We start from the raw sequence: 112912 nt of genomic DNA, 5'->3' as shown, positions 1-112912 counted from the left end.
CTCACGGCGGCCCTTGCCGGAGCACAGCGCCCGCACCCGCTCGACTGACGGTTCTCAGACGTTTCACAGGAACGATCCAGGGCCGCCACAGGTGGCAGGTCGAAGGTCGGACCATGACGATCACGACCAGCCGCCGCCCGGACGTCCTGACGCGTCCCGACGGAACCCCCGTCCGCGCGCTCGTCGTCGACGACGAGCCCACCCTTGCCGAGCTGCTCTCCACCGCCCTGCGCTACGAGGGCTGGCAGGTGGACCACGCCCTGACCGGCCACGCGGCCGTGAAGACCGCCAAGGCGCTCGACCCCGACGTCATCGTCCTCGACGTCATGCTCCCCGACCTGTCCGGCATCGACGTGCTGCGCCGCGTCCGCGCCACCCACCCGAATGTGCCCGTGCTGTTCCTGACCGCGAAGGACGCCGTCGAGGACCGGATCGCCGGCCTGACCGCCGGTGGCGACGACTACGTGACCAAGCCGTTCAGCCTCGAGGAGGTCGTCGCGCGGCTGCGCGCCCTGCTGCGCCGGACCGGGTCGGTGTCCTCACGCGAGGAGGCCGTGCTCGTCGTCGGCGACCTCACGATGGACGAGGACAGCCACGAGGTGACCCGCGACGGCGAGGACATCCGCCTGACCGCGACCGAGTTCGAGCTGCTGCGGTACTTCATGCGCAACCCCAAGCGGGTCTTGTCCAAGGCCCAGATCCTCGACCGCGTCTGGCAGTACGACTTCGGCGGCCAGGCCAACATCGTCGAGCTCTACGTGTCCTACCTGCGTCGCAAGATCGACAAGGGACGCACCCCGATGCTGCACACGCTGCGTGGCGTCGGATACGTGCTGAAGCCGTCCGTCTGATGGCTCTGGCGGTCTCTCGTCCTCGGTGGACGTTGCGTCGGCGACTGGTCGTCATGGTCGTCACGCTCGTCGCCGTCGTCGCGGCCGCCATGGGCACGGTGACGACGCTGGCGCTGCGCAGCTCGCTGGTGGCGCAGGTCGACGACAAGCTGCAGATGGCGCACAACCGCGCCACGGACGTGCGAGCCGACTTCTCCGGGGACGGCGCGGGGACACAGCTGCGCACCCAGCCGCAGATCGCTCCCCCGGCGGTCACGGCCGGATCTGTGCCGCCGTTCCAGGACACCGGGACCGTCAACGTTCTCGTCCCGTCCGGCACGGATCCCACCACGCTGACGGCGAGCGAGGCCGGCTACCGCGACGACGACGGCAACCTGACGCGCCTGACCGACGAGCAGATCCAGCAGATGCTCGCCGTGCCGGCCGACGGCCACATCTCGACCATCACCCTGACCGGTCTCGGTCAGTACCGGGCGATGTCCACCCTGACCTCCGAAGGCACGTTCACGTCGACCGCATGGCCTCTCGCGTCCGTGACCAGCACCGTCACCACGTACATCGTGATCGAGGCCGTCGTCGCAGCGTTCGCACTCGTGGTCGCCGCGGCCATCGGGCTCATCCTCGTGCGCCGCGAGCTGCGACCGCTCGACCGGGTGGTCAGCACCGCCAACCGCGTCGCCCGCCTGCCCCTGGACCGCGGCGAGGTGGTCCTCGCGGACCGCGTACCGGCCGCGGACACGGACACCACGACCGAGGTCGGGCAGGTCGGCACCGCCCTGAACCAGCTGCTCGGGCACGTCGAGAAGGCGCTCGCCGCACGGCACGAGTCCGAGTCGCAGGTGCGCCAGTTCGTCGCCGACGCCTCGCACGAGCTCCGTACGCCGCTGGCCTCGATCCGCGGGTACGCCGAGCTCGTCCGGCGCTCCCCCGAGGAGCTGCCGGCGGGTGCGCTGCAGGCCATGGCGCGGGTCGAGTCCGAGTCCCTGCGGATGACCGGGCTGCTCGAGGACATGCTGCTGCTGGCCCGCCTCGACGCCGGTCGGCCCCTCGAGACCGAACCCGTCGACCTCGCGCTGCTGTCCATCGACGCCGTCACCGACGCGCACGCCGCGGGCCCGGACCACACCTGGGAGCTCGACCTCGCCGAGGACACCTCCCCCGACGACGTCCTCGTGGTCGGCGACGACCACCGCCTGCGCCAGGTGCTGGCGAACCTGCTGTCCAACGCCCGCCTCCACACGCCCGCGGGGACGGCCGTGACCGTCCGGCTCCGGCGCGACGGCTCGTCGGTGGTGCTCCAGGTGACCGACGACGGGCCGGGTATCCCGCCCGCGCTGCGCGAGAGCCTGTTCCAGCGGTTCACGCGCGGCGACGCGTCCCGCAACCGCACGACCGGGTCGACCGGCCTGGGGCTCGCGATCGCCCATGCCGTGGTCACCGCCCACGGCGGCACGATCACGGTCGGCCCAGGCACGGGTCGAGCGCGCCGCGACACTCCCGGGACGACGTTCACCGTCACCCTGCCCGCCGCCCCGCCGCAGCCCGCGCCGCGCACCGAGCGCCCGGAGCGGAGCCGGATCCCCGCGCGCGCCTGACCTCTGCGGTGGCTCCTGTCGGTGCGTCGCGGGAGGCTGGTGGTCTCGACGACGACGGAGGTGGTCCCGTGGCGGATCTCAGCAATGCGTTCAGCGGCTTCTCGACCGACGACATCCCTGCGGCGCTGGCGTTCTACGGCGACACGCTCGGGCTCGACGCGTCGGAGGAGAACGGGATGGCCGTTCTGCACCTCGCGGGCGGCAAGGACGTCCTGATCTACCCGAAGGGGCCGGCCCACACGCCCGCGACCTACACCGTGCTGAACTTCCCGGTCGAGGACGTGCCCGGAACGGTCGCCGAGCTGCGGGCCAAGGGCGTCGAGTTCGAGAAGTACGCGGGCACGCCCGTGGAGACAGACGACGACTACGTGTTCCGCGGGGGCGGGCCGCTGATCGCCTGGTTCACCGACCCGGCGGGCAACGTCCTGTCGATCATCGCCCGCGACTGAACCCGTCCAGGACGACGACCTACAGCGGGTAGGCCGAGTAGAAGTCGACGATGTCGGCCAGCGGTGCGGTGACCTGGAAGACCGAGGTGCCATTCGTCCAGACGGCGACCCCGTTGCCGTCGCCCACGTCGGCGATCGTGTAGGTGCCGACGGCCTCACCGCCCGCGGTCACCTCTCCGGTCTGCGGGAACGTCTGGGCGCCGGGCTCGGCGCTCGCGCTCGGTTCCGGGGCCGGGGCGGCCGGGAGTGCGGCGACGAGGCTCTCCGCGAACGCGGTGGCCTCGGGCGCCGTCTCCCACTGGCCGGCGTTCACGGTCGCGGTGCCGGCGGCGCCGTCCGTGTACGTCTCGGTGTACGCCTCGAGCGCGCCGGCGGCGATCCACTCGGGGTCGTCCGCGGACGTCGCCAGCGCGTACTGCAGCACCGAGGCCGGCAGAGCCGTGGCGAAGGCCGTGGTGGCCGTGCGCGCGACGGGTTCGACCGTCGGCGTCGGCGACTCGGCCACGACCGTCGACGCGACGGGCGGTGGCGCCTCGTCGGACCCGTTGGAGTTCACGATCGCGAGGATTAAGGCCACGACAACGAGGATGACCACGCCGATGATCGCGGGCAGCAGCCACGCCGGGCGCTTCTTGGCCTCGTCGGCGGGCGGCTCGTCGCTCGTGCTCGGCGGGACCACCGGGGGTGTCGAAGCCTGAGGCGTCGGCGAGGTCGGTGGGACGGGCGGGATCTGCGAGGTCGGTGCGGACTGCCAGCTGGTCACCGGCGGCGGCGTGGTGCGCGGCGCGCCGGGGGGCGTCGCGCCCGTCGCGCTCCACGAGGGACGACCTCCAGGCTCGGTCGGATCGGCGCCGGGCCTGCCGGTGTCGCTCATCGCGTGTCCCCCCTGGTTCGCGGTGCCCGAACCCTCGCCGGACGTCCGCAGCCTACCGAGGCAACCTCGCCGGGCCGCGTTACCGACGCCGGAGCGCCGCGACTCAGCCGACCACGTCGCGACGTCGGAACGCCGCCAGCCCACCCCCGACGAGAGCGACCGCGACGACCGTCAGGGCGAGGACGGGCGGCCAGTCCATCGCCTTCGCGGGCAGCTGCGGGGTGTAGGTGAACGGCGAGAGCGCATCGGAGCCTTCGGGCAGGATCCCGCCGAACATCCCGACGACGAACACGTAGGCGACGTACGCCCAGACGAGCCCGAAGGCGCGCGGAAGCAGTCCGACGAGCAGGACGGCGACGCCGAGCATGCAGCCGATCGCGGGCAGCGTCACGGCGGCGGCACCGACCAGCGTCCAGACGTCGGAGCCCTCCGCGAGCGAGCTCGCGGCCGTCAGCCCGACGACCAGGCCCGTCACCAGCATGATCACGACAGAGGCGACAGCCGCGACCCCGACCTGCGACCCGAGCCACCGCCACCGCGACACGGGCAGGGCGAGCACGGTCGCGCCGCGGGTCGCGTTCTCCTCCGCGCGGGCGGCGCCGAGCGCGGTCGCCGCGTAGGTGCCCGTCGTGATGGCCAAGAAGAGCATGTAGAGCGCGAGCGCACCGGCCACAGCCCCGCCCGGACCGGACGGGAGCAGCTCCTGGAAGCTCGGGTCGGAGCCGAGGAAGTCGACGAGCTCGTTGGCGAGCAGCCCGACGACCGCTCCCATCGCGACCACCGCGAACCCCCACGAGGCGATCGCGCCGAGCTGGCGGCGCGTCGTGAGCGCGACCATCCCGGTCAGGCGCGCGGACGCCCCGCGAGGACCCATCCGCTCGGCCACGAGGCCCGTGCCGACGTCGCGACGACCGACGAGCCAGAACGCGACGAGGACGAGGGCGAAGGCGACGACCACCCCGATCGCGAGCGGCCAGAACCTCGTCGACACGTACGCCGCGGTCGCCTGCGCCCATCCGAACGGGGACAGCCAGGTCAGCACCGACGTGCTCTCGGGTCCGTTCACGTCCCCGATCGCGCGCAGCAGGAACGCGACGCCCAGCACGGCCATGCCGAGCGAGCTGGCCGTGCGGCCGTGGGCCGTGAGCTGCGACGCGACGGCGGACACCCCCGCGAACACGAGCCCGACCATGACGACCCCGCCCGCGAGCGCGAGCGAACCCTCGGTCTCGAGCCCGCCGGCCACGAGGCCGAGGAACGTGGCCACCCCGACAGCCAGCGTCGCGACGACTGCCGCGATGATCCCCGCGACCACCTGCGCGTCCCGGCCGACCGGCGCCGACCGCACCAGCTCGAGCCGTCCGTCCTCCTCGGCCGCGCGCAGGTGCCGGGTGACGGTCAGCAGCGCCATGATCGCGACCGGCACCATGACCCACAGGCCGATCTCGTTGGCCGTCATCGCGCCGATCGTGTAGTCGTCGAGCCCGTACCCGGGACCCGCGAGCGCGGTCGCGGCGGGCGACGAGATCAGCGTCGCGCGCGCCTGCCGGGACTCGGGCGTCGCGTAGGCGGTGTTCAGCGCGTCGATCGAGACCCACACGATCAGCCCGATAGAGACGGCCCAGAGGATCGTCCTGAACCGGTCGAGCCGCAGCGCCACACGGACGAGCCCGCGCGTGCCGGACAGCGGACCCGAGCGTGCAGCCGGGGCGTGGACATGGTGTGCCGCGACCGCCGTCATCGCGACCCCTCCACCACGCCGAGGGTCGCCAGCTCGTCGCTGTACTCGCGCAGGAACAGGTCCTCGAGCGTCGGCGGGTGCGCGGTCAGCGAGTCGACACCGAACGTGGTCAGGCGCGCGAGCACGTCACCGAGCGCGGGCGTGTCGATGTCGAGCGTCAGGTGCCCGTCGTGCCGCTGGAGGTTGTGCACGCCGTCCGACGCGGGCAGGGCCGCGACCGCACCGTCCAGGTCGCGCAGCGCCGCCGTCACCGTGGTCCGACGCAGGCTGCGCAGCTCCTCGAGCGACCCGCTCTGCACCGCCTTGCCGCTCCGGATGATCGTGACGCGACGGCACAGCACCTCCACCTGGGCCAGGATGTGGCTGCTCAGCAGGACGGTGCGTCCTTCGGCGGCCACCTCCCGCACGACCTGCTGGAACACCGCCTCCATCAGCGGGTCGAGACCGCTGGTCGGCTCGTCCATGAGGAACAGCTCGGTGTCGGCCGCGAGCGCCGCGACGAGCGCGACCTTCTGCCGGTTGCCCTTGGAGTACGCGCGACCCTTGATGCGCGGGTCGAGCTCGAACCGCTCGATCAGCTCGTCCCGCCGCACCGGGTCGAGCCCGCCGCGCAGCCGTCCGAGCACGTCTATCGCCTCACCCCCCGAGAGGTTGGGCCACAGGTTCACGTCGCCCGGCACGTACGCGAGCCGCCGGTGCAGCGCGACCGCGTCCCGCCAGGGGTTGCCGCCGAGCAGGGACACCTCCCCTTCGTCGGCCCTCAGGAGGCCCAGGAGCACGCGGATGGTGGTCGACTTGCCTGCACCGTTCGGGCCGAGGAAGCCGTGCACCTCGCCCGTCCCGACCGTCAGGTCGAACCCGTCGAGCGCCCGCTTGGCACCGAACGACTTGACCAGCCCGCGGATGTGGATGGCGTCGGTCATGACTGCTCCTTGTACTTCTCGTAGGCGTCCAGATAGCCGCTGTCCGTGAACAGACCGTGCGTGTAGAGCTCGAGCCCGGCCAGCAGCGAGCGCTCGTACAGCTCGGTCATGGCCTTCGCCGGGTCGTCGGTGGGTGCGGTGCCGCGGCCGGCCGCCGCGTCGAGCTGGGCCATCACGATCAGGCCCACCTGGGTCGCGACGAGGGTCCGGGACCTGCCGGAGGGGTCGCGCGAGGCTCGCACCGTTCCCGCCAGCTCGCCCGCCTCGAGGTAGGTGTCGGCGTCGGCGACCAGGCCGTCGACGAACTTCGCCGCGAGCGCGCCGCCCTCCAGGAGGCTGCGCACGATGTAGGCGAACAGCGGCGCGTACTCCTCGATCTTGGCGAGCCGGCCGATGACCTCGCCAGGGCTCGGGTCCGCCATCGCGTCGGACTTCTCGCGCTTGACGACGTCGAGCACGTACGTGTCGCACTCGGCACGCAGCGCGTCCTTGGAACCGAAGTGGTGCATGACCAGCGCCGCGCTCACCCCGGCGTCGGACGCGATGGCGCGCACGCCCACGCCGAAGCCGTCGCGGCCGAACCGGGCGACGGCCGCGTCACGGATCCGTGCTCGCGCGGTGAGGTCCTCTGAACGCACGTTCACCAGACTAAACCGGTGTTCAGTCGCGTGGCAACGGCACCGTGTCGGACCCTGCATCTAGCGTGCGGCAGGTGACGACGACGAGCGTGAAGCGGCCCAGCGGTTCTGCGCGGCCGGCGCGTCCTGCCTTTCGGTGCTCGGAGTGCGGCTGGTCCGTGTCCAAGTGGGTCGGCCGCTGCGGCGAGTGCCAGACCTGGGGCTCGGTCCTCGAGGACACCGGACCGGGTGGTGGTGCCCCGAAGACCGTCGCCACGGCACCCACCAGGTCCACGGCGCTGCCCATCGACCAGATCGACGTCGAGACCGCCCGGGCGCAGTCCACGGGCGTCGACGAGCTGGACCGCGTGCTGGGCGGGGGCCTGGTCCCCGGCGCCGTGGTGCTGCTGGCCGGCGAGCCCGGCGTGGGCAAGTCGACCCTGCTGCTCGACGTGGCGGCACGCGCCGCTCGCACCGGACGCAAGGTGCTCTACGTGACCGGCGAGGAGTCCGCCGCACAGGTGCGGCTGCGCGCGGGCCGGATCCACGCCCTGGCGCCCACGCTGCTGCTCGTGGCGGAGACCGACCTGGCCACGGTGCTCGGCCACATCGAGCAGCAGGACCCGGACCTGCTGGTGGTCGACTCCGTGCAGACCATCGCCTCCGCGCAGGTGGACGGCACCGCGGGCGGCGTGTCCCAGGTGCGCGAGGTCAGCGCCGCGGTGATCCAGGCCGCCAAGGTGCGGGACATGCCCGTCGTGCTGATCGGCCACGTCACCAAGGACGGCGCGGTCGCCGGGCCCCGCACGCTGGAGCACCTCGTGGACGTCGTCTGCCAGTTCGAGGGCGACCGGCACTCCCGGCTGCGCATGCTGCGCGCCACCAAGAACCGCTACGGGCCGACCGACGAGGTCGGCTGCTTCGACCTGTCCGAGGCAGGCATCGTCGGGCTCACCGACCCGTCCGGACTGTTCGTCTCGCAGGCCCTGCATCCCGTCCCCGGCACGTGCCTGACCGTGACGCTCGAAGGGCGCCGCCCGCTCGTCGCCGAGGTGCAGTCGCTCGTCGCGCTGAGCTCGGTCCCCAACCCGCGCCGGACCACGAGCGGTGTCGACGGGAGTCGCCTCGCCATGGTGCTCGCGGTGCTGCAGCGCAGGCTGGGTGTGCGCCTCGCGGACCAGGACGTGTACGTGTCGACCATCGGCGGCGCGCGCGTCATCGAGCCCGCCGCCGACCTCGCCCTGGCGCTGGCCGCGGTCAGCTCGAGGGAGAACGTGCCCCTGCCGCGCGGCCTGGTCGCGATCGGCGAGGTCGGGCTGGCCGGGGAGATCCGGACCGTGTCGGGCGTCGGCCGCCGTCTGGCCGAGGCCGCCCGGCTCGGCTTCACGCGGGCGATCGTCCCGGCCGGTGCGCTGGACGGTGCGGCGCCGCCGGCCGGGCTGACGGTGACCACCGCGAGCGACCTCGGGGAGGCGGTACTCAACGCAGGGCTGGCAGGCGACGAGCCCCGGAGCTAGCGGCCGTCCGGACCGGACCTCGGCCCGTCCCCCGCGGGTTCCGGGTACTGGAACACGTCGTCCAGCGGCACGCCGAAGACGCGAGCGATCTGGAACGCCATCTCGAGGGACGGCGAGTAGCGGCCCTGCTCGATCGCGATGACGGTCTGGCGGGTGACGCCGATGCGGCCTGCGAGCTCGGCCTGGGTCATCTCGTCATGGGCGAAGCGCAGGGCTCGGATCGTGTTGGTGACCCGGGTGGGCTTCACCACGAAGGCAGTCCGCGGCGATAGAGCCCGATCTTGGTGATCGAACCGAGCATGGCGGACAGGATGAACCCGAGGTAGAGCGTGTTGGCGATCCAGAACCAGTCGGCCTCGACCATGGCGAGGACCAGGCCGGCGAGGCCCCCGATCACGAGGAACGACTGGCCGGTGTACTCCCCGATCCGGTCGATCTCCTTGTCCCGCTGGTCCTTGCGGTGGTTGTCCTGACGCCAGACGACCGAGACGAAGATCGTGCCCAGGATCGACGCCACGATGGCGAGGCCGATGGACCAGAGCATGGGCGCAACGTAGTCCACGTCCTCGATCGGCTGGTCGCGTGCACGAGCGAGGATCACCGCGGCATAGGCGAGGAACGATGCGAGCGAGACGATCGCGAAGACCCACACGTTGCGCTCGGTGAACGTCATGCCGTCGTCCTTCTCGTCCAGGGCGCGGCTCACGGGAGCACCACGACCTTGCCGCGCGCGTGGTCCACCCCAAGGTGTCGCACGGCGTCGCGCCCGGCGCTCAGCGGGTAGGTGCACTCGATGGCGGGCGTCATCGATCCTTCGTCGACGAGCCGCGCCAGGACGTCGAGATCCGACGAGCTGTACGTCGCGACGAGCGGGCGGAGCCGCTGCCGTGTGGCCAGCGACAGGACGCCGGCCCGCGCGATCCGGCCCAGTGGCCCCGTCACCCGGTTGCCCTGCCCGGCCGAGAGGACGACCGTCCCGCGCTCGGCGAGCACGCCGCGCAGGGTCGACAGGGTTCGGTCGCCGACCAGGTCGAAGATCACGTCGTACCGGCCGGACAGCTCCTCACGGGTGTAGTCGATGACGCGGTCGGCGCCGAGCGAGCGCACCAGCTCGACGTTCCGGGTGCTGCAGACCCCGGTCACCGAAGCACCGAACGCCTTGCCGAGCTGGACCGCGAACGTGCCGACACCGCCGGACGCGCCGATCACGAGCAGAGACTGACCAGCAGCGAGGCGAGCCACGTCGCGCAGCCCCTGCAGGGCCGTGGTGCCGGCGAGCGGCACGGCGGCGGCCTGCTCGAAGGTCAGACCCGCCGGCTTGTGGGCGACACGCTTGGCCGGGATGCTCGCGAGCTCGGCGAACGCGCCGCCGTTGGGCTCGGCCCACACCTCGTCGCCCTCCGCGAACCCGACGACGGACCCTCCGACGGCCTCGACGACACCCGCGAGCGCCTTGCCGGCGACCGGGACGCGCGGGGTGCGCAGCCCGGAGATCGCGCGGATGAGGTACGGCTTGCCGAGCACGGTGTACCAGTCGGCGGCGTTGACGGAGGCGGCTCGCACGCGGACCAGGACGTCGCGCTCGCCCACCGTCGGGTCGTCGACGTCCTCGAACGAGAGCACGGCGTCCGAACCGTAGCCGCGCTGAACGATGGCCTTCATGGCTGCGCCTCCGAGCTTGATGTCAAGAATTCCTGACATCTCGAACGTAGGGTAGCCCCCGTCGTCATGTCAAGAGTTCTTTACATGACGAGCGCCGCGAGGCCGCCCACGGATGCCCGCGCGCGCTCGAGCTCCGGGCCGCCCGCACCGTGCGCCTCGAGCACCAGGAACGCCGCGCCGAGCACGGGCCGGTCCGTCACGAACGTCAGGTGCGCCCGCGGTGCACCGGCCGCGATCCGCGCACGGATCCCCTCGGTCAGGTCCGGGTCCCGCGCCGCGAGCACTCCCCCGCCGAGCACGACGGGCACGGCGGCGTCGGCCAGCTCCAGCCGACGCAGCGCGGCCAGGGCTAGCGCTGCGACCTCCTCGGCCTGCCGCTCGACGACCGCGCAGGACACGGCGTCGCCACGCGCGGCCGCGGCCAGGAGCACCGGTGAGAGGCCGACGACGTCGTCGTGGCCGAGGACCTCGAAGTGCAGGTCCTCGATCACGTCGGCCATCGAGGAGCGTCCCAGGGCGGCGGGCACCAGAAGCCCCAACGACGTCGCCGGTCCACGCCCGTCGAGCGCACGGGCCGCGTGCCAGATGGCCTGCTCCCCCAGCTCGTACCCACCGCCCCAGTCACCGGAGATCCGGCCCAGCGCAGGGAACCGGGCGGTCGCGCCGTCGGCCCGGCGTCCGACGCAGTTGATGCCCGTCCCGCACACCACGACGACGGCCTCGTGCGAGTCGGTGCCCGCGCGCAGGAGCGCGAACGTGTCGTTGTCGACGACGGACGCGTCCGGCGTGAACCACGGGAGGGTCCGCAGCGCCGCGGTGAAGGTCTCGATCTCGACCGGCAGGTCCAGCCCGGACAGGTAGACCCCGACGCGGACGACGTCGGTCCGGCCTCCCAACGCCTCGCGCACCAGCAGGTCGATCACGTCGAGCGCGGGCTGCACCCCGATCACCTGCGGGCACGAACCCGGTCCACGGCTGTGCGCGAGCACGGTCCCGTCGGGGTCCAACACGAGCACGTCGGTCTTGCTGCCGCCGCCGTCGACGGCGACCAGCACGCTCATCGAGCCCAGGCCAGGTGGGCGCGGTTCTCGTCGAGCAGCAGGTCGGTCAGGCGGGACGCCCGGTCGTACTGACCGACGAGCGGGTGGGCGAGCAGGGCGCGCTCGACACGCGCCCGACCGCCGTGGACCGCGGCCTCCAGCGCGAGGCGCTCGTAGCCGGCGACGTGCGAGACGAGCCCCGCGATGTCGGTCGGCAGCGGGGCCGCCGACAGTGGCGTGATGCCGGACGCTCCGATCGTCGCCGGCACCTCGATCACGTGGTCGTCGGGGAGGAAGGGCAGCGTGCCGCCGTTGCGCACGTTGACCACCTGCACGTCGCCTCGGTCGGCCGTGAGGGACGCGAGCAGGTCGACGGCCGCCTCGGAGTAGAAGGCACCGCCACGGCGTTCGAGGGCCGCCGGCTTGGTGTCCACCGACGGGTCGGCGTACAGCGCGAGCAGCTCGTCCTCGACCGCGGTGACCGCCTGCGCCCGGGTCGGGGCGCCCCGCTGCTCGGCGAGCACCTCGTCGTGCGCGTAGTAGTAGCGCAGGTAGTACGACGGCACGACGCCGAGCAGCTCGACGAGCGACGCAGGCAGCTCGATCTCGTCGGCGATCTCGGCCAGGCGTTCGGAGAGCAGGCCCGGCAACCGGTCGACGCCGTCGACGGTCGCCCCGCGCACCCAGGTCAGGTGGTTCAGGCCGACGTGGTCGAGCTGGACCGCGGACGGCTCCACGGAGAGCATCGACGCGAACCGGCGCTGGAACCCGATGGCCACGTTGCACAGACCGACGGCCCGGTGACCCTCCTCGAGCAACGCCCGCGTCACGATCCCGACCGGGTTGGTGAAGTCGACGATCCACGCGTCGGGCCGGGCGTGCCGACGGACCAGGTCCGCGAGCGACAGGACGACCGGGACCGTGCGCAGCGCCTTGGCCAGCCCACCCGGGCCGGTGGTCTCCTGACCGATGCACCCGCACGCGTGCGGGAACGTCTCGTCGGTGTGCCGGGCGGCCTGTCCGCCGACCCGCAGCTGGAACAGGACGGCCGACGCGTCGGACACCCCCGCGACGACGTCGGACGTCGCGGTGACCGTGACGTCGTACCCGAACCGCGCGAACATCCGCCGCGAGACGCCGGCCACCAGCGAGAGCCGGTGCGCGTCAGGATCGACGAGGCACAGCTCGGTCAGCGGCAGCATCGACCGCAGCCGGGCGAACCCGTCGACGAGCTCGGGTGTGTAGGTGGACCCGCCACCGATGACGGTGAGCTTCATCCCTTGACTCCGGTCAGTGTGACGCCCTGGACGAAGATCCGTTGGGCGAGGAAGAAGATGAGCACGACCGGGATCATCGCGATGATCGTCGCGGCCATCGTGAGGTTCCAGTCGACCGACCGCGCCCCGCGGAACTGCGCGAGCGCGTAGGAGACCGGCCAGGCGGACTCGTTCTCCGAGGTGTAGAGAAGCGGGCCGTAGTAGTCGTTCCACGAAGCGAAGAACATGAAGATCGCGGTCGCCGCGATGCCCGGCTTCGCCATCGGGACGATGACGCGGAGCATCGTGCGGAGCTCGCCGCACCCGTCGAGCCGGGCCGCCTCCGTGTACTCCTTGGGGATGGTCAGGAAGAACTGGCGCAGCAGGAAGATCGAGAACGCGTCGCCCAGCAGGTTGGGCAGGATCAGCGGCCACAGGCTCCCGGTCAGGCCGAGGTGCGACCACATGACGTACAGCGGCACGCTCGTGACCTGCGGCGGGAGCAGCATCATCCCGATCACCGCGATGAGCAGGAGTCCGGACCCGCGGAACTGGATGCGGGCCAGGGCGTAGGCCGCGGGGACCGACGAGATGAGCATGAAGGCGGTCGCCAGGCCCGCGTAGAGGAACGAGTTGCCGGTGTACTTGAGCATCGGCAGCTTGTCGAACACCTCGGCGTAGTTGTCCCAGTGCCACGACGTCGGCCAGCCGAACGACGTACCCGCCTGCTCGGGCGACATCACCGACGTCAGCAGGATGAACACGAACGGCGCGAGGAACATGATCGCGAGCGCGAGGAACGCGGCGTGGTCCGCAACCCAGATGAGCGGCGAGCGGCTCCGGCGGTTCAACTGGCCACGTCCGGGGTGAACGACTTGAACCGGCGGAGCAGGACGGCCATCACGATCGCCGCCACGACGAACAGCACGACGGCCATGGCCGAGGCGTAGCCGAGCAGGTTGGCGCCGAACGCCTTGGAGTACAGCAGCTGCCCGTAGGTGAGCGTCGACTGGTCCGGCCAGCCCATCGCTCCGGCCGCACCCTGCCCGACGTTCGACTTGCCCATCGCGGTCGACGACGCGACCGCCGGCTCGGTGAAGTACTGCAGCGCCCCGATGATCCCGGTGATGAGCGCGAACAGCAGGACGGGGGTCAGGTTGGGCACGGTGACGAACCAGAACTGCTGACGCGTGCTCGCGCCGTCGAGCTCGGCGGCCTCGTACTGCTCGGTGGGCACGTCCAGCAGGCTGGCCAGGAAGATCACCATGATGTCGCCGAGCACCCACAGCCCGAGCAGGACGAGCGACGGCTTCGCCCAGGCCGGGTCGGTGAACCAGCCCGGCCCGTCGATGCCGAACGCGCCGAGGATCTCGTTCACGGGTCCGGTGGCGGGGTTGAACACGAAGACGAACGCGATCGTCGCCGCCACCGGAGGGATGAGCGCCGGCAGGTAGTAGACCGTGCGCAGGACGCCCGACGAACGCCGGGCACGCGTGAGCACCCAGCCGACGAACAGGGCCCCGACGATCCGTGCCGGCACCAGGATCGCGACGAACCACAGCGTGTTGAGCGTCGCCGTGCCGATCAGCGGGTCACCGCTGACCAGGTACTTCCAGTTGGCGAAGTTGTTCCACCGCGGCGGGTTCGACAGGTCGAACGCCGTGAACGAGTAGACGACCGTCATCACCAGCGGGAAGACGAAGAACACGATCATGCCGAGCAGTGCCGGCGTCAGCAGGGCCAGTGCGGCCCTGTTCCGTCGACGTTGGATCGTCGAGGCCATGTGCGTCAGCCCGCCTGGAGCTGGACGGCGGCGTCGATCTCGTCGTCGACCGTGGCGAGCATGCCGGGCAGGTCCGTGACGTCACCCTGCTGCCACTTGGCCGTGTGGGTGCCGAAGATCGTCTGGTACTCCGCACCGATCGCGGACGGGGGCGTCGTGGACGACTTCGGGTTCTCGAAGATGTCGAGGAACGTCTGGAACTGCTCGGAGACCTCGAGGTCCGGCGAGGTGATCGCGTCGTGCATGGTCGGCGCGTTCTTCAGGCCGTTCGAGAGCTTGACCTGCGCGTCGGTGTTCGTCGTCAGGTATTTGATGAGCGCCCAGGCCGCCTCGGGGTTCTTCGCTCCCTTGCCGATGCCGACGATGTTGCCCGTGATGTAGCCCGCGCCGTAGCTGTCCTCGTAGCCCTCCGCCGACGGCATCGGTGCAGTGCCGTAGCTGAGGTCGGGCGCCTGGTCGGCGATGAACGCGGTGCGGTACTCGCCGTCGACGTTCATGGCGACCTTGCCGGTCTGGAAGTCGTTCTCGGCCGAGAACTCCTGCCCGAGCGCGGCCTGGAAGTCGGCCAGCTTCTGGTAGCCGCCCAGGCGGTCGATCAGGTCCTTCTGCCACTCGAGGATCGCGTTCCAGCCGGGCGACGAACCGATGGCGGAGGTGCCGTCGTCGTTGAGCCACTGCGCGTCAGCGGCCGGTGCCCAGTGGGACTCGGCGTTCTCGTAGTAGCCGAGCAGGGGCATGAAGCCGAGGGTCTTGATCGAGCCGTCGTCGTTGAACGTCGTCAGCTTGACGGCCATGTCGCTGAGCTCCGCCAGCGTCTTGGGAGGCTCGGTGTAGCCGCCCGCCGCGAGCAGGTCCTTGTTGTAGTAGAGGCCGTAGACGTCCGCCAGCGCGGGCATGCTGCAGCGCACGCCGTCGAACTCGGTGTAGCCCAGCACGGTCTCGGGGATCTGCGTCAGGTCGACGTCGTCGCGCTCGATGAAGCTCGACAGGTCGGCGAAGTCGCCCGACGAGCACAGCGGGCCGACCTGGTCGGTCGAGTACGACAGCCCGACGTCGATGGCCTGACCTGCGGAGATGGCCTGTCGCATCTTCTGGTCGTCCTGCCCGGACTTCACGTTCACCGTGACACCGGGGTTGGCCGTCTCGAAGTCGTCGACCACCGACTGGATGACGTCGGCCTCACGGTCGGTGAAGAAGTGCCAGAACTCGACGGTGCCGCTGACGTCCGTCGGGGCCGACGCTGCGGCCGTCGGGGAGTCCGACGAACCGCCGCTGCAGGCGCTGAGACCGAGGACGGCAACGGCCGCCAGGGCGGGGACGACGAGCCGTGCTCGCCGGGAGGTGCGTGTACTCACCAGAGGCTCCGATCGCGGGTTCGAGCGCACGACGGACCGCCCCCCGGACCAGGTGCGTCCGAGCAGGTCGTCGTGCGGGGTGTGGGTTAAGGGACGAGGTCCAGGAGTCGAGAGCGCAGGTCGGCGCCAACGACGGATCGGGCACCGCGCAGAACCGGGTGATCAGCCACGGTGCTCACGGAGATGTGCGGGGACCACCGGGTGGTCCTGCGGATGTGCCCTCGCACCAGGTCGGCGAGGGTCTGACCACCGGCGACGCCGGTCGGTCCACCGAGCACGACCTGGGGAGGGTCGAGCACGGCGAGCGCGGGGATGACGCCGACGGCCACACGCACCGCGAGCTCGGCCAGGATGGCCGGGCGTTCGGGGTGGGCGGCCAGCTCGGCCATGACGGCGTCGAGGGTCCGACCGCGGACGCCGTGCGCCCGGGCGAGACGGCCCATCGCGATACCGCCGATGAGGTCCTGCAGGTCTTTCGCCGCGGGCACGAGCCCAGCGGCGTCCTGCGGCACAGGCAGGTAGCCGATCTCGCCGGCACCTCCCGCGGCGCCGCGGTGCAACGTGCCCGCGAGGTCCAGGGCCAGGCCGAGCCCGTCCCCCATCCAGAGCAGGACGAAGCCGTCGGCGTCGTGCCCAGCCCCCTCGACCCGTTCCGCCACCGCGGCCAGGTTCACGTCGTTGTCGATGCGGACGGACAGGCCGAGTCCGTCCTCCAGCTGTGCGCGGACGGCCTTGCGCGGCCAACCGGGCATCAGGCCGACGAAGGCGAGGTCGTCGGTGCGCGGGTCGACGGCACCCTGCACGCCGACGGCGACGCTGACGACCGTGTCGGGCAAGGTCCCGGCGGCCTGGCACGCGGCCTCGATGGCGGCGCGGATGTCGCCGACCGCGGACCGCTCGGACGCGGTGCGCGACAGCTGCACCTCAGCGACCGGGTGCTCACCGCCGGTCGCGTCGACGAGCGTCGAGACGACGAGGTGCGGCCGGACGTCGACTGCGACCGCGTGGGCCCGGTGGGTGCGCACGCCGTACGTGACGGCGCTGGGTCCGCGGACCGCGGCGAGCGAGCCGACGACGTCGATCAGGTCCAGTTGCTCGAGCCGCGCGACCACCTGCGACGCGGTGGGCTTGGAGAGCCCGGTGAGCTCCCCGATCTGCGCCCGCGTGAGCGGTCCGTGCTCGAGCAGGAGGGCGAGCGCGGCCCGGTCGTTCATGGCGCGCAGCAGCCCGGGTGTTCCCGGCTGGCTGGGCGTGCCGCTCATCTGGTGCGCTCCGATCGTCGTTGACCGCTCCCGGTCGGCGGGCCCTCGTGGCTCACTTTTCCAGGTGCGTCAAAACTAACAGGTAGGTTTCCTAATAGACAACAGCCTGGACGCGTCGGACACGTCTCGGTCCGGTAACGGCGTTGTTACTTCTGCCGGGCGGGTGAACGACGACGACCACCTGCGGGTCGGAGGGGGTCCGCGTGACCGGGCGTCGTTACGATGCACCCTGTGCCGCCCCACTCGCACGCCACAGACGACCTGCTGAGGTCCACGCTCGCCGCGGTCGCCCCCGGCGGGGAGCTTCGCGACGGTCTGGAGCGGATCCTGCGCGGTCGCACGGGCGCGCTGATCGTCCTCGGGTTCGACAGCACGGTCGAGAGCATCTGCTCGGGCGGCTTCGTGCTGGACGTCGAGTTCTCGGCCACCCGCCTGCGCGAGCTCGCCAAGATGGACGGCGCCGTCGTGGTCGACGCGAGCATCTCCCGCATCGTGCGCGCGGCCGTCCAGCTGCTCCCCGACGTGACGATCGAGACCTCCGAGTCCGGCACGCGGCACCGTACGGCGGAGCGTGTCGCCAAGCAGACCGGCCTGCCCGTCGTGTCGGTCTCGGCATCGATGCGGATCATCGCGCTCTACGTCGGCGGCAACCGCCACGTCATCGAGGACTCGACCACCATCCTGTCCCGCGCCAACCAGGCGCTCGCGACGCTCGAGCGGTACAAGTCGCGTCTCGACGAGGTCAGCGGCACCCTGTCCGCACTCGAGATCGAGGACCTGGTGACGGTCCGCGACGTGTCCGCCGTCGTCCAGCGCCTCGAGATGGTGCGGCGCATCTCCGAGGAGATCGAGGGGTACGTCGTCGAGCTGGGCACCGACGGACGCCTGCTCACGCTGCAGCTCGACGAGCTCGTCGGTGGCATCAGCTCCGATCGCGAGCTGGTCATCCGCGACTACGTGGACACCGTGCGGCGCGACGTCGACTCGGTCCTCGACGAGCTGTCCTACCTCGACTCGACCGAGCTCGTCGACATCGGCCGCATCGCCACCGTGCTCGGCTTCCCTGGTGGCGGCGACGCACTGGACGCCGCGACCGGCCCCCGCGGCTACCGGCTCCTGTCGAAGGTCCCCCGCCTGCCGGGCGCGATCGTCGACCGCCTGGTGTCGCATTTCGGCGGGCTGCAGAAGCTCCTGGCCGCCGGCATCGACGACCTCATGGCCGTCGAGGGTGTCGGCGAGCAGCGCGCCCGGGCCGTTCGCGAAGGCCTGTCGCGCCTCGCGGAGTCGAGCATCCTCGAGCGGTACGTCTGACCGGCTGTCGTTCTCGGGTCCGCCCTGCGACGCCGCCGAGCGCGGGTCAGCTCAGCCCGAACACCGCGGGTGCCGCCGCCGCGCCGGCCAGCGTGAGCTGGGCCGAGTAGGTCCCCGAGCCGGGTGCGGGCAGACCCGCCGGGCAGGTCGGCTCCGACCGCACGCGGTTCCACGCGAGCTGCGAGGTGTCGTTCCCTCCTGCGGGCAGCAGCAGCTCGCGGCTCTCCGTCCCGGCGACGATGCAGTCGCGGTTCGACCAGACCCGGTCGTCGCCCGACGTGATGACGATCTCCCGGCTGGCCTCGCCGGCGTCGACCAGGCACGACTCCGACCCGTTGTTCGTGATCGAGACGCTGAACGACGGGCTCTGACCGGGTCCGAACGACTCGGCCGTCGCCGTCATGGCGACCGCGAGGGTCGTCGCGTCGCAGTCGGAGACACCGCCAGGCTCTTCGGATGGCGTGGTGGACGGTGTCGGTTCGACCGGGGCGACCGCTGATGTAGAGGTCACGGCCGCTGGAGTCGCACCCGCGTCATCGCCGCGGCCGGTCAGCCACACGACGAGCAGAACGACGACCAGCAGCGGGATCCCGAGGACGACCAGGCGGCGCACCCAGTAGACGCGGGCGGGGACCCGAGGCTGTTGCTGAGCGCTCATCGGTACACCGGCCCCTCACGTCTCGTCGCCACCCCGTCCTCCGTGGCGCGACAACGGTAAATGCCCGCACGGCCGACGCCGAGCCGACGCACCGAGGACGCCGGATCAGAGTGCGAGCCGGACCACCGCGCGCCCGGGGCGCGTCCGAGCGACCACCTCGAAGCCCGCCGCCTCGAACGTCGACAGCCGCCCGCGGTACGTCCCCGACCCCGCGTTCGGGCGTTCGGCGGCGTCGACCGGGTAGCCCTCGACCGTGTGCGCCCCTCCGTCGCGGGCGTGACGGACAGCCGCGTCGAGCAGGACCGCGGACACGCCACGGCGTCGGAACCGCGTCCGCACGACGAAGCACGTGACCGCCCAGATGCCGTCGTCGTCCAGGTCAGCGCGCGTCTGCGCGGTCGACATGGACGGGCTCGTCGCGATGCGCGGGAACGTCGAGCGGGGTGCCACGGACACCCACCCGACAGGCTCGTCGCCGGTCCGGGCGACGACGCCGGGGCTCGCACCGTCGGCATCCACCTGCGCGACGAGGTGGGCGCGCTTCTCCCCGACCGGCATCGACCGGTAGACGGACGGTGCCCACCGGTCGAACTGGCACCAGCAGTGCCGCTGGTCGCCGGGGGTGCCCAGCACGGCCTCGGCGTCCGCGACGCTCCCGCACGGTCCGGCGACCAGGTCCATCCGGTCACGCTAGGCCCACCGCGACCCGGCCGCGCGTGCGGAAGGATGCTGCCGTGCCACGGTGCTGCTGACGGCGGCGGGCCTCTCCGTGGGGCACGATGCGGCGGTGCCACGGTGCTGCTGACGGCGGCGGGCCTCCCGGTGGGGCACGATGCTGCCGTGCCACGGTGCTGCTGACGGCGGCGGGCCCCTCCGTGGGGCACGATGCTGCCGTGCCACGGTGCTGCTGACGGCGGCGGGCCTCCCGGTGGGGCACGATGCTGCCGTGCCGCCGCTGACCCCGTCCGCCCTGCGCGAGCCGGTGCTCGCCTGGTTCGACGTGCACGCCCGTGACCTGCCGTGGCGGGCGCCGGACCGGACCCCGTGGGGCGTCCTGGTGAGCGAGGTGATGCTCCAGCAGACACCCGTCGTCCGCGTCGAGCCGGCCTGGCGTGCGTGGATGGCGCGCTGGCCGGAGCCGGTCGACCTCGCCGACGCGTCGACGGGCGACGTCCTGCGGGCGTGGGACCGCCTGGGCTATCCGCGTCGGGCGCTGCGCCTGCAGGAGTGCGCGCGAGCGGTCGTCGAACGGCACGGCGGTGAGGTCCCCTCGTCGGAGCCCGAGCTGCTCGCCCTTCCTGGCGTCGGGTCGTACACCGCCGCCGCGGTGCTGGCGTTCGCGTTCGGACGTCGCTCCGTGGTCCTCGACACCAACGTGCGCCGGGTGCTCGCGCGCACGGTGCGGGGCGAGGCGCTCCCACCGCCGACGCAGACCGCCGCCGAGGTCCGCGCCGCGAGCGAGCTCGTGCCCGCCGACGACGCGACCGCCGCCCGGTGGGCCGCGGCGTCGATGGAGCTCGGCGCGCTCGTCTGCACCGCGCGCTCTCCCCGGTGCGACGGCTGCCCGGTCGTCGACCGCTGCGCGTGGTTCGCCGCCGGTCGCCCGGCCGACGTGCACGCCGCCCGCCGCAGGACCCAGGGGTTCGTCGGCACCGACCGCCAGGTCCGCGGACGGGTCATGGCCCTGCTGCGCGACGCGATCGGCTCCGTGCCCGCCGCCGCCGTCGACGCGGTGTGGCCGGACACCCGCCAGCTCGAGCGTTGCCTCGACGCGCTCGTGGCCGACTCACTGGTCGTGCGCGACCGCTCCGGAGGAGACGACGAGCCCCCGGGCTACCGACTCCCCCACTGAGCCGCCGTCAGTCGAGCTCGATCAGCATCCGGGTGTTGCCCAGCGTGTTCGGCTTCACGCGCGCCAGGTCGAGGAACTCGGCGACGCCGTCGTCGTGCGAGCGCAGCAGCTCGAGGTAGACGTCGGGCGTGACAGGCGTCCCCTCGATCACGTGGAACCCGTGCGCCTCGAAGAACTCGACCTCGAACGTCAGGCAGAACACCCGGCGCAGCCCGAGGTCCCGCGCGCGCTCCAGGAGGGCGTCGAGCAGGGCGTGCCCCACACCGGCGCCCCGCCAGGCCACGGAAGCCGCGAGCGTGCGGACCTCGGCGAGGTCCTGCCACATCACGTGCAGCGCGCCGCACCCGATGACGTCGCCGGGCTCGTCGTCGACCGACGGTGCCTGGGCGACGAGGAACTCCTGCACGGACTCGTAGTAGCCGACCCACTCCTTGGCAAGGAGGATCCGCTGCTGCGCGTAGGGCTCGACGAGCCCGCGGATGGCTCGGACGTCCGCGGGCATGGCTGGCCGCACGGCGAAAGAGTGCGCGCTCATGCGGTCTCGGCGACCGGGTGCGGCGGGTCGGCCCGTGGGTCCGAGTGTGCCGCCGCGAACCGGCTCTCGAGAGCCTCGAGCTCCCGGGTGCCCAGGAGGAATCGTCGCAGCGCGCCGGCCATCGCGGTGCTCTGCTGTGCGTCGAGCCGTTGCTTGGTCATCGTGTCCATGGTGCCCTCCACCTCGCGCAGCCGTGGCACCAGCTGCTCGGCGTGGACGGTCAGGGTCAGGAGCACCGCACGCCGGTCGCGCGGGTCCGACTGCCGCTCGACGAGGTCCCGCTGCACCAGCGCGTCGACGACGCGGCTCGGGCTGCCGGCCTCGCACACGATCATCCTGCCGAGATCGCGCAGGCTCAGTGGCCCGTACTCGTGGAGGACGAGCAGGATCTCGGCCTGCGAGGGGGTCAGGCCCGTGTCCGTCAGCAGCCGGGCGTAGACGCGGTTCGCCTCGCGTTGCGCCGCAAGGACGAGGTATCGCAGCTCGCCGGGCGCTGGTCCGACGGCGACACCGGGGGGACGGTCCTCGGTCACGGGTGCTCAGTTCTGGTCGGGGTCGCTCTGCCCGCGGGACCCGGCTGACAATTCGCTCACTGTCTCACGTCCCCGGCCTCCCCGAGCGGGGCGCGTCGGTCGACGACGAGAGTCCTGGCCTAACCCCGGGTCCGGGTGCCCGCCCGACGGTGGTGCGGGGGCTCGGCGGCCTCCAGGAGGCCGGTCGCGGTGATCTCGTCGACGACGAGGTCGGTGACCACACCGGCTCGCAGTCCAGCGAGCAGCGGTGCGACCTTGTTGTCCCCGGCGACCACGCACACGCGCCGCGGGATGCGCTGCAGCTCGACGGGCGTCGGACCCGTGGCCCGCTCGTTGAGGTGCACGTCCTGCCACGAGCCGTCGGCGCGCAGGAACACCGTGCACACGTCTCCGACGACGCCCTCGTCGTGCAGGTTCCGCACGTCGGAGTCGTCGAGGTACCCGGCCGAGTACACGTGGCTGGGCACGGCCCCGGCGACGGCGCCGACCGAGAACACCGCGATGTCGGCGCGACGCTGCATGTCGAGCACCCGACGGACCGAGCGCTCGCGCCACATGGCGGCCTTGGTGTCGGGGTAGTCGAAGAAGGCGGGCACCGAGAAGTGGTGCACCGCGGCCGAGAACGCGGACCCGAACGTCGAGATCAGGTCGGTCGCGTACTCGATCCCGCTGGTGCGCATGTTTGCCGCGCCGTTGAGCTGGACCACCGCCGAGCCCCGCGTCGGCTTCGGTGCGAGGTACCGCGACACGGACGCCAGCGTGGTCCCCCAGGCGACCCCGAGGACCATGTCGGAGTCGAACCAGGACGACAGCAGGCGTGCCGCCGTGATCGAGACCTGGTCGAGCCGCTCGATGTGGCTGGCGGAGTCCGGGACGGGCACGACGTAGGTCTCGATGCCGAATGTGGCCGCGATGGTGCGCCCGAGTCCCGGTGCACGCGTGCTCGCCGGACGCAACGTGATCTCGACGAGTCCGGACTCCCGCGCGCGCTTGATCAGCCTCGAGACCGTGGACCGCGACGTGCCCAGGTGCCGCGCGATGACCTCCATCTTGATGTCCTGGAGGTAGTACATGGACGCGGCGCGCAGCACGTCCTGCTCGCGTTCGACGTACATCGCACCCTACTTTCGTCCGGACGCGATCGTTGCACATATGTGCAGCCCGGTTGCGCGTTCGTTCGCCTCATGACGACGATAGCCAAGGAGCCCGTACCGGGCGAACGGTACGAAACCGATTCACCGCACAACTCAAGGGGCAATCAGATGCGAACGGCGCCGTTGACGGCCCAGTCTCGACAGGACGCGCTCGACGCGCTTCGCGCGAGTGCCGAGCGGGGGAACGAGCTCGACGTCCTCGTCATCGGAGGAGGCGTCACCGGCGCAGGGATCGCTCTGGACGCGGTGAGCCGCGGTCTGTCGACGGCGATCGTGGAGGCCCAGGACTGGGCCAGCGGCACGTCGAGCAGGTCCAGCAAGCTCGTGCACGGCGGGCTGCGCTACCTGCAGATGCTGGACTTCCACCTGGTCCGCGAGGCGCTCACCGAGCGGGACCTGCTGATCAACCGCCTGGCGCCGCACCTCGTCAAGCCCGTCAGCTTCCTGTACCCGCTGGAGAACCGCGTCTGGGAGCGGGCCTACGTGGGCGCGGGCGTCGCGCTCTACGACACGCTGGCCTCGGTGAACGGCGCCAAGCGCGCTCTGCCCATCCACCGCCACCTGAGCCGCAAGGGTATGGAGCGGCTCTTCCCGGACCTGCGGCACGACGCCGCGATCGGGGCGGTCCGCTACTGGGATGCCGCGGTCGACGACGCACGGCTCGTCTCGACCCTCGTGCGCACCGCCGTCTCGTACGGCGCTCGGGCCGCGAGCCGCACACAGGTGCAGGGCCTGCAGACGACCACCGGCGGCGCCGTGACGGGCGCCGAGGTCGTTGACCTGGAGACGGGCGACCGCATCGACGTCCGCGCCCGGCACGTCATCAACGCGACGGGCGTCTGGACCGAGCAGACCGAGGCGCTCGCCGGCAACGAGGGCGGCCTGCGGGTGCTGGCCAGCAAGGGCGTGCACATCGTCGTGCCGCGCAGCCGGATCGCCGGCGAGGTCGGCCTGATCCTCCAGACCGAGAAGTCCGTCCTGTTCATCATCCCCTGGTCGCGCTACTGGGTCATCGGGACGACGGACACCCCGTGGGAGCAGGAGCTCACGCACCCCGTGGCGACGAGCGCCGACATCGACTACGTCATCGAGCACGCCAACACGGTGCTGAGCCGCCCGATCACGCGCGAGGACATCATCGGCACGTGGGCCGGCCTGCGTCCGCTGCTGCAGCCGCAGCTCAAGGCGGGCACCAGCTCCGCGAAGGTCTCTCGCGAGCACACGGTCGCCTCACCCGCCCCCGGCTTCACGGTGATCGCGGGCGGCAAGCTCACGACGTACCGCGTGATGGCCAAGGACGCGGTCGACTTCGCGATCGGCTCGCGTGCGACGTCGCTGCCGTCGATCACCGACGACCTGCCGCTCGTCGGCGCCGAGGGCCTGCAGGTGTTCCAGCGCCAGGCACGCGCGATCGGTCAGAAGTACGGGTGGAGCCGTCCGCGGATGGACCACCTGCTGCACCGGTACGGGTCGCTCCTGGGCGAGCTCATCGACCTGGTCGACGCGGACCCGTCGCTCGCCGAGCCACTGACGAACGCGGACGCGTACATCGGCGCCGAGATCGTCTACGCGGTGAGCCACGAGGGGGCGCTGCACCTCGACGACGTCCTCATGCACCGGACCCGGCTCAACTACGAGCAGGCCGACAAGGGGGTCGGTGCGCTCGAGCAGATCGCCGACCTCGTCGCGCCCGTCCTGGGCTGGGACGACGCCACCCGCAGCCGTGAGATCGCCGCGTACACGGCTCGAGCCGAAGCCGAGGACGCAGCAGCGCAGGAGACCGACGACGCCTCCGCCGAGAAGGTCCGGCTGCGTGCAGCCGACCTGGCACCGATGCGGGCGGTCGATGACTCCAAGGAAGCGGTGGGAGCCGGCATCAAGCCGGGATCACCGGCCGGCAAGGGCTCGTCCGGGCCCGTCGGCACCTAAGACCCCTCGCGGTCTACCGCGAGGTCAACGTGACAACGATGTCCGTCAGAAAGGGTCGACTGTGGACTACACAATGACAGATGCCTTCTGGTCCGAGGTAATGGGTACAGGGCTCCTCGTACTGCTCGGTACCGGTGTCGTCGCGAACGTCATCCTCCCGAAGAACAAAGGCTTCGACGGTGGTTGGCTCCTCATCAACATCGGGTGGGGCTTTGCGGTCATGGCGGGCGTGCTTGCGTCCTTCAAGTCGGGCGCCTACCTCAACCCCGCGGTGGTGATCGGCAAGTGGGCGAGCGGTGCCGACGAGTTCGTCGCCGGCATCCCTATCACAGCGGCCAACGGCTTCTACTACGTCACCGCAGAGATGCTCGGCGCAGCGCTAGGTGCGCTGGTCTGTTTCATCGCCTACAAGAAGCACTTCGACGAGGAAGCACCCGGAGCCACCAAGCTCGCCGTCTTCTCGACGGGGCCGGCGATCCGCACCTACCTGTGGAACTTCCTCACTGAGGTCATCGGCACCTTCGTCCTGGTGTTCGTCGTCCTCTGCTTCGCCAAGAACCCGGCGGACTTCGGCGCGCTGTACGTCTCGTTCCTCGTTGTCGGCATCGGTGCCAGCCTCGGTGGCCCGACGGGCTACGCGATCAACCCGGCACGTGACCTCGGTCCCCGCATCGCCCACGCCCTGCTGCCCATCAAGGGCAAGGGTTCGAGCGACTGGGCCTACTCCTGGGTGCCGATCTTCGGACCGCTCGTCGGCGGTGCCATCGGCGGCCTCGTCGCTGGCGCTTACGTCGTCTGACCTGGCACCCACTCCACCGTCCGGACGGCGTCACTGGCCCCCTGGTAGGCGCCGTCCGGGCCCTCTTTTCACGACGCATCTCTCGGAGGAAATCGCACCATGCCCGACACCAAGTACATCCTTGCCATCGACCAGGGCACCACGAGCTCCCGCGCGATCGTGTTCGACCACTCCGGGCACATCGTCGAGTCCGGCCAGCTCGAGCACGAGCAGATCTTCCCGCGCGCCGGGTGGGTCGAGCACGACGCCGAGGAGATCTGGAAGAACACCCGCGAGGTCGTGGGCCTCGCCCTGACCCGCGCCAACCTCACGTACAAGGACATCGCCGCGGTCGGCATCACCAACCAGCGTGAGACGACCGTGGTGTGGGACCGCACGACCGGCAAGCCGGTCTACAACGCCATCGTCTGGCAGGACACGCGCACGCAGAAGATCGCCGAGGAGCTGGGGGCGCTCGGCGGGGGCGCCGAGCGCTACAAGGACAAGGTCGGCCTCCCGCTGGCCACGTACTTCTCCGGCCCGAAGGTCAAGTGGATCCTTGACAACGTCGACGGCGCCCGCGCCAAGGCGGAGGCCGGCGACCTGGCGTTCGGCAACACCGACTCCTGGGTGCTGTGGAACATGACCGGCGGCGTCGACGGCGGCGTGCACGTCACGGACCCGACCAACGCGTCACGCACCATGCTGATGGACCTCGCGACTCTGTCGTGGGATGCGGACATCGCCGCAGACATGGGCATCCCGATGTCGATGCTGCCGGAGATCCGTTCCTCGTCCGAGGTGTACGGCACGGGTCGCGAGGGCGGCATGGTTCCCGGTGTGCCGATCGCGGGCATCCTGGGCGACCAGCAGGCCGCGACGTTCGGGCAGGCGTGCTTCGAGGTCGGCATGGCCAAGAACACGTACGGCACCGGCAACTTCATGCTCATCAACACGGGCACGTCGCCGGTCCCGTCGAAGAACGGCCTGCTGACCACGGTCTGCTACAAGATCGGCGACCAGCCGACCGTGTACGCGCTCGAAGGGTCGATCGCGGTCAGCGGCTCGCTGATCCAGTGGCTGCGCGACAACCTCGGGATCATCTCGACGGCGCCGGAGATCGAGGAGCTGGCGAAGACTGTCGACGACAACGGTGGCGCCTACTTCGTGCCGGCGTTCTCGGGGCTCTTCGCTCCGTACTGGCGTTCCGACGCCCGCGGTGCCCTGGTCGGCCTGACCCGCTACGTCAACAAGGGCCACATCGCCCGCGCCGCACTGGAGGCCACCGCCTTCCAGACGCGCGAGGTGCTGGACGCCATGAACGCGGACTCGGGCGTCAACCTGACCGAGCTCAAGGTCGACGGCGGCATGGTCCAGGACGAGCTGCTCATGCAGTTCCAGGCGGACATCCTCGGTGTCCCCGTGGTGCGTCCGCAGGTCGCCGAGACGACCGCTCTGGGTGCGGCCTACGCGGCGGGCATCGCGGTCGGCTACTGGAACGGCGAGCAGGACGTCATCGACAACTGGGCCGAGGACAAGCGCTGGGAGCCGAGCATGGCCGACGACGAGCGCGACCGGCAGTACCGGCTCTGGAAGAAGGCCGTCACGAAGACGTTCGACTGGGTGGACGACGACGTGAAGTGAGCTGAGGCCGTGCGCGGGAGCACGGCCGCAGCATGGTGACGGCGCGGGCGATCACAGCCCGCCCGTCGACGACGAGACCCGGGTGCCGGAGGGGGCGCCCGGGTCTCGTCGCGCCCGGATGTCCGTGGGTCAGCAACCCCCGACAGGCAGTCGCCAGAGGGCGCTGGGCGGCCCGCAGCGGGTGATTCTGCACATCTTCTCGATTCGGCTCTCTCGACCCAAGCCGACAGACGTCGCGTAGCTACAGTGAAATCATGACGGGCGACGACGACCGTGCACGGGTGGATCCGCGAGTGCTGCGGACGCGCGGGCTGCTCCAGGAGGCACTGCTCGTGCTCGCCCAGGAGAAGCCGTTCACCGAGATCACCGTCGCCGACGTGGCGGACCGCGCCACCGTCAACCGCAGCACGTTCTACCAGCACTACCCCGACACGGACACGCTGCTGGCCGATGCGCTCGACGCGCAGGCCGCGCAGTTCGGCCTGGACGCCGGGACGATCAACCCCGAGTCGCCGCCGGACCAGCCCCCGCCGACGTTGGTGCTGTACGCGGCCCTGATCGCTCAGCACCTGGACCTCTACCGCACGGCGCTCGGGCCGCACGGGTCCCTCGTCGCGGTGGACCGGCTGCACGAGCGGGTCCGGAGGCTGGTCGTCGACTCGATGCGGCTGAACGGCACCGTGCCCGTGCAGCGCGACATCCCGGAGGGCGTCTTCGCCGCCGGTGTCGCGGGGACCGTGATCGCCGTGTTCACCGCGTGGGTGCAGCTGGACCCGCTCCCGCCGCCCGAGGACGTCGCGCGCTGGGCCTGGTCGCTCGTCGTGGGTCGGACCGAGGCCGCGGTGACGGACCGCTCGCGCTAGGAGAACCAGGCGCCGCCGTTGCCGTCGAGCACGGCGCCCGTGACGAACGACGCCCGACGCAGCGTGGCTCGTCGTGTCCGTCCCGCCGGGTAGCGTCCTGCCTCATGCGTCTGGCCACCTGGAACATCAACTCGATCCGCGCGCGCACCGATCGCGCCCTCGCCTTCCTGGAGCGCACAGGGGTCGAGGTGCTGGCCCTGCAGGAGACCAAGTGCAAGGACGACCAGTTCCCGCGCGAGGCGTTCGAGGCGCTCGGCTACGAGGTCGCGACGAGCGGCTTCAGCCAGTGGAACGGCGTCGCGATCCTGTCCAAGGTGGGCATCGAGGACGTCGAGGTCGGCTTCCCCGGCATGCCGACGTGGGGCGAGCCTGCGGCGGCGGAGGCTCGTGCGATCGGCGCGACCTGCGGCGGCGTCCGGCTCTGGAGCCTCTACGTGCCGAACGGCCGCGAGGTGGACGACCCGCACTACGTCTACAAGCTCGACTGGCTGGCGCGGCTGCGCGATGCGGCCCAGGGCTGGCTCGACGCCGACCCGCAGACGCAGGTCGCGCTCGTCGGAGACTGGAACATCGCACCGCTCGACACCGACGTGTGGGACCCGGCCTGGTTCGCGGGCCGCACCCACGTGACCCCGGCGGAGCGCGACGCGTTCGCCGCCATCGCCAAGGCCGGGTACACCGAGGTCTCCCGAGTCCACCAGCCGGCCGAGCACACCTACACGTACTGGGACTACCAGCAGCTGCGGTTCCCCCGGAACGAGGGCATGCGGATCGACCTGACGTACGCGACGCCGGCGCTCGCCGCACGGGTGGCCGGTGTGAGCATCGAACGCAACGAGCGCAAGGGCAAGGCGCCGTCCGACCACGTACCGGTGGTGCTCGAGATCGCCGAGTGATCGGTCGCGTGCGGGGCGAAGTGCACAAGCCGACGTGGCGCAAGGGTGATCGGGCGCCTGCTCCGATGACTGACGATGCGTCGTGGACTAGGTTGCGCGCATGAGCTACGAGCCTGGGGGGCCGGCTCCGCTGCCCGATCCCTACACCGTGCCCGGGGGACAAGCACCCGCAGGTGGGCCCGTGCCGCCGCTTCCGAGCGGCTACGAGGCCGTGCTGCCCACGGTGACGAGCCCGTCGGTGCCCACGGCGCCCTACTCGGCACCCGCTGCGCCCTATGTCGCCTCGAGCGCGTCGTCGGGAAGTGCGGCGCCGTACGACGGCGCTCCCGCCCCGACCGTCAACCCGTTCACACCGCCCCAGGGCCCTGTCGGCCCGTTCGCCGGACTCCCTCAGCAGGAGACGCAGACGCCGGTCTACGGTGCGCAGCCCGGGTACGGCTCGCCCTACGGTCCGGCCCCCACGGGCGCGGCCTACGGCACGGCTCCTGGTGGATCGCCCTACGGGGCACCTCCCACCGCGGGTCACCCTGCCTTCGCCTCCCCCGGTTACGGCCAGCCTCCGGGGTACGGCGGCAGTCCGTACAACGGGGCGCCGCCCTACGGGACGCCCTACGGCGTGGGCCCGTACGGCTCCTACGGAACGCCACCGTCGTCGCAGACGGAGCCCCTCGCTGTCGCCTCGATCGCGACGAGTCTCGGAGGGCTGATTCTCCTCGGAGGACTGCCTGGGGTGGTCGGACTCGTTCTCGGGATAGTCGCGCTGCGCCGGATCCGCGTGAACGGGAAGCAGGGTCGCGGGTTGGCGATCACGGGGATCGTCGCCGGTTCGCTGGGCATCGCGTACCTGCTCATCATCGGGCTCTTCATCGTCGGCCTCGTCGCCGAAGGTGGCCCGACCTCGTACGGCAGCGAGGACTACGGCAGCTCGACCGGCGACGGCTCGAGCGACGACGAGGTCGACGACACCCTCCCGCCCTACTCCCTGCGGACCGACCTGCAGGTCGGGAACTGCCTCGACGTGTACTCCTACGAGTGGGACATGAGCGACACGAACGTGATCTCGTGCACGCTGCCCCACGAGGGCGAGGTGCTCTCCCTGGTCACGATGACCGGGCCGTCCAGCGAGTCGCTCACCGCGGCCGACCCGGTCTGGGAGGCGGCGATGGACGAGTGCTCGGCCACGGCAGACGCCCTGCTGCGGGAGCGCGTCGACGAGCTCGAGGTCGTGCTGTTCGCCCCGCACCCTGACCAGTTCGCCGGCGGCGCGACCACGGCGTACTGCACGTACTTCACCTACGAGGGCCAGATCAGCGGCTCGGCGGTCGAGCAGACCCTGACGCCTGCGCCCGGGAGCACGACCTGAGCGCGCCGGACCCGTACGCCTACCCGGCCCCGCACTACGCACCGGGCTGGCAGGAGCCCCGCGCGCCGATCGAGCCGCTCGCGGTCTGGTCGCTCGTGACGGGCATCCTGCTGGTCGGCCCGGTCGCGCTCGTGCTCGCCGTGCTGGCGCTGCGTCGGATCGCCCGCCGGGGCACGCGCGGCAAGGGCATGGCGATCGCCGGCGCGGTGCTGGGTGCGGTCACGACGCTCGCCCTCGCGTCGACCGTCGTCCTCGTGGTCCTCACGGGCCTGGCGACACGGCCGCTGCCCGCGGACGTCGACTCGGCGCGCGACGCGCACGCCCAGCAGCTGGTGACCGGCAACTGCCTCGACCCGCTGCCGGCGGACGGGCAGGTCGACACCGTCCGTGTCGTCCCGTGCACCGATCCGCACGCAGCCCAGGTGGTCACCACCTACGAGTTCGCCGACGACTCCCTGTGGCCGGGCCAGCAGGTTGCCGACTCGCGCGTGGCGCGCTCGTGCGTGCTGGACCAGGCGGAGGTCGACGCGGGCGTCACCGCGGTGACCTGGGCGCCGACGCAGCAGTCGTGGGCGCGCGGCGACCGGGCGGGTCTGTGCCTCGCAGTCGTCGAGGGCGGCGGTGTGACCGGCTCGTTCCTCGACGACACGGCCACGATCTCCTGACTTCCTGCCAAAGACTTACCAGGCGGTAAGGAATCGGTTAGGGTCGGTCCGTACTTCTTTACCGATACATCTTCCGAGGAGATGCCGCGATGGCGCCGGTCTTCGATGTCGAGCACGCCCTGGTTCAGCTGTCGCTCGAGGAGAAGGCGTCGCTGACGTCCGGCTCCGACTTCTGGCACACGAAGGCCGTCGAGCGTGCGGGCGTCCCGTCGATCATGGTCAGCGACGGACCGCACGGTCTGCGCAAGCAGGCCGAGACCTCCGACAACCTGGGCATCGGCGGCTCGGTACCGGCCACCTGCTTCCCGCCCGCGGCCGGGCTCGGCTCGTCGTGGGACACCGACCTGCTGCGTCGCGTGGGCGAGGCCCTCGGCCGCGAGACCCGGGCCAACGACGTCGCGGTGCTGCTGGGTCCGGGCGTCAACATCAAGCGCACGCCGCTGTGCGGCCGGAACTTCGAGTACGTGTCCGAGGACCCGGTGGTCGCGGGCGTCCTCGGGGCCGCGCTGGTCCAGGGCATCCAGAGCCAGGGCGTCGGCACGTCGCTCAAGCACTTCGCCGCGAACAACCAGGAGTCCGACCGCATGCGCGTCTCGGCGGACGTCGACGAACGCACGCTGCGCGAGATCTACCTGCCGGCGTTCGAGCGCGTCGTGACCACCGCCCAGCCGTGGACCGTGATGTGCGCCTACAACAAGGTCAACGGCACGTACGCCTCCGAGCACCACTGGCTCCTGACCGAGGTGCTGCGCGACGAGTGGGCGTTCGAGGGGCTCGTCGTGTCCGACTGGGGTGCCGTGCACGACCGCGTCCCGGCTCTCGCGGCGGGGCTGGACCTGCAGATGCCCGCGTCCACCGGGGGTTCCGACGAGGCCGTCGTGGCCGCCGTCCGGGACGGCTCCCTCGACGAGGCTGTGCTCGACGTGGCCGTCCGCAGGGTGCTGCGCCTGGTCGAGCGCGCACTGGCGGGCGCGTCCGAGGAGGTCACCTTCGACGTCGACGAGCACCACACGCTCGCCCGCGAGGCCGCCGCCGACGGCTCGGTCCTGCTCAAGAACGACCCGGTCGACGGCGCTCCCCTGCTGCCGTTGACCGGGTCCTTCGCGGTGGTCGGCGAGTTCGCCCGCACCCCGCGCTACCAGGGTGCCGGTTCGTCGCAGGTCAACCCGACCCGGCTGGACGACGCACTCACCGCGCTCTCGGTGCTCCGCCCGGACGCGCCGTTCGCCGCCGGGTTCACCGTCGCGGGCGGCCCCGCGGGCGACGACACCGAGCTGCTCGCCGAGGCGGTCGAGACGGCCCGGTCCGCCCGGACGGTCGTGGTGTTCCTCGGCCTCCCCGGGCCCGACGAGTCCGAGGGGTACGACCGACCCCGGCTCGGTCTGCCCGACAACCAGGTGGACGCGCTGCGCGCGATCGCCGCGGCCAACCCCCGCGTCGTCGTCGTGCTGGCCAACGGCTCGGCCGTCGCGGTCAGCGAGTGGCACGACCTGGCTCCGGCGATCCTCGAGACCTGGCTGGGCGGTCAGGCAGGCGGCTCGGCCGTCGCTGACCTGCTGCTCGGTGCGCGGAACCCCTCCGGAAAGCTCACCGAGACGATCCCGCACCGCCTCGAGGACACCCCCGCGTTCGGCAACTTCCCGGGCGAGCTCGGGCACGTGCGCTACGGCGAGGGCGTTCTCGTCGGCTACCGCTGGTACGACACCCGCGCCATGGACGTCGCCTACCCGTTCGGTCACGGCCTGTCGTACACGACGTTCGAGTACACCGGCTTCTCGGCGACCGAGACGTCCGCGCAGGTGACCGTGACCAACACGGGGTCCGTGGCGGGTGCCGAGGTGGTCCAGGTCTACGTCCGCGACCCTCAGGCCTCCGTGCTGCGTCCGACGCGCGAGCTCAAGGCCTTCGGCAAGGTGTCGCTGGCGCCCGGCGCGTCCCGCACGCTGAGCTTCGAGCTCACTCGTCGCGACCTCTCCTACTGGCACACCGGGCTCCGGCGCTGGGTGGTCGAGGGCGGCGAGTTCGTCATCGAGGTCGGGGCGTCGTCGCGGGACATCCGCGACGCGGTGTCGATCGAGGTGGAGGGTGACCCGCTCTGGGGCGACCTGACGGCGATGTCGACGATCGAGGAGTGGTTCGCGCACCCGGTCGGCGGGCCGCTCATGCAGAGCGCCCTGACCATGCCGGCCGACATGCCGCCCATGGACGAGGCGACGCAGGCGATGCTGGCCCAGATGCCCGCGAAGGTCCTGGTGACCTTCGGGATGACGGACTTCACGCTGGCGGACCTGGACACCCTCGTCGCCAAGGTCGCCGCCGGCTGACCGGCCCGGGCTGGAAGACTCGGCGCATGGGCCTGGTGACCGAGACGCTGCTCGACGACCTGTTCGACGCGGGCGTCGTCCTCGAGGACGGGCTCAGCGACGACGAGCTCACCGAGGTCGAGGAGCGGTTCGGGATCACCTTCTGCCCGGACCACCGCGACCTGCTGCGCCGCGTGCTGCCGGTCGGCCGGGGCTGGCCGGACTGGCTCGCCGACGACGCCGCAGACGTGCGCGAACGGCTCGCGTGGCCCGTCGAAGGCCTCCTGCTCGACGTCCGCGACAACGGCTTCTGGCCGGCGTCGTGGGGGCCGGGCGGCCCGGACGAGGTCGTGGCGCGCGAACACCTGGCCGGCGTCCCCGCACTGGTCCCGGTGTTCGCGCACCGCTACCTGCCGAGCGGGCCGGCGCCGACCGGCACCCCGGTGCTGTCGGTGTACCAGACGGACGTCATCTACTACGGCACCGACCTCGCCGACTACCTCGGCCGGGAGTTCCTCGGCCGCGCCGCCCCGATGGGAGTGGTTCCCGACGAGCTGCGGATCCCGTTCTGGTCCGACCTGGCCGACGGCACCGTCTGACGGCGAGCCTCAGGGAGCGACCAACGCGTCGATCTGGGCGCGCAGGGCCGCGTGCATGTCGACCCGGGTGTCCGGGGTGTCGTGCTCCATCAGGAACTGGACCTGGAGCCCGTCCATGACCGCGACCACCAGGCGCGCGGCGACGAGCGGCTCGACGCCCGCGCGGAGCCGGCCGGCCGTCTGCCACTCGGCGAAGGCCGTCGTCGCGTGCTGGACGGTCGTGCGGTAGCGCTCCTGGAAGTAGTCGTGGGCAGGATGCTCCGGGGACGTGGCCTCGGCGGAGAGCGTCGCGAAGAGCTCGACGATGCCTGGGCGCTCCGCGTTGCGCTCGACCACGCGCACCATGGCGTCGAAGAAGTCCATCCCCGCGGCGACGTCGGCGTCGAACGCGGCCTGGTCGACCTCGTCGCGACGGACCAGCACGGCCTCGAGCAGCGCCGCCTTGCTGGCGAAGTGGTGCAGCAGGCCCGGGTGCGAGATCCCGACGCGAGCAGCCACCTCGCGCAGCGACGCCGTGCGGTAGCCGACCTCGCCGAACAGCTGCATCGCGGAGTCGAGGATCTCCTCGCGCGTCGCCCGACCCTTGGCGTAGCCGCCTGCCCGGGTCGGGTGGGCCGTGGTCGACATGCCTCCAGGATAGGAGGCCCCCCGACCACCCCGAGAAGGGCACCGCGCCCGACCCCGCAGGGGGCCGGACGCCGTCGCAGGCTGTCTGTCAGCCGTGTGCGCTGACCACGAGGCCCGTGTCCCCGCGCTCGACCACCACGGTGTCGCCGTCGGCGATCTCGCCCGCGAGCAGCCGCTTGGCCAGCCGGTCGCCGATCTCGCGCTGCACGAGCCGCCGCAGCGGTCGCGCCCCGTACGCGGGGTCGTAGCCCTCGAGCGCCAGCCACTCGGCCGCGGCCGCCGACACCTCGAGAGTGAGCCGGCGGTCCGCCAGCCGCTTGCCCAGGGACTCGACCTGCAGGCCCACGATGTAGCCGATCTCCTCGAGCGAGAGCGGGTCGAACAGGACCACGTCGTCGAGCCGGTTGAGCAGCTCGGGCTTGAACGTGGTGCGCACCGCACCCATGACGGCGTCGCGCTTGTCGCGGTCACTGAGCAGCGGGTCCACGAGGAACTGCGAGCCGAGGTTCGACGTCATCACGAGGATCACGTTGCGGAAGTCGACCGTGCGGCCCTGCCCGTCGGTGAGCCGGCCGTCGTCGAGCACCTGGAGCAGCAGGTCGAACACCTCGGGGTGCGCCTTCTCGACCTCGTCGAGGAGCACGACGGAGTAGGGCCGGCGGCGGACGGCCTCGGTGAGCTGGCCGCCCTCCTCGTAGCCGACGTAGCCGGGAGGCGCGCCGACGAGCCGCGCCACGGAGTGCTTCTCCGAGTACTCGGACATGTCGATGCGGACCATGGCGCGCTCGTCGTCGAACAGGAAGTCCGCGAGCGCCTTGGCGAGCTCGGTCTTGCCGACGCCGGTCGGGCCGAGGAACAGGAACGAACCCGTGGGACGGTCCGGGTCGGAGATGCCTGCCCGGGCACGACGGACCGCGTCGGACACCGCGGCGACGGCCTTCTTCTGGCCGATAAGCCGCTCGCCGAGCACCTCCTCCATGCGCAGGAGCTTCGCGGTCTCCGCCTCGAGCAGCCGACCGGCGGGGATGCCGGTCCACTGCGCGACCACGTCAGCGACCTCGTCGGGCCCCACCTTGTCCGCGATCATCGGCGGACCCTCCTCGACGAGCTCCTCGGCCTCCTCGGACGCCTCCGCGGACGAGATCTCCTGCTGGAGGGCCGGGATCTCGCCGTACTGGATGCGCGCGGCACCCGAGAGGTCGCCCTCGCGCAGGAGCCGCTCGGCATCCGAGCGCAGCGAGTCCAGACGCGCCTTCAGGTCACCGACGAGGTTGTGGCCGGCCTTCTCCTTCTCCCACCGGGCCGTCAACGACGCAAGGTCCTCGCGACGGTCGGCCAGGTCCTTGCGCAGCCTCTCCAGACGCGCGGCCGAGGCCGGGTCGTCGGACTCGCTGAGCACGACCTCCTCCATCTCGAGGCGCGTGACGGCGCGCTGCAGCTCGTCGATCTCGATCGGCGACGAGTCGAGCTCCATCCGCAGCCGCGACGCGGCCTCGTCGACGAGGTCGATCGCCTTGTCGGGCAGCTGACGCCCGGTGATGTAGCGGTCGGACAGCGTCGCCGCGGCGACCAGGGCGGAGTCGGCGATGGTGACCTTGTGGTGCGCCTCGTAGCGTTCCTTGAGCCCGCGCAGGATCGCGATGGTGTCCTCCACGGACGGCTCGCCGACGAACACCTGCTGGAAGCGCCGCTCCAGCGCGGGGTCCTTCTCGATGCGCTCGCGGTACTCGTCCAGCGTCGTCGCGCCGACCAGCCGCAGCTCGCCACGCGCGAGCATGGGCTTGAGCATGTTGCCCGCGTCCATGGCACCCTCGCCACCGGCGCCCGCGCCGACGACGGTGTGGATCTCGTCGATGAACGTGACGACCTCGCCGTTCGAGCCGGTGATCTCCTCGAGCACGGCCTTGAGGCGCTCCTCGAACTCGCCGCGGTACTTGGCGCCGGCCACCATCGCGGCCAGGTCCAGCGAGACCAGCTTCTTGCCGCGCAGGCTCTCGGGGACGTCCCCGGCGACGATCCGCTGGGCGAGGCCCTCGACGACGGCTGTCTTGCCGACGCCTGGCTCGCCGATGAGCACGGGGTTGTTCTTGGTGCGCCGGGACAGCACCTGCACGACGCGGCGGATCTCGGAGTCGCGCCCGATGACCGGGTCGAGCTTGCCGTCGCGCGCGAGCTGCGTCAGGTCGACGCCGTACTTCTCGAGCGCCTTGTAGGTGCCCTCGGGGTTCGGGGTCGTGACGCGGGCCGAGCCGCGCACCGTCGGGAGTGCGGCCGCGAGCGCCTCACGTGACGCACCCTGCGCCCGGAGCGCGTCGGCGACGCCGGACTGCCCGGCGGCCAGGCCGAGCAGCAGGTGCTCGGTGGAGACGAAGTCGTCGCCCAGGGCTCGCGCCTCGGACGAGGCGGCCTCCAGGGCGATCGACGTGGCGCGCGACGCCGACGGCTGGGCGACGGTGCCGCCGCTGGCGGTGGGCAGGCCGACGAGCATGCCGCGCACGGAGCGGCCGAGCGCAGCGCGGTCGGCACCGACAGCGTCGAGCAGCCCGTTGGCCACACCGCCCTGCTGCTGCAGGAGTGAGCTGAGCAGGTGCACGGGTTCGAGCTGCGGGTTGCCACCTGCCGACGCCGCCTGGATCGCGTCGCCCAGGGCCTCCTGGGAACGGGTGGTGAACTTGGCGTCCACATGACCTCCTGAGTGAGTCGAGGCGTTCTTGAACCAGAACCAGTCCGGTCAGTTCAACCACCGTCAGACTTGAGTCTATTCCGCTCAACTTACGGGCGGACAGTCCCCCACGCCTCGACATCGTCCCCGTCGGCCCTGTCCTTCTGCCACGCCAGGTAGTCCGCCGCGTACGCGTCCAGCTCCTCCAGCGTGTCGAACGCGCGGATCGCGTGCAGGTCCTTCTCCGTGTCGGTGTCCGCCGTCGTGAACGTGCCCCGACCTACCTTGGTCAGCGCCGCAAGGTCATCCTGCGTGATCCGACGCCCCTCGTAGAGGACGTCGAGCATGTCGGCCTCCACGACGACCGAGTCGGCCGCGCTGCGGTGCGCGGCGGTCAGGGTGATCGCGACCGCGGCAGCCAGTCCACCACCCACCAGCAGGCAGACGAGCAGAGCACCCACGACGGCGGCACCCGCCCGGTGCGGTCTGGTCCGCGACTCGACCATCGACGGGTCGGCGAGCATCGCGCCCTGGAGTCGTCGCCGCAGCTCGGCGGCCCTCTCGGGCGCGAGCTCCTCGGCGTCGGGAAGGTCGATCACGAGAGCACCACCGGCTCTTCGAGCGGCCCGCGCGTACGGTCGAGAGACCAGCGCACCGAGCCCACCGGGATGCCGAGCACCTGCGCGACCTGGTCGTCGGTGAGCCCGCCGAACGCGTGCAGCTCGAGGATCTCCCGGTCGCGCCCCTTGATGTGGACGATGCGGCGCAGGACGTCGTGCATGGCGAGCTCGCCGTCCTCGGGCGCCGACCGCTGCGTCGGGACGAGCCGACGTCCACGTGGGACGCCGGACGTGGCCAGGTGCAGCAGGAGCGGCAGCGCGCTCTCGTCGGCCGGGGTCAGCTCGCCCCGGCGGCGCCACGCCTGCAGGTACGTCTGCGTGAGCAGGTCCTCCGCGGCGGCCCGTGACCCCGTCAGCCGGAAGCAGTACTGGTGCACGGCTCGGTGGTGCCGGTCGAACAGCGTCCCGAACGCGGGCGCGTCGTCTCGGTCCTCTGACAGCCAGAGGTCTCGATCTGTACGCGCGTCCACACCTGATCTGATCGGCACGCGCGGGGCGGATTGTGAGGCAGGACACCCCGCGAGTGAGGTCGGCGTGGCACGATCACGCCATGCCTGCGCCGAGCCAGCACCCTGACGTCCTGGGCGAGGGCTGGACGGCCCTGACTCTGCCCCTGCGACCGGACGGTCAGACGCCCGGCCCGATCGCGACGCTGGTGCACAAGACGCCGTCCGGGGAGACGCCGCGGCGCGCGGTGCTCTACGTGCACGGGTTCGTCGACTACTTCTTCCACACGGGCTTCGCCGAGTCCCTCGAGCGCGCCGGCTACGACCTGTTCGCGCTCGACCTGCGCGACTTCGGGCGGTCCATCCAGGAAGGCCGGACACCGAACTACACTACGGACCTCGCCACCTACGCCGAGGAGATCGACGCGGCGATCGCGCTGCTGCGCGCCGACCACGACCAGGTCGTCCTGCTCGGACACTCGATGGGCGGGCTGATCACGTCGTTGTGGGCCGACGCCCGCGCCGGAACGGGCCGGATCGACGCGCTCGTGCTCAACAGCCCGTGGCTGGACCTGCGGGGGAACTGGTTCGAGCGGAAGGTCCTGACCCCAGTGATCGACGTCGTCGGCACGTTCCTGCCCCGGCTCATCGTCGGTAGGCCCGGCCGGTTCTACGGCGAGGCGCTGCACCACGACACGGGCGGCGAGTGGACCTACGACCTCGCGTGGAAGCCGCACAGCGGGTTCCCGGGGCGCGCAGGCCTCATCCGGACCGTGCGCCGCGGGCACGCCCGGGTAGCTCGCGGCCTGGCCGTCGACGTGCCGGTCCTGGTCCTCGCGTCCGACCGGTCGGGCCCGGACGCGAAGTGGCACCCCGAGCTCGTCACGACCGACTCCGTCCTCGATGTCGAGCAGATCAAGGAACGCGCACCGTTGATCGGCGCCGACGTCACGTTCGTCGAGGTTCCCGGCGGTGCGCACGACCTGGCCCTGTCGCCTGCCCCCGCGCGAGACGTGTACACCGCCGCGGTCCTCGAGTTCCTCGACGCCCGGCTGCCGTGAGTCAGAGGTACGAGCGCTGGAAGCTGCGGATCCTGCGCTTCGTCGCGCGCTGGAAGATCCGCGGCGAGCGGTACTGGGAGAGCCTCCGCGGGACGCCTCTGGGCACCCTCATCGAACGGATCATCAACGGCTTCACGGCGATCGAACCGTTCGACCGCGCCATGACGTTGGCGGCGCAGGCGTTCGTCTCGATCGTCCCGATCATGATCGTCCTGGCCGCCGTCCGCCCGAACAAGGAGAGCTTCGGCGCCACCATGGGCGACGTGATGGGCCTGTCCAACGATGTCCAGGAGGCGCTCTCGGGGAGCATCCCGAGCTCGGCGAGCGTCGTCAGCAGCGTCGGGTTCTTCGGGTTCCTCGTCGCCTTCTTCAGTGCGACCGCGTACTCGCGGGCCCTCGAGCGGATGTTCCTCAAGGTGTGGGACGTGCCGAAGCCGCCGTTGCGCACGGCCTGGCGGTGGATCGCGACCATCGTGGCGGTGATGGTCGCGCTCGCCCTGCTCGCGCTCACTCAGTCCATCCTGGCCGACCGGCCGTTCGACAACGTGATCGAGACCGCGGCCCGGTTCGTCATCTGGACCGTCGTGTGGACCTATGTGCCCTGGGTGCTCATGCGCACCGAGATCTCACTGCGCGCGCTGACGTTCACGGGCGCGATCATCTCGGTCGCGCTCACGGCGCTCGGGGTGTTCGGCACCGTCTACCTGCCGATCGTCCTGACCACGGGCGCAGAGGAGTTCGGTGTGCTCGGGCTGGTGTTCGTCTACATCAGCTGGCTCTTCGTGCTCAGCTTCGCGATCGTCGGGGCGACCGTCGTCGGGCGGGCGTGCGCGCAGGACGAGGGGATCCTCGGGCGCCTCGTGCGCGGACCGTCCCCGGAGGATGCCAACGTGCCGAACCTCAGCGCCGACGCCTGGCGACGCTGGGGCGGGCTCAAGTAGCGGCGGTGGGCTCCGGCTCCTTGGCCGCCGGGGCGATGAGCTGCGGCCGGTTGGTCACCAGCAGCCACGCGACGAGCGTCGCCAGGATGAACGCCGGGAGCAGGATCATCTGCGGGACCACGGCGACCGCCATGAAGATGCTCAGCCAGCCGCTTCGGGTCGCGGCGACCAGGATGCCGACGCACGCACACCCGACGGCGAGCGGCAGCGAGACCGTGCTCGGCCAGGCCTGGTGGATCGCGAACCCGAGCGCGACACCGATGAACAGCGTCGGGAAGATCCGCCCGCCGCGGAAGCCCGAGGTGGCGGCGACGAGCAGGGCGAACAGCTTGACCACGGCGAACACGAGGAAACCGACCGCGGTGGTCGTCGCGGCCAGCCCGGGCAGCTCCTGCATCTGCTTGAGCCCCTTGAACAGGGTGACCTCGCCGCCGATGGCACCGAGGACGCCGAGCAGCAGTCCGCCGATCGTCAGCATCACCACCGGGTGCTTGATCTTCTGGAAGAGCGTGTGGAACGGCACGAACAGGTAGACGGCGACGAGCCCGAACACCGCGGCACCGAGCGAGATGAGGATGCCCAGACCGAGGTCCTTGAGACCGCCGTCGACGTACGTGCCGACGTTCACGGAGAGGTCCAGGTCGGCCAGCTGCATCGTCGTGAGTGCGCCGGCAGTCGCCGCGACGAGCGGCGCGAACAGTCGGTCCCAGAGCGGGATGCGCCTGTCGCCGGCGTCCAGCTCGGACAGCAGCAGCGCGGCCGCGACGGGTGTGCCGAACATCGCGCCGATGGTCCCGGCGACGGCGATGGCCAGCCAGATCGGCACGTTGACCTTCGGGAAGAGCTTCATGCCGACCCAGACGATGATCCCGACGTTGATGCCGATGATCGGGTTCTCGGGGCCGAGGCTCACGCCGCCCGCGAGCATGAGGATCAGCGCGGCGGCAAGACCCGGCAGGACCATCGGCTTGAGCGGCGCGGCGACGAGCTCGAGGGTCGCGGGGTCGGGGCCGGCGTGACCCGGCGCGTACCGCACGACGAGCCCGATCAGCAGGCCCGTCATCGTGAGCATGATGATCGTCCACGCGGTGCCGTAGGCCTCGAGCCCGAACGACGCGGACACGTCGTTCCAGAGCCAGTCGGACAGGTGCTCCGCGAGCGTGCTCAACGCTATGAGCGACACCGAGCAGAAGATCCCCATCAGGGCCGCAGGCGCCGCGAGCTTGATCAGCCCCCCGACCGGGACGCGGAAGGGTGCCTCGTCGACAGTGGTCACGAATCTGCTCCTCGGTGGTGCTGGTCGGTGGGTCGGCTCAGGAAGGTCATGCAGGTGTCCTGGGCACCAGGGAAGCGTCTTGAGGCTCGGACAGGGACAGCAGCGCGCCGACGAGCCGCGGGTGACCGGCGATGCGCCGCTCGAGCGCAGCGAGCTGGTGCGACGCCTCATCCTCGACCGGGTTGCCCACGAGGTCGACCGCACCCGTCAGGAACAGGAGGCGAGCCCCGACGTACTCGAGGCGCAGCTCGGTGACACGAGCGACCCCGGGCATGGCCAGCACCTCACGCAGCGCGGCGTCCTGCAGCACCGGGTCTGCGCTCTCGCCGACGAGGAACCGACGGTTGCGGTCGATGAGGACGATCGCGACCACCGCGAGCAGGACGCCGACGAGGATCGAGCCGATCGCGTCGGGCGTCGCCGACCCTGTGGCCTGGTGCAGCCCGATCCCGGCGAACGCGATCGCGATGCCGATCAGCGCAGCGCCGTCCTCGAAGAACACCGCGCGCACGGTCGGGTCGCTGGTCTCGAGCACGTGCTCGAACACGTCCATGTCACGCCGTGCGGCCGCCCTCTTCGCCTGGCGCGAGGCCTGGAAGAAGGAGGCACCCTCGAGCAGCGCGCTCAGACCGAGCACCACGTACGCGACTCCGAAGTCGGTGGCGGGCTCCGGGTGGGCGAGCTCGGAGATGCCGTGCGTGATCGACACCCCGGCGCCGACGGCGAACAGGCCGATCGCCGCGAACAGCGACCACACGTAGACCTCGCGGCCGTGGCCGAACGGATGCATCCGGTCGGCCGGCTTGGCGGCACGCCGCTGCGCGATGAGCAGGAACACCTCGTTGCCCGTGTCCGCCCACGAGTGCGCAGCCTCCGCGAGCATCGACGCGGACCCCGTGACGGCAGCGGCCACCGACTTGGCGACCGCGATGAGGATGTTCGCGACGAACGCCACCACGACCGTCAGGACGCTCTCGTCCTGCGGCACGGTCCTGTCGAGCTGCGGCGGCTCGGGTGAGGACATGCCCTCTGGGTAGCACACCCGGAGTCAGGCTGTCTGCCTGATCTGCACGTTTGCTCCCGCCGGGCACGTGCCCACCTGGCGGCGTCGCACCCTCGGGTGTTGGGTGGACGCATGACGACCCACCGCGAGACCTGGCCGCCTGGCTCCCCCGCATGGGCCGACATCACGGTGCCGTCGCTGGCCGTCGCCCGCGACTTCTACGGCCCTCTGTTCAGCTGGACCTTCGAGGTCGGCGCCCCCGAGACCGGCGGGTACACGCAGGCCTTCGTCGACGGTCGCCGCGTGGTCGGGCTGACGGAGCCGATGAGTGCCGACGAGGTCGCGGCGCCGGCGTGGTGCGTGTACCTGGCCACCGACGACCTGCTCGCCACGGCCGAGAGCGTGGTGTCCGCGGGTGGACGGGTGGTCCTCGCGCCGATGGCGATCCTCGGGTTCGGCACGATGGGCCTGTACGCCGACCCCACCGACGCCGTCTTCGGTCTCTGGCAGTCGGGCACGCACACCGGTTGGGACGTCGACGAGGAGCCTGGTTCGGTGACGTGGACGGAGGTCATGGTGCACGACCAGCCCCGCGCCCTGGAGTTCTACCGACGCATCTTCGAGTACCACGTGGACGACCTGAGCGCCCCTGGCTTCACGTACGCGTCCCTGTCGCAGGGCGCCGGACCGATCGCCGGGGTCGGCCAGTACGGACCGACCGCCGGGGAGGCGCAGCCTGCCTGGACGCTCTACTTCGCCGTCGCGTCCACGGACGACGCCGCCGCCTCAGTGACGGCGCTCGGCGGCACGGTCATCAGCCCGCCCACCGACACGCCCTTCGGCCGCATGGCGATCGCCGCCGGCCCGTTCGGCGAGGTGTTCGCGGTCATGGGTCCTCGTCTCGACGCCTAGGCTCGGTGCGTGAACCTCCCGTCCGACGCGTTCCGCCTCGTCGCCGCGCGTCCGCACGAGCCGCTGCGCACGTACCACCCGCGCCGGTCCGCGCTCGGCCCCGAGCGGGAGGAAGACCTGCGCGCGCTGTTCCCGGTGCTCGGCTTCTCGGTGCACGACGACTTCGGCGTCGACGGGGCGCCCTTCGACGCGGCGACCCGCTTCGGTCGGACTGCTCCGCTCGTGCTGGAGATCGGATCGGGCATGGGCGAGACGACCGCGGCGATGGCCGCCGCCGACCCGGACCGCGACTACGTCGCCGTCGAGGCGCACCTGCCGGGCGTCGCGTCGCTGCTCGGCCTCGTCTCGCGCGCCGGACTGACCAACGTGCGCGTCGGGCACGGGGACGCCCTCGACCTCGTCCGACGGGCGCTGCCGACCGAGTCGCTCGACGCCGTGCACGTGTTCTTCCCCGACCCGTGGCCCAAGGCGCGCCACCACAAGCGACGGCTCGTCCAGCCGTCGCACGTGGCGCTGCTGCGCTCGCGGCTCGTCGTCGGAGGCGTGCTGCACTGCGCGACCGACTGGGTCGACTACGCCGACGCGATGCTCGAGGCGCTGACCGCTGACCCGTTCCTGGAGAACACGGCCGACGGCTTCGTGGAGCGTCCCGCGCACCGGCCGGTCACCAAGTTCCAGCAGCGCGGCCTCGACCTCGGCCACGAGGTCCGCGACCTGGTGTTCCGGAGGGTCCGGTGACCTCCCTGCGCATCGCCCTCGTCCCCGGCGTGAACCCCGACCGCTGGCTGCGCGTCTGGCAGGAACGCCTGCCCGACGTGCCCGTCGAGCTCGTGCACTGCACCCCCGCCGAGGCGGTCGAGCACCTGCGCGCCGGTTCCGCGGACGTCGCGCTCGTGCGGCTTCCCGCCGCGGACGCGGAGCTCTCCGTCATCCCGCTGTACACCGAGGCCACGGTCGTCGTCGTGCCCAAGGACCACCTCGTGACGGCTGCCGACGCAGAGATCGACGCCGCCGACCTGGCCGACGAGACCCTCGTCGTGCCGCTCGACGACACGCTCGGCTGGGCGGACGCCCCCGGGACGCCGTTCGCCGGTGGCGTGGTCGAGACGACGTCCGACGCCGTGGATCTCGTAGCAGCCGGCGTGGGCGTCCTCGTCCTGCCCCAGTCGCTCGGTCGCCTGCACCAGCGCCGTGGCCTGACCGCGCGCACCGTCCGGGACGCCCCGGGTTCGTCGATCGGGCTCGCGTGGGTCACCGAGCGCTACGACGACCTGACCGAGGAGTTCATCGGTATCGTCCGGGGGCGCACGGCGTCCTCGAGCCGAGGGCGCGGGGCACCACCGGCACCGGAACCCGTGGCGAAGAAGAAGACGCCCCACCCCCCGCGCACGGCCTCGTCGAAATCCCGCCCGAAGGCGAAGCCCAAGCCGCGACCTCGACGTCCGCGCTGACGGCTCCGGTCAGCGGGTCGGCTTCTCCCCGGCCGTGGCGGCCGCTGCTGCTGCGCGGCGGTCGGCCTCGCGCGACTCCTGACGACGCTCCTCGCGGCGCACCTCAGCGGCGGTCTCGCGCTCGCGGACGAGCCACTCGGGCGGATCGGCCTGCAGAGCCTCGATCTCGGCGGTGGTCAGGGGGTCGGTGACGCCCCCGCGCGCCAGGCCCGCGATCGAGATGCGCAGGCGACCGGCGATGACGCTGCGCGGGTGCGGCCCGTCGCGACGCAGGTCGACCAGCCACTGCGGCGGGGTGCGCTGCAGCTCGGTGAGCTCGTCTCGCGTGATCATCCGCTGCTGGAACTCCTCCGGCGTGGCCGGCAGGTACACGTCGAGCTTGGCGGCGGCGGTCGACGCCTTCATCTCCTGGGACTTCTTGGGCGGTGTCACACGCCAAGGGTAGGCCCCGCCTCACACGGGTTGGTCGAACATCCACCGGTGACCGAACGGATCGCGGACCACCGCGATGCGCCCGAACGGCGTGGCCGTCGGCTCCCGGTCGACCCGGCCCCCGCCGGACCGCACCCGTTCGACGACGCCGTCGACGTCGTCGACCGTCAGGTGCAGGGTCACGGACGCGGGACGAGAGAGGTCGGGAGCGACCGAGTCGTAGTCCGGGGCGCTGTCAGCGAGCATCAGCAGCGCACCGCCCACCCGCAGCTCCGCGTGCCCGACCGAGCCGTCCTCGTTCACGATCGGCTCGCCCTCCGGCGAGGCGCCGAGGATCTCGGCGTACCACCGGAGGGCCGCCCGGGCGTCGGGCACCGCGATGTACGGGGTGAGGCTGGACATCAGCAGGCCATCAGCTCGCCGGTTCCACCGGGTCGAGGTGCCAGATGCGGTCGATGTAGTCGCGCATGCTGCGGTCGGACGAGAAGTACCCCGACCTCGCCACGTTCAGCACCGCGGACCTCGTCCAACCGTCCGTGTCCGCGTAGGCGATGTCCACGCGGGCCTGCGCGTCGATGTACGCCTGGTAGTCGGCGAGGACCAGGAACCGGTCCTCGGACAGCAGGTTGGACACGATCGGCTCGAAGACCGCACGGTCGCCGCCCGAGAAGTGCCCGGACGCGATGAGGTCGAGAGCGTGCCGCAACGACCGGTTCGACTCGTAGAACGACGTCGGGTGGTAGCCGCGGTCGACGATCTCCGCTACCTCGGGCTCCAGGAGCCCGAACAGGAAGAAGTTGTCGTCGCCGACGAGCTCGCGGATCTCGACGTTCGCTCCGTCGTCGGTGCCGATGGTCAGGGCACCGTTGAGCGCGAACTTCATGTTGCCCGTGCCGGAGGCCTCCTTGCCGGCGAGCGAGATCTGCTCCGACAGGTCGGCCGCAGGGATCAGCTTCTCCGCCAGCGTGACGTTGTAGTTGGCCGGGAACGCGATGCTCAGGCGGCCCTGCAGCGCCGGGTCCCGGTTGATGGTCCGGCCGACCGCGTTGATCAGGCCGATCGTCTGCTTGGCCATCTTGTAGCCCGGAGCGGCCTTGGCACCGAACGCGAACGTGCGGGGCGTGACGTCCTCGATCTTGACCTGACCGGAGCGCACCTGGTCGTACAGCGTGACCACGTGCAGCAGCTTGAGGGTCTGCCTCTTGTACTCGTGCAGGCGCTTGACCATGACGTCGAGCATCGTGTCGGGGTCGACCGTGATGCCGTCGCGCTCGGCCAGCACGTCGACCAGCCGGAGCTTGTTCGCACGCTTGACCTGCCGGAACGCGGCACGGAAGTCGGCGTCCTCGGCGAGCGGCTCGAGCTCGCGCAGGCGCTCGAGGTCGGTGACCCAGCCGTCGCCGATCGCCGACGTGATCAGCCCCGACAGGCCAGGGTTGGCCAGCCGGACGAACCGGCGGGGCGTGATTCCGTTGGTGACGTTGGTGAACTTCTCCGGGAAGTGGTCCGAGAAGTCGTGCAGCACCTTGTCCCGCAGCAGCTGCGAGTGCAGGGCGGCGACACCGTTGACCTTGGAGCCGGCCACCGTCGCCAGGTACGCCATGCGGACCGCTCGCTCGGGGTACTCGGCGATGATCGACATGCGGCGGACGCGCAGCTCGTCGTCCGGGAACGCGGTGCGCAGCTCGGCCATGAACTCCTCGTTGATCTTGTAGATGATCTCGAGGTGGCGCGGCAGGAGCTTGCCCAGCAGCTCGGTCGACCAGACCTCGAGCGCCTCGGGCAGCAGCGTGTGGCACGTGTACGCGAAGCACTTCTGCGTGACGGCCCAGGCGTCGGCCCACTCCCACTTCTTCTCGTCGACCAGGATCCGCATGAGCTCGGGGATCGCGATGACGGGGTGGGTGTCGTTGAGCTGGAAGATGATCCGCTCGGGCAGGTTGTGCAGGTCGAAGTCCGGCGGGAGCACCTGGTCGAGGAAGTCGCGCAGGGAGCACGCGACGAAGAAGTACTGCTGCTGGAGGCGCAGCTCCTTGCCCTGCGGCGTCGAATCCTCGGGGTAGAGGACCTTGGAGATGTTCTCGGCGAACGTCTGCGCACGGACCGCCTGCGCGTAGTCGCCGGCGTTGAAGATCTCCAGGTCGAACGCACGCGTGGCGCGAGCGCTCCACAGGCGCAGGGTGTTGACACGGCCGTTCTCGAAGCCCGGGACCATGTAGTTGTAGGGGACGCCCAGGACGCTCCAGCCCGGCTCCCACCGCGAGCGTGTGACGCCGTCGTCGTCGTAGTGCTCGGTGTGGCCGCCGAAGCTGACGGTCACGGCCGACTCCGGGTGCGGGAACTCCCACGGCGACCCGAGGGCCAGCCAGTTGTCGGGCTTCTCGACCTGCCAGCCGTCGACGAACGTCTGCCGGAAGATCCCGTACTCGTACCGGATGCCGTAGCCGATGCAGGGCACGTTCATCGTCGCGAGCGAGTCGATGAAGCACGCCGCGAGACGGCCGAGACCACCGTTCCCGAGGCCAGGCTCGACCTCGGCGTCACGCAGCTCGGCCAGGTCGATGCCGAGCGACGCGAGGCCCTCCTCGACGATCTCGTCGAGGTCCGCGGCAAGCAGCGCGTTGTCCAGCTGCCGGCCGAGCAGGAACTCGGCGGACAGATAGGCGACGGACTTGGCCTGCAGCTGGTACTGCCGGCGCAACGTGGCGAGCCACCGCACCATCAGGTAGTGCCGCACGGTGCGCGCCATGGCGAGGTACTTGTCGTTCACCGACGCCTTCGTGAGGTCGGTGCCCTGGCCGAAGTTGAGCTCCCGGAGGAACTCTCGGACGAAGCCCTCGACAGTGTGCTCGGGCGTTGCGATGGGGGTGGTTGTATCCGTCACGCTTGCCACGCTAGCGGCACTGTGCGATCAGTTCATGGGCCTGCGACAGTTCGTAACAAACGAACAGGTCACAGGCCTGTGGTTCGGGGATTCCCTGAGTCGGTGCTAGTCCCTAGGGTGGGGGACGACGAGGCAGCGCCGCCCGCCTCACCGTGCAGAGGAGAACAGACAGGCCATGATCCGCTTCCTGATTCGTACGGTGATCTTCATCGGCTCAGCAGCGCTGGGACTCTGGCTCACGTCGCTGATCGTCGACGGCTTCGAGGTGAAGGCGGAGGGGTTCCTCATCGCCGTGCTCGTGTTCGCCGTCCTGCAGAGCATCCTGTCGCCGTTCATCTTGAAGACCACCACCAAGAACGCGAGCGCGCTGACCGGAGCGGTCGGGCTCATCTCGACGTTCATCGCGCTGCTCGTCGCGACGGCGATCAACGGGTCGATCACGATCGACGATGCTGCCGCGTGGTTCTTCGGCACGATCCTCGTCTGGATCATCACGATGCTCGGCACGCTGCTGCTGCCGCTCGTGCTGGTCAAGAAGGGTGTCGAGGAGCGCAGGGCCAACAACGCCTGACCGCGCACTCAAGGCACGACAAAGGGCGCGACACCTGGGGAAGGTGCCGCGCCCTTCGTGCTCGTCAGATCAGCGCAGCCAGGCGAAGCGCTGCACGATCGGGAGCTTGGCCCACCGGCGGCCGAGGCCCCAGGTGTCTCCGGCCAGGAGGATCGCGCCGAGGATCAGGACCAGCGCGTAGATGACGTGGTAGTCGACCAGGGGGTTGTTCGACCCCTGCGTCAGCGGCCACTCGGCGAGCCACATCATCGCCATGATGAGGGCCCCTGCGACGGCCGAGACCCGCATGCCGATACCGAGCATGACCGCAAGGCCCACGCCCAGCATGCCGAGCATGAACAGCCAGTCGGTGGCGACACCGGAGATCGAGTTGAAGAACTCCTTGAACGGGCCCTGCGCCGCGAAGGTGAGGAAGCCCTGGCTCGGCGTCCCACCGTTGATCCAGGACAGGCTCGGGTCGCCCTCGGCGACCGCAGCACCGGTGCTGTAGTGCAGACCGAAGGTCTTGTCGAGGAAGGCCCAGAGGAAGATGAAACCGGTCGCGAGCCGGGTGACGGCAAGCACGCGACGGCCGGCGGACGACGTGACGAGGTCATCTTCGACCAACGTTGCTGGATGAACCGACGTCGCAATCTCGGGGTGGGTGGCGGCCATGGTCTGCTCCTAGGTGCGGGGCCCGGCGACCGGGCCGTGAGGTGTTCGGTAACTCACACAGTGGCCCGCCCTCCGAGCACCACACAGGGCCCTTCGTCCCGAATCGGAGACGCCGTACCGCCCCGAACTGGGTACAAAGTCCTGGGACGCCGGCGACGCGTCGGGCGCATGGTGAGGCGTGTGGACGAGGGCGACCACGAGAGGTCGCGCGCCCGGGATCGAGGAGGATCACCCATGCGTACCGACGGCCCCGTCGTGATCGCGCTGGACGGAACGACGCACAGCGCGGGAACGCTCGCCTGGGGCATGGCCGAGGCCGTCCGTCGCCGGTCGAGCGTGGTGCTCACCCAGGTCGTCACCAACCCGTGGCTGCTCGGCGCCTGGGGTGCCTACCCGGTCGTCGACCCTCAGGCCGTCGACGACGAGGTCGTGGCCAAGGCCTACCTGACGCGGATCAAGCACCGCGAGGAGGCACGGCACCCACGCATGGACATCGAGGCGAGGGTGCTGCACGGCTCGGTCGTCCCCGAGCTGCGCGAGCTCAGCACCGACGCACAGCTCGTCGTCGTCGGCGCCGGACTGCCGTCAGCCAAGGGAAGGTCCGGCGTCCTCGGTGCGCACCTGGCCGCGCACGCGCGGTGCCCCGTCGCCGTCGTGCGTTCCGACCCCGACAGCCCGACCCCGCCCGAGGCCCCGATCGTCGTGGGCGTGGACGGCTCGCCGGCCGCCGAGTGCGCCGCCCGCCTGGCCGCGCGCGAAGCATGGATGCGTGGCCGGACGCTCGTCGTCGTGCACGCCCGTCCGACGGTGCCCGACCCGTTCGAGCAGCCCAGCGTCCCGCCCGTGCCCACGGTCGACATCGAGGACCGCACGCACCAGGCCGCGGCGCGCGTGCAGCGCTCGCTCCGGGATGACAACCCGGGTCTGTCCGTCAGGCTCGAGCTCGTCGACGGCGACCCGGCCGACGCGCTCGTCGGGATGGCACAGGACGCGGCGCTGCTCGTCGTGGGCACGCGCGGGCTCGGCGCCTTCCGCGGGATGCTGCTCGGATCGGTCAGCAGCGACGTCGCGCGCTCGGCGTCCTGCCCGGTGCTGGTGGTGCAGGACGGGAACTAGCCGCCGTGCACCGGGACCGTCCAAGAGAGAAGCGTCCCGCCGTCGGTGATCCTCTCGACGCGCATCGTCCCGCCCCAGCGGGCGGCGCGCGCCTCGAGGTTGGCCAGCCCGCTGCGCAACGGGACGTCCGGTGGAATGCCGACCCCGTCGTCCTGCACCTCGACCTGCAGGTCGGTGCCGATGCGCAGCCGCACGACGATCTCGCGGGCGTGCGCGTGCCGGGCAGCGTTCGACAGCGCCTCGCGCACGACCGCGACCGCGTCCGCACCGACGTCGTCGGGCACCGTCCCGGTCACGCCGTCGATCCGCAGACGAGGCAGGAAGCCGAGCGTCTGGCGCGCCCGCACGACCTCGGTGTCGATCATGTGGCGGAGGCCCGACGTGCCGGACCCGGCACGGACACCCAGCCGGAAGATCGTCGTGCGCACGTCCTTGATGGTCTCGTCGAGGTCGTCGACCGCGCTCTCCAGCCGCGCCGCGACCCCGGGCGCGATCGCGTCCTGGGCGGCACCCTGCACGTCGAGGCCGATGGCGAAGAGGCGCTGGATGACCATGTCGTGCAGGTCGCGCGCGATGCGTTCGCGCTCTTCGAGGACCGCGAGCCGTGCGCGGTCGGACTGCGCCTCGGCGACATCCAACGAGAGCGCGAGCTGCTCGGCGAACCCGGCGACGCTCGCGAGGTCGACCTGCGGTCCGGCATCGCCCTCGGGTCCGGGCCAGCACGCGGTCAGCGCAGCCACCCAGCGGTCACCGCTGCGCAGCGGGACGGCGAGCACCCACACCGGGCCGGGCAGGCCCAAGTCGATGCCCTCGCCGAGGCGGCGCAGGACCGGGACATGGCCCGAGAGCTCGTCGACGAGGTCAGGCAGGAGGTCGTCGTGGAGCATCACGGCGGACGCCTCGGCGACCGCACCGACGCGCGCACGCACCACCTCGAGCGCTTCGACGCGCGGGATCCCGCTGGTGAGCGCCTCGCTGCACGCGGCCGCGGCCTCGAGCCACAGCTCGTGCTCGCGGGCACGCCGGTAGGCACGGGCATGCCCGACCGCGACACCCGCAGCGGACGCGAGCGCGGTCGCGAGCTGTTCGTCGCGCGCCGTGAAGTCCATCGGCTCGCCGTCGAAGTCAAACTTCTCGGTCAGGTAGAGGTTGCCGAACACCTCACCGTGCGCGCGCACCGGGACGCCGAGGAACGTGTGCATCGGGGGGTGGTTGGCGGGAAAGCCGACCGATGCCGGGTGACTCGAGATCTCGTGCAACCGCACCGCATAGTCGATCGTGCTCAGATGGCCGAGCACGCCACGGCCGGACGGGAGCGGGCCGATCGCCGCCGCCGTCCGCGCGTCGATACCGCGGTGCACGAACTCGACCAGCCCCCCGTGCTCGCCCAGCACGCCCAGCGCGCCGTACCGCGCACCCGTCAGGCGGCACCCCGCCTCGACGAGCCGCTCCAGGACCGTCAGGGTGTCGAGGCTGGAGGAGAGCGACACGACTGCGCTCATCAGCTCCTCAAGCCGTTCGTCGCGCTCCATCCCCGGAGCATATGCGGGGGATCGGGGCCGTTCGGCCCTACGGCAGCCCGGCGCCTGGGCGAATCCTGGGACCGTCCAAGGAGGTGAGGACGATGCGGGCACTGGTGGTGTACGAGTCGTCGTTCGGCAACACGGGCACGATCGCGGAAACGGTCTGGCGGGGTCTGGCGGACCACGTCGCCGATGCCGCACTGATGCGGGTCGACGCGGCGCCTACCCGGCTGCCGTCCACGGTCGAGCTGCTCGTGGTCGGCGCCCCGACGCAAGCGTTCGGCATGAGCCGGCCGTCCACGCGCGCTGACGCGCAGGCGAAGGCCGGCACGCCCACGATCGGTCCCACGACCGGGGTGCGGGAGTGGCTGCACATGCTCGCCGCACCTCAACGCCCGGTCTACGCCGCCACCTTCGACACGCGTATCCACAGTCCGCACGTCCCCGGGTCCGCCGCCGCAGGCGCGTGGCACCTGCTCGCCAAGGCCGGGTTCGAGATCACGGCGGAGGCGGAGTCCTTCTGGGTGAACGGGATCAAGGGGCCGCTGCGCGAGGGCGAGGTCGACCGCGCCTACGAGTGGGGCGTCAGTCTGAGCGGACTTCTCCTCGGTGCTGCTCGGCGATGAACAGAGCCGCCTGAGTCCTTCCGCGGACACCCAGCTTGGCCAGCAGGCTGGAGATGTAGTTCTTCACGGTCTTCTCCGCGAGGAACATCCGTCCGGCGATCTCGCGGTTGGTGAGGCCCTCACCGATGAGCTCCAGCACCGCGCTCTCCTGCGGCGTGAGCAGGTCCAGGCGCGAGTCGTGGCTCTGTGACTGGCGGACGCGCTCGAGCACGCGTGCCTTGGTCGCGGGGTCGATCAGCGACCGCCCGGCCGCGACGGCGCGGATCGAGTCCAGGAGCTGGGGGCCGCGGATCTCCTTGAGCACGTAGCCCGCGGCACCCGCGGTGATCGCGGCCAGGAGCGCCTCGTCGTCCTCGTGCGAGGTCAGCATGAGGCAGCGCAGCTTCTCCTGGCCGGACGACAGCTCACGGCAGACCTCGACGCCGCTCCCGTCGGGCAGCCGCACGTCGAGGAGCGCCACGTCGGCCTTGGCCATCGGTGCACGCACGAGGGCCTCGGCCACCGTCGCCGCCTCGCCGACCACGGTCATGTCCGGGTCGGCGTCGATCAGACGGAGCAGGCCCTGACGGACGACCTCGTGGTCGTCGAGCAGAAAGACTCGGATCTGTGGCATGCGTCCATGATCCCGCAGAACACCACGTCCTGAGACCGCCTGTGCGGAGTGTCTGCCGGGACATCCGTCGCCGGGGTCAGGCGTCGCACCGTCGGGGCCCCGCGCCTGGTGCGGGCCGTTCGGGGACGCGGCGGTCAGGAGCTCGGGCGCACCAGGGGGAACAGGATCGTGTCGCGGATGCTCAGGCCCGTCAGGTTCATCACCAGCCGGTCGATGCCCATGCCCATGCCCCCCGTCGGGGGCATCCCGTACTCCAGTGCGGTGAGGAAGTCCTCGTCCACCTGCATGGCCTCGGCGTCCCCCGCCGCGGCGAGCAACGACTGCTCGACCAGCCGGCGCCGCTGGTCCATCGGGTCCACCAGCTCCGAGTAGGCGGTGCCCTGCTCGGACGCGAAGATCACCAGGTCCCACTTCTCGGCCAGCCGGGGGTCGACGCGGTGCTGACGCGTCAGGGGCGAGTTCTCCTTGGGGAAGTCGGTGTAGAACACCGGGGTCGTGGTGGTGCTCTCGCACAGCACGCCGTAGATCTCCTCGAGCACCACGGCCCACGACGCGTCCTGGTCGAGCTCCAGCCCGATCGCCGCGGCGTGCCGCTGCAGCACCGCCACGGGGGTGTCCGCCGTGATCTCGTCGCCCAGCTTCTCCGAGACCGCCTCGCAGATCGTCTTGACCGGCCACTGCCCCGACAGGTCGTACTCGGTGGTCTTGCCCTCGGCGTCGGTGCGCCGCGCGACCGGCGACCCGTAGACCGCGGTCGCTGCCTCCTGGATGAGCTCCTGCGTCAGGATGCGCATGGTGTTGTAGTCGCCGTAGGTCTCGTACAGCTCGAGCGACGTGAACTCCGGGTTGTGCTTGAAGTCGACGCCCTCGTTGCGGAACTGCCGCCCGACCTCGAACACCTTCTCCATGCCGCCGACGAGCAGCCGCTTCAGGTGCAGCTCGGTGGCGATGCGCAGGTAGAGGTCCATGTCGAACGCGTTCATGTGCGTCTCGAACGGTCGCGCGTTGGCGCCGCCGTGGATGACCTGCAGGATCGGCGTCTCGACCTCGGTGAACCCGCGGGCGTGCAGCGAGTCGCGCACGCTGCGCACCACGGTCGCGCGCGTGTAGGCGATCTCCCGCGCCGCGGGGCGCACGATGAGGTCGACGTACCGGGACCGGACGCGCGCCTCGGGGTCGGTCAGGCCGTGGTGCTTGTCGGGCAGCGGGCGCAACGACTTGCTGGTCATGGCCAGCGACTCGGCGCGCACGGACAGCTCCCCGCGCCTCGTCGTGATGACCTCCCCGGTCACGCCGATGTGGTCGCCCAGGTCGACGTCGTGCCGCCAGAGCTCGAGGTCCTCGGGGGTCACGTCGTGCGCGTCGACCATCACCTGCAGGTCGCCCGACCCGTCGCGCAGCGTGCCGAAGCCGAGCCGCCCGCCGTCGCGCTTGCGGATCACCCGGGCGGTCACCGAGACGCGTGCGCCGGTCGCCGTGTCGGGCGGAAGGTCCGGGTGCTGGGCGACGACCTCCGCGAGCGTGTGCGTGCGCGGATAGGTGACGGGGTACGGGTCGATGCCGCGGGCGCGCATGCGCTCGGCCTTGTCCCGACGGACCCGCTGCTGCTCGGGGAGCCGGTCCGCGGACAGCGCGACCTCGACCGGGTCGGGCGCCTCGGGGATCTGGGCCTCGACCTGTGCCGCGTAGTCCGACGCCGCGCGTGCGAGCTCGCCCGCACCGCCGCCCTTGCCCCGCCGGTTGAGCAGGCCGAGGCTCGGCCGCGTGAGGAAGCCCTCGGCGTTTCCGGCAGCGGTACCGACGCGAGGCAGGTCGGAGGTGTACTCGAAGCAGATGAACCGCGGCTGCCACTCGGGCTGGTACTTGGCGTTCGAGCGGTACAGCGACTCGAGCTGCCAGTTGCGGCTGGCCAGCACCAGCGACTGACGCCACAACCGCGAGATCGGCCCGGCGCCGACCTCCGCGCCGCGCTCGAACGCCTCCCGGAACATCGCGAAGTTCAGCGACAGCCGGCCTGCGCCGAACGCCGTCGCACGCTCCGCGAGCGAGGAGACCATCAGCTCGACCAGTCCGTTGTCCGCGGTGGGGTCGCGACGCATGAGGTCGAGCGAGACCCCGTTGCGTCCCCACGGGACGAAGCTCAGGAACCCCCTCAGGCTGCCGTCCTCGTCGTGCGCCTCGACGAGGACGCACTCCCCGTCGAGCGCGTCGCCGAGCCGGCCGAGGGCCATCGAGAACCCGCGCTCGTCGCCACCGTCCCCACGCCACTTCGCGGCTGCCGCGTCGAGCGTGTCGAAGTGCGTGGCGTCGAGGGCCGAGTGCCGCTGCACGCGCGTCGTGTACCCACGGCGCTGCAGGCGCGTGACCGACTGCCGGACGGCCTTCATGCCCGGGCCGGTCAGGGAGAAGCTCCGCAGGTCGAGGACCGCCTCGTCGCCGATCTCCCACGCCTTGAGGCCCGCCTCGGTGTACGCGAGCGCGCCCGCGGTGCCCGCGCCCATCACCGCGAGCGACCAGCCGTTCGCCCGCGCCTGCCGACGCCACGCCTCGATCGCCTCGGGCCACCGCAGCGGATCTCCCAGCGGGTTCCCGCTGGCCAGGCTCACGGAGCCGACGACCCGGTAGGAGATGCCCGCGCGTGCCGTGCTCGAGTCGCCGGAGTCCCAGGTCACCGACTTGTCGCGCCGGGTCGCGAAGTAGCCGAGCGAGTCCTCTCCGCCGAAGTCGCGCAGCAGCGTGCGGACCCGGGCCTCGTCGGTCGCGTCGAGCGTGTGGGTGTACCGGGGCGAGCGGAAGAGCAGGTAAGCGCTGCCGAGGACGACCACTGCGCCGATGAGGTTGATGACGGACCGGACCCACAGCGGTGCCTGCGCGCTGCTCGCGTCGTCGAACCGGCCCAGGTCGCCCAGCATGTTGTCCCAGACGAAGTACACCGACGAGGCCGGTCCGTCCGTCGTGCCGAACCGCGTGATCAGCCACGCCCCCACCAGCAGGATCACGGCCCCGCCGACGAGGAAGAACGCGAGCGCGGCCCAGAACGAGCCGCGTCGTGTGCGGGCACCGAACTGGCGTCGGCACCGGAACAGCTGGACGAGGACGCCGGTCATGAGGACGAGCCCGACCGCGTTCCACCACGAGCCGCCGTCGACGAGCTGGTAGATGCGGCTGATCTGCGGGAGGACGACCCACCAGATGACGAGGAGCCACCAGGCCGAGCGAAGCCGGCGGTTCAGCGCGACACCGATGCTGGCCAGCAGGGCGGCGTAGACGACGTTGGGGATGATCGGGATGAACAGGAGCGAGACGATGTCGTCGGGACGCTCGAAGTAGCGACGCAGCACGGGGACCACCGACGCGACGAGCACCAGTCCGAGCGCGACGAACATCGCCGCCGCGATGCGGTCGGGCCAGCGGTCGTCGACGGGCTGGACGTCTGCGCGCCGTGTCCCGCTCTCAAAGTGTCGTGCGTCCGCCGGCGGAACGACCTCGGTACTGACCACGTGCGGCCCCGATCCCTCATGTAGCGGATCGTGGGCTGTGCCGCGGACCCGTGCGCGGGCCACCAAATGTGCCCTTCACCTGGCCGGACAGTAGCCGCGTTGCCCGCTCGGGGTCCACCGACGCGAGGGGGCGTGAGTCCGCGGAAAAGAGAAGGCGCACCGCGGTCGTCCGCAGTGCGCCTCTTCTTCGTGTGTGCGCCCGAAGGGACTCGAACCCCCAACCTTCTGATCCGTAGTCAGATGCTCTATCCATTGAGCTACGGGCGCATCGACCCCGCAGGGCCGGAGATGACGATACAGGGCAGGAGGCCGGACGCCCAAACCAGGGGTCTGGCAGGATCGCGCGCATGACGGACGCCACACGGATCGGGACCGGCGGTGGCCGCTGGGGGATGCGGACGGACGTGCTCCGGCACGGGTCGGGGCACGACGGCAGCAGGGTCGGCTACATCGAGCTGTTCTTCGACCTGGTGTTCGTCTTCGCGGTCACCCAGCTGTCCCACATGCTCACCGACCACACCGATGGCCGGACGCTCGTCGAGACGCTGGTGCTCGGCTGGGCGATCTGGTGGCTGTGGATCGACACCACGTGGGTGACCAACTGGCTGGACCCCGACAAGGTGCCGGTGCGCACCATGCTGCTGGTGCTCATGCTCCTGGGCCTGCTCATGTCGTCGGCGCTCCCGGAGGCCTTCGGGGACAAGGCGCTCCTCTTCGCGGTCCCGTACGTGCTCATCCAGCTCGGGCGGACTCTCTTCACCGTGTGGGCGATGGGCCGGCACTGGCCCGAGAACGCGCAGAACTTCGTCCGGATCACGGTCTGGCTGGCGGTCTCCGGTGGCTTCTGGATCGCGGGGGCACTCGTCGACGGGAACGAACGGCTGGTGCTCTGGGTCGTCGCGGCTCTCATCGACGTCGTCGGACCCCGCGCCCTGTTCTGGGTTCCGGGCATGGGGCCGACGGACCCCAGCACGTGGGCGGTGCGCGGCGGCCACATGGCCGAGCGGGTGTCGCTGTTCCTGATCATCAGCCTGGGCGAGTCGATCATCGTCACGGGCAGCACGTTCGCGGAGACCGAGGTGTCGGTCACGGCGGTGCTCGCGTTCCTCGCGGCGTTCGTCAGCACGGTCCTGATGTGGCTGCTGTTCTTCGCGCGGTCCGAGCGGCGGGCGACCGAGTTCTTCGCGGCGCAGGAGAACCCCGGGATGGTCGCTCAGACCGCCTACACGTACGTGCCGTACCTGCTCATCGTCGGCATCGTGCTCACCGCCGTGGCCGACCACCTCGTCCTCGTGCACCCGCTCGGGCACGAAGGGGCCACGGACGACTGGACCGCCGGCCTGATCTGCGGGGCCACGGCTGTCTACCTGCTGGGCAACGCGTTGTTCCGACGCACCACCGGCGGCCGGTGGTCGAGCGCGCACCTGCTCGGGGTCGTCGTGGTGCTCGCCGCGTTCCTGCTGCGCGGGTCCGTGACTCCACTGGCGCTGAGCTGGGTGTCGAACCTGGTGCTCGCCGCCGTGATCGTCGGCGACGTCGTGCTCGGGCGCCGGCACGCGGCCCGGGTGGCCGTTGCGGCGCCCTGAACGACCGCCGGGAACGACGGAGGCCCGGTCCGCGTCGGACCGGGCCTGTATCGCAATTCTGAGCGTGCTGGCGGAGACGGTGGGATTTGAACCCACGGAAGGCTTACGCCTTCACGACCTTAGCAGGGTCGCGCACTAGACCGGGCTATGCGACGTCTCCAGGACCAGCACAGGCTACCCGTGCGAGCACCCGACTTCCAAAGCGGGCTCTGACCAGCCGCTTCGCTAGGTGGTTCCACCCACTCGACACGGAATGTTCGGGCGACCGACACGGTTAGGGCGGTACGAGCGCTTACGCCTCAGGCCCTGAGAAGAGCCTGAGAGGGTTCGCTCGGAGCGAAGACAAATTCCTTGACCCTCGCATGCATCGGCTGATGCACTGACAAGGCGCCCGGGTGAGGAATTCCGGGTCTGCTCCTCCGGACCGTCCCACTGGTCCGCTCCTCCGGCGACGTCGCCACCCTTCTCTCCCACCGGAGCTTGCTGTGTCCGAACCTGCCCTCACGTCCCCTGCCAGCGTGGCTCTGGACACCCCGAACGACTCCCCGAGCGAAGCGGCGACCGCCGCGGCTGCTGCCGCCGACAAGCGCCGCTGGCTGATCCTCGGCGTCGTCGCGATCGCCCAGCTGATGATCGTGCTCGACTCCGCCATCATGAACATCGCGCTGCCCTCCGCGGCGGCCGATCTCGGCATCCCGCCGCAGGACATCTCGTGGGCCATCACGGCGTACACGCTCGCTTTCGGCGGCCTGCTGCTGCTGGGTGGCCGCATCGCCGACTACATCGGCCGCAAGCGAGCCTTCCTCATCGGTCTCGTCGGCTTCGCGGTGGCCTCCGGGCTCGGCGGTGCCGCACAGTCCGAGGCACTGCTGTTCGCGGCCCGCGCCCTGCAGGGTGCGTTCGGTGCGCTCCTCGCGCCCGCATCGCTGGCCATCATCACCGTGACCTTCACCTCGGGTCGCGACCGCGCCCGGGCGTTCGGCGTCTTCGGAGCGATCTCCGGCGGTGGCGCGGCCATCGGCCTGATCCTCGGCGGCATCCTGACCGAGTACCTCGGCTGGCGCTGGTGCCTCTACGTCAACCTGCCGATCGCGCTGATCACCGTGATCCTCGGCATCCGCTACGTCCAGGAGTCCAAGGCACCGGGCGACCGGCACCTGGACGTTCCCGGCGCCGTGCTCTCGAGCCTCGGCCTGGCCACCCTCGTCTACGGCTTCACGGAGGCCTCCAAGCAGCAGGCCGACGGAACCGGCACGGTGGGCTGGGGCGACCCGACCGTCGTGACGCTCCTGACGATCGCCGTGGCCCTGCTCGTCGCGTTCGTGATCGTCGAGACCCGCGTCAAGAACCCGCTGCTGCCCATGCGGATCGTGCTCGACCGCAACCGCGGCGGCTCGTACGTCATCTTCCTGATGATCGGTGCCGGGCTCTTCTCGATGTTCCTGTTCATGACGCTCTACCTGCAGAACATCCTCGGGTACACCCCGCTCAAGGCCGGCTTCGCGTTCCTGCCGTTCAGCATCGGCATCATCCTCGGCGCCGGTGTGGTCTCGCAGATCCTGCCCCGCGTCGGGCCGCGTCCGCTGATGCTCGTCGGCATCTCCCTGGCGATCGCCGGCATGCTGCTGCTGCTGCGGACCACACCTGACTCGTCGTACGTCTCGACGGTGCTCCCGGCCATCACGGTCATGAGCCTCGGCATGGCGGCGGTCTTCATCCCGGCGTCGAGCACCGCGCTGGTCGGTGTCGGCAAGCACGACGCCGGCGTCGCGAGCGCCCTGCTCAACACGTCCCAGCAGGTGGGTGGGTCTCTGGGCCTCGCCCTCCTGAGCACCTTCGCGATCAGTGCGACCGCGTCGAAGCTCACGGACCTGGCCGGCGGCGGCGAACCGACCCAGGCCATGCTGGCGACGGCTCAGGTGGCCGGCTACCACGTCGCGTACCTGGGTGGTGCGGTGCTGATGTTCGTGGGCCTCGTCGCGGCGCTGACGCTCATCTCGGCGAAGAAGGACGACCTCCCCTCGGAGGCCGCCGCGGTCGCAGCCTGACCGTCGCTCGCACGGTTCGGCTCGGACGCACGAGAGCCGCGCAGTCCTCAGGGACCGCGCGGCTCTCGTGCGTCTCCGGAGTGGGAGGTCAGTCCTCGTCGTCGCCGATGAACAGGAACTTCACCACGAGGGCGGAGAAGAAGATCAGCCCGAAGATGAGGCCGACGAAGAGGATGTAGTCGAGGCCGGGGTGCGACTCACCGTCGGAGACGGCGATGCCTCGCCACACCACGCTCACCAGGAAGATGGTGACGAGTGCGATCGAGATGTAGCCCAGCACCTTGTTGTTGCGGACGGGCGGTTCAGACTTGGTCGAGTTCACCTCGGAAGTGGACCACAACCAGGGCGTGCTCGACCAGGGTTCGACGACGCTCGATCGGAGAGCTTCTTCAGCGACGAACCTGCTGGTGGGCCGGGACTCCCTGCGCGGCCAGGTCCGCGGTCTCCTCGATGCGGGCCGACCGCGTGACGTCCCGCTTCGCCTCGACGATCCAGCGCAGGATCCCGCGGCGGACCGCCTCGCTGAACGTCTCCCAGTGCTCGTCGGACCCGGGCCGCTGCTCGAACGCGTCGAGGAGGTCCTGCGGCATCACCAGGTTGTCCGCGTCGTCGAACCGCGACCACGACCCGTCCGCCTTGGCGGCGTCGATCACCGCCCGGCCGATCGGCGTCATCCGGCCGTCGGCCTCCACGCGCGCGACGCGCTCCTTGGACAGCACGCTCCACCCGCTGCCGGGGCGTCGGCGGGTCAGCCAGAGCATGGTCCGGTCAGCGTCGAGGGTCTGCGCCTGGCCGTCGATCCAGCCGAAGCACAGCGCCTCCTCGATCGCCTCTTCGTATGTCACGTGCGGGTTGCCGCTGGCCGGGCGCCACATCACGAGCCAGATTCCCGACGAGGTCGCGTGGTGCTCGGCCAGCCAGTCCCGCCACTGCTGGGGCGACTCGATCAGCACCTGCTCGGCATCCTTCACAGCTCGTCCCTCCTCGCGGCGGCCGCGTCCCGCGCCCGCTCTGCCCGCTGCAGCTCACGCTCCGTCGTCGTCGCCTGCTTGTCGTCGTGCCGGAGGTTCGCCTGCGCCTGGGTGACGTCCTTGTCCGCGATCGTCGCGGCCTTGCCCGCGGCGGCGAGCCTGCGACGGATCTCCGCGAGCGCCGTGACGAGCTCGTCCTCCTCGTCGTGGGCCGCCTGCGCGGCGCGTTCGACTCGCTCGAGCTGCTGGGCGCTCTCGTCGCGGAGGTGCACCGCGTCGTCGTGGGCGCGCTGAGCCTCCGCGACGACGCGCTCCGCGGCCGCGACCGCCTTGCCCGCCTCGTCGATCGCGCGTTGGCGGCGCTCCTCCGCCCTGGCGCGACGGGCTTCCTCCGGGTCGACCGGTGGCTTGACCAGGGTCAGCTTGGGTCGCTCGGTCTTCGGCGGCTCCTCGGCCTTCTTCGCCTTCGGTGTTGGGGCCGTCTTCGGCGGGACCGTCGGGCCACCCGTGTCCGCACTGCCGAAGCCCGCGTACTCCCGGGCGGCGGTCAGCCGGCCCGACGTGACCTCTCGGGCGACCTGCGGGTCGGCGAGCGCGGCCGTCAGGGTCGCGTCGAGCTCCTGCGTCACCGAGTCGCCGATCCGCTGGCCGCTGGGCTGAGCGAGCTTGCGGGCTCGGGCCGTCAGCGAACGGACGAGCGCCCGGCGCTGGGTCGACAGCTCGCGCAGCGCAGGACCGTCCAACGACCGCTCCGCGTCGCGCAGACCCTCGCCGAGCGCCACCACCTGGTCCGCGAAGCCGGGGTCGTCCCGCACGAGCAGGTTCATCAGCCAGGCCGCCACGGTCGGCTTGCGCAGCTCCGTGATCTCCTTGGCCAGGTCCCGGTCGCCGTCGGAGCGAGCGGCCTTCGCGGCGGCGTCCCGGTGCGCGATGAAGTCGCTCGGCGGTCCGCTGTAGAGCTCGTCGGCGACGTCGTCCAGCTCGGACATCACGCCACCTCGAAGCGGACCGTGCGCGTCGCCACCGATGCCTCGAGGACGCGGACGCGCACGTCCTGACCGATCGGCAGGTCGACGCCCTCGATGCGACCGCGGACCGCGGGGTCGCGCAGCTGCACGACACCGGCGTCCCGGTCCGAGCGCACGTCGACGATCGCACCGTCGAACACCTCGCCCACCCGGCCCGTGAGGAGGGCTGCCTCGACCAGGTCGAGGCAGCCGCGCTCGTACTCGCCCGCGTGCTTGTCGCCCGACGCCATGAGGCCGGGCAGCTCGGGCAGCGCCTCGCGCGCCCAGGCCGGCACGGGTGTCCCGGCGCTGAGCGCCAGGCAGACCTCGCCGACGAACCGGTCGACCAGCCGACGCAGCGGTGCCGTGGTGTGCGCGTAGGGCGCGGCGATCGCCGCGTGCATCGTGTAGCTCGGCGCCTCGCCGTCGAACGCGACGTAGGCCGCGCCCCGCAGCAGGCTCGTCGCGTCGGTCAGGAGGGCCGCGTGCGCCGGGTTCGAGGCGTCGAGCTCCCGGATCACGTCGCCCGGCGTGGCACCCTGCGGCCAGTGCACGCCGAGCGCGTGCGCCGACCGTTTCAGCCCTTCGACGTCGCGCGGGTCGGCCTGCGGAAGCGTCCGCAGGATGCCGATGCGGCCGTCGAGCATGAGCTGCGCGGCACACATGCCGGTCAGCAGCGAGATCTGCGCGTTCCACTCCTCGACGGGGAGCGTCGCACGGCTGCCGAGCGTCCAGGTGCCGTCGGCGTCCTGCTCGACGACCTGCTCAGGCGTCGGGAGCGTGATGCCGCCGCGCTTCATCTCAGCCGCCTGGCGCAGGGTCCCGACGACCTTGAGGAGCTGCAGCGTCTCGTCGGCCGAGCCGTCGTCGAGCGCCGCCTGGGCTCCCTTGTACGTCAGCTGCGCTCGGCTTTGTACGGTCTTGCGCACGACCGCTACGTGCGTCGGAGCGCCGTGCTCGTCGAGGTCGATCGTCCACAGCAGCGCTGGGCTCGCCTGGCCCGGCAGCAGGCTGGCGCGGCTCTCGCTCAGCTCCGGCGGGTGCAACGGCGTGCGCCCGTCCGGGGCGTACAGGGTCTCCACCCGGTCGCGTGCCTCGTCGTCGATCGCGCCGCCCGGCACCACCCAGGCCGCCACGTCCGCGATCGCGTAGTGCACCCGGTAGCCACCGTCGGTGCGTGCGATGTGGACCGCCTGGTCGAGGTCCATCGAGCCCTCGGGGTCGATCGTGACGAACGGGATGTCCGACACGTCGGAACCCGGCACGCTCGGGCTCGCGCCCTGCGCCTCCGCCGTCACCGCAGGCGGGAACTCCTCCGGGATGCCGAGCTCGTGCCGCAGCGCGGCCAGACCCTCGCGGACCAGCACGTCGACGGACGGCCCGTCCGGGACCTCGTACGGGGCAGCCTGCAGCTGGACGTGACGTCGGGGCACAGCGCGAGCCTAGGCCGCGAGGCGCCAGGTCACGACCGAGGCGTGCATGTCAGTCGTCGATCTCTGCGGAACACAGCCGCCCACCCGCACCGCTCGCGCGGACGCCCGCCCTAGGCTCGGGGCATGACCCGACGGTGCGTCTTCGCCGGACTGCTCGCTGTCATGCTCGCCGGGTGCAGCCAGGGCCTGTCCGACGCGGGAGTCGACGCGTGCACCGGATTCGCGGCCTGGGTGTCGGAAGGGCAGCCCGCCGACCGACGTGCCGACGTGACCGACCGGATCGCCGACGACGTCGCCGAGTCCGGCGAGAGCGAGCTCGTGCACGCGCACGCCGGGCTCGTGGCCGCGGTCGACGGCCCCGACGCCGACTGGCAGGCAGCCGTCGACGACTTCTCCGACGCGTGCGACGCGCTCGGCTGGACACCCGTCGAAGGCTGACCCCGAGAGGGAGCAGCGGTGCGGAGGGCGTGGGATTCGAACCCACGAGAACGGGGTTGTCCCGCTCCAACGGTTTTCAAGACCGTCTCTTTCGGCCGCTCAGACAGCCCTCCCACGCAGGTCGCCCTGCAGCCCGAAGAGTCTCCCACAGGGCCGTCACACCCCGTGAACAGCCTCCAGACGCCCCGTCTCGATCGCGTCGACGAGCAGGGAGTGGTCGGTCTCGGTGCGGTCGGCGTAGGTGGCCGCGAAGTCCGCGAACGCCTCGTCCGCCGCCTTCGAGCTGCCCAGGTAGGCCGCGATCGCGACGCGGTCGCCCGAGCGGGCGTGCGCTCGCGCGAGGGTCCACGCGCAGAACGTGCCGTACCGGGCCATCGTGTCCGGATGCATCGTCTCGATGACCGCCGATCCCTTCCAGTCCCGCAGCTGACGGATGTAGAAGTCACGCTGGACACCATCGATGCCGTGCGTCCGCTGCCAGCCGAGCATCGCATCGCTGGCGGCCTGCATGAGTCGCTGCCCCTCGACCACCCGCTGACCGCTCTGCGTGTACTCGCTGGCACCGAGGAACTGCTCGAGCACCGAGGGCTGCGCCTCCTTCGCCTGCAGCATGAGGAGATCGGTGTCGTCGACACCCTGCAGGAGCAGGACCCACGCGCGGGTCCCGACGCTGCCGACGCCGACCACCTTGCGCGCCATGTCGATGACCCGGTAGCCCTCGATGAGTCGACGGCGGTCCGGCTGCAGCGTCGACCGGTAGGACCTGACCAGGGTGCCCATGCGCTGGGCGAACTCGACCGCGCCGTCGTCGCCGAGCAGCTCCGGCAGCGTCGTGACGAGCGGGGGGTCGGAGATGAAGCGGCGCTCGCCGTCGACCACGTGGGTGAGCTTGGACGCCGACTGGAGGTGGTCACGCGTACGGGCCTTGGCGATCACCGACTGCGTGCGCTTGACCTGCTGCTTGCCGAACGACCCGACGACGCCGTCCATCATGTCGTCGACGTCGGCGCGCGCGTACCAGACCTCGATGTTCGACTTCGTCGCGAAGTCGCGCATGGCCTCGCGGTAGGCGCGAGCCGTCCCGACGACGATCGCACGCGACGCCTTGGCGGACAGGCCGTTCGAGCGCGCCGCGACCTCGACGCTCGCGACGAGCCGCTTCACGTCCCACTCGAACGGGCCAGGAAGCGTCTCGTCGAAGTCGTTCAGGTCGAAGAGGAGCCGGCGCTCGGGCGTGCCGTACAGACCGAAGTTCGACATGTGGGCGTCACCGCACAGCTGGACCTCGAGGCCCGTGCTCGGAGTCGCTGCGAGGTCGGACGCCATGATCAGGGCCGCGCCCCGGTAGAAGGCGAACGGCGACGTCGACATGCGCCCGTACCGCAGCGGGAGCAGCTCCGGCACCCGCGTCGTGCCCTGGCCGACGAGCAGGTCGATCGGGTCGGGCCGCTCGTTGCCGCTGCCGACGGCGCCGAGCGACGAACGCGGCGTCAGCACGCGCGCAGCGGCACCCCGGTCCTTGCGCTCGTCGCGCGTGAGGTGTTCGGCCCGGCCGGTAGCACGTCGCCGGGTCGGCCGCAGCGGGGGTGCGGGCCGAGCTGTGTCAGCGCCAAGGACGACCTGCGGCTCCTGGGATGCGGTCATGCCTGAAACCTAAGCCCCACCAGCGGCACGCGGAAGGGCCGTCACCGCAGGTCGCGGGCTCAGCCCTCGTGCTCCCACCAGAACGGGGCACGTCCCGGCGACACGACCATCAGACCGTGCAGCGCCGCGACCCGGGCGAGTTGGGTCTCGTACGTCGCCACCGCGATCACCCCCGGGTGCACCAACGCCGCCCCGATGTGCAGCGCGATGAACGGCGGCAGCACCCCGGAGACCTTCGTGGCGGCCCGCAGCGTCTGGTCGGAGAACCGGACCACCTCGATGCGCTGCTCGACCTCGTGCGCGACCCCCCGTGCCTCGATGCCGCCCGGCAGCGCGAACCGGCGCAGCTCCGTGAGCCCGAGCGGCGTCGTCACCAGGCCCGACTCGTTGCCCGCAGCCCAGGCGACCCACTCGTCGTGACAGTCCGCGTCGCCGACGTACTGCGCGAGCGCCGAGCCGTCCGCGTAGACGCGTGCGGTGGACCTGGTCTCCCGCGCGCGCTCGACGGACGCGCGCGCAGCGGGTGCGTCGTCGGGCGCAGGGCGCGGGTCGGCGATCCTCGGCGTGAGCGGGTCGGCCTCGTCGTCGGGGGCCGGGCGCGGTTCCGCGATCACCGGCGTCGGACGAGACGCCGCGTCGTCCACCGGCGCAGGGGTGAGGGGATCGTCGTCCACCGGGGACGGCTCGGACGCGGGGGCCTCAGCCGCTGACTCGTCCGCGTCGACCTGCGGCCCGTCGTCGGCAGGACTCCCGGGCCGCGGGGTGCCCAACGCACGCTGCTGAGGGAGCTGCGTGCCCTGGTCGTCGTCTCCGCCGGGGCGCGGCGAGGGGACGGATGTGTCGGACACCCCCACATGATGGCGCATCTGCACCGGCCAGGACCCTCCTCACGGGTGCGCAGACGACTGCGGCCGACCCCCCTGGAGGGATCGGCCGCCGTCGAGGTGGAACCTCAGGTCGTCACCGGCTGCGCAGACGCTCCATCGCGAGCTGCACCAGCGAGATCAGGGCCTGCTTGGTCGCGGCACGAGACCGGGCGTCCGTGTAGAGCACCGGCACGTGGGCCGGGATCGCCAGGGCGTCACGGACGTCGTCGAGCTGGTGCTTGGCGACGCCGTCGAAGCAGTTCACGCCGACGACGAACGGGATGCCGCGGCTCTCGAAGTAGTCCACGGCCGGGAAGCACTGGTCGAGCCGGTCGGTGTCGACGAGGACGACGGCACCGATGGCGCCGCGGACCAGGTCGTCCCACATGAACAGGAACCGGTCCTGGCCAGGGGTGCCGAACAGGTAGAGCCAGAGCGAACCCGGGAGCGCGATGCGACCGAAGTCCATGGCGACCGTGGTGGTGGTCTTGCGGTCCGACACACCGCCGGCGTCGTCGACGCCGACCGAGTGCTCGGTCATCGCGGCCTCGGTGTTGAGCGGCTCGATGTCCGAGATGGAACCGATGAACGTCGTCTTGCCGACGGCGAAGCCGCCCGCGACGACGATCTTGACGACGGTGGGTGCGACGCTTCCTGCCGTGCCCGCCGGAGCGGCCACAGCGGCGTCAGAGGGCGGAAATGCCATTGAGAACACTCTCCAGCACGCTGAGGGACAGGGCAGGGGACTCACCGGTGTTGACCTCGACCGGCTGAGAGGTGTGCACGCGCACGAACTGCTGCTCCGCGAGGTCGGACACGAGGATCCGGATCACGCCGAGCGGAAGGTGGAGCAGGGCCGACAGCTCGGCGACCGAGATGTAGTTCGACGCTGCGTGTTGCAGGATCGCGCGCTTCTCAGGCGGCAGACCCTGGCTGGCGACGGCGCCAGGCATCGCCTCGACCAGTGCCTCGAGAGGCAGGTCGGAGCGCGCCGAGCGCACGCGACCACCGGTCACGGCGTAGGGCCGGACCGTTCTGGCCTCGTACTCGATGTGCTCGCTCATCGTCGTGGGATCCCCGCGGCTCAGGCCACGGGAGCGCGCGTGGCGCCGTCGACGGGGAGCTGGCCACGCATCTCGGAGATGAGCTGCGGGGTGAGCGTCGCCTCGGTGCGAGACACGAGCATCGCCATCTCGTAGCCGATGAGGCCCACGTCGCAGGACGCCTCGGCGACCACGGCGAGGACGGAGCCGTTCGAGACGCTCATGAGGAAGAGGAACAAGCTGTCCATCTCGATGATCGCCTGACGCACCTCCCCCGCACGAAGCTGGCGCGATGCGCCACGGGTAAGACTCGACATCCCGGAGACGATGGCCGCGAGCTGGTCGCCGCTGGTGCGGTCGAGCTGCTCGGACATCGCCATGAGAAGACCGTCCGCAGACACCACGAGTGTGTGGCGAGTGCCGGGCACGGTCCGGACAAAGTTGTCCAGGAGCCAGCCGAAGTTGGCTGCCTCGGTGCTGAGCGCGGTCACACTTCCTCCTTGCTGGTGCAGTCGACGACTGCGGGGTCAGACGTCACCAGGACGGGGACGACGGTTGGGGGGAGTTCTGCACAGAACCTGTGGGTCATCAGCTCGCGCCGTTCTGGCCGGTCGGGTCGTCCGACTCCTGGCGGCCACGTGACGTCCCGGACTGGAAGCTGGACAGGCGCGAGCGGAGCTGGTCCGCGTCTCGCTGCACGGGCTTCCCATCATCCTCGGCGATCGTCGACGCCGGGACAGCTTGGGCGACACGCTTGGTCAGTCGCTCCGCGGAGCCACCCGACGCGGCAGGCCGGTAGGCCGACAGCTGCGAGAGCTCGGAGAGTGCCTGCTCCTGGATGTCCGAGCGCAGCGCGAGCATCGCGGCCACCTCGTCGTCCAGCGTGCCGATCCTCGGCGCCACCGACGGCGGCAGCGCGGGCTGCGGGACCGTCGCGTTCGGCGCGGGGTTCGAGCGCGAGTTCCAGTCGGGCGGCGACCAGGAGCCGCCGGCCTGCTGCTCGGGAGCTGCGGGCTGGACGGACGCCGGGGCGACCGGAGCGGACTGGGCGACGGGGAACGCAGGCTGCGCGGGTGCCGGGGCGTTCCACGACTGCGAGGCCATCCACGACTGCGGCTCGGGCTGGGGCGCGGCGGCGGGCGCCTCGGCAGTCCATGCCGACGTCCGGACCGGAGCGACCTGGCTGGCCGGTGCCTCGTAGGCGACCGGCGCCGCGGCGACGGTCTCCGTGACGACGGGGGTGTCGGCGGCCTTCTTGCGACCGAACAGACCCCAGCGGCGACGACCCTTCGAGTCCTCGGTCGCGGTCGGCTGGACCAGCTCGCCGAAGGCGGCCTGCGGAGCGGGCGTTGCCGCGGCAGCGAATGCCTCGGGTGCCCAGGCCGGAGCCGGGGCGACGGGGGCAGCCTCGACGAACGGGGCGGCCTCGGCGGCCGGAGCCGGCTGCTGGTCGAACGACGGCGCGTACGGCTCCTCGTAGGTCGGCGCGAACGACGTCGGCTCGAAGGCAGGCTGCTCGGCGACCGTGACCGCCTCGGCGGCCTCGATCGGCGTGAACATCTGAGTCGGCGACTCGACCTCAGGGTGCGCCTCCGCGAACGTCGGCCAGGCCGGTGCGTCCTGCTCGGGGGCGGACCAGACGGGCGCGGTCTCGTCGACCGGCGCGGAGACGTCCTCGACGGCGACCGGGGCCCAGGCGGGCTCCTCGATCTCGTCGACGACGACCGGGGCCCACACAGGCTCATCGATCTCGTCGACGACGACCTCGGGCTCGACCTCGGCGACGGGCGCTGCGGCGTTCTCCCAGACGGGCGTCGGCCATGCGTCCTGAGGTGCCTCGGCGACCGGTTCGGCGACAGGCTCGGCCGCGACGGGCTGCGGCACGACCGGCATGGCGCCTGTGTGCCAGGCCCGTGCCTCGTCGAGCGTGCGCTCGAACGGCACGTAGGCCTCGGTGGTCGCAGGTGCGGCCCAGCCCGCGTAGCCGCTGTAGTTGGTGAAGCTCTGCGCGGGAGCGACGGGCGCAGCAGCGACCGGCTCGGCCTCCGCCTCGGCGACCTCGGCTACCGGAGCCTCGACGATCTCCTCGACGACTGCCTCGGGCTCAGGCAGAACCTCAGGCTCTGCCGGCGACTGGTTCGCGGCGACCGGAGACCAGGCGGGCTCCTCGGCGACCGCAAGGTCCCAGGCGTGGGTGTCGACGACGGGCGCCTCCCAGGCCGGAGCCTCGGCTGCCGGGTCGACCTCAGCGGTCGGCCGGACGTCGAGCGCGGGTGCGGACTCGGTGGTTGCGGCGAGGTCCCAGGCGGGCGTCGGCTCCCAGACGGGCTCCTCGGCCGTGGCAGCTGCCTCGGCGGCCGGGGCCTCCCAAGCGGGCGTCGGCTCCCAGACGGGTGCGTCGTCGGCCTCGGCGGCGGGCTCCTGCCAGGCGGGCGTCGGCTCCGCGACGGGTGCCTCGGCGACGGGCGCCTGCCACTCGACGGTCTCGGCGGTGTCCTCCACGACGGGCGGTGCCCAAGCGGCGGCGTCCTCCACGACGGGCGGCGCCCAAGCGGCAGCGTCCTCGACGACGGGCGGTGCCCAAGCGGCAGCGTCCTCCGCGACGGGCGCGTCCCAGGTCGCGGGCGCCTCCCAGGCCGGGGCCTGCTCGGCCTCGGCGACGGGCGTCTCCCACGCGGGGGTCGGCTCCCAGGTGGGGGTGTCCTCCGCGCTCGGCGGGGCCCACGACGGGTCCGGCTCGAAGACGGCGACGTCGTCACCCTGGGTCAGGTTCTCGGCGAGCGCGATCTCGGCGGCAGCCTCCATCGACGCTGCTTCGCGGTTCTCGGCCTCCCGCGCCTCCCACGACTGCTCGACGTCGTCGGCGAGCTGAGGGATGACCATCGGCTCGACGGGCGCCGTGTGGGCTCCGGCCAACATCCACGGGGCGCGGACGTTCGACTGGACCTCGGAGCCCTCGGCGGCGGCGTCTGCCGCAGCCTGCTCCGGGGTGCGGCCACGGAAGCCGGAGAACAGACCGGCACGAGCTGCGGGCGCCGGGGCGGCCGACGCGCTGGTCGTCGTCGGCTCCTCGGGCGTGGCCCAGGCCGGCGTCGACGCGCGGCTGCGGCTGGGCAGGCCACCACCGAGGGGGGCGGCGGTCGGCGGGGTCCAGTCGGAGCCGAACGCGGCCGCGGAGAGCTCGGGCGCGATGTTGCCGTCGGGGGCCTCGGGCAGGACGAGGTTGTCCTCGTCGAACGTCTTCCTGGAGCGCGAGGGCAGCGTGGCGCTGGGCTGGATCTCGGTGACCGGGATCGGGCCCTCGTCGACCGATGCGTCGTCGTCGCGGCTGCGACGCTTCGGCAGGCCGAGGGAGGTCTGGCCGTCGGTGAGCGCGGCGAGGTCGACCTCCTGGACGACCGGCGCCTCGATCTGGGGCATGCCCGGGTCGACGCGAGGTGCGGCGAGCGCTGCGGGTGCACCGCTGCCGTACAGGTTGGTCTCGGTCGCGACGAACAGCGTCGCGGGGAAACGCACGATCGTCTCGGTGCCGGTGCCGTTCGACGCCTTGAGCAGCTTGACCTCGGCGCCCAGGCGCTGGGCGATGCGGCCGACGACGAAGAGGCCGAGGCGCTGGTTACCGAGCGAGTCGCTGGCGGACGTCGAGGCGATCTTCGTGTTCGCGGCCTCGAGCTCGACCTCGCTCATGCCCAGGCCGTGGTCCTGGATCCGGACCACGACGTACTGGCCCGAGACACCGGTGGTCACCGTGACAGGCGTCTCCGGCTCGGAGAAGACGGTCGCGTTCTCGAGCAGCTCGGCGAGCATGTGCGCCGCGCCCAGGGCGTTGAAGCCGTGCATGTGCGGGTCGACCTGCAGGTCGAGCTCGATGCGGTCGTACTGCTCGATCTCCGAGGAGGCCGTACGCACGACGTCCGACAGCGGCATCGCGTCGCGCAGGCGCCGGCCGGAGTCGATGCCGGCGAGCACGAGGAGAGACTCCGCGTTACGGCGCATGCGGGTGGCGAGGTGGTCGAGGCGGAAGAGGTTGGCCAGCGTGCTGGGGTCCTCCTCGGCGCGCTCGAGGGAGTCGATGAACGACAGCTGGCGGTTCAGGAGGACCTGGTCGCGACGGGCGACGTTGACGAACATCTCAGCGATCGAGCCACGAAGTGCGGCCTGCTCCTGGGCGACCTGCACGGTCGTCTGGTTGACCGAGTTGAACGCGGCGGCCAGCTGGCCGACCTCGTCGCGAGACGTCACCGGGATGGGCGGGAGCGTGATCTCCGGGCCCTCACCAGGCACCGCCACCTGCTCGACGAGGCGCGGGAGCTGCTCGCGGACCTCACCGGCAGCGACGGTCAGGCGACGCAGCGGGACGATGATGGCGCGGGCGACGATGAGGGCGAAGAACAGCGAGATGCCGGCGGCGGCCAGGGCCAGGCCGATCGTGATGATCGTCTGGGTCCGGGCGTCGGTCACGAGCTGGTCGGCGACGTCCGAGGCCTGGGCCAGGATCTCGTCGTTCAGCGTCGACAGGTTCGTCGTCTGGTCCTGGATCTCCTGGGCGAACATCTTCGGGTCGACCTGGCCGAACTTGGTCGCGTCACCCTCCGCGAGGATGGCGCGCATTCGCGTGAAGTTGGAGGTCGGGTCCTTGGTCGGCAGCTCGAGCTCGGCGACGTTGAGCGAGTCGACGCCGACACGAGCACGGGAACGGGCCAGCTCGGTCGCCGCGGCCTGCGTGCTGTACGCACGGATCATCGACGGGTTGGTGCCGGCGGTCGCGAGGACGCCGACACCGTCGATGAGCTCACCGACGAGGTTGTCCGACGCGTCGGCCACCTCGCGGTAGGCCGTGATGTAGCCGGCGAGGTCACGGTCCTGGAGGCTGTTGGAGACCTGCTCCATGAGCTTGATCTGACCGGTGATGATGTCCGCGTAGCTGCGCATGATGACCGCGCGCTGCGAGTCGATGTCGACGAGCGTGCGGACTGCGGGCAGCAGAGTGTTGTGCGCCAGCTGGACTTCCTCGAACTCGTTGACGACAGCCTCGGGGAACTGGTCGAAGTCGAGTGCGGCGGTCAGTGGCTTGACCGCGGCGAGGGCCGCGTCCGTGGTCTTGCGCGCCTCGGCGATCTGCTCTTCGGTGCCGCCCGTGAGGGACAGCGTCCGCTCGGCCTCGAGGGATCGCGACAGCGGGGCGTAGACCTGCAGGGTCTCGACGACTCCGGCAGCGGCGTTCGCGTAACGGAGATCCTTGAGCGCCTGGAACGAGATGTACGCACCGGTGGCGAAGATGATGAGCATGGGGACGGCAAGGACAGCCATCACTTTGGCGCGGATGCCGAGCCGTCGCAGCATGTCGTTCCTTCCGTCTTCCGACAACGGGTGTTGCCACCAGGTCGATCCGGTCAAGCGTCTGTCGACCCACGAGGAGTCCCGTTGGCTTTCATCGGCTCTTGGACGCCGGACCATTAGCCCGCGGCCAGAGTTTGCCACGGACGTCACCCACCGGGATACGTGATGTTGTTCCCGAACTGCGGGTCGACTGTGCTAACAGGTCGTTCCAAGGGTCGAGACGAGGGATCGGGACCTAGCGGTCGGTACGCCGAAGTGCAGGGCTGCTACAGCGGGTTAGTGTGCGGACGTGCGTGCGGTCGTGATCACCGAAGCCGGCGGACCCGAGGTCCTGGCCGTCCACGACGTGCCCGAACCGGAGCCCGGACCGCACGACCTGACAGTCGAGGTCGCAGCCGCTGGTGTCAACCGTGCCGACCTGCTCCAGCGGCAGGGACAGTACCCGCCGCCGCCCGGCGCACCGCCGTGGCCCGGCCTCGAGGTGTCGGGCACGGTCGTCGCGATCGGCGCAGGCGTCGCCAAGGACGGCTGGCGGGTCGGCGACCAGGTGGCCGCGCTGCTGCCCGGTGGCGGGTACGCCGAGCGCGTCGCCGTGCCGGCCGGTCTGGCGCTGCCGGTGCCCGACGGCGTCTCGACGATCGACGCTGCGGCACTCCCTGAGGGCGTCGCGACCGTCTGGTCCAACCTGCGGGCCGCCCGCCTCTCCCCCGGCGAGACGCTGCTGGTGCGCGGCGGGTCCGGCGGGGTCGGGTCGCTCGCGGTGCAGATCGCGCACGCCCTGGGCACGCGGGTCCTGGCGACGGCCGGCGGACCGGCACGGACGGCACGGCTCGGACCGCTCGGTGCGTCGTCGTCGTTCGACCACCGGCTCCCCGGACTGACCGACCGGGTCCTTGCGGCGACCGATGGCCAGGGCGTCGACGTCATCCTCGACGTGCTCGGCGCCGGTGGTCTCGCGGAGAACCTCGCGATGCTCGCCGACGGCGGCCGCCTGCTGGTCATCGGGCTGCAGAAGGGTCGTCGCGGCGAGATCGACCTGTCCGTCCTGATGGCCAAGCGCGCCGCGGTCCTCGGGAGCCTGCTGCGGTCGAGGCCGCTCGAGCAGAGGGTGGCGATCATCGACGGCGTCCTGCGGCACGTGTGGCCCTTCGTCGAGGACGGCACGGTGCGCCCCGTGGTGCACGCCCGCGTCCCGTTCACCGAGGCGGCAGAGGCTCACCGCCTCCTCGAGTCGGGCGACGCCTTCGGCAAGGTCCTCCTGATCCCCTGACACACGGAACGTCCGCACTCGTGAGCTCCTCGAACCCACCAGTGCGGACGCTTGCGTGGTCTGGCTAGTCCAGGAGGCCCGCGGCGAGGGCCGGGACGATCACCGGGGTCAGCGGCAGGCGCGGGATGAGCGTGGCCTGGACCGCGTGGTAGAGGTCCGCCTTGCCGGCCCACACGGTCCGGGACACCTCGTTGTCCGTGCCCAGCTCGTGCCACCACGAGCCACCGACCCGGTCGAGGTGGTGCGCGCCGATGTACTCCCACCACTGCGTGTACGCGTCGTCGAACCTTGCCTCGCCGGTCGCGGCGTGCAGCGCGGCAGCAGCACCGACGGCCTCGGCCGCGACCCAGTGCATCCGCTCGCGCACGACCGGCTTGCCGGACCAGTCGACCGTGTAGACGAACCCGGGTGCACCGTCGACGTCCCAGCCCTCGGCGACGGCCGCGTCGAACAGCGCGGTCGCGTCGGTGAGCATCCAGGCCGGGGCCACGTCGCCGTGCGCGGTGACCGCGGCGCGCGCGTGCAGCGTGAGCCGCGACCACTCCAACCAGTGCCCGATCGTCGCGCCGTACGGGCGGAACGGGTGCGCCGGTTCGTCGATGTTGTAGTCGAGGTCCGGGTTCCACGACGCGTCGAAGTGCTCCGGGATGCGCCACTGGTTGCCGGCGGCGAAGCCGTGCACGACCGTCTCGATGATCCGCAGCGCACGGTCGAGCCAGATGCGCTTGCCCGTGACGTCCGCCGCGGCGAGGTAGGCCTCCACGGTGTGCATGTTGGCGTTGACACCGCGGTAGCCGTCCAGCGTGGTGAACGTGCGGTCCCACTGCTCGACCGACAGACCCGCGGCGTCGTCCCAGAAGTGCGACTCGGAGACCGTCAACGCCTCCTCGAGCAGCTCGCGGGCACCCGGGCGGCCCGCGGCCGTCGCGCTGGACGTCGCCAGGATCACGAACGCGTGCGGGTAGGCCGCCTTCTCGGTGTCCACCGGCGTTCCGTCGCGCGAGACCTCCGCGAACCAGCCGCCGTGCTCGTCGTCGTGGAACGCACCACGCAACGCGTCCAGCCCGTGGTCCACCAAGGCCGCCGAACCCGGCCGACCCAGCAGGTGCCCGATCGCGTACACGTGCGTCATCCGGCACGCGATCCACAGCTCGAGCGCCCCGTCGACCGGTTCACCTGACTCGTCCTGCCGGGCGAACCCACCGGGAACGACGCTGCGCCGTCCGAAGTCGAGGAGGCGGTCGGTCTCGTCCTCGAGCCAACGCGCATGAGCAGGAGTAGTCAGCCAGGCCATGCGGGTAACCATAACGATGATGGAGAAATTGTTCCGACGACGACCACAGGGCGGGCGGATCGGTGTCAGCAACGACCCGGAGCGGTGGATCTGTGGGCGGATCCAGGTTCGTCGGACAGAATGCGCAGATGAGCGAGAGCGAGTCCCAGACCCCCCGCGTCGTCGTCGTGAGCCCGCAGGACGGGCCGGAACCGGACGAGGCTGCCGAGGACATCAGCTCGCTCGTCGAGCAGCCCGCCAAGGTGATGCGCATCGGCACGATGATCAAGCAGCTGCTCGACGAGGTCCGCAGCGCACCGCTCGACGACGCGGCCCGTATCCGCCTGGCCGAGATCCACGAACGCTCGCTCGCCGAGCTCGAGGAAGGGCTCTCGCCCGAGCTCGTCGAGGAGCTGCACCGCATCACGCTCCCCTTCGTCGACGACCAGGCGCCCTCCGACGCCGAGCTCCGGATCGCCCAGGCACAGCTGGTCGGCTGGCTCGAGGGCCTGTTCCACGGCATCCAGGCCGCACTCGTCGTGCAGCAGATGGGTTCCCAGGTCCAGGTCGGCGGCCCGCGTCGCGCCCTGCCCCCGGGGCACGGCCAGCCCGGCCAGCCCGGGATGTCACTCCCGACCGAGGACGACCCGCGCGCGTCGACGGGCCAGTACCTCTAGAACCCGCGGCGTCAGGCGGGCGGTGGGGCCTCGTCGGTGATCTCGTCCTCGTGGTCGAGACCCGTCAGGACGATCGCGCCCGAGACGAGAAGGAGGCCGACGACCTCCAGCCCGTGCGGCACCTGCCGCAGGGCGACGGCACCGACGAGGGCCGCCATGGCCGGGAGCATCGCGAGCAGCACCGCGAACGTGGCGGCCCGCACGCGACGCAGGACCACCTGCTCGATCGCGTAGGGGATCACCGACGAGCACACCGCGATCGCGACGACGAGCAGGGCGAGCTGCCAGTCGTGCAGCACGGGGACGGCGCCCGACGCGAGGAACGGGGCGAACACGACCGCGCCCGCGGCCATCGCGACGGACAGCCCGGTCACCCCGCCCGCCCGGCCGCGCGCCACGCGCCGACCCAGCAGGATGTACGCCGCCCAGCATGCCGCCGCGAGGAAGATCGCGACCAGGCCCACGACAGCCCCGTCGGAGCCGGTGTTCAGCGAGACGCCTGCCAGCAGCACCACCCCGAGCGCCGCGACCCCGATGCCGACGCGGTCCCGCCATCCTCGACCGGTGAGAGCGGCCACGGCGACCGGTCCGAGGAACTCGATCGCGACGGCCGTGCCCAGCGGCAGGTGGTCGATCGCGATGTAGAAGGTCACGTTCATCGCAGCGAGCACGATGCCGAAGACGATCGCGGTGCGCAGTGCGGGCCAGGACCACAGCCCGGCCGTCCGCCACGGCCGACGCCACACCAGGAGCACGAGGGCGGACACGGTGACGCGGAGCCAGGCGACCGTCGCGGGGGTCAGGGTGCCGAACACGCGCACGGCGACGGCAGCACCGACGTACTGCGTCAGCCCGGACAGCGCGAAGAGCAGCGGGGCGGGCACCGGCCCAGGCTAGGTCAGACCGTCAACCTGGGTCGCCGCACCCGTCAGGAGACCAGACTGCGCAGCACCGCGAGCGCGCCGTCGTCGTCGATGCTCCCCGTGACCTCGTCCGCAGCCAGGCGAGTGGACTCGGGGGCGTGCCCCATGGCGACGCCGCGGGCCGCCCACCGCAGCATCTGGATGTCGTTGCTGCCGTCGCCGATCGCGACCGTGTGGTGAGGCTCGACGCCGAGGTCCTGGCGGATCTCCTCCAGCGCGCTCGCCTTGGAGACGCCACCCGGGGTCAGGTCCAGCCACGCGCTCCAGCCGACCGCGTACTCGACCTCGTGGAGCCCGACGCGAGCGACGACCGCGTGGAAGTCGTCCGGGCTGCTGCCGGGTGCACGGATGACCACGCGGGTGGCCGGCGTGGCGGCGAGCTCCTCGAACGAGACCCGCTCCAGCTCGCCCGACAGCTCGCCGTCGGGGAAGTCGCCCGACACCCGGAACCCGACGCCCAGGTCCTCGACCGCGTAGAGCGCGTCGGGCAGCTCCATGACGATCGCGCGCAGCGCGGGACCGGGGTCGAACGTGACCGTCCGCGTCACCTCGTAGCCGTTCTCGGCCGACGGGTCGATCCGGGCCGTGACCGCCCCGTTGGAGCAGACGACCCATCCCTGCGACAGACCGAGCTCGGTGGCGACCGGGACCGCGGAGTGCACTCCCCGACCGGTCGCCAGGACCACGTGCACACCTGCGTCACGCAGGCGGGCGACCTCGTCGACGACCTCCGGGGAGATCACGCCGTCGTACGTCATCAGCGTGCCGTCGACGTCGAGCGCGAGGAGGCCGGTCGGCGTCGCCCGGGGGGTCATCGCACGGGCTCCATGACCTCGAGGCCCCCGAGATACGGGCGGAGACCGACGGGCACGCGCACCGACCCGTCCGCGAGCTGGTGGTTCTCGAGCAGGGCGACCAGCCAGCGCGTCGTGGCCAGCGTGCCGTTGAGCGTGGCGACGGGCCGCATCGTGCCGTCCGCCGTGCGTTCGCGGATGCCCAGGCGGCGGGCCTGGAACGTCGTGCAGTTCGACGTCGACGTGAGCTCGAGGAACCGCTGCTGGCTCGGCAGCCAGGCCTCGCAGTCGAACTTGCGCGCCGCGCTGGAGCCCAGGTCGCCGGCCGCCGTGTCGATCACGCGGTAGGGCAGCTCGGCCAGGGCGAGCATCTCCTCCTCCCACGCGAGGATGCGGCGGTGCTCGTCGGCCGCGTCCTCGATGGTCGTGTACGTGAAGGCCTCGACCTTGTGGAACTGGTGCACGCGGATGATGCCTCGCGTGTCCTTGCCGTAGGAGCCGGCCTCGCGCCGGTAGCAGGCCGACCAGCCGGCGTAGCGCTTCGGCCCCTGCGACAGGTCCAGGATCTCGCCTGAGTGGTAGCCGGCCAGCGCGACCTCGCTGGTGCCGACGAGGTACAGGTCGTCGGCCTCGAGCCGGTAGATCTCGTCCGCGTGGGCGCCGAGGAACCCCGTGCCGGCCATGACCTCGGGCTTGACCAGGGTCGGGGTGATGACGGGCGTGAACCCGGCGCTCAGCGCCTTGTCCACCGCCGCGTTCAGCAGCGCCAGCTCGAGCCGCGCACCGATCCCCGTCAGGTAGTAGAACCGCGCACCGGACACCTTGGCGCCGCGCGCCGTGTCGATCGCCGCGAGGCCCTCACCGAGCTCCAGGTGGTCCTTGACGACGAAGTCCGCACCGAACTCGGCCGTGAAGTCGCGCCCCTCGCCGACGTGCTTGAGCACGACGTAGTCGTCCTCGCCGCCCGCCGGCACGCCGTCCTCGACGATGTTCGAGATGCGCCGGCTCAGCTCGGTGGCCAACGCCTCGGCCGTGTCGGCGTCGGCCTGCAGCGCCTTGACCTGCTCGGCGAGCTGCTTGCCGCGCGCGAGCAGCGCCTGCTTGTCGTCGCCCTGCGCCTGGGCCACCTGCTTGCCCAGGGACTTCTGATCGGCGCGCAGGGTCTCGAACTCGGTCAGCGCCGAACGTCGGCGCGCGTCCGCGTCGAGCACCTGGTCGACCAGATGAGGGTCGTCGCCACGTGCCGCCTGGCTCGCTCGGACGACGTCAGGATCCTCCCGCAGGAGCCGCAGATCGATCACACCCTGACCCTACCGACCCCGCCGGAAGCCCCCGAACGCCATCCACTGGTCGGCGGCCCGCCGAGCATCCGTCGATGCATTCGACGTGCCGGGCCGTAGATTCTGCCCATGACGTGGCAGGGGTGGGTCGTCGCATGCCTCGGCGTCGCCGTGCTCTCGGGCCTCCTGCTCGTGCTGGCCCTGTGGCTCCGCAAGAAGGAGCTGCGCCGCCGGATCGAGTCTCCTCGGGCGAGTGCGGCCCGCCGGGCGCTGCAGCTCGCGCGCGATGTCGAGGAGAAGGGGCAGCTCGTGGCGTTCGTCGCCAACCCCTCGAAGCCGGACGTCCCGCGGCTCAAGGCGGCGGTCGAACGTCGCACCCTCGAGCACCCGACCCGCATGCCCGCACCCCTCTGGTACGAGACGACGATCGAGGACCCCGGCGTCGGGCAGACCCGCAAGGCCGTGGCTGAGGGCGCCGACGTCGTCGTCGCGATCGGCGGCGACGGGACCGTGCGCGCGGTCGCCGAAGGGCTCGTGGGCACGGGGATCCCGATGGGCCTGATGCCGCTGGGCACGGGCAACCTGCTGGCACGCAACCTGGACCTCCCGTTGAACGACCCCCTCGCCGCGATGCAGATCGCGCTGGACGGTCGCGACCGCACCATCGATGTCGGCTGGCTGAAGGTGCTGCGCTGGGAGTCCGAGGTCGAGGACCCGGTCGCCGACGCCGCGGAGCCGCCCGACCGCCACGAGGCTCAGCGCGACCACCTGTTCCTCGTCATCGCCGGCCTCGGGTTCGACGCCGCGATGGTGGCCGACACCGACGAGCACCTCAAGGCCCGCGTCGGCTGGATCGCGTACTTCGTCGCCGGTTTCAAGCACCTGCACGGTCGACGGACCCGCATGCACCTGCGCATCGACGACCAGCCGATGAAGTCCGCGCGCCTGCGCAGCCTCCTGATCGGCAACTGCGGCAAGCTCCCCGGCGGCATCACCCTGCTGCCCGACGCGGTCCTCGACGACGGCTGGCTCGACATCGCCGCGATCGACACGCGGGCCGGCATCGCCGGCTGGGCGCAGCTGTGGGGCGAGGTGATGATGCAGGGCGTCGGAGTGCGCAACGACCTGCCCGCCAAGATCGGCCGCATCGACCACACCCGCGCGCAGGAGGTCCGGCTCGTGGTCCAGGGCGGCGAGCACGTGCAGGTCGACGGCGACGTGATCGGCCGGGTGTCCGAGCTCAGCGCACGCGTCGACCCGGGTGCCCTCGTCGTGCGGGTCGCGGCGCTCTGAGCGCACGCGGTCCCGTCAGGTCGTCGTACCCTCGCGCAGCGCGTTCAGCCATGCACGGGCACGCACGAAGTCGTCGTCCGCCGTGCCCAGGTGCACCGTCGGCTCGACGGCGTCGGCCCGCGGGTAGGACCCGAGAAACAGCACGTACGGGCACCGGCGACGCAGGCCCATGACGGCCTCGCCGACGCGCTCGTCGGTGATGTGGCCCTCGGCGTCGATCGAGAACGAGTACCGGCCCAGCGAGTCGCCGATCGGGCGCGACTCGATCCGGGACAGGTTCACGCCGCGCACCGCGAACTGCTCCAGCATCGCGAGCAGGGCGCCGGCCTCGTTGTCGGGCAGGTGGACGACGAGGGTCGTCTTGTCCGCGCCGCTCGGTGGAGGGACGTCGCCGGGGTGGCCGACGACGACGAACCGGGTCTGCGCGGACGGGTTGTCCCCGATGCCCTCGGCGAGCGGGACGAGGCCGTACGAGTCGACAGCGGCCGGCGGTACGAGGGCCGCGTCGAAGCCGAGCGACGTCTCGCCCGCGGCGATCAGCGCGGCGGGTGCGGTGTTCGAGGTCGCGGGCACGTGGACGACGCCGGGCAGGTGTGCCGTGAGCCAGTGCCGGCACTGGACCCACGCGTGCGGGTGCGCCGAGATCCGACGCACGTCCGCGAGCGTGACCCCCGGCGCGGCGGCGAGCGTGAACTGCACGGGAACGAGCACCTCGCGCAGGATCACGAGCGGCTTGCCCGCGGCCAGGCTGTCGAGCGTCGCCGTGACCCCGCCCTCGACCGTGCTCTCGATCGCCACGACCGCGAAGTCGGCAGCCCCGGTGCGGACGGCCTCGATCGCCGAGGCCACGTCGGACACCGGGAGGTCGATGCTCTCGTCGGCGGCGGCCACCTGGCGCAGTGCGGCCTCGGTGAACGTGCCGGCCGGCCCGAGGTAGGCGTACCGCCGCAGCCCGTCCGTCATCAGGGTGGTCCTTCCGTTCGTCGCTCGCGTGCCGTGTCGACGTCGTGCAGATGTGGTGCACGCTGCACCGATACCGCCTGGATCGATCGGGTGTCGCCCGGGTCGAGGGTAGTGCGCCCGTAGGCTGGAACGGTGCCGACCCCTGTTCTCCCGCGCGCGCCCCGGCGCCTGCTGCCGCGTCGGCTCGTCTCGATCCTCGCCTCCGTGCTCACGCTCGCAGTCGTCGCCGGAGTCGCAGCCCTCACCCTCGCGGTGCCCGCACAGGCTGCGCCGTCGCCGTCGCCGAGCGCTCCCGCGACGTCCGCCGAACCGGCAGCACCGGTGCTCCTCGTCGGGATCACCGGGCTCCGCTGGGACGACGTGACGACGCTGACGACGCCTGCGCTGTGGCGGCTGTCCCGCGTGGGCTCGATCGGTCTGGTCGCCGCCCGCAGCGTCTCCGCACGCTCCTGCCCGGTCGACGGCTGGCTCGTCGTCTCGACCGGTACGCGCGCCGCCGACGTGCCCGTCGCCGACCGCACGTGCCGGACGCTGCGAGAGCCGGGAGCGGACGGCGCCGTGCCGGGGTGGACGGACTACCTGGAGGCCGCGGACGCCGAGACCTACCGCGCCGAGCCGGGGATGCTGGGCGACACCCTCGCTGAGGCGAACGTTCCCGTGTCCGGGTTCGGTCCGGGCGCCGCGATCGCGCTCGCCGACAGCGCGGGGACCGTCGTCGGCACCCACGGGATGGTCCCCACCAGCACGTCCGGCATCACCAAGGCCGTCCGCGACGCGCTGTCGTCGTCGACGCTCGTGGTCCTCGACGCGGGTTCGATCCGCGATCCCGGCTACGCGACCAAGCCCCGCAGCGCGCCCGTCCCCACCGAGCTGCCCGACCCCGAGCTGCCGGGCGTCGTCGAGCCCGAGCCCGAGGTCTCCGGTCCCGACGCCATCGCAGAGCCCACCCGTGTCTCGCAGGTGCAGGCCATGGACGACAAGATCGGCGCCGCGTTGCTGGGCGCGCGCAAGTCGGGGGCGACCGTCCTGGTCGTCTCGCTCGCCGACTCGGGGCGCGCGACGCTCCAGCTCGCGGCAGCCACGGGAGCCGCCCCGAACGGCGCCGAGTACTCCGAGAACCTGCTGACCTCAGGGTCGACGCGGCAGAAGGGTCTCGTGCAGTCCGTCGACGTCACGCCGACGCTCCTGGACGGCATCGGGCTCGACGACGCCTCGGCCTCGCTGACCGGCGCGGAGATGCTGCCCACCCGCGGCCCGGCGACCGCGACCGGCCGGCTCGCGTACCTCGTCGACACCCAACGCCACGCGTCGCTCATCAGCCGGGTCAGCGCCGCGTACTCGACCCGGCTCGTCCTCGCCCAGGCGGTCCTCTTCATCGCCGCGGCCATCATCCTGACCCGCAAGGGCCGGTCCGACGCCTCACCTCTGCGGCCCGCGCTGCGCGTCCTGTGGGTCGCGGCGCTGGCGCTCGCGGCCGCGCCCGTCGCGTCGTTCCTGACCAACGTGGTGCCGTGGTGGCGGGCCGACCGTCCCGTGACGATGTTCTGGTGGACGCTCTTCGGCTGGATCGCCCTCATCACCGTCGCCGCCCTGGTCGGGCCGTGGCGCAGGAACCTGCTCGGCCCTGCCGGCGTCGTCTCGTTCGTGACCGTGGCTGTCCTCGTCGTCGACGCCTGCACCGGCTCGACGCTCGTCATCGACTCCCCCATGGGCGCGCACCGGATCCTGGCGGCCCGGTTCTACGGGATGAGCAACCAGGCGTTCGCGCTGCTCACCGCCGGCGGCCTGCTGCTCGCCGTCGCGATCGCGGACCCGCTCCTGCGTGTGGGACGACGCCGCCTGGCGACCTGGTCGGTCGCTCTGCTCGGCCTCCTGCTCGTGGTCGTCGACGGCACACCCGGCCTGGGCAGCGACTTCGGCGGGCCGCCCGCACTGATCCTCGCGTTCGCGATGCTGACGATCGTCGTCAGCGGCCGAAAGGTGAACTGGAAGGCCCTCGCCCTGATCGCCCTCATCGGCGTCGTCGTGGTCGGCGGCTTCGCCGTGCTCGACTGGCTCCGGCCGCCCGCCGACCGCACGCACCTGGGGCGGTTCTTCGCGACCGTGCTCGACGGCGGCCTGTGGGACGTCGTCGGCCGCAAGATCTCCGTGAACCTGCGCGTGCTCACGTCGTGGCGCTATCTCGTGCTCGCCATCGGCGGCGTCGCCCTGACCTGGCTCGTGATCGCCGGTGGGCGTCCGCGGCGCGGTTCGCTCATGGGCACCGGCGGTTCCATGGCCGGGCTGCGTCAGGCGGTGCCGTTGCTGCGACCGGCCGTCGCCGCGATCGCCGCCGCACTGGGCATCGGCTTCCTCATGAACGACTCCGGCATCGTCGTGCCGGCCACCGGGATCGCGCTCGCGGTGCCCTGCCTGGTCGCCGCGGCCGCGCAGTGGCGGCTGGGCGCTCCCGAGGGCACGCTTCCCGACGAGGTCACGGCCCCACCGGCGCAGCCCGCACCGGTCGAGCCTGCGTCGACGAGCTGACCGGCCCCGAGGTCTCCGAGACGCGTCAGCGGTGCGTCTGCGGTGGGCGCGGGCTCGGGGTGACCCCGCGCTTCACGGCCCCCGCGGCCCGGCGGACCCGGCGGGCGCTCACGGCCAGCTGGACGTCCCGGTACTGCGCCGCGCGGTGCACCTGCCCCTTGAAGTCGCTGCCCGACGGACGGTGCCGCAGCTCGCACGGCACCTCGATCACCCGGAAGCCCGCGCGGAGCAGGTCGATCGTCATCCCCGTCTCGACGCCCCACCCGCGGGCGAGCGGCGTCGCGGCCTCGAACGCCGCACGGGTCAGGCAACGCATGCCCGACAACGGCTGCGTCGGGGTCCAGCCCGTCATCGACGCGATCGCGCGCCGCGCCGCCCCGACGACGATGCCGCGGCCACCCGCGCCCGGCTGCGGCGGCAGGAGCGCGATCGCAAGATCGGCGTGCCCCTCGAACACCGGGGGCACGAGCGGGGCCGTGTTCACGGCGGTCTCGCCGAGGTCGCCGTCGATGAACAGGAGGATGCGCGGCTGACGGTCGGGGGCGTCGCGCATCGCGACCACGGCCGCACCCGTCTCCATCGCGGCGGCCTTGCCCCGGTTGTGCGAGTGCCGCACGACGACAGCGCCGGCCTCTCGAGCCACGTGCTGGGTGTCGTCCTCCGAGCCGTCATCCACGACGAGCACCAGGTCGACGTGCGGGATCGCGCGAGCCGACCGGACCGTCGCGGCGATCCGCCGGGACTCGTCCTTGGCCGGGATGATCACCGCGACCCGCTGGCGGGCCTTGTGCGCCGCCGCCTTGCGGGCATCGGTCGCGGCCTTGCGGGCTTCGTTGACGGCGGGGGCGGTGCTGACCGCGGGCGCGGGGGCGGGATCCGGCTCGATCGGCGCGACGGCCTCGTCCACCGGATCTGCCGGCGCCGTCCGTGCCGCCTTCGCAGAGGCGGCTGGACCCTTCGCGGCGACGTCCGTCGGCGCCGGCGCAGCGGCCTCCGCCGGGCTGTCAGCGGCTCGACCCTTCGCGGCGACGTCCGTCGGCGCCGGCGCAGCGGCCTCCGCCGGGCTGTCAGCGGCTCGACCCTTCGCGGCGACGTCCGTCGGCGCCGGCGCAGCGGCCTCCGCCGGGCTGTCGGCGGCCTTGCTCCGCTTGCGCATCACATGACTCACCCTATCCACCGTTACGCGCCCGAGCCGGACCGGGGCGCGTGGGTGGACAACCGTTCACCCGGAGGTGGTCAGCGCAGGGTCACCTGGCGGGCGACGAGGCCGGCGCGGGCACGGCGCGCGTTGGCGTCGAGAGGCGTGGTGTCGGCGATCGCAGCCAGGAACTTGTCCTTGAACGCGGCGAGCGGCGCCTCGATGTCCTCGGCCTCGGAGCCCTTGGCCAGCTCCCACACCGGGACGACGAGCCCGCTGGACCGGAAGTAGCCGACGAACTTCGCACCCTCGAAGCCGGACTCACGGGCACCGTGCAGACGCGCGAGCCCGTCCAGGACGACCTGCTCGTCATGCGGCTGCGCCCAGCGCAGGAACTCGCGGGCGCCCATGCGGCACCAGTAGGCGGCGTCAGCGGCGTCGAGCTTTCGCGTGTCGATGATGCCGGCGTCGGCCTCCTCGATCGCCGCGACCAGGTCGGCGGTGCGCTCGGTCTCGGGGTCCAGCCAGTAGCCGAAGGACTCCTCGATCGTCACGACGAACGGCACGGTCGGGTCCAGGACGTCCTGCAGCCGCGGGCCGGGCTCGGGCAGGCCGATCGTCTCGATCGCGGTGCCGGGCTCGGAGTCGATGGCCTCGAGCAGGGCGTGCGCGAGGTCGCGGCTCGAGTCGCCCGAGCTGCTGCCGGTCTGCAGGGCCAGGAGGATCGTGCCGTCCGCGCGGTGCAGCGCGGGCCAGCTCGTGGGCAGCACGGTCGTGACCAGCACGTCGACCGCGCCGTGCGCCTTCGTGGTGCGTGCGGTCGCGGTCGCCGCCGGGACGAGTTCCTTGAGCGCGACCCAGTCGGGCTCACCGGGGAGTCCCTCGAACGGGCGCAGCACGAAGTCGGACGAGTTCTTGGCCATGCGGGCAAGGCTACCGGGCGGCTCGGGCCCCGGACGTACTCGCAGGTCGGGGGGTGCGCGCGGGTCCCGCGTGAGGGAGGATCGGCGCATGGACCCGCGCGCCGGAACACCTGCCCAGCCGTCCGACCTCGTCGATCTGGACGCGCTCGTCGGCGCTTACTACGACCGAGAGCCCGACCTGTCCGACCCTGCGCAGCGCGTCGCGTTCGGTACCAGCGGGCACCGCGGGTCGGCCCTCGACACCGCGTTCAACGAGGCCCACATCGTCGCGATCACTGCCGCGATCGTGGAGTACCGACGAGGGCAGGGCACCGACGGCCCGCTGTTCATCGGTCGTGACACGCACGCGTTGTCGGAGCCGGCCTGGCGTTCCGCACTGGAGGTGCTCGCGGCTGCCGGCGTCGAAGTACACATCGACGCGCGTGACTCGTACACACCGACCCCCGCCGTCTCGCACGCGATCCTCCGGCACAACGGCGCCGGCACCTCCGAGGGTGTGAGGACGCGCGGTCCCGGGCTTGCCGACGGCATCGTCGTGACCCCGTCGCACAACCCGCCGCGTGACGGCGGCTTCAAGTACAACCCGCCGGACGGCGGCCCCGCGGGCTCCGACGCGACGAGCTGGATCGCCGACCGCGCGAACGAGATCCTCGCGTCCGGCTACCGCAGCGTCCCGCGCGTCTCGGCCGAGAAGGCCCTCGCAGCCGACACGACGCTGCGGCACGACTACCTCTCCTCCTATGTCGCGGACCTGGCCAACGTCATCGACATGGAGGCCATCCGGACGGCCGGCGTGCGCATCGGCGCGGATCCCCTGGGCGGCGCGTCCGTCGAGTACTGGGGGGCGATCGGCGAGCACTACGGCCTCGACCTGACCGTCGTGAACCCGACGGTGGACCCGCGCTGGGCGTTCATGACGCTCGACTGGGACGGCAAGATCCGGATGGACTGCTCGTCGCCGTACGCGATGGCCTCGCTGGTCTCGCGCATGGCCGGCGACCCGGCGCCGTTCGACATCGCGACCGGCAACGACGCGGACTCGGACCGGCACGGCATCGTCACGCCCGACGGCCTGATGAACCCGAACCATTACCTCGCGGTCGCCATCTCCTACCTCTACGGCGGAGCGCGCCCCGGCTGGCAGGCCGGCACGGCGATCGGCAAGACGCTCGTCTCGTCCAGCCTGATCGACCGCGTCGCCGGCAAGCTCGGTGCGCGGCTGCTCGAGGTCCCCGTCGGGTTCAAGTGGTTCGTGCCCGGGCTCGTGGACGGGTCCGTCGGGTTCGGTGGCGAGGAGTCCGCGGGCGCATCGTTCCTGCGCAAGGACGGCACCGTGTGGACCACCGACAAGGACGGCATGCTGCCCGCGCTGCTCGCGTCCGAGATCCTCGCGACGACTGGCAGGTCGCCCTCGGTGCACCACCGTGAGCTCGTCGCCGAGTTCGGCGAGTCCTGGTACGCCCGTGTGGACGCCGTCGCGTCCCGCGAGGAGAAGGCCACGCTGGCGGCGCTCACCCCTGCGCAGGTCACCGCGACGACGCTGGCGGGCGAGGAGATCACCTCGCGGCTGACCGAGGCGCCGGGCAACGGTGCGTCGATCGGCGGCCTGAAGGTGACGACGGAGAACGCGTGGTTCGCGGCCCGCCCGTCGGGCACCGAGGACGTCTACAAGATCTACGCCGAGTCGTTCGTCTCCGCCGAGCACCTGGCCCAGGTCCAGGCCGAGGCGAAGGACGTGGTCTCGGCGGCTCTGAGCGCCTAGCCGGGCTGGACGCCCACCATCGCTGCGCGGCGCCGAGACCGTCACGTTGCGACGAGACCGGCAGGTGCAAGTGACGGTCTCACCCGGAAGTGACGGTCTCGACGCGCGGGACCTTCACCAGAGACCGTCCATGCGCGGCGCCGCAGGCGAAGGCGTCAGCTCGGGGCGTGCCGCACGAGGTCCTGGTAGTCGGGGTGCCGGGCGAGCCACGCCTTGACGTACGGGCAGTAGGCGACGACGTCGCGCCCGCTCTCCCTGACCGCGTCGAGGGCCGCCCGGACGAGGGTGCTCGCGACCCCGTGACCCTCGAACCGCGGGTCCACCTCGGTGTGCGTGAAGACGACGGTGCGACCAATCGTGTCGTACATCGAGAACCCGACGACCACCCCCTCGGGCGAGACAGCCTCGAACCGATGTTCCTCGGGAGAGTCCCTGACCTGCACGTCCGTCATGTCCTCGATGGTGAGGCATCGGAGCGCCGGGGACCAGCCCTGGTGCGACACTGACCCCATGCTCTCGCCGTACCGTGACGTACTGACGCGTCCCGGGGCCCTCGCCTTCTCCGCGTCCGGCGTCCTGGCCCGGCTCCCGATGTCGATGGTCGGCATCGGGATCGTGCTCATGGTCTCGGCGCTGTACGGCTCGTACGGGCTCGCCGGTGCAGTCTCCGCGGTCTACGTCGTCGCGCAGGCGGTGTGCTCGCCGCAGCTGTCCCGGCTGGTCGACCGGCACGGCCAGGCACGCGTCATGAGCCCTGCCGTGGCGATCTCGGCGTTCGGGCTGGCCTGGCTGATCACGGCCGCTCTGGTCGAGGCGCCGGCCGGGTTCCTCTTCGTCGGCGCGGTCATCACCGGAGCGGCGATCGGGTCGTTCGGGTCGCTGGTCCGGGCCCGCTGGACCGCCCTGCTCGGCGAGGACCCGCACCGCACGCACACCGCGTACTCCCTCGAGTCCGCGCTCGACGAGCTCGTGTTCGTCGTCGGGCCGGTCCTCGCGACCGTCCTGGCGACCGGTGTCCAGGCGACCGCCGGCCTCGTCGTCCCGCTGTTCGCCATGATCGCCGGCGGGTACTGGTTCCTGTCGCTGCGCACGACCGAGCCGCCGTCCGCGCCCGTCGGCTCCCCGCGTCCGCGCGGGTCCGTCCTGGCCAGGCCCGGGATGGCGGTGCTCGCGATCGTCTTCGTCGCGATGGGCGCGATCTTTGGCGCCACCGACGTGTCCACGGTCGCCTTCGCCGACGAGTCCGGGAGCAAGGGTGTCGCGGGTGTGATCCTCGCGGTCTTCGCCCTCGGCTCGTTGATCTCCGGGCTGCTGTACGGGACGCGGCAGTGGAAGCGGCCGCTGTACCTGCGGTTCGCCAACGGGATGGTCCTGCTCGCCGTCGGCGTCTGCGCGTTCTTCTTCGTGCAGTCGCTCGTGGCGCTCGCCGCCGTGATGTTCGTGGTCGGGTTCGCGATCGCGCCCACCCTCATCAACGGCAACGGCCTGGTGCAGGAGCTCGTGCCCCGCGAGCGGCTGACCGAGGGGCTGACCTGGGTGGGCACGTCGCTCGGCGTCGGCGTCTCGGTCGGGTCGTCGATCGCCGGCGCGCGGATCGACGCCGCCGGGTCGCACGCCGGGTTCCTCGTCGTCGTGGTCGCCGCAGCGTGTGCCGTCGTCGCGACGCTCGCCGCGCTGCGCACCCTGCGCGGGGACGCCGGCGAGCACGTGCACGACGCGGTCGAGGCGCAGTCGCCCTCGTCGACCGGCGGCGCCGCCGTGGCCGCGTGCGAGCTCGCCGAGTCGGTCGACCCGTCCAAGCAGCGCCCGCCCGCCTGACCCCTACGGGACGGGGTGGCGAGCGTCGTAGTCCCAGAACGAGCGCTGCGAGCGCACCAGCAGGATCAGCAGGACCACGCACAGGGACCCGCCGACGACGGCCGCCCAGCCCTCGCCGACGCGCCCGGCCGCTCCGCCGAGCATGGCCTCGCCGAGGCGCGGTCCACCCGCGACGACGACGATGAACACGCCCTGGAGCCGGCCGCGCATGTCGTCGGGAGTGGCGGTCTGCAGGATCGTCTGACGGAACACGGCGCTGATCGCGTCGCTGCCGCCGGCGATCACGAGCATCAGGACCGCGAGCGCGAGCGCGAGCCAGAGCACGTGGTCGGGGTGCGAGCCGCCGCTGAGCACGAGGACCAGCCCGAAACCCGCGATCGCGAGCCCCCAGATCACGATCGCGACGCTGATGATCCGGCCCTGCCAGCGGATGCGGGTGAGCCGTCCCGAGAGCAGCGCCGCGAGCATCACGCCGACGGCTGCGGCGGCGGTCATCACGCCGGTCGTCGTCGCGCCGCCGCCGAGGTACACGAGTCCGACCGCCGGGAACAGGACGCGTGGCGACGAGGTGAGCATGGCGACGAGGTCGACGAAGAAGGTCATGCGCACGTTCTTCTGGGTGCCCAGGTAGCGGAACCCGTCGACCACCGACGCGAGACCGACCCGACCCTTGCTCGCGGTCAGCGGGGGCTGCGCCGGCAACCGGAACACCGCGAACAAGGCGGCCGTGAACAGGACGGCGTCGACCGAGTACGCCGCGGCGTAGCTGAACACCGCGACCAGCAGCGCGCCCAGCAGGGGACCGATGGTGAACGCCACGCTGTTGCCGAGCGTCTGCAACGCGTTCGCGGCGGGCATCAGCCGCGGTTCGAGCAGGCGCGGGATGATCGCCGACCGCGCGGGCATGTTCACGGCGAACGCCCCGGACTGGATCGCGACCAGCACGAAGAGCACCCAGACCTGCTGGACGCCGAGCCAGGCCTGCACGGCGAGGAGCAGCGTGACGGACCAGGTGACGAGCGCCGAGACGAGCGCGACGACGCGGCGGTCGTAGTGGTCGACGATCGCTCCGCCGTACAGCCCGAAGATCACCAGGGGCACGAGCGCGCACAGGCCGAGCAGGCCGACCGATCCCGTCGAGCCGGTCAGGTGGTAGACCTCGAGCCCGACCGCGACGACCGTCAGCTGCGCGCCGAGGTTCGAGATCGTCATCCCGAGCCACAGGCGCCGGAACGGCGGGCTGACGCGCAGCGGCGTCAGGTCCATGGCGAGCGAGGGCATCGGGCGAGTTTAGTTGCCCGGGGCTGCCCACCCGTGGCGGGCGTCCACGGACCGGCGGGGCGGACGGCGTGGAAAGGTGGTCGGGTGGAGCATCTGGTGGTGATGGGAGTGTCCGGGACCGGGAAGTCGACCATCGGGCAGCTGGTGGCGAGCCGGCTCGGGCGACCGCTGATCGAGGGCGACGACCTGCACCCACCGGAGAACAAGGCGAAGATGAGCGCGGGCATCCCGCTGACCGACGACGACCGCGGGCCCTGGCTGCGGGCGGTGCGCGACGCGATGGACGCGGCCGGCGTGCCGACCGTCGTGGCGTGCTCGGCGCTGCGGCGCTCCTACCGCGACATCCTGCGGACCGCGCAGGGTCGCGTGAGGTTCGCGCACCTCGTCGACGATCCGGACGACCTGGCGCGTCGGATGGCGAGCCGGACGGAGCACTTCATGCCGGTCACCCTGCTGGCGAGCCAGCTCGCCACTCTGGAGCCCCTGGGCGACGACGAGGACGGCGTCACGATCCCGTCGGGACCGACCCCTCAGGCCACGGCGTCCGCAGTGGTCAGCGCCCTCACCGAGGGTTCCGCACCCACCCGACGTCCGCGCCGCTAGTGGCGCCACCCACGCCGACGTCACCGCGTGCCCGCGCAGCAACGTCCGCACCCGTGAGGACTCTCACGGGTGCGGACGTCGCTGGCGGGGTCAGCCTGCGAGCGTCGCGCCGGTCTCGAGGAGGGTCTTGAGGTCCGACAGGATCTGCGGCCAGCCACCACCGAACTCCGGCATGTCGCCCGCGAGCAGGGCAGCGCTGCGCGGCGCGTTGGTCACGTCGTGCGTCAGGGTCAGCTGCGTGAGGTTGTCGCCGCGAGCCTCGAGCTCGTACGTCAGGCGCTGGAAGCCCTCCGCGCGCGCCTCCTCGTCCCAGAGCGTCCGCCACGTCTGCACGAGTCGCTCGTTCTCGACGACCTCGAGCACCTCGCCGTCGATGATCGGCTGGTCGAGCGGGATGCCCATCTCGGCGGACGGGAAGGTGCGGAAGCTGCCGCCCGGCACCAGCTCGTAGTGCGAGGGCGAGCCGTAGCCGTAGCGGGCGTTCCACTCGGGCGACGTGATCGCCTTCCAGACGGTGGCTGCGTCCGCCTTGATCCAGATCCGGTTGACCACCAGAACGGTGGCCGTCTCGGTGTTCGTGCTCATCGTCATCTCCAGTGCGGTCTTGAGGTCGGTGAGGGCGTGCAGGCGCTCCGCCCCCAGCAGGTCGTACTTGTCGATCCACCGCTCGTGGATCAGCTGGATCGGGACGGCGTTGAGGAAGTGCAGCTTCTCCCGCCCCGACTTTCTGGTGACGACGAGGCCCGCCTCCTCGAGCACCGACAGGTGCTTCATGACCCCGAACCGGGTCATGTCGAGGCCCTCCAGCAGCTCCGTCAGCGTGCGGCCGTCACGCGTGAAGAGCTGGTCCAGGAGGTGCCGGCGGGTGGCGTCGGCCAGTGCCTTGAACACCTGGTCGTCGCGGTCCTCGTCCATACCGACGACCATAGGTGACCATTTGGTCACCTGTCAACGATCCCTTACCAGCCTCGAGTACCGGGAGTCCCCTTGAACGGGCCGACCACCCGGGACGTGATCCACCCGCCGTAGAAGCCGCCGGGCTGCGGTTGCACCCGCTCGCCGTCGACGGTGCAGGTCAGCTCCGTCGCGTAGAGCGCGACCCGGTCGGCCAGGACCTCGAAGCCCGGCAGCGGCGTCGGGTATCGCCAGCCGACGCGGGGCAGGACGCGGTCCCCCGCGTGCACCGAGACGTACGACGCTACGCCCTTGAACTCGCACACCGACGACCCCTCCGCAGGCACGAGGACCCCCGGCGCGAAGGCGGACAGCGGGAGGTAGTACGTCGGCGGGTGGCTCGTCTCGAGCACGCGCACGGCATCGGAGGTCGACGCGACGACCACGGAGCCGAGCTGCACGAGGACGTGCTCGTGCGAGGCCTCGACCCGCGGCGGCCGCGGGTAGTCCCAGACCGACTCGGCGGCGGTCAACGAGTGCCGGGGTTCGCGTCGTCGGCGTCCATCACGGGCTCGACGATCGTCTCGGAGTCGTACTTGGTGGTCGAGCCCGACATCGCTCCCTTGGCGGTGTCGACGGCCTTCTCCCACAGCACGGAACCCTGCTGCTTCGCGAACGCGGCGGCCTGCGCCTCGTACTCCTGGACGTAGCCCTGCACGCGCGGGTCTGCCCAGACGTCGGTGGCCCAGACGCGGAACTTCTCCAGCTGCCGGCGCCCCGAGGGAGTGCCGAACAGGTACCCGGCAGCGACGCCGGCGATGAACACGATCCGCTTCATGGGCAGCCTCCAGGTGATCGGGCGAAGACTTCGAGCCTAGGCACCGAATGTGTCGGACGCGCGACGGACGGCTCGCTCTCCCGTGGTCGTGTCACAGGACGGACGCCTGTCTCGTCTCGGGTGCGTCAGGTTCGGGCACGAGAGGAGTGGCGATCATGCGGGTGTTCGTGGCGGGCGGTACAGGGGTCGTCGGGAGTCGGCTGGTCCCGCAGCTGGTGGCGCGAGGGCACGAGGTCGTCGCGACGACGACCCGCGCGGGACGGCTGGGCGAGCTGGAACGGCTCGGCGCCCAGGCGGTCGTGATGGACGGGCTGGATGCGGCGTCCGTGGGCGAGGCTGTCGCGTCGGCCGGGCCGGACGTCATCGTGCACGAGATGACCGCGATCTCCGGCACGCCCGACATCAAGCACCTCGCGCAGTGGTTCGCGGTGACCAACCGGCTGCGCACCGAGGGCACCGACAACCTGCTCGCGGCGGCGTCGGCCACGGGCGTCACGCAGTTCGTCGCGCAGAGCTATGGCGCGTGGAACGGCCTGCGTGAGGGCGGCTGGGTCAAGACCGAGGACGACCCGATGGACCCGGGAGCGCCCGGTGCGGAGCCGGTGACGCGCGCGATCAAGCACCTGGAGGCCGCGGTCGGGGCGTTCGGGGGCGCGGTCCTGCGGTACGGCGCGCTCTATGGGCCGGGCGCCACCGACGACCAGGTCGAGCTCATCAAGAAGCGCCAGTTCCCGCTCGTCGGCAAGGCCGGCGGCTACACGTCGTGGGTGCACGTGGACGACGCCGCGAGCGCGACCGTCCTGGCCATCGAGCAGAAGGTGACGGGCGTGTTCAACATCGTCGACGACGAGCCCGCACCCGCCAACGAGTGGCTGCCGTACCTCGCTCAGGTCGCGGGCGCCAAGCGGCCCATGCGCGTCCCGGTCTGGCTCGCGCGGATGCTCGCCGGCCCGCCGGCGGTCACGATGATGACCGAGGGGCGAGGCTTCTCGAACGCGAAGGCCAAGCGCGAGCTCGGCTGGGAGCCGCGGTACCCGTCGTGGCGGCAGGGGTTCAAGGAGGGCATCGGATGAGTCGTGCCGACGAGTTCGAGGACCTGCGGCCGCTGCTCTTCGCGATCGCCTACCGGATCCTCGGCACCGTGAGCGAGGCCGAGGACGCGGTCCAGGACACGTGGCTCCGGTTCCAGGACTACCCGACCGAGCCGACGTCGACCAAGGCGTTCCTGTCGGCCGTCGTCACGCGCATCTCGATCGACGTGCTGCGCTCCGCCCGGGTCCGACGAGAGCAGTACGTGGGCGACTGGCTGCCCGAGCCCCTGCTCGTCGACCCGTACGAGGACCCGGCGCGGGCGGCCGAGCTGTCGGACTCGGTGTCGACGGCGGCCCTTCTGCTGCTCGAGCGACTGAGCCCGTTGGAGCGCGCGGTGTTCGTCCTGCGGGAGGTGTTCGGGTTCGACTACCCGGAGATCGCGTCGGTGGTCGGCCGGTCCGAAGCGGCCTGCCGCCAGCTCGCCGGGCGCGCTCGTCGGCACATGGACGCCGGCCGACCCCGGTTCGAGGCGGACCGCCGCGAGCGCGACGAGCTCGCCGGACGCTTCTTCGACGCCCTGATGGAGGGCGACCTGGACGGCCTGCGCGAGCTGCTCGCGGCCGACGTCCAGCTGACCGGGGACGGCGGCGGCAAGGCGCCGCAGTGGCCCAACCGGATCTACGGCCCGGACCACGTGGCTCGTCTGATGGCCGCGACCGTCGTGCTGCTCGGGGCGGTCGGCATCACCATGGAACGGCACGAGGTGAACGGTCAGCCGGGCGCGATCCTGCGCGACCGCGACGGCCGCGTGTTCAACATCCTGATGCTCGACGTGCTCGACGGGCGCATCCAGGAGATCCGCTCGGTGCTCAACCCCGACAAGCTCGGGCACGTCGGTCCGGTCGCGGACGCCTACGCCCTGATCCGGGAGGCGCGCGAGGTCCGTCGGAGCTCGTCCTGAGGCGACCGGGGCGCGCGTCAGGTGCTGGCGACGACCGATCGGCGGTCGCGGTGCCGCACGGAGTAGACGAGCTCTCGCGGCTCCCACGCACGCCACGCAGCGACGGCCCTCGGGCGCAGCCGTGGCACGCCGAACTGGTCCATCAAGGTGCGGTCGAGAGGGCGCGCCGCGCCGCGGAGCTGCTTTCCTGAGTGGTTCTCTCCCGTGTCCACCTGGTAGACGGAGCCCGGGAACGGCAGCGGGGCGAGCTTGTGACCGTGCTTCGACAACCAGGTCCGGGCGTTGCGGTGCGCCCCCAGGATGGCGGGGAGCCGTTCACCGAACGCCTCCGAGACCTCGGACTGGTCCGCCTCGACCGTGAGGCCGTCGGGCACGTCGTACGCCTGCCACCGCACGATGTGACTCGTCCCGCACACCCCGAAGAACCGCCGCTCGAGCAGGTAGCTCTGGCGCGTGCGCGAGTACACGTAGCCCTCGTCGACGAACCAGCCGTTCGCCTCGACGCGATCGGCCGAGAACGCTGCGAGGTCTCGGTGCACGAAGTCGTCCGCGTCGAAGATCATGACGTGGTCGGGCTCGACCTGCCGCGCGGCCGCGAGCCCGATGCCGATCTTGGTGCCCTTGTCCCAGACGAACGGGCCGAGGTCGAAGCGTGGGCCCGCGGTAGGGACGGGCGGCGGGAAGTCGACCTCGACGAAGGTCACCTTCGGCGGCAGAGCCGCCGTGGGCCGGCGGTTGCCGACGACGAACACGGCGAAGTCCTGCGATGTCTGGGCACAGACCGACGCCAGCGACTCCGCGAGGAGCGACTCGATCCGGGTGTAGTCCGTGGAGTTGAGTGGGTGCCGCAGGGAGGTCACGAACGCCAGCACGGTGGACTCCCGTTGAGAGTGGCGTGCTCCATCCCGAGAATCGCGGGAAGCACGTGTGAGGGTGAGCCGTTCCTCGGCCGACGGCACGCTGATCCAGGTTCTGCCCTCAGACGGCTCAAAGTACAGCCGCCCTGCCCTCGATCGAACGTCACCGACGGCCGTTCGGGTGAGGTCGCGTCGCCCGCCCCAGCTCCAGACGTGACGCCCGCCTCACCCGTGCGTTGTTCCCCACTTCGGACAAATCATCAGGTCGGGTGACAGTTCGGGTGAAGGTCGGCGCATAGCGCGACGTGACTGGCTGTCAGCAAGCACGATGGGACATGTGGAGGACAGCCTGAACATCGCCTGGACCGTAGAGGTCACCAACGACGACATCCGAGCCGCCAAGCACCTGTGGCTCGACGCTCAGGAAGCGCCCGCACCGGACAACGACCGCATCGCCCGCCTGTACGACGACTACCGCCGCATGGTGATCGCCCAGGCGCAGCAGATCGCCGACGACTTCCGGGCGTCGCGCGGCCGGTAGCTCACGCGCTCAGGGCCGGTAGACCGTCTGGCCGTGCCCGTCGCCGAAGGCCATGACCTTGGTCGGGGTGACCCGGTAGACGAGGGCGCCGCGATGGGGCTCACTCCCCGGGTCGTCGACCGCGACGAACCTCGTGCCGTGCACGGTGAACTTCCAGTCGTCGCCGTACTTGGCGAACCAGGCGTCTGCCAACGTCCGAAGGTCGTCGGCGTCGGTCACCTGCACCGCCGAACCCTCGACCACCAGGTCCTTGCCGCTGGCCCAGCCGTTCGCTCCACCACTCCCCGTGGTGACGGCGACATTCCGGTTGGCGTCGAGGTTGCGCTGCTTCTGCTCCTCGGCGCCCGTGCAGAACGCGAACGTCCCGCCCTGCCAGACGCCCACGAGCGGCACCGCGTGCGGGCGACCGTCGGCGCGGACGGTGACGATCCAGTAGAGCTGCGCGTCGGTCAGGATGCGCTCGATCCGGTCCCACGTCGGCGGTTCCTGCGACGGGTCGCCGTACCTCGGGTCGATCACTCCGGTCGTCATCGCGGCACCTCCGTACGTCGAGGTTCCGCCTCCAGGTGCGCGCGTGCAACCGCCTAGTGGCCGAACCGGTCGGAGTCCTCGACGGCGGACTCCCCCCGATCGAGCGCGCTGAGCGCCGCGACCTGGTCCGGCGTCAGGCTGAAGTCGAAGATCGCCAGGTTCTCCCGCAGCCGTTCCGGGCTCGCCGACTTCGGGATGGCCACCAGCCCGAGCTCCATGTGCCAGCGCAGGACCACCTGCGCCGGCGTCCGGCCGGTCTGCTCCGCGACCTCACGGACCGGTGGGAGATCGAGCACCCGGACGCCCTGTCCCCCGATCGGTGACCAGGACTCGGTGACGATCCCGTGCTCCGCGTGGAAGGCGCGGGCGGCGTCGCGGGTCGACGCCGGGCTCAGCTGGATCTGGTTGACGTCGGGCGCGTGCCCGGTGGCCGCGATGATCCGCTCGAGGTGCGCAGGCTTGAAGTTGCTCGTGCCGATCGCACGGAGCCGTCCCGACGCCAGCAGGTCGACCAGTCCCTCCCAGGCCTGCACGTACCGGTCGTGCGTCGGGTTGGGCCAGTGGATGAGCAGCAGGTCGACGTAGTCGAGGCCGAGCGCGTCGATGCTGCGCTCGTACGCCTGGGGCACCAGGTCGCGACCGTGCCACTCCTTGTTGAACTTGGTGGTGACGAACAGCTCGCCCCGGTCCACGTTCCGCAGGCCCCGACCTACGCCACGCTCGTTCCCGTACGCCTGCGCCGTGTCGATCAGCCGGTACCCGGCCTGGATGGCGTCCGCGACCACGCGCTCCGCCTCCGCGTCGTCGAGCGGCCAGGTGCCGACGCCGAGCTGCGGGATGTCGGCGCCGTGCAGGAGGCGGACGGTGGGCACGGTCATGTGGGTCTCCCTGGCGGTGCGGCTACGACCGCGAAAGCGTATCCGCGGCCCCGTGGCGCGGCTCACTCTCGAACGATTATTTTCCACGGTGCTATGTAGTGGAAAATATGAGCCATGCCCAGTCGAAGCGCCGCGGAACCGCGCCGGCTCGCTGTCCGACGGCTGCCGCTGCTCGCCCTGGGGGCGGCGTGCCTGCTCTCCGGCCTCGCCGGCGGCCTGGCACGGCTCGGTGTGCCCGCTGCGAGTCCGACGCCTGCGGCCGCCAGCCACGGGATCGTGATGACGCTGGGCTTCCTCGGCACGCTCATCGCCCTTGAGCGTGCCGTGGCGCTGGGTCGCCTCTGGGGCTATCTCGCACCCGCGCTCTGCGGGCTGGGCGGCCTCGCGGCAGCGGCCGGCGTCGCGGCGCCCTGGCCGGCGCTGCTTCTCGCGGCGGCGGCGGCCTGGTTGGTCGCCACCTACGTCGCGCTGTGGCAACGGCAGCCCGCGCTGCACATCACCGTGCAGGGCCTCGGCGCGCTCGCCTGGTGGGGTGGTGCGATCGCCTGGCTGCCCGCGGTCGGGGCGCACCTGCCGGGCGGAACAGGTGGGGTCCCGGCGATGGTGCCGTGGCTGGTGGCGTTCGTCGTCCTGACGATCGCCGGAGAACGCCTCGAGCTCGCCCGCGTCGTCATGCTCGCCACGGCCGACGAACGCCGCTCCCGGCTCGTGGTCCTCAGCTGGTCCGGCCTGATCCTGGCCGGTCCGGTCCTGACGCTCGTCGCCCCCGACGCCGGCTACCGGGTGCTCGCCGTGGGGCTCCTGGTCCTGGCTGCGTGGTTGGTCCGGCACGACATCGCCCGGCACACGGTGCGGGCCACCGGTCTGACGCGGTACATGGCCGTCTGCCTGCTGGCCGGGTACGTCTGGATGTCCGTGGCCGGCGTGATCTGGCTGGTCGGCGGCGCGGTGGACGGACCCGGCGCGTACGACGCCGCGGTGCACGCAGTGTTCCTCGGCTTCGCGATGTCGATGGTGTTCGGGCACGCGCCGGTGATCCTTCCGGCGGTCCTGCGCGTCCGGCTGCCCTACCACCGTCGCGCCTACGTCGCCCTGGTGCTGCTGCACCTCGGCCTGGTCGTCCGGCTCGTGGGTGGTGACCTGCTGGGCTACGAGGGTCTGCGGATCGCCGGCGGCGTCGTCGGAGTGGTCGCTCTGCTCGGGTTCGTCGTCGGCTCGGCGGTCTCGGCGGTCACGGGACGTGGCGCGACGCCCGCCAGGCGTCCGCTGGCGGAGGTTGCGCGATGACGACGATCGCCACCGACCGGTCGGCCGTGCGACCTCCGCCGGGCGACGGTGCCACGCGCCGGTCCTGGCACCTGCGCGCCAACGCGCTGGTGCTGCTGTACGTCGCCGCCGCCCTGGTGACACTGCTGGCGCACGACGTGCTGCCGCTGCCGCGCTGGCTCGCCGTCCACCTGCTGCTGCTGGGGGCCGCGACCAACGCGATCGTGACGTGGAGCGAGCACTTCGCGATCGCCCTCCTGCACGCTCCCGCTCCGGCACGGTCCCGGTCCGCCGCGCGGCTGGCGGCGCTCAACCTCGCGGTCGTGACGGTGCTCGTCGGGTTCTGCGCGGGCCGGACGGCCGCGGTGCTGGTCGGTGCGGTGCTGCTCGTGGCCGTCGTCGTCGCGCACGTCGTCACGCTCGTGGTGCTCTCACGCCACGCGCTGATGAGTCGCTTCGCGGGGACCATCCGGTTCTACCTGGCCGGCGGCGTCGCGCTGGTCGTCGGCGTGTCGCTGGGCACGACGATGGCGCTGGGCGACGAGCACGGCGCCTGGCACGAGCGGCTGCACGCGGCGCACGTGCACGCGAACGTGCTCGGCTGGGTCGCGCTGTCCGTGCTCGGCACGCTCTTCACGCTGTGGCCGACCATGCTGCGCACGCGGATCGTCGACGACGCGATGACCGCCGCCCGTCGCTGCCTGTGGCTGACGGTCGGCGGGCTGGTCGTCACGGTCGGCGGGTTCCTCGCAGGCCAGCGCGTCGTCGCCATCGCGGGCCTCGTGGTCTACGGCGCCGGGGTCGTCGTCGCGCTGCAGCCCTTCGTCTCGACCGCCCGACGCAAGCACCCCGCCGAGGTCGCCGCCTGGTCGATGGCGGCCGGAACCGGTTGGCTGGCCGCTGCAGTCGCCCTGGACGTCGCCGCGCTGGGCCGTGCGTCCAGCCTCGACGCCTACCTCGACGACCTGGACGCGCTCGTGCCGGTGCTGGCCGTGGGCTTCGCTCTGCAGGTGCTGATCGGCGCGCTCAGCTACCTGGTGCCGGTGCTGCGTGGCGGTGGCCCGCAGGCGGTGCGGGACACGATCGCCGCCCTGGCACCCGGCTGGCGCACCCGGGTCGTGGCACTGAACGTCGGCGTCGCGGGCGTGTCGGTAGGCGCCTTGCTCGACCTTCGGGACGCCGTCGCCGTGGTCGGCTGGGCGCTCGTCGGCGCGGCCGTGCTGGGCTTCCTGGCGGTCGCGGTGCTCGCCGTCGTGCCGCAGAAGGCCCGTGGACCGGTCGGGGGGCTCTGGCTCGGCGTCGTCATGACCGTCATCCCCCTCACGATCGCGCTGTCGGGCGGCGGTCCTGCCGGGCCGTCGTCGGTGGTGCTGACCGGTACCGACGGCGTCCAGACCGTGCAGGTGCACCTGGTGAACATGGACGTGCAGCCCGCGGTGATCGAGGTCGCGGCGGGGACCCGGCTGCGGCTCGTCGTGACCAACGAGGACGCCATGCGGCACGACCTGGCGTTCGTCGACGGGCCGTCCACCCCGCTGCTGTCCCACGGCGAGCACGCCGAGATGGACCTGGGTGTGGTCGGGTCGGCGCAGTCGGGGTGGTGCACGGTGCCCGGCCACCGGGCGGCCGGCATGACTCTCGACATCCGCATCACGGGTTCGCACGACGACGACATGACCGGCATGGACCACGGCGACGACATGGCCGCGGCGGCGTCCGGCGTCGATGTGCACGGCACACCAGGTCCCGGGTCGAAGCCCTACGACGCCAGCCTGGCCCCCGCGCCGGCGGCCACGGTCCACCACGTCCGGCTGCCCATCACCGAGGTTGTGGTCGAGGTCGCGCCGGGTGTCGAGCAGAAGGTCTGGACGTTCGGCGGGACCGCTCCCGGGCCGACACTGCGCGGGCACGTCGGCGACGTCTTCGAGGTGACGGTCGTCAACGAGGGCAGCACCGCGCACGGCATCGACTTCCACGCCGGGCAGAACGCACCCGACGACGTGATGCGCTCGATCGATCCCGGTCAGTCGCTGGTCTACCGGTTCACGGCCGACCACTCGGGCGCGTGGCTCTACCACTGCAGCACCATGCCGATGGGGCTGCACATCGCCAACGGGATGTACGGCGCCGTCGTCATCGACCCGCCGAACCTGCCTGAGGTGGACCGGGAGTACGTCGTCGTGGCCGCCGCGCTCTTCGTCGGGACCACGAAGGACGGCGCCGACGCGGCCAGGGTGGCGGACGGCGAGTGGGACGCGTCGGTCTTCAACGGATACCCGGACCAGTACGTGCACGCGCCCCTCACGGCGAAGGTCGGCGAGCGGGTGCGCTGGTGGGTGGTCGCGGCCGGCCCCGACGAGGGCGTCGCCTTCCACGTCGTCGGGACGCAGTTCGACACCGTCTTCAAGGAGGGCGCGTACCTGCTGCGTCCGGGGAACGCCGAGCAGGGTGCGTCGCAGGTTCTCGACCTGGCCCCGGCGCAGGGCGGCTTCGTCGAGCAGACGTTCACCGAGCCGGGGCACTACGTGCTCGTCGACCACGACATGCGCCGCGGCGAGTCAGGGGCCCGCGGGATCGTCGAGGTGACCCGCTGATGGTCGGGTGGTGGTCGCTCGTGCGCTTCGTGCACGTCCTGGGGGCGATGACCTGGGTCGGCGGGCAGCTCATGATCTCGGCGGTGCTGCTGCCCGTCGTGCGGCGTCAGCTGCAGCCGGCGATGCAGAGCTGGGTGCTCGGTGCCGTCGGCCGACGCTTCGCCGTCCTGACCCTCACGGTGTTCCTGCCGCTCCAGGTGGCCACCGGGGTGCTCCTGGCCTGGCACAAGGGCGTCACGGTGCAGTCGCTGGCCGACCCTGGGTACGGCCGGACCCTGGGCGCGAAGCTCGTGGCGTTCGCCCTCGTGATGGTCGCGGCCGGCGGGCACGGGTGGGCCATGGCGGCGGGTCGGCCGGTCCTCGCGCGGTCGCTCGCGGTCGCGTCGCTGCTCGGGTCGTTGGTGATCGTCATGCTGGCCACCGCGCTGGCGACCAGCTGAGAAGCGCACGCCGACCGCTGCCTGTCCCTGGCCAAGCGCGCGCGACTGCGAGGACAGTGGACGCATGCCGCTCGCCCACGGGTACGGAGTCCTGGTCGGCACCCTGGTGTCCGCAGTACGCGACACCCCGAACAACCAGGGGCGCTGGTTCCACGTGGTGCTGACCGTGCAGACCGCGAACGGCAGCTACAAGTGCGCGGTCGACGTCGACTCCGCGCAGTCCGCGACCGGGGTGCAGTGGCGCACTCTGGCCCTGTCCGCCTCCGACCTCGGCCCCGTCGCCACCCTTCCCGAGGGGTTCCACCTGCTGGCCAGCACACCGTCCAGCGGTGCCGTCGACCTCATCCGGCACCACGCGTTCCGACCCCGCAGCGGCTGCGTGTTCGTGACGGCGCCGCCCGCGTGGCTCGCCTCCCTCAATGCGTGGCTCGCCGCCCGCGCGTGGACGGCGGGCGACAACGCCGCAGCGGCCACCGCGCTGGAGGCCGTGCTCCGGATCGGCGCGCGGGTGCTCGTGTACGGGGAGCCGTTCACCACCGGGCTGGGCGTGCACAACGTGCACCAGAACCAGGGCGACCCGCTCAGCTCGCAGTGGGCGGCGGAGAACGGCATCTGGCAGGACGGCGCGACACTCGTCCTCGACGACGAGGGCGGCGGCTACGCCGCGTTCGTCTCGAAGTTCTCGACGCAGGCGTCGGCGACCGACAGCGCGGGCCACCCGGTCTAGGACCTGAGCAGACGCGCACCGGGTGCGGCACGTGCGACGGTTGCCCGGTGAAACAGCAGACGATCGTGCTCACAGGAGCCTCGGACGGCATCGGGGCCGCGGCCGCGCGCCAGCTCACCGGTCAGGGTCACCGGCTCCTGCTCGTCGGGCGCTCGCCGGACAAGACCGCCGCGGTCGCCGCTGAGGTCGGCGCCGAGGGCTTCGTCGCGGACTTCGCGCGGCTCGACGACGTGCGCCGGCTCGCCGACGAGATCCGCGCGACCACCGACCACGTCGACGTGCTGGCCAACAACGCGGGCGGGGTGTTCGCGAGGCGCGAGGTCACGGTCGACGGGATCGAGAAGACGCTGCAGGTCAACCACCTCGCTCCGTTCCTCCTGACTCATCTGCTGCTCGACCTGCTGCAGGCGGGACACGGCAGGGTCGTCAACACGTCCAGCTCGGCCGCGCGGGGCATGAGCCGGCTGGACATCGAGGATCTGCAGAACGAGAAGTCGTACAAGCCCCTGCGGGCCTACGGCGACGCCAAGCTGGCGAACATCCTGTTCACCCGCGGCCTGGAGGCGAGGTTCGAGGGGATCGACTCCGTCGCGTTCGACCCGGGCAACGTCCGCACCAACTTCGCGGCGGGCTCCACGAGCGTCGTCCGGCTGGTCTACCGCACCCCGCTCAAGCACCTGGTCCTCATCTCGCCGGAACGCGGCGGCGCCAACCTCGCGTTCTTCGTCGACGGGGCACCCGGCACCACGTGGCTGCCCGGCCGGTTCTACACGCAGACCGAGCTCGCGACGCCGGGCCAGACGAACCCGCGGATCTTCGACGACGCCCTGGTCGACGCCCTGTGGTCGCGGAGCGCGGAGCTCGTCGGACTCGCCTGACGGGCCGCGCCGTCGTCCAGAATGGAGACGTCCTTCGACCACACCCGGATGGAGCCTTGCCATGCCCGCTGCGATCACCGATGACCGTCCGATCCGCTGGGGAATCCTCGGGGCCGGATCGATCGCCGACACCGTGTGCTCCGACCTGCGCCTGACGGCGGGCAACGTGGTGGTCGCGGTCGCCGCGCGCGACGCGGACCGGGCCGCCGCGTTCGCCGCCACGCACGGCGCGGCGCGCAGCTACGGCGCGTACGAGGACCTGGTCGCCGACGAGGACGTCGACGTGGTCTACGTCGCGACGACGCACCCGAACCACCACCGCCAGGCCCTCATGGCGATCGCGGCCGGGAAGGCGGTGCTCGTCGAGAAGCCGGTCTGCCTGCACGCCGACCAGGCCCGCGAGGTCTTCGAGGCGGCCCGCGCAGCCGACGTGTTCGCGATGGAGGCGATGTGGACCCGCGCCAACCCGCTGATCCGCAAGGCGCAGGAGCTCGTCGCGGACGGCGTCATCGGCGAGGTCCAGCACGTGCGCGCGTCGTTCGGCGTCGGCGTCCCGTTCGACCCGACGAGCCGCCTCTACGACCTCGCCAACGGGGGCGGTTCGCTGCTCGACCTCGGGGTGTACCCGATCACGATCGCCTCGCTGTTCGTCGGGCTGCCCGACCGCTCGAGCTGGGCCGGCACCCTCTCGCCGGCCGGTGCCGACGAGACCGTGGCGATGCAGTGGACGCGTGACGGGCGCCCGACCGCGCAGCTGCTGTGCTCGGCGTCCATCGCGACGTCGAACGACGCCGTGATCAGCGGGACGAAGGGCTTCCTGCGGCTGGAGGGCGCCGCGCACCGGTCGGACGGACTGGTCGTGAGCGTCGGAGGCGAGGAGTACCGGATCGAGGACCCGCTCAAGGACCTGGGCACCGGCTACACCCCCGAGATCGAGGAGGTCGAGCGGTGCCTGCGCGCGGGGCTGCTCGAGAGCCCCCTGATCCCCCACGCCGACACGATCGCCATCCAGGAGCTCATGGACGAGGGTCTCGCCGCGCTCGGAGTCGTCTACCCGCAGGACGCCTAGAGCCGGCTGCGACCGCCCCCGGGCACACCCCGGGGACGGTCGCGGCACTCAACGCTCGTCAGACCGCGCGACGCGCGTCGACTGCGCGGAGATGAACGCCAGCGCGGACTCGGCGACGAGCTCCCACCCGCTGTCGATGGTCAACGAGTGACCCCGATCCGGGATCTCCTCGATCTCGGTGGTGGCGACGTTGCGCCGCTGCTTCTTGTAGGACGCGTTCGTGATCGCCCACGGCACGGTGTGGTCCGCGCCCCCCGAGATCAGCTTCATGGGCCCCCGGTCCGGAGCGAGCGTGTCCACCGACGCCTCCGACCGGAAGGAGTAGTTGGCCAGCGCGGCCTGGAACAACGGGCGACCGGGCGCGGCGATGTGGTGGGACTCGAACAGCCGCTCCGCCTCTGCCTCGGACAGGGTGTTGGCCCAGCCGTACCGGAACTGGTCGAAGGTCAGGGCGACCGCCCGCTTGCGGTTCGCGGGGTTCCCGAGCACCGGGAGCGACGACCGCAGGGTCGAGAGCGGCAGCGGGAGGACCCCCTTGAACGGGGCCGGGTCGATCGCCACGGAGGCGGACGCCAGCCCCATGCCGGCGAGCTTCTGGGTGATCAGCCCGCCGAACGAGTGGCCGATCACGACCGGCTTCACCTCCAGCGCGCGGATGACGTCGGCCACGTGGCCGGTGACCTGGGCGACGCCCTTGCCCGCCAGCACGGACGGGTCGCGACGAGCCGCGTCGACGGTCGCGGGGTCGTCGGGCCAGCTCGGGGCGATCGTCGCGAAGCCGCGCGACTCGAGGTACTCCCGCCACGGGTCCCAGGATCCGGCGAGGAGCCAGAGGCCGTGGACGAGGACGACGGTGGGCCGGCCGGACGCGTTGGCCGCGGCGATCTGGGTCCGCTCGGCGGCGGTGAACGTGTCGCTCATCGGCTCAGGAACGCGAGGAGGTCGGCGTTGAGCTGGTCCTTGTGCGTGTCCGTGATGCCGTGCGGCGCACCCGCGTAGACCGTGAGCTCGGCGTCCTTGATCAGCGCGGCCGAGGCCTGGCCGCCCACCTCGATCGGCACCACCTGGTCGTCGTCCCCGTGGATCACCAGCGTGGGGACGTCGAAGGTGGCCAGGTCGTCGCGGAAGTCGGTGGCCGAGAACGCGGCGATGCTCTCGTACGCGTTGCGGTGGCCGGCCTGCAACCCCTGGCGCCAGAACACGTCCTGCATGCCCTGCGAGACGGACCCCGGGGCGCGGTTGTTGCCGAAGAACGGGCCGGCGGCGAGGTCCTTGTACAGCTGGGACCGGTCGGCGAGCGACCCCGCGCGCAGCCCGTCGAACACGTCGATCGGCACCCCGCCGGGGTTGTCGTCGGTGCGCAGCATGAACGGCGGCACGGCTGAGACCAGGACCGCACGGGAAACCCGCGCGGTGCCGTGCCGGCCGATGTAGCGGGAGATCTCGCCGCCACCCGTCGAGAAGCCGACGAGCGTGAGGTCGGTGAGGTCGAGCGTCTCGATGAGGGTCGCCAGGTCGTCGGCGTAGGTGTCCATCTCGTTGCCGTCCCACGTCTGGGTGGACCGCCCGTGGCCGCGTCGGTCGTGCGCGATCACCCGGTACCCGTGGCCGGCCAGGAACAGCGCCTGGGCCTCCCAGCTGTCGCTGTTGAGCGGCCAGCCGTGCGCGAGGAGCACGGGCGGACCCGAACCCCAGTCCTTGTAGAAGATGTCGGTCCCGTCGAACGTGGTCACGAAGGGCATGAGGGTGCTCCTGCAGGTCAGCGGGCGTGCTGGACGTCCAGACCGTAGGAACTCAGGCCGCCCCGCGGGTTGTCCGACGGTGCACAGAACCTGACTCAGAGCGACCGGCCACCGGTTCTTGCCTGAGAGTGCACGGATTCACCGTCGAACTGCTGACTAACCGACTGCCGAGCCGCATACTCCGAGAGTTGCCTCAGGAGGGAGGGACCAACCACGTGGCCGTGCTCTTCGACACCGAGCTGGTGTCCCGCGCAGACCGCATCGATACGTGGCGGGCCGCGATGGTCGACGCCGTCCTGCCGATGAACCTGCACATCCCCGACGCCGACCGACTGTCGGCTCGCGTGGAGGCCTGGCAGCTGGGCGACCTGCGCCTCGTGCGCGCTGCCTCGAATGTCGGGATGTCGATGGCTCTCACGCCGCGCCAGGCCGGCGCCCGCGACGAGCCGCTGTTCAGCGTCGGGCTCGCCCTGTGCGGGGGCGGCCAGTACGAGCAGTTCGGCGTCCAGCGCTCGCTGCCCCACGGCGAGCTGCACGGCGTCGACCTGAGCACTCCCTTCACGTACGGGCGCGACGAAGGCGGTCCGTCGCTCTCGCTGACCGCCATGACCGCGAACCAGCTCGGCATGCCCGTCGACGCGCTCCGACGCGCCACGGCCCGGCTGCACGCGAGTCCGCTCTACCCGTTGGTCCGCCAGCACGCGCGCAGCCTCGCGGCGACGCCGTCGCTCGCCGACGACCCCGCGGCGACCGAGCTGGGCACCGCGACGATCGAGCTGGTCCGGGCCCTCTTCGCGTCCGCGTCCCGCGACGTCCGCCACGGCCGTGACCTGCTCGCCGACACCCTGATGACCCGCGTCCGCACCTACGTCCGCCTGAACCTGCGCGACCCCGACCTGAGGCCCGCGCGGATCGCCGCGGCGCACAACATCTCCGTCCGCTACCTGTTCCGGATCTGCCAGGAGGCCGGGTTCAGCATCGAGCAGTGGATCATCACGCAGCGTCTGCTCGGTGCTCGTGACGAGCTGACCTCGTCGGCGAGCCGCGGCCGGAGCATCGAGGCGATCTCCCGCGGCTGGGGGTTCGCCGACCCGGCGCACTTCAGTCGACGGTTCCGTGACCGCTTCGGCATGACGCCGCGCGAGTGGCGCCAGCAGACGTCGCGAGGCTGAACGGCTGACGGAGGCCGCGGCTCTGTCAGGCCGTCAGCGGGATGCTCCGGAGGCTGCGGAACTGCCGCGGGGCGCCGTTGACCGGGTCGGTGAACGCGAGCTCGCCGGCGAGCAGCTGCAGCGGCCTGCTGAAGTCGTCGACCTCGACGTCGAGCACCTCGGGATACAGCGGGTCGTCGAGGATCGGGATACCGAGCCCGTTCAGGTGGACGCGCAGCTGGTGGGTACGGCCCGTGCTGGGCGTCAGGCGGTAGACCCCGCGGCCGTCCACCTGCGACTCGAGCTCGATCCGTGTCTCGGCGTTGACCGGGGCGCCAGGCACGACCTCGGCCTGCCAGGAGCCGCGCTCCTTGCGGAGGTGGTTGCGGACCACGACCGGCAGCGCCAGGTCCGCGCGCAACGGCGCCAGCGCCCAGTACGTCTTGTGCACCGCACGGTGCTCGAACAGGGTCTGGTACGGCCCGCGCCACCGGGACTCCGTCGCCAGCATCAGCAGGCCGGACGTGACCCGGTCCAGCCGGTGCAGAGGCGACAGCTCCGGCAGGTCCAGCTCGGCGCGCAGGCGGACGACCACGCTCTGCATCACGTGCCGGCCACGCGGGATCGAGGACAGGAAGGCGGGCTTGTCGACGACGACGAGGCGGTCGTCGCGGTGCACCACGTGGATCGGGGCGGTCACCTCGGGCTCGTCTCGCAGGTCGCGGTGGAACCACACGAACTGGTGCGGCGCGAAGGGCGCCTCGGCGAGCACCACGCGACCGCCCTCGTCGACGAAGCACTGCCGCTCCAGCATGTCGGCGACGTCCACGTGGTCGGGCAGCCGGTCCCGGAGCCAGGCGCCCATCGTCGGCCACTCGTCAGCGCGGGAGCGGTCGCGATCCGGGGTCCGCAGCCAGGCGGCGCTCAGGCCGTGCCGCGGGGGCAACGGCGATCTGGGGGGCACCCGTCGATGCTACGGCTGGGCGCACGGCCCAGTTCGCACAGCAACAGCACAGGTCACGACGTCGACGATCCGCACGAGACCCGTCGATGTCCGTGGAAGATCGCGTGCACCGGGGAGGCCCGGCGTCAGGTCGACGTGAGCAGCCGGGCACAGAACTCCGTGAGGTCCTCGTTGCCGTTCAGGACGTCACGCTCGGTCATCGCGTAGCGCTCCTCCCCCGAGACGCCGACGTCCTCGATCGCGAGCCCGGCGGAGGAACCCGCTCGGGCGACCCGTCGTACGGAGAGGGAGTAGCCGATCCCCGGGGGGCGCGGCGGCAGCGGCAGGCCCGCCACGTGGTACGCGTACTCGATGTCGTCGCTGGTCCACACGTTGGCTCCACCGCCGCCGGTTCCCTCGCCGATCGAGACGATCTGGCCGATGCCGTGGTCCGCGATGCCGGCGGCGAAGATGTCCCCGCTGGAGAAGGTGTTGGGATTGACGACGACGACCACCGGACCGTCGTAGGCCACGGCGCGACCGTTGCAGCGTTCGGGGTCGGAGATGGTCAGGTGCTGGGAGTACTCCTCGCCCAGGTCGATCGCGGTGCTGACCGATGCGGCCCAGTCGGCCAGGTCGGCGCCGTTGCCGTCGGCGTCGGCCATCGCGGCGACGGCCGGTGTCGCGCGCAGCGCGAAGCGGACCGGTTGGACGACGTCCGTCGTGAACAGCTGCAGGAGCCGCTCCGCGACCTCGATGACGCCGCCGGGGTTCGAGCGCACGTCGATGATCAGGCCCGTGCGCGGCATCGAGCGAAGGACGCGGTCGACCTCGTCGAGGAACGCGTCGCTGTGGTCCACGTCGAAGGTCCACAGCCGCAGGTAGCCGACCGTGCCGTGGCTCGTCGGCACCTCGCGCACCGAGAGCGCGTCCGGAAAAGCGGTCTCCGTCCAGGCCGCCGCCTTGGCGACCCGTCGGCGCGCGTCGGTCTCCTGCTGCCAGAGCGCGGGCTGGAAGAGCAGCTTGCGCGCCCGTCGCGCGGCCTCGCTGGTGGCGTCGACGGCGCGGCGGCTGCGCAGCTCGATGGTGTCCGTCGCGCTCAGCGCGGTCGACGGCTCGATCGCACGCCACTCGAAGCGGATCGTGCGGTCCGGTCCGTCTGCGGCGGCGGCTCGGTAGCCGATATCGACCCACAGCTCGTCGGGCCGCGGAAGGTACGCGAGCGGCCGTTGGGTCATGGTCTCGAGAGCACGGGCTCGTCGGGCGTCCAGCCGACCGCCGGTCAGGGTCTCGGCGTAGAGGTCGATCGCGCGTGAAAACGGGGTCCCGTTCCAGGTGGTGACCCGGACCCCGGGGACGAAGTCGTCGTCGTCGACGGCGTCGCTGACCTTGGTGACCACGTAGGTGGGCTTCTGGTACTCGCCGAAGACCTCGACGAGGAACGGCAGCGCGGCGACGTACCGCGCCCGGCGTGGATCGCGGCCGTGCACGTAGAGCTGGGTGTGCTGGTCCCGCAGGCGGTTGATCACGTACGTCAGCTCACGGAGGAACTCAGCCGAACCCAGGTACGGGATCTGCCGGCGCAGAGCCTGGAGAGCGCGCACCGGGTCGTACCCGTAGAGCGACCTCTTCTGCTCGTAGTGCACGTAGACGTCGGTCATCAGCTGGCACCACAGGTCGACGAGGTCGTGACGCTGCGGGACGGTCAGCTCCACCGGCGGGTCGGACGGGTCGTCAGGGACACCGGGCACGAGGCTCAGCGGGCGACCCTGCTGGGCCTCCTGCGTCGTGCCGTCCAGCGCGCTCACAGCCCGAACTCCCGCCTCAGGGGCGCGAGGATCCCCGCCTGGATAGGGTTGGCGTCGAGCGTGTCGAAGAAGTCGCGGTCGTGGTCGATCGCGGGGACGGGCGGGATCGTGACCGAGCTGGGGTCCTTGGGCGGTCCTGCACGACCCGTGCGCCGCGAGTCCGGCATGTCGAGGAAGAGCTCGAGGTCGGCGTCGTCGGCGAACCGCGAACCCGCGAACGCCCGGGCCGTGGCGTTCGCGATCGCCGCGGGCGGGTCTTCCTGCACGGTCTGGAGCGTGCCCACGATCTGCTCCCACGACCAGGCCCGAGCGGTGTCGGCCGGGTCGGGCAGCGCGGCCAGCTTGCGGCGATGCCGGACGGTCATCGGGAAGGCCTGCGGCGCGCCGGCGGCGAGCATCAGGTCCTCGTCGCCGTAGCGCGGCACGCCCTTCACGACGACGAGCTCGACGTGCAGCTCGGTCGCCGCGAGGATCCGGTGCCACGCATCCCCGGGGCCGTGCCCACGCAGGACCGTGACGTCAGCGAAGCCGCCGGGCACCAGCCGACCGATCGGGCGGCCCCAGCACCGGGCGAGGAGGTCGCCGGGGTTCGAGGTGACCATCTGGACGACGTCGCGGTCGCTGACGGAGTAGCCGAAGTGGTGGGCCGCGAGTCGCGCCGCCTTCATCTCCCCCAGCAGGTTCCGGGTTCCCGACGGCCCCCAGTCCGAGCCCAGGCAGACGCGCACCCCGCGCGACCTGGCGTCGTCGATCAAGGTGGTGTCCCGGTACAGGACGAGGTTCGACAGCGGCGACCACACGACGCCGCCGGCGTTCGGCGTCGCCCACTCGAGCCAGTCGTCGGCCTCCAGGGCGCAGCAGTGGATCCCGATGAACGTCGGCAGGAGCCCGTCGGTGCGCTGCAGGTCCGTGAAGTCCCGGCGCACCCGAGAGTCCTTCATGCCCTCGGCGCAGTGGTAGATGAACCCGGCACCGTTCGCCATCTGGCGCACCGCGACGGCCAGACTGTCGCCGGTCTTGGTCACCACCGAGGTGCGGATCAGGTCGGCTCCGACCTTTCCGTCGCGGCCGGCGCGCTCGTCGTCGACGTTGCGCATCACGGTCTGGTAGCCACGGTTGGCTGAAGGCCAGCCCTGCGCGGACGTCGCCCCACCCGCCATCTCGCGCACCTGCACGTACCCGAGGATCGCCTCGGGGCACGCCTTGGCGTACGTCCAGGCGGGCTCGGTGATCGACCCGGTGTAGGAGTCCGCCTGCGGCCAGGCCTTGTTGTGCGACCACGGGTCGGTGCGGTGCGGCTCCGCCCACAGGGGCAGCGCGTTGTAGGCGAGGTGGTTGTGCAGGTCGATGAAGCCCGGGAGGACGTACGAGTCGCCGACGTCGACCTGCGACGCCTCGGCGAACCCGTCGACCACCCGGTCGTCGAAGGTGACGTCGACGATCTGGTCGTCGCGGATCCACACCCGACCACGACGCGGCAGCTCCAGGGCGTCGCCGACCATCGGCGCGACCTGGCCGGCGATCACGAGCTGCGCCATCGGCCCTCCTCAGGGCAAGGGCCAGGTACGGAACCGGGTGGGCACGGTCACGGTGATCGTCGCCCGCTTCTGCTGCGCGTCCTTGCCCGTGCGGGCGGCCCACGCGTCCAGGGCGCCCATCCACGCGGGCAGCCCGGGTGGCAGGTCGACGTCAGGGATCGGGGCGAGATCCTCGGCCGTGATGGTCGAGCCGTAGTGCTGCAGCGGCACCGGGGCGTCGGCGGTCACGACCCCGTGGAGGGCGTCGATCGCCAGGTTCCACGAGTCGCACAGCCGCTGGAACGCCTCGGCCTTGGTGATCGTCCCGGTCCGGCTGGCCGACTCCGGATAGGTCGGGTGCCGGACGGTCGCGTAGACGGCCTGGCTCGCGGCACCCAGCGGAGTCGTCCGCCACGCCT

The 112912-nt window shown here is 71.6% G+C and carries 106 protein-coding genes and 3 tRNA genes (2 of these 109 cut by a window edge); 44 read left to right on the top strand and 65 right to left on the bottom strand.

The window, feature by feature from the left end; all coding sequences use genetic code 11:
- From AC1DPN_RS07065 to AC1DPN_RS07050, 4 genes are all read left to right on the top strand, one after another.
- Positions 1 to 48 carry the 3' end of a TetR/AcrR family transcriptional regulator gene (locus AC1DPN_RS07065; protein WP_477084027.1) on the top strand. It extends 615 nt beyond the left edge of the window, so the window shows 48 of its 663 coding nt (coding positions 616-663); the start codon falls outside the window, past its left edge; it ends in the stop codon at positions 46 to 48.
- 65 nt (positions 49 to 113) lie between these two features.
- Positions 114 to 851: a response regulator transcription factor gene (locus AC1DPN_RS07060; protein ID WP_477084026.1), complete on the top strand. Its 738-nt coding sequence runs from the start codon at positions 114 to 116 to the stop codon at positions 849 to 851.
- A gap of 53 nt (positions 852 to 904) precedes the next feature.
- Positions 905 to 2446 carry a sensor histidine kinase gene (locus AC1DPN_RS07055; protein ID WP_477084025.1) on the top strand — a complete coding sequence of 514 codons (1542 nt, stop codon included), beginning with the start codon at positions 905 to 907 and terminating at the stop codon, positions 2444 to 2446.
- Between the two features lie 68 nt (positions 2447 to 2514).
- Positions 2515 to 2895 carry a VOC family protein gene (locus AC1DPN_RS07050; RefSeq protein WP_477084024.1) on the top strand — a complete coding sequence of 127 codons (381 nt, stop codon included), beginning with the start codon at positions 2515 to 2517 and terminating at the stop codon, positions 2893 to 2895.
- A 19-nt stretch (positions 2896 to 2914) separates the two neighbouring features.
- Here the strand turns inward: AC1DPN_RS07050 and AC1DPN_RS07045 are convergent, their stop codons facing one another.
- The 4 genes from AC1DPN_RS07045 to AC1DPN_RS07030 all read right to left on the bottom strand — a co-directional run bounded on the left by AC1DPN_RS07045 (position 2915) and on the right by AC1DPN_RS07030 (position 7071).
- The gene (locus tag AC1DPN_RS07045; RefSeq protein ID WP_477084023.1) at positions 2915 to 3769 is read right to left on the bottom strand and encodes a hypothetical protein; all 855 of its coding nucleotides are present in this window, start codon (positions 3767 to 3769) and stop codon (positions 2915 to 2917) included.
- A gap of 103 nt (positions 3770 to 3872) precedes the next feature.
- Entirely contained in the window at positions 3873 to 5510 is a 1638-nt protein-coding gene (locus AC1DPN_RS07040) for an ABC transporter permease (protein ID WP_477084022.1), read from the bottom strand.
- Positions 5507 to 6433, bottom strand: coding sequence for an ABC transporter ATP-binding protein (locus AC1DPN_RS07035; protein ID WP_477084021.1), 927 nt, complete (start codon positions 6431 to 6433; stop codon positions 5507 to 5509). The genes AC1DPN_RS07040 and AC1DPN_RS07035 overlap by 4 nt, the downstream gene beginning before the upstream one ends.
- Positions 6430 to 7071, bottom strand: coding sequence for a TetR/AcrR family transcriptional regulator (locus AC1DPN_RS07030; protein ID WP_477084020.1), 642 nt, complete (start codon positions 7069 to 7071; stop codon positions 6430 to 6432). Before AC1DPN_RS07030 ends, AC1DPN_RS07035 begins: the two co-directional genes overlap by 4 nt.
- Positions 7072 to 7145: 74 nt before the next feature.
- On the opposite strand from AC1DPN_RS07030, the gene radA reads away from it, so the two are divergent.
- Positions 7146 to 8567, top strand: a complete 1422-nt coding sequence (gene radA / locus AC1DPN_RS07025; RefSeq protein WP_477084019.1) for a DNA repair protein RadA — start codon at positions 7146 to 7148, stop codon at positions 8565 to 8567.
- Here radA and AC1DPN_RS07020 read toward each other — a convergent pair.
- The 9 genes from AC1DPN_RS07020 to AC1DPN_RS06980 form a co-directional block, all read right to left on the bottom strand.
- Positions 8564 to 8818, bottom strand: a complete 255-nt coding sequence (locus AC1DPN_RS07020) for a helix-turn-helix transcriptional regulator (protein ID WP_477084018.1) — start codon at positions 8816 to 8818, stop codon at positions 8564 to 8566. The two genes, radA and AC1DPN_RS07020, sit on opposite strands and share 4 nt — an antisense overlap.
- Positions 8812 to 9273 (bottom strand): hypothetical protein, encoded by a 462-nt coding sequence (locus tag AC1DPN_RS07015; RefSeq protein WP_477084017.1) that lies wholly within the window; start codon positions 9271 to 9273, stop codon positions 8812 to 8814. Before AC1DPN_RS07015 ends, AC1DPN_RS07020 begins: the two co-directional genes overlap by 7 nt.
- The gene (locus AC1DPN_RS07010) at positions 9270 to 10229 is read right to left on the bottom strand and encodes an NAD(P)-dependent alcohol dehydrogenase (protein WP_477084016.1); all 960 of its coding nucleotides are present in this window, start codon (positions 10227 to 10229) and stop codon (positions 9270 to 9272) included. Before AC1DPN_RS07010 ends, AC1DPN_RS07015 begins: the two co-directional genes overlap by 4 nt.
- 80 nt (positions 10230 to 10309) lie before the next feature.
- Complete coding sequence (locus AC1DPN_RS07005; RefSeq protein ID WP_477084015.1) at positions 10310 to 11290, bottom strand: N-acetylglucosamine kinase; 981 nt, start codon at positions 11288 to 11290, stop codon at positions 10310 to 10312.
- Positions 11287 to 12546 carry a 6-phospho-beta-glucosidase gene (locus tag AC1DPN_RS07000; protein ID WP_477084014.1) on the bottom strand — a complete coding sequence of 420 codons (1260 nt, stop codon included), beginning with the start codon at positions 12544 to 12546 and terminating at the stop codon, positions 11287 to 11289. The genes AC1DPN_RS07005 and AC1DPN_RS07000 overlap by 4 nt, the downstream gene beginning before the upstream one ends.
- Complete coding sequence (locus AC1DPN_RS06995) at positions 12543 to 13376, bottom strand: carbohydrate ABC transporter permease (RefSeq protein ID WP_477084013.1); 834 nt, start codon at positions 13374 to 13376, stop codon at positions 12543 to 12545. The genes AC1DPN_RS07000 and AC1DPN_RS06995 overlap by 4 nt, the downstream gene beginning before the upstream one ends.
- On the bottom strand, positions 13373 to 14308 hold the full coding sequence (locus AC1DPN_RS06990; RefSeq protein WP_477084012.1) for a carbohydrate ABC transporter permease: 936 nt from the start codon (positions 14306 to 14308) through the stop codon (positions 13373 to 13375). The genes AC1DPN_RS06995 and AC1DPN_RS06990 overlap by 4 nt, the downstream gene beginning before the upstream one ends.
- A gap of 5 nt (positions 14309 to 14313) precedes the next feature.
- The gene (locus tag AC1DPN_RS06985; protein WP_477084011.1) at positions 14314 to 15663 is read right to left on the bottom strand and encodes an ABC transporter substrate-binding protein; all 1350 of its coding nucleotides are present in this window, start codon (positions 15661 to 15663) and stop codon (positions 14314 to 14316) included.
- Positions 15664 to 15749: 86 nt separating this feature from the next.
- Positions 15750 to 16925 carry an ROK family transcriptional regulator gene (locus AC1DPN_RS06980; RefSeq protein ID WP_477084010.1) on the bottom strand — a complete coding sequence of 392 codons (1176 nt, stop codon included), beginning with the start codon at positions 16923 to 16925 and terminating at the stop codon, positions 15750 to 15752.
- 231 nt (positions 16926 to 17156) lie between these two features.
- On the opposite strand from AC1DPN_RS06980, the gene disA reads away from it, so the two are divergent.
- Positions 17157 to 18236, top strand: coding sequence for a DNA integrity scanning diadenylate cyclase DisA (disA, locus tag AC1DPN_RS06975; RefSeq protein WP_477084009.1), 1080 nt, complete (start codon positions 17157 to 17159; stop codon positions 18234 to 18236).
- Between the two features lie 46 nt (positions 18237 to 18282).
- On the opposite strand, the gene AC1DPN_RS06970 is transcribed toward disA, so the two are convergent.
- Together AC1DPN_RS06970 and AC1DPN_RS06965 are read right to left on the bottom strand one after the other, a co-directional pair.
- Positions 18283 to 18894 carry a hypothetical protein gene (locus tag AC1DPN_RS06970; protein WP_477084008.1) on the bottom strand — a complete coding sequence of 204 codons (612 nt, stop codon included), beginning with the start codon at positions 18892 to 18894 and terminating at the stop codon, positions 18283 to 18285.
- Positions 18895 to 18999: 105 nt separating this feature from the next.
- Positions 19000 to 19575: a GNAT family N-acetyltransferase gene (locus tag AC1DPN_RS06965; protein WP_477084007.1), complete on the bottom strand. Its 576-nt coding sequence runs from the start codon at positions 19573 to 19575 to the stop codon at positions 19000 to 19002.
- 265 nt (positions 19576 to 19840) lie between these two features.
- On the opposite strand from AC1DPN_RS06965, the gene AC1DPN_RS06960 reads away from it, so the two are divergent.
- Positions 19841 to 20746 carry an HhH-GPD family protein gene (locus AC1DPN_RS06960; protein ID WP_477084006.1) on the top strand — a complete coding sequence of 302 codons (906 nt, stop codon included), beginning with the start codon at positions 19841 to 19843 and terminating at the stop codon, positions 20744 to 20746.
- Between the two features lie 7 nt (positions 20747 to 20753).
- Here AC1DPN_RS06960 and AC1DPN_RS06955 read toward each other — a convergent pair whose 3' ends face one another.
- From AC1DPN_RS06955 to AC1DPN_RS06945, 3 genes are all read right to left on the bottom strand, one after another.
- Entirely contained in the window at positions 20754 to 21281 is a 528-nt protein-coding gene (locus tag AC1DPN_RS06955; RefSeq protein ID WP_477084005.1) for an amino-acid N-acetyltransferase, read from the bottom strand.
- Entirely contained in the window at positions 21278 to 21814 is a 537-nt protein-coding gene (locus AC1DPN_RS06950; RefSeq protein WP_477084004.1) for a MarR family winged helix-turn-helix transcriptional regulator, read from the bottom strand. The genes AC1DPN_RS06955 and AC1DPN_RS06950 overlap by 4 nt, the downstream gene beginning before the upstream one ends.
- A gap of 119 nt (positions 21815 to 21933) precedes the next feature.
- Entirely contained in the window at positions 21934 to 22929 is a 996-nt protein-coding gene (locus AC1DPN_RS06945) for a sugar-binding transcriptional regulator (protein ID WP_477084003.1), read from the bottom strand.
- A 147-nt stretch (positions 22930 to 23076) separates the two neighbouring features.
- Here AC1DPN_RS06945 and AC1DPN_RS06940 point away from each other — a divergent pair, with 147 nt between their 5' ends.
- The 9 genes from AC1DPN_RS06940 (at position 23077) to AC1DPN_RS06900 (ending at position 34008) form a co-directional block, all read left to right on the top strand.
- The gene (locus AC1DPN_RS06940) at positions 23077 to 24897 is read left to right on the top strand and encodes a glycerol-3-phosphate dehydrogenase/oxidase (protein ID WP_477084002.1); all 1821 of its coding nucleotides are present in this window, start codon (positions 23077 to 23079) and stop codon (positions 24895 to 24897) included.
- A gap of 100 nt (positions 24898 to 24997) precedes the next feature.
- The gene (locus AC1DPN_RS06935; RefSeq protein ID WP_477084001.1) at positions 24998 to 25696 is read left to right on the top strand and encodes an MIP/aquaporin family protein; all 699 of its coding nucleotides are present in this window, start codon (positions 24998 to 25000) and stop codon (positions 25694 to 25696) included.
- 99 nt (positions 25697 to 25795) lie between these two features.
- A complete protein-coding gene (glpK, locus tag AC1DPN_RS06930; protein ID WP_477084000.1) occupies positions 25796 to 27319 on the top strand; it encodes a glycerol kinase GlpK in 1524 nt (507 codons plus the stop codon).
- A gap of 254 nt (positions 27320 to 27573) precedes the next feature.
- On the top strand, positions 27574 to 28182 hold the full coding sequence (locus AC1DPN_RS06925) for a TetR/AcrR family transcriptional regulator (protein ID WP_477083999.1): 609 nt from the start codon (positions 27574 to 27576) through the stop codon (positions 28180 to 28182).
- Between the two features lie 104 nt (positions 28183 to 28286).
- Positions 28287 to 29078: an exodeoxyribonuclease III gene (locus AC1DPN_RS06920; RefSeq protein WP_477083998.1), complete on the top strand. Its 792-nt coding sequence runs from the start codon at positions 28287 to 28289 to the stop codon at positions 29076 to 29078.
- 100 nt (positions 29079 to 29178) lie between these two features.
- Positions 29179 to 30441, top strand: a complete 1263-nt coding sequence (locus tag AC1DPN_RS06915) for a DUF4190 domain-containing protein (RefSeq protein WP_477083997.1) — start codon at positions 29179 to 29181, stop codon at positions 30439 to 30441.
- A gap of 68 nt (positions 30442 to 30509) precedes the next feature.
- Entirely contained in the window at positions 30510 to 31106 is a 597-nt protein-coding gene (locus AC1DPN_RS06910; RefSeq protein ID WP_477084581.1) for a DUF4190 domain-containing protein, read from the top strand.
- An 89-nt stretch (positions 31107 to 31195) separates the two neighbouring features.
- Entirely contained in the window at positions 31196 to 33430 is a 2235-nt protein-coding gene (locus tag AC1DPN_RS06905; protein WP_477083996.1) for an aryl-beta-d-glycosidase, read from the top strand.
- A 26-nt stretch (positions 33431 to 33456) separates the two neighbouring features.
- Positions 33457 to 34008, top strand: a complete 552-nt coding sequence (locus AC1DPN_RS06900) for a hypothetical protein (protein ID WP_477083995.1) — start codon at positions 33457 to 33459, stop codon at positions 34006 to 34008.
- A gap of 9 nt (positions 34009 to 34017) precedes the next feature.
- On the opposite strand, the gene AC1DPN_RS06895 is transcribed toward AC1DPN_RS06900, so the two are convergent.
- The 4 genes from AC1DPN_RS06895 to AC1DPN_RS06880 form a co-directional block, all read right to left on the bottom strand.
- A complete protein-coding gene (locus AC1DPN_RS06895) occupies positions 34018 to 34635 on the bottom strand; it encodes a TetR/AcrR family transcriptional regulator (protein ID WP_477083994.1) in 618 nt (205 codons plus the stop codon).
- Positions 34636 to 34723: 88 nt separating this feature from the next.
- Entirely contained in the window at positions 34724 to 37318 is a 2595-nt protein-coding gene (gene clpB / locus AC1DPN_RS06890; protein ID WP_477083993.1) for an ATP-dependent chaperone ClpB, read from the bottom strand.
- 89 nt (positions 37319 to 37407) lie between these two features.
- Positions 37408 to 37896 carry a hypothetical protein gene (locus AC1DPN_RS06885; RefSeq protein ID WP_477083992.1) on the bottom strand — a complete coding sequence of 163 codons (489 nt, stop codon included), beginning with the start codon at positions 37894 to 37896 and terminating at the stop codon, positions 37408 to 37410.
- Positions 37893 to 38405 carry an RNA polymerase sigma factor gene (locus tag AC1DPN_RS06880; RefSeq protein ID WP_477083991.1) on the bottom strand — a complete coding sequence of 171 codons (513 nt, stop codon included), beginning with the start codon at positions 38403 to 38405 and terminating at the stop codon, positions 37893 to 37895. The genes AC1DPN_RS06885 and AC1DPN_RS06880 overlap by 4 nt, the downstream gene beginning before the upstream one ends.
- Positions 38406 to 38467: 62 nt before the next feature.
- Between AC1DPN_RS06880 and AC1DPN_RS06875 the strand changes: the two genes are divergently transcribed.
- Positions 38468 to 39424 (top strand): alpha/beta hydrolase, encoded by a 957-nt coding sequence (locus AC1DPN_RS06875; RefSeq protein WP_477083990.1) that lies wholly within the window; start codon positions 38468 to 38470, stop codon positions 39422 to 39424.
- Complete coding sequence (locus AC1DPN_RS06870) at positions 39421 to 40365, top strand: YhjD/YihY/BrkB family envelope integrity protein (RefSeq protein ID WP_477083989.1); 945 nt, start codon at positions 39421 to 39423, stop codon at positions 40363 to 40365. Before AC1DPN_RS06875 ends, AC1DPN_RS06870 begins: the two co-directional genes overlap by 4 nt.
- On the opposite strand, the gene AC1DPN_RS06865 is transcribed toward AC1DPN_RS06870, so the two are convergent.
- Entirely contained in the window at positions 40358 to 41641 is a 1284-nt protein-coding gene (locus tag AC1DPN_RS06865) for an ion channel protein (protein ID WP_477083988.1), read from the bottom strand. The genes AC1DPN_RS06870 and AC1DPN_RS06865 overlap by 8 nt on opposite strands.
- Before the next feature lie 46 nt (positions 41642 to 41687).
- Positions 41688 to 42665 (bottom strand): cation diffusion facilitator family transporter, encoded by a 978-nt coding sequence (locus AC1DPN_RS06860; protein ID WP_477083987.1) that lies wholly within the window; start codon positions 42663 to 42665, stop codon positions 41688 to 41690.
- 111 nt (positions 42666 to 42776) lie between these two features.
- Here AC1DPN_RS06860 and AC1DPN_RS06855 point away from each other — a divergent pair, with 111 nt between their 5' ends.
- Genes AC1DPN_RS06855 through AC1DPN_RS06845 form a run of 3 tightly spaced genes read left to right on the top strand, consistent with a single transcriptional unit; the run spans position 42777 to position 45007 of the window.
- Positions 42777 to 43556 carry a VOC family protein gene (locus AC1DPN_RS06855; protein WP_477083986.1) on the top strand — a complete coding sequence of 260 codons (780 nt, stop codon included), beginning with the start codon at positions 42777 to 42779 and terminating at the stop codon, positions 43554 to 43556.
- A 9-nt stretch (positions 43557 to 43565) separates the two neighbouring features.
- Positions 43566 to 44294, top strand: coding sequence for a tRNA (guanosine(46)-N7)-methyltransferase TrmB (gene trmB, locus AC1DPN_RS06850; protein ID WP_477083985.1), 729 nt, complete (start codon positions 43566 to 43568; stop codon positions 44292 to 44294).
- On the top strand, positions 44291 to 45007 hold the full coding sequence (locus AC1DPN_RS06845; protein WP_477083984.1) for a LysR family transcriptional regulator substrate-binding protein: 717 nt from the start codon (positions 44291 to 44293) through the stop codon (positions 45005 to 45007). Before trmB ends, AC1DPN_RS06845 begins: the two co-directional genes overlap by 4 nt.
- A gap of 9 nt (positions 45008 to 45016) precedes the next feature.
- On the opposite strand, the gene AC1DPN_RS06840 is transcribed toward AC1DPN_RS06845, so the two are convergent.
- Genes AC1DPN_RS06840 through AC1DPN_RS06830 form a run of 3 tightly spaced genes read right to left on the bottom strand, consistent with a single transcriptional unit; the run spans position 45017 to position 48323 of the window.
- The gene (locus tag AC1DPN_RS06840; protein ID WP_477083983.1) at positions 45017 to 45439 is read right to left on the bottom strand and encodes a DUF5997 family protein; all 423 of its coding nucleotides are present in this window, start codon (positions 45437 to 45439) and stop codon (positions 45017 to 45019) included.
- Between the two features lie 21 nt (positions 45440 to 45460).
- A complete protein-coding gene (locus AC1DPN_RS06835; RefSeq protein ID WP_477083982.1) occupies positions 45461 to 45841 on the bottom strand; it encodes a VOC family protein in 381 nt (126 codons plus the stop codon).
- A gap of 10 nt (positions 45842 to 45851) precedes the next feature.
- Entirely contained in the window at positions 45852 to 48323 is a 2472-nt protein-coding gene (locus AC1DPN_RS06830; RefSeq protein ID WP_477083981.1) for a glycogen/starch/alpha-glucan phosphorylase, read from the bottom strand.
- Positions 48324 to 48498: 175 nt separating this feature from the next.
- Here AC1DPN_RS06830 and AC1DPN_RS06825 point away from each other — a divergent pair, with 175 nt between their 5' ends.
- Positions 48499 to 48894 (top strand): phage holin family protein, encoded by a 396-nt coding sequence (locus AC1DPN_RS06825; RefSeq protein WP_477083980.1) that lies wholly within the window; start codon positions 48499 to 48501, stop codon positions 48892 to 48894.
- 69 nt (positions 48895 to 48963) lie between these two features.
- Here AC1DPN_RS06825 and AC1DPN_RS06820 read toward each other — a convergent pair whose 3' ends face one another.
- Positions 48964 to 49500, bottom strand: coding sequence for a DoxX family protein (locus AC1DPN_RS06820; RefSeq protein WP_477083979.1), 537 nt, complete (start codon positions 49498 to 49500; stop codon positions 48964 to 48966).
- 282 nt (positions 49501 to 49782) lie between these two features.
- Between AC1DPN_RS06820 and AC1DPN_RS06815 the strand changes: the two genes are divergently transcribed.
- Complete coding sequence (locus tag AC1DPN_RS06815) at positions 49783 to 50664, top strand: universal stress protein (RefSeq protein WP_477083978.1); 882 nt, start codon at positions 49783 to 49785, stop codon at positions 50662 to 50664.
- Here the strand turns inward: AC1DPN_RS06815 and AC1DPN_RS06810 are convergent.
- Positions 50661 to 52166 (bottom strand): GAF domain-containing sensor histidine kinase, encoded by a 1506-nt coding sequence (locus AC1DPN_RS06810; RefSeq protein WP_477083977.1) that lies wholly within the window; start codon positions 52164 to 52166, stop codon positions 50661 to 50663. The genes AC1DPN_RS06815 and AC1DPN_RS06810 overlap by 4 nt on opposite strands.
- A gap of 122 nt (positions 52167 to 52288) precedes the next feature.
- On the opposite strand from AC1DPN_RS06810, the gene AC1DPN_RS06805 reads away from it, so the two are divergent.
- Positions 52289 to 52813, top strand: coding sequence for a flavodoxin family protein (locus AC1DPN_RS06805; RefSeq protein ID WP_477083976.1), 525 nt, complete (start codon positions 52289 to 52291; stop codon positions 52811 to 52813).
- On the opposite strand, the gene AC1DPN_RS06800 is transcribed toward AC1DPN_RS06805, so the two are convergent.
- The 3 genes from AC1DPN_RS06800 to AC1DPN_RS06790 form a co-directional block, all read right to left on the bottom strand.
- Positions 52773 to 53426: a response regulator gene (locus AC1DPN_RS06800; RefSeq protein WP_477083975.1), complete on the bottom strand. Its 654-nt coding sequence runs from the start codon at positions 53424 to 53426 to the stop codon at positions 52773 to 52775. The two genes, AC1DPN_RS06805 and AC1DPN_RS06800, sit on opposite strands and share 41 nt — an antisense overlap.
- 134 nt (positions 53427 to 53560) lie before the next feature.
- Positions 53561 to 56926 carry a bifunctional lysylphosphatidylglycerol synthetase/lysine--tRNA ligase LysX gene (gene lysX / locus AC1DPN_RS06795; protein WP_477083974.1) on the bottom strand — a complete coding sequence of 1122 codons (3366 nt, stop codon included), beginning with the start codon at positions 56924 to 56926 and terminating at the stop codon, positions 53561 to 53563.
- Positions 56927 to 57120: 194 nt separating this feature from the next.
- Positions 57121 to 57193: transfer RNA gene (locus tag AC1DPN_RS06790), tRNA-Arg, on the bottom strand.
- A gap of 80 nt (positions 57194 to 57273) precedes the next feature.
- Here AC1DPN_RS06790 and AC1DPN_RS06785 point away from each other — a divergent pair.
- Positions 57274 to 58512, top strand: coding sequence for a low temperature requirement protein A (locus tag AC1DPN_RS06785; protein WP_477083973.1), 1239 nt, complete (start codon positions 57274 to 57276; stop codon positions 58510 to 58512).
- A 68-nt stretch (positions 58513 to 58580) separates the two neighbouring features.
- Here the strand turns inward: AC1DPN_RS06785 and AC1DPN_RS06780 are convergent.
- A tRNA-Ser gene (locus AC1DPN_RS06780) sits at positions 58581 to 58672 on the bottom strand.
- A gap of 358 nt (positions 58673 to 59030) precedes the next feature.
- Between AC1DPN_RS06780 and AC1DPN_RS06775 the strand changes: the two genes are divergently transcribed.
- Positions 59031 to 60560, top strand: coding sequence for an MFS transporter (locus AC1DPN_RS06775; RefSeq protein WP_477083972.1), 1530 nt, complete (start codon positions 59031 to 59033; stop codon positions 60558 to 60560).
- A gap of 88 nt (positions 60561 to 60648) precedes the next feature.
- Here the strand turns inward: AC1DPN_RS06775 and AC1DPN_RS06770 are convergent, their stop codons facing one another.
- The 4 genes from AC1DPN_RS06770 to AC1DPN_RS06755 form a co-directional block, all read right to left on the bottom strand.
- A complete protein-coding gene (locus AC1DPN_RS06770; protein WP_477083971.1) occupies positions 60649 to 60882 on the bottom strand; it encodes a hypothetical protein in 234 nt (77 codons plus the stop codon).
- 67 nt (positions 60883 to 60949) lie between these two features.
- Positions 60950 to 61531: a YdeI/OmpD-associated family protein gene (locus AC1DPN_RS06765; RefSeq protein ID WP_477083970.1), complete on the bottom strand. Its 582-nt coding sequence runs from the start codon at positions 61529 to 61531 to the stop codon at positions 60950 to 60952.
- Complete coding sequence (locus tag AC1DPN_RS06760) at positions 61528 to 62520, bottom strand: hypothetical protein (protein WP_477083969.1); 993 nt, start codon at positions 62518 to 62520, stop codon at positions 61528 to 61530. The genes AC1DPN_RS06765 and AC1DPN_RS06760 overlap by 4 nt, the downstream gene beginning before the upstream one ends.
- Complete coding sequence (locus AC1DPN_RS06755) at positions 62520 to 63971, bottom strand: RNB domain-containing ribonuclease (RefSeq protein WP_477083968.1); 1452 nt, start codon at positions 63969 to 63971, stop codon at positions 62520 to 62522. The genes AC1DPN_RS06760 and AC1DPN_RS06755 overlap by 1 nt, the downstream gene beginning before the upstream one ends.
- Before the next feature lie 123 nt (positions 63972 to 64094).
- Here AC1DPN_RS06755 and AC1DPN_RS06750 point away from each other — a divergent pair, with 123 nt between their 5' ends.
- Positions 64095 to 64409: a hypothetical protein gene (locus AC1DPN_RS06750; protein ID WP_477083967.1), complete on the top strand. Its 315-nt coding sequence runs from the start codon at positions 64095 to 64097 to the stop codon at positions 64407 to 64409.
- Positions 64410 to 64430: 21 nt separating this feature from the next.
- Here AC1DPN_RS06750 and AC1DPN_RS06745 read toward each other — a convergent pair.
- From AC1DPN_RS06745 to AC1DPN_RS06715, 7 genes are all read right to left on the bottom strand, one after another.
- Positions 64431 to 64522, bottom strand: a tRNA-Ser gene (locus AC1DPN_RS06745).
- 43 nt (positions 64523 to 64565) lie between these two features.
- On the bottom strand, positions 64566 to 66053 hold the full coding sequence (locus AC1DPN_RS06740) for a DUF2252 domain-containing protein (protein WP_477083966.1): 1488 nt from the start codon (positions 66051 to 66053) through the stop codon (positions 64566 to 64568).
- A gap of 59 nt (positions 66054 to 66112) precedes the next feature.
- Complete coding sequence (locus AC1DPN_RS06735; RefSeq protein ID WP_477083965.1) at positions 66113 to 66901, bottom strand: hypothetical protein; 789 nt, start codon at positions 66899 to 66901, stop codon at positions 66113 to 66115.
- A 112-nt stretch (positions 66902 to 67013) separates the two neighbouring features.
- Entirely contained in the window at positions 67014 to 67625 is a 612-nt protein-coding gene (locus tag AC1DPN_RS06730) for a GTP-binding protein (protein WP_028046055.1), read from the bottom strand.
- Positions 67606 to 67983: a DUF742 domain-containing protein gene (locus AC1DPN_RS06725; protein ID WP_477083964.1), complete on the bottom strand. Its 378-nt coding sequence runs from the start codon at positions 67981 to 67983 to the stop codon at positions 67606 to 67608. Before AC1DPN_RS06725 ends, AC1DPN_RS06730 begins: the two co-directional genes overlap by 20 nt.
- A gap of 20 nt (positions 67984 to 68003) precedes the next feature.
- Positions 68004 to 68453 carry a roadblock/LC7 domain-containing protein gene (locus AC1DPN_RS06720; RefSeq protein WP_477083963.1) on the bottom strand — a complete coding sequence of 150 codons (450 nt, stop codon included), beginning with the start codon at positions 68451 to 68453 and terminating at the stop codon, positions 68004 to 68006.
- Between the two features lie 97 nt (positions 68454 to 68550).
- Positions 68551 to 73305 (bottom strand): ATP-binding protein, encoded by a 4755-nt coding sequence (locus AC1DPN_RS06715; RefSeq protein ID WP_477083962.1) that lies wholly within the window; start codon positions 73303 to 73305, stop codon positions 68551 to 68553.
- Positions 73306 to 73591: 286 nt separating this feature from the next.
- Between AC1DPN_RS06715 and AC1DPN_RS06710 the strand changes: the two genes are divergently transcribed.
- Positions 73592 to 74572, top strand: a complete 981-nt coding sequence (locus AC1DPN_RS06710) for an NAD(P)H-quinone oxidoreductase (protein WP_477083961.1) — start codon at positions 73592 to 73594, stop codon at positions 74570 to 74572.
- 64 nt (positions 74573 to 74636) lie between these two features.
- On the opposite strand, the gene AC1DPN_RS06705 is transcribed toward AC1DPN_RS06710, so the two are convergent.
- Positions 74637 to 75866 carry an AGE family epimerase/isomerase gene (locus AC1DPN_RS06705; protein ID WP_477083960.1) on the bottom strand — a complete coding sequence of 410 codons (1230 nt, stop codon included), beginning with the start codon at positions 75864 to 75866 and terminating at the stop codon, positions 74637 to 74639.
- Between the two features lie 128 nt (positions 75867 to 75994).
- On the opposite strand from AC1DPN_RS06705, the gene AC1DPN_RS06700 reads away from it, so the two are divergent.
- Positions 75995 to 76522 (top strand): bacterial proteasome activator family protein, encoded by a 528-nt coding sequence (locus AC1DPN_RS06700; protein ID WP_477083959.1) that lies wholly within the window; start codon positions 75995 to 75997, stop codon positions 76520 to 76522.
- Between the two features lie 11 nt (positions 76523 to 76533).
- On the opposite strand, the gene AC1DPN_RS06695 is transcribed toward AC1DPN_RS06700, so the two are convergent.
- From AC1DPN_RS06695 to serS, 3 genes are read right to left on the bottom strand one after another with little or no spacing between them, the layout of a single operon-like run.
- Entirely contained in the window at positions 76534 to 77406 is an 873-nt protein-coding gene (locus tag AC1DPN_RS06695) for an EamA family transporter (RefSeq protein WP_477083958.1), read from the bottom strand.
- A 44-nt stretch (positions 77407 to 77450) separates the two neighbouring features.
- On the bottom strand, positions 77451 to 78260 hold the full coding sequence (locus tag AC1DPN_RS06690) for an HAD family hydrolase (protein ID WP_477083957.1): 810 nt from the start codon (positions 78258 to 78260) through the stop codon (positions 77451 to 77453).
- Entirely contained in the window at positions 78257 to 79540 is a 1284-nt protein-coding gene (gene serS / locus AC1DPN_RS06685) for a serine--tRNA ligase (protein WP_477083956.1), read from the bottom strand. The genes AC1DPN_RS06690 and serS overlap by 4 nt, the downstream gene beginning before the upstream one ends.
- A 108-nt stretch (positions 79541 to 79648) precedes the next feature.
- On the opposite strand from serS, the gene AC1DPN_RS06680 reads away from it, so the two are divergent.
- Positions 79649 to 80812, top strand: coding sequence for a diacylglycerol/lipid kinase family protein (locus AC1DPN_RS06680; RefSeq protein ID WP_477083955.1), 1164 nt, complete (start codon positions 79649 to 79651; stop codon positions 80810 to 80812).
- 15 nt (positions 80813 to 80827) lie between these two features.
- Here AC1DPN_RS06680 and pheA read toward each other — a convergent pair whose 3' ends face one another.
- Positions 80828 to 81775: a prephenate dehydratase gene (gene pheA, locus AC1DPN_RS06675; RefSeq protein WP_477083954.1), complete on the bottom strand. Its 948-nt coding sequence runs from the start codon at positions 81773 to 81775 to the stop codon at positions 80828 to 80830.
- Between the two features lie 132 nt (positions 81776 to 81907).
- On the opposite strand from pheA, the gene AC1DPN_RS06670 reads away from it, so the two are divergent.
- Positions 81908 to 84301, top strand: a complete 2394-nt coding sequence (locus AC1DPN_RS06670; protein WP_477083953.1) for a hypothetical protein — start codon at positions 81908 to 81910, stop codon at positions 84299 to 84301.
- A gap of 25 nt (positions 84302 to 84326) precedes the next feature.
- Here AC1DPN_RS06670 and AC1DPN_RS06665 read toward each other — a convergent pair whose 3' ends face one another.
- Positions 84327 to 85067: a glycosyltransferase family 2 protein gene (locus tag AC1DPN_RS06665; protein WP_477084580.1), complete on the bottom strand. Its 741-nt coding sequence runs from the start codon at positions 85065 to 85067 to the stop codon at positions 84327 to 84329.
- Positions 85068 to 85537: 470 nt separating this feature from the next.
- Complete coding sequence (locus AC1DPN_RS06660; RefSeq protein ID WP_477083952.1) at positions 85538 to 86362, bottom strand: DUF5926 family protein; 825 nt, start codon at positions 86360 to 86362, stop codon at positions 85538 to 85540.
- Between the two features lie 88 nt (positions 86363 to 86450).
- Between AC1DPN_RS06660 and pgm the strand changes: the two genes are divergently transcribed.
- Entirely contained in the window at positions 86451 to 88124 is a 1674-nt protein-coding gene (gene pgm, locus AC1DPN_RS06655) for a phosphoglucomutase (alpha-D-glucose-1,6-bisphosphate-dependent) (protein ID WP_477083951.1), read from the top strand.
- A gap of 155 nt (positions 88125 to 88279) precedes the next feature.
- On the opposite strand, the gene AC1DPN_RS06650 is transcribed toward pgm, so the two are convergent.
- The gene (locus AC1DPN_RS06650) at positions 88280 to 88576 is read right to left on the bottom strand and encodes a GNAT family N-acetyltransferase (protein WP_477083950.1); all 297 of its coding nucleotides are present in this window, start codon (positions 88574 to 88576) and stop codon (positions 88280 to 88282) included.
- 58 nt (positions 88577 to 88634) lie between these two features.
- Here AC1DPN_RS06650 and AC1DPN_RS06645 point away from each other — a divergent pair, with 58 nt between their 5' ends.
- Entirely contained in the window at positions 88635 to 89942 is a 1308-nt protein-coding gene (locus AC1DPN_RS06645) for an MFS transporter (RefSeq protein WP_477083949.1), read from the top strand.
- A gap of 3 nt (positions 89943 to 89945) precedes the next feature.
- Here the strand turns inward: AC1DPN_RS06645 and AC1DPN_RS06640 are convergent, their stop codons facing one another.
- On the bottom strand, positions 89946 to 91223 hold the full coding sequence (locus AC1DPN_RS06640) for an MFS transporter (RefSeq protein WP_477083948.1): 1278 nt from the start codon (positions 91221 to 91223) through the stop codon (positions 89946 to 89948).
- An 84-nt stretch (positions 91224 to 91307) separates the two neighbouring features.
- On the opposite strand from AC1DPN_RS06640, the gene AC1DPN_RS06635 reads away from it, so the two are divergent.
- Positions 91308 to 91826, top strand: a complete 519-nt coding sequence (locus AC1DPN_RS06635; protein WP_477083947.1) for a gluconokinase — start codon at positions 91308 to 91310, stop codon at positions 91824 to 91826.
- 90 nt (positions 91827 to 91916) lie between these two features.
- Here the strand turns inward: AC1DPN_RS06635 and AC1DPN_RS06630 are convergent, their stop codons facing one another.
- From AC1DPN_RS06630 to AC1DPN_RS06620, 3 genes are read right to left on the bottom strand one after another with little or no spacing between them, the layout of a single operon-like run.
- Positions 91917 to 92741, bottom strand: a complete 825-nt coding sequence (locus AC1DPN_RS06630) for an ArsR/SmtB family transcription factor (RefSeq protein WP_477083946.1) — start codon at positions 92739 to 92741, stop codon at positions 91917 to 91919.
- Positions 92742 to 92785: 44 nt separating this feature from the next.
- Positions 92786 to 93253, bottom strand: a complete 468-nt coding sequence (locus AC1DPN_RS06625; RefSeq protein ID WP_477083945.1) for a DUF427 domain-containing protein — start codon at positions 93251 to 93253, stop codon at positions 92786 to 92788.
- On the bottom strand, positions 93250 to 93558 hold the full coding sequence (locus AC1DPN_RS06620; protein WP_477083944.1) for a YtxH domain-containing protein: 309 nt from the start codon (positions 93556 to 93558) through the stop codon (positions 93250 to 93252). The genes AC1DPN_RS06625 and AC1DPN_RS06620 overlap by 4 nt, the downstream gene beginning before the upstream one ends.
- 155 nt (positions 93559 to 93713) lie before the next feature.
- On the opposite strand from AC1DPN_RS06620, the gene AC1DPN_RS06615 reads away from it, so the two are divergent.
- The gene (locus AC1DPN_RS06615) at positions 93714 to 94631 is read left to right on the top strand and encodes an NAD-dependent epimerase/dehydratase family protein (protein WP_477083943.1); all 918 of its coding nucleotides are present in this window, start codon (positions 93714 to 93716) and stop codon (positions 94629 to 94631) included.
- Complete coding sequence (locus AC1DPN_RS06610; protein ID WP_477083942.1) at positions 94628 to 95551, top strand: RNA polymerase sigma-70 factor; 924 nt, start codon at positions 94628 to 94630, stop codon at positions 95549 to 95551. Before AC1DPN_RS06615 ends, AC1DPN_RS06610 begins: the two co-directional genes overlap by 4 nt.
- A 17-nt stretch (positions 95552 to 95568) precedes the next feature.
- Here AC1DPN_RS06610 and AC1DPN_RS06605 read toward each other — a convergent pair whose 3' ends face one another.
- On the bottom strand, positions 95569 to 96423 hold the full coding sequence (locus tag AC1DPN_RS06605; RefSeq protein ID WP_477083941.1) for a glycosyltransferase family 2 protein: 855 nt from the start codon (positions 96421 to 96423) through the stop codon (positions 95569 to 95571).
- A gap of 322 nt (positions 96424 to 96745) precedes the next feature.
- Between AC1DPN_RS06605 and AC1DPN_RS06600 the strand changes: the two genes are divergently transcribed.
- Positions 96746 to 96949: a hypothetical protein gene (locus tag AC1DPN_RS06600; protein ID WP_477083940.1), complete on the top strand. Its 204-nt coding sequence runs from the start codon at positions 96746 to 96748 to the stop codon at positions 96947 to 96949.
- A 9-nt stretch (positions 96950 to 96958) separates the two neighbouring features.
- Here AC1DPN_RS06600 and AC1DPN_RS06595 read toward each other — a convergent pair whose 3' ends face one another.
- Both AC1DPN_RS06595 and AC1DPN_RS06590 read right to left on the bottom strand, forming a co-directional pair.
- Positions 96959 to 97480, bottom strand: coding sequence for a pyridoxamine 5'-phosphate oxidase family protein (locus AC1DPN_RS06595; protein ID WP_477083939.1), 522 nt, complete (start codon positions 97478 to 97480; stop codon positions 96959 to 96961).
- 53 nt (positions 97481 to 97533) lie between these two features.
- The gene (locus AC1DPN_RS06590) at positions 97534 to 98358 is read right to left on the bottom strand and encodes an aldo/keto reductase (protein WP_477083938.1); all 825 of its coding nucleotides are present in this window, start codon (positions 98356 to 98358) and stop codon (positions 97534 to 97536) included.
- A gap of 114 nt (positions 98359 to 98472) precedes the next feature.
- Between AC1DPN_RS06590 and AC1DPN_RS06585 the strand changes: the two genes are divergently transcribed.
- The 6 genes from AC1DPN_RS06585 (at position 98473) to AC1DPN_RS06560 (ending at position 105332) form a co-directional block, all read left to right on the top strand.
- On the top strand, positions 98473 to 99645 hold the full coding sequence (locus AC1DPN_RS06585; protein WP_477083937.1) for a hypothetical protein: 1173 nt from the start codon (positions 98473 to 98475) through the stop codon (positions 99643 to 99645).
- The gene (locus tag AC1DPN_RS06580; protein WP_477083936.1) at positions 99642 to 102218 is read left to right on the top strand and encodes a multicopper oxidase domain-containing protein; all 2577 of its coding nucleotides are present in this window, start codon (positions 99642 to 99644) and stop codon (positions 102216 to 102218) included. The genes AC1DPN_RS06585 and AC1DPN_RS06580 overlap by 4 nt, the downstream gene beginning before the upstream one ends.
- Positions 102218 to 102658, top strand: a complete 441-nt coding sequence (locus tag AC1DPN_RS06575; protein WP_477083935.1) for a hypothetical protein — start codon at positions 102218 to 102220, stop codon at positions 102656 to 102658. Before AC1DPN_RS06580 ends, AC1DPN_RS06575 begins: the two co-directional genes overlap by 1 nt.
- 64 nt (positions 102659 to 102722) lie before the next feature.
- On the top strand, positions 102723 to 103385 hold the full coding sequence (locus AC1DPN_RS06570) for a DUF2278 family protein (RefSeq protein ID WP_477083934.1): 663 nt from the start codon (positions 102723 to 102725) through the stop codon (positions 103383 to 103385).
- A 47-nt stretch (positions 103386 to 103432) separates the two neighbouring features.
- Positions 103433 to 104263 (top strand): SDR family NAD(P)-dependent oxidoreductase, encoded by an 831-nt coding sequence (locus tag AC1DPN_RS06565; protein ID WP_477083933.1) that lies wholly within the window; start codon positions 103433 to 103435, stop codon positions 104261 to 104263.
- A 61-nt stretch (positions 104264 to 104324) separates the two neighbouring features.
- Positions 104325 to 105332 (top strand): Gfo/Idh/MocA family protein, encoded by a 1008-nt coding sequence (locus tag AC1DPN_RS06560; RefSeq protein ID WP_477083932.1) that lies wholly within the window; start codon positions 104325 to 104327, stop codon positions 105330 to 105332.
- A gap of 48 nt (positions 105333 to 105380) precedes the next feature.
- On the opposite strand, the gene AC1DPN_RS06555 is transcribed toward AC1DPN_RS06560, so the two are convergent.
- Together AC1DPN_RS06555 and AC1DPN_RS06550 are read right to left on the bottom strand one after the other, a co-directional pair.
- Positions 105381 to 106253 carry an alpha/beta hydrolase gene (locus AC1DPN_RS06555; RefSeq protein ID WP_477083931.1) on the bottom strand — a complete coding sequence of 291 codons (873 nt, stop codon included), beginning with the start codon at positions 106251 to 106253 and terminating at the stop codon, positions 105381 to 105383.
- Positions 106250 to 107074: an alpha/beta fold hydrolase gene (locus tag AC1DPN_RS06550; RefSeq protein ID WP_477083930.1), complete on the bottom strand. Its 825-nt coding sequence runs from the start codon at positions 107072 to 107074 to the stop codon at positions 106250 to 106252. The genes AC1DPN_RS06555 and AC1DPN_RS06550 overlap by 4 nt, the downstream gene beginning before the upstream one ends.
- A gap of 188 nt (positions 107075 to 107262) precedes the next feature.
- Between AC1DPN_RS06550 and AC1DPN_RS06545 the strand changes: the two genes are divergently transcribed.
- The gene (locus tag AC1DPN_RS06545; protein WP_477083929.1) at positions 107263 to 108246 is read left to right on the top strand and encodes a helix-turn-helix domain-containing protein; all 984 of its coding nucleotides are present in this window, start codon (positions 107263 to 107265) and stop codon (positions 108244 to 108246) included.
- Between the two features lie 25 nt (positions 108247 to 108271).
- Here the strand turns inward: AC1DPN_RS06545 and AC1DPN_RS06540 are convergent, their stop codons facing one another.
- The 4 genes from AC1DPN_RS06540 to AC1DPN_RS06525 all read right to left on the bottom strand — a co-directional run.
- Entirely contained in the window at positions 108272 to 109189 is a 918-nt protein-coding gene (locus AC1DPN_RS06540; protein ID WP_477083928.1) for a pseudouridine synthase, read from the bottom strand.
- A gap of 125 nt (positions 109190 to 109314) precedes the next feature.
- Positions 109315 to 110976, bottom strand: a complete 1662-nt coding sequence (locus tag AC1DPN_RS06535; RefSeq protein ID WP_477083927.1) for a S41 family peptidase — start codon at positions 110974 to 110976, stop codon at positions 109315 to 109317.
- Positions 110973 to 112514, bottom strand: coding sequence for an amidohydrolase family protein (locus AC1DPN_RS06530; protein WP_477083926.1), 1542 nt, complete (start codon positions 112512 to 112514; stop codon positions 110973 to 110975). The genes AC1DPN_RS06535 and AC1DPN_RS06530 overlap by 4 nt, the downstream gene beginning before the upstream one ends.
- A gap of 9 nt (positions 112515 to 112523) precedes the next feature.
- Positions 112524 to 112912: the 3' portion of a uracil-DNA glycosylase family protein gene (locus tag AC1DPN_RS06525; RefSeq protein ID WP_477083925.1), read on the bottom strand. 436 nt of this gene lie beyond the right edge of the window; the window shows 389 of its 825 coding nt (coding positions 437-825); its start codon lies off the right edge, out of view; it ends in the stop codon at positions 112524 to 112526.

The organism is Cellulomonas sp. P4_H4 (assembly GCF_056400865.1).
The sequence above is the reverse complement of the archived record's forward strand: the minus strand, read 5'-3'. Positions and strand labels throughout refer to the sequence as shown.

What these genes read in the sequence shown, in the direction of transcription:
- AC1DPN_RS06835 (WP_477083982.1), bottom strand. Translation starts at nt 45,841, where the DNA reads ATGTCCAGCCTCACCCCGTACATCGCGGTGCCCGACGCCCGGGCGGCC.
- AC1DPN_RS06660 (WP_477083952.1), bottom strand. Translation starts at nt 86,362, where the DNA reads ATGGCCAAGAACTCGTCCGACTTCGTGCTGCGCCCGTTCGAGGGACTC.
- AC1DPN_RS06970 (WP_477084008.1), bottom strand. Translation starts at nt 18,894, where the DNA reads ATGAGCGCTCAGCAACAGCCTCGGGTCCCCGCCCGCGTCTACTGGGTG.
- AC1DPN_RS06555 (WP_477083931.1), bottom strand. Translation starts at nt 106,253, where the DNA reads ATGAGCGACACGTTCACCGCCGCCGAGCGGACCCAGATCGCCGCGGCC.
- AC1DPN_RS06895 (WP_477083994.1), bottom strand. Translation starts at nt 34,635, where the DNA reads ATGTCGACCACGGCCCACCCGACCCGGGCAGGCGGCTACGCCAAGGGT.
- AC1DPN_RS06980 (WP_477084010.1), bottom strand. Translation starts at nt 16,925, where the DNA reads ATGAGCGGCACGCCCAGCCAGCCGGGAACACCCGGGCTGCTGCGCGCC.
- AC1DPN_RS06760 (WP_477083969.1), bottom strand. Translation starts at nt 62,520, where the DNA reads ATGTCCGAGCTGGACGACGTCGCCGACGAGCTCTACAGCGGACCGCCG.
- pgm (WP_477083951.1), top strand. Translation starts at nt 86,451, where the DNA reads ATGGACCCGCGCGCCGGAACACCTGCCCAGCCGTCCGACCTCGTCGAT.
- AC1DPN_RS06920 (WP_477083998.1), top strand. Translation starts at nt 28,287, where the DNA reads ATGCGTCTGGCCACCTGGAACATCAACTCGATCCGCGCGCGCACCGAT.
- AC1DPN_RS06730 (WP_028046055.1), bottom strand. Translation starts at nt 67,625, where the DNA reads ATGGCATTTCCGCCCTCTGACGCCGCTGTGGCCGCTCCGGCGGGCACG.
- AC1DPN_RS06935 (WP_477084001.1), top strand. Translation starts at nt 24,998, where the DNA reads ATGGGTACAGGGCTCCTCGTACTGCTCGGTACCGGTGTCGTCGCGAAC.
- AC1DPN_RS06900 (WP_477083995.1), top strand. Translation starts at nt 33,457, where the DNA reads ATGGGCCTGGTGACCGAGACGCTGCTCGACGACCTGTTCGACGCGGGC.
- pheA (WP_477083954.1), bottom strand. Translation starts at nt 81,775, where the DNA reads ATGACGGACGGGCTGCGGCGGTACGCCTACCTCGGGCCGGCCGGCACG.
- AC1DPN_RS06690 (WP_477083957.1), bottom strand. Translation starts at nt 78,260, where the DNA reads ATGACCCCCCGGGCGACGCCGACCGGCCTCCTCGCGCTCGACGTCGAC.
- AC1DPN_RS06575 (WP_477083935.1), top strand. Translation starts at nt 102,218, where the DNA reads ATGGTCGGGTGGTGGTCGCTCGTGCGCTTCGTGCACGTCCTGGGGGCG.
- AC1DPN_RS06785 (WP_477083973.1), top strand. Translation starts at nt 57,274, where the DNA reads ATGACGGACGCCACACGGATCGGGACCGGCGGTGGCCGCTGGGGGATG.
- AC1DPN_RS06915 (WP_477083997.1), top strand. Translation starts at nt 29,179, where the DNA reads ATGAGCTACGAGCCTGGGGGGCCGGCTCCGCTGCCCGATCCCTACACC.
- AC1DPN_RS06725 (WP_477083964.1), bottom strand. Translation starts at nt 67,983, where the DNA reads ATGAGCGAGCACATCGAGTACGAGGCCAGAACGGTCCGGCCCTACGCC.
- AC1DPN_RS06940 (WP_477084002.1), top strand. Translation starts at nt 23,077, where the DNA reads ATGCGAACGGCGCCGTTGACGGCCCAGTCTCGACAGGACGCGCTCGAC.
- AC1DPN_RS06610 (WP_477083942.1), top strand. Translation starts at nt 94,628, where the DNA reads ATGAGTCGTGCCGACGAGTTCGAGGACCTGCGGCCGCTGCTCTTCGCG.
- AC1DPN_RS07035 (WP_477084021.1), bottom strand. Translation starts at nt 6,433, where the DNA reads ATGACCGACGCCATCCACATCCGCGGGCTGGTCAAGTCGTTCGGTGCC.
- AC1DPN_RS06800 (WP_477083975.1), bottom strand. Translation starts at nt 53,426, where the DNA reads ATGCCACAGATCCGAGTCTTTCTGCTCGACGACCACGAGGTCGTCCGT.
- AC1DPN_RS06810 (WP_477083977.1), bottom strand. Translation starts at nt 52,166, where the DNA reads ATGAGCGCAGTCGTGTCGCTCTCCTCCAGCCTCGACACCCTGACGGTC.
- AC1DPN_RS06580 (WP_477083936.1), top strand. Translation starts at nt 99,642, where the DNA reads ATGACGACGATCGCCACCGACCGGTCGGCCGTGCGACCTCCGCCGGGC.
- AC1DPN_RS06700 (WP_477083959.1), top strand. Translation starts at nt 75,995, where the DNA reads ATGAGCGAGAGCGAGTCCCAGACCCCCCGCGTCGTCGTCGTGAGCCCG.
- AC1DPN_RS06630 (WP_477083946.1), bottom strand. Translation starts at nt 92,741, where the DNA reads ATGGACGAGGACCGCGACGACCAGGTGTTCAAGGCACTGGCCGACGCC.
- AC1DPN_RS06855 (WP_477083986.1), top strand. Translation starts at nt 42,777, where the DNA reads ATGACGACCCACCGCGAGACCTGGCCGCCTGGCTCCCCCGCATGGGCC.
- glpK (WP_477084000.1), top strand. Translation starts at nt 25,796, where the DNA reads ATGCCCGACACCAAGTACATCCTTGCCATCGACCAGGGCACCACGAGC.
- AC1DPN_RS06875 (WP_477083990.1), top strand. Translation starts at nt 38,468, where the DNA reads ATGCCTGCGCCGAGCCAGCACCCTGACGTCCTGGGCGAGGGCTGGACG.
- AC1DPN_RS06550 (WP_477083930.1), bottom strand. Translation starts at nt 107,074, where the DNA reads ATGCCCTTCGTGACCACGTTCGACGGGACCGACATCTTCTACAAGGAC.
- AC1DPN_RS06945 (WP_477084003.1), bottom strand. Translation starts at nt 22,929, where the DNA reads ATGTACGTCGAACGCGAGCAGGACGTGCTGCGCGCCGCGTCCATGTAC.
- AC1DPN_RS06615 (WP_477083943.1), top strand. Translation starts at nt 93,714, where the DNA reads ATGCGGGTGTTCGTGGCGGGCGGTACAGGGGTCGTCGGGAGTCGGCTG.
- AC1DPN_RS07010 (WP_477084016.1), bottom strand. Translation starts at nt 10,229, where the DNA reads ATGAAGGCCATCGTTCAGCGCGGCTACGGTTCGGACGCCGTGCTCTCG.
- AC1DPN_RS06805 (WP_477083976.1), top strand. Translation starts at nt 52,289, where the DNA reads ATGCGGGCACTGGTGGTGTACGAGTCGTCGTTCGGCAACACGGGCACG.
- AC1DPN_RS06570 (WP_477083934.1), top strand. Translation starts at nt 102,723, where the DNA reads ATGCCGCTCGCCCACGGGTACGGAGTCCTGGTCGGCACCCTGGTGTCC.
- AC1DPN_RS06530 (WP_477083926.1), bottom strand. Translation starts at nt 112,514, where the DNA reads ATGGCGCAGCTCGTGATCGCCGGCCAGGTCGCGCCGATGGTCGGCGAC.
- AC1DPN_RS06595 (WP_477083939.1), bottom strand. Translation starts at nt 97,480, where the DNA reads ATGACGACCGGAGTGATCGACCCGAGGTACGGCGACCCGTCGCAGGAA.
- AC1DPN_RS06585 (WP_477083937.1), top strand. Translation starts at nt 98,473, where the DNA reads ATGCCCAGTCGAAGCGCCGCGGAACCGCGCCGGCTCGCTGTCCGACGG.
- AC1DPN_RS06905 (WP_477083996.1), top strand. Translation starts at nt 31,196, where the DNA reads ATGGCGCCGGTCTTCGATGTCGAGCACGCCCTGGTTCAGCTGTCGCTC.
- AC1DPN_RS07045 (WP_477084023.1), bottom strand. Translation starts at nt 3,769, where the DNA reads ATGAGCGACACCGGCAGGCCCGGCGCCGATCCGACCGAGCCTGGAGGT.
- AC1DPN_RS07055 (WP_477084025.1), top strand. Translation starts at nt 905, where the DNA reads ATGGTCGTCACGCTCGTCGCCGTCGTCGCGGCCGCCATGGGCACGGTG.
- AC1DPN_RS06860 (WP_477083987.1), bottom strand. Translation starts at nt 42,665, where the DNA reads ATGTCCTCACCCGAGCCGCCGCAGCTCGACAGGACCGTGCCGCAGGAC.
- AC1DPN_RS06965 (WP_477084007.1), bottom strand. Translation starts at nt 19,575, where the DNA reads ATGGACCTGGTCGCCGGACCGTGCGGGAGCGTCGCGGACGCCGAGGCC.
- AC1DPN_RS06750 (WP_477083967.1), top strand. Translation starts at nt 64,095, where the DNA reads ATGACCCGACGGTGCGTCTTCGCCGGACTGCTCGCTGTCATGCTCGCC.
- AC1DPN_RS06650 (WP_477083950.1), bottom strand. Translation starts at nt 88,576, where the DNA reads ATGACGGACGTGCAGGTCAGGGACTCTCCCGAGGAACATCGGTTCGAG.
- AC1DPN_RS06715 (WP_477083962.1), bottom strand. Translation starts at nt 73,305, where the DNA reads ATGCTGCGACGGCTCGGCATCCGCGCCAAAGTGATGGCTGTCCTTGCC.
- AC1DPN_RS06925 (WP_477083999.1), top strand. Translation starts at nt 27,574, where the DNA reads ATGACGGGCGACGACGACCGTGCACGGGTGGATCCGCGAGTGCTGCGG.
- AC1DPN_RS06590 (WP_477083938.1), bottom strand. Translation starts at nt 98,358, where the DNA reads ATGACCGTGCCCACCGTCCGCCTCCTGCACGGCGCCGACATCCCGCAG.
- AC1DPN_RS06620 (WP_477083944.1), bottom strand. Translation starts at nt 93,558, where the DNA reads ATGAAGCGGATCGTGTTCATCGCCGGCGTCGCTGCCGGGTACCTGTTC.
- AC1DPN_RS06990 (WP_477084012.1), bottom strand. Translation starts at nt 14,308, where the DNA reads ATGGCCTCGACGATCCAACGTCGACGGAACAGGGCCGCACTGGCCCTG.
- AC1DPN_RS06560 (WP_477083932.1), top strand. Translation starts at nt 104,325, where the DNA reads ATGCCCGCTGCGATCACCGATGACCGTCCGATCCGCTGGGGAATCCTC.
- AC1DPN_RS06955 (WP_477084005.1), bottom strand. Translation starts at nt 21,281, where the DNA reads ATGAGCGCGCACTCTTTCGCCGTGCGGCCAGCCATGCCCGCGGACGTC.
- AC1DPN_RS06640 (WP_477083948.1), bottom strand. Translation starts at nt 91,223, where the DNA reads ATGCCCTCGCTCGCCATGGACCTGACGCCGCTGCGCGTCAGCCCGCCG.
- AC1DPN_RS07000 (WP_477084014.1), bottom strand. Translation starts at nt 12,546, where the DNA reads ATGAAGCTCACCGTCATCGGTGGCGGGTCCACCTACACACCCGAGCTC.
- AC1DPN_RS06740 (WP_477083966.1), bottom strand. Translation starts at nt 66,053, where the DNA reads ATGACCGCATCCCAGGAGCCGCAGGTCGTCCTTGGCGCTGACACAGCT.
- AC1DPN_RS06705 (WP_477083960.1), bottom strand. Translation starts at nt 75,866, where the DNA reads ATGGCCTGGCTGACTACTCCTGCTCATGCGCGTTGGCTCGAGGACGAG.
- AC1DPN_RS06680 (WP_477083955.1), top strand. Translation starts at nt 79,649, where the DNA reads ATGACGTGGCAGGGGTGGGTCGTCGCATGCCTCGGCGTCGCCGTGCTC.
- AC1DPN_RS06645 (WP_477083949.1), top strand. Translation starts at nt 88,635, where the DNA reads ATGCTCTCGCCGTACCGTGACGTACTGACGCGTCCCGGGGCCCTCGCC.
- AC1DPN_RS07005 (WP_477084015.1), bottom strand. Translation starts at nt 11,290, where the DNA reads ATGAGCGTGCTGGTCGCCGTCGACGGCGGCGGCAGCAAGACCGACGTG.
- AC1DPN_RS06815 (WP_477083978.1), top strand. Translation starts at nt 49,783, where the DNA reads ATGCGTACCGACGGCCCCGTCGTGATCGCGCTGGACGGAACGACGCAC.
- AC1DPN_RS07060 (WP_477084026.1), top strand. Translation starts at nt 114, where the DNA reads ATGACGATCACGACCAGCCGCCGCCCGGACGTCCTGACGCGTCCCGAC.
- AC1DPN_RS06825 (WP_477083980.1), top strand. Translation starts at nt 48,499, where the DNA reads ATGATCCGCTTCCTGATTCGTACGGTGATCTTCATCGGCTCAGCAGCG.
- AC1DPN_RS07040 (WP_477084022.1), bottom strand. Translation starts at nt 5,510, where the DNA reads ATGACGGCGGTCGCGGCACACCATGTCCACGCCCCGGCTGCACGCTCG.